This window comes from Bartonella koehlerae C-29, assembly GCF_000706625.1.
Classification (GTDB): Bacteria; Pseudomonadota; Alphaproteobacteria; order Rhizobiales; family Rhizobiaceae; genus Bartonella; species Bartonella koehlerae.
On record NZ_KL407334.1, the window covers coordinates 1,246,316 to 1,361,658 of the forward strand.

The following is a 115,343-nucleotide window of genomic DNA, read 5'->3' on the forward strand; positions in this document are numbered from 1 at the left end:
TTTTAAAATATTTATATTTCTTCTATTATTAACTTTAATTAAGATATTTATTTCAAAACAATTTAATAAACAACATTTATATTGTTTTGATGTTATTTAATAAATTTATTATACGGAAATAAAGTTTATCTAAAATTATTTAATTTAACAAATATGATAATAAACTACTTACATTATGCTCTTCTATTGTGAAAAAGCAATTTCCAAAATAAACTTAGGATTATTTTTGAAAAGTTTGGTATTGCCGATTTGACTTAAGTTTCTCTTCATTATAAACAATGTAATAAAACTCATAACTATTACGATTGGATGTAGAAGCGTAAAGATTGGAATAAAAATAATGTAAAAATTGATCTGCTACCAAAATGTAGAATAAAGATAGATACATTGCCATTCAGCATAATTTTCACAAATTAAACCTCAAATTAACTCAAGATATATTCTATAGCTTTATCGCGACATCTAAGAAAAATATTTTTAAATATCACCTCTTGTTTGATAGAAGCGAAATGGAAGTAAGTGACAACGTTAACGTAATGATTAAAAGACAGAGCAATATCAGTTTATCGGATTGACCTTCATTATATGGAAAACATTTACAACAAAAAAGAAGTTGTTCCTAAAGCTACAAAAGAGCTTCATTCCTTTCAAGGCAAAGCAATCAAAGAAATTTTTGAGAGTTAACAACAGGTCGTAGCAAGCTTATTATGGCGTATAGAACGTAGAAAAAATCTTTATTAACCTTTAAATAGCGGAAACCCCTACGAAAAAAGGTAGAAGTATTTTATTTCTGCTACCTTCTCTTGCTTTGATATCGCAAACAATAAGAAAACACATAGTGGATACCCAATGCCCATTGCCCATTGCATTCTTTTGCCGTTTGTTTTGATCGGAAAACGGGACAGCGTTTTAAAAATCAAAACAATGTTATCGGAATGGAAACATCAGATTTTGTATTACGAGCAACAACGAATACTCGAAAACTTACGAAAAAAGCTGATGTAATAACTATGATATTTTCAACATATCATTTAATACAAATCATTTGTGATAAAACCTTTCGTACAACGGAAGAAACCTTGCTAAAAGATAAAAGTGAATCTAACTTTACCAAGGTTTATGACAATAGAATTATTCCGTACAAGAAACATCTGTACATGACAGCAACCACACACATTTTTAGTAACGCTCACCAAAAGCGAACTGATGAAATTAATGCCGTTTTGATTTCTATGGATGATAAAAAGTTCTACGGTAAACAACTTCATCATTATACATTTGTAGAAGCCGAAGATAATGAACTTTTAACGCCTTATAAGATTATTATTGTCTTGGGTATCGATGATGAGTTTATCACTCCAGGAATACGGAATATTATTGTAAATAAAAACTACAAACTTGATTTTGATGATTCTGCAAAAATATTGACTGCCATAGAGCACTTACCAAAACAGATAAAGCTTATGATTTCACAATACTAAAGATATGGGAGTAAAGAAATTTCTGTCTGTCTATCCCGGTGAGATCATAACAAAAGAAGATATCTTTTATTATGTTTACAGTCTCTTACATTCAGAAGATTACCATGCTTATTATGGTAATAATTCCTTTAAAAAATTGCCTCATATTCCTTGTGTAAGAAGCACTAAAAATTTTAGGATATTTGTTTACTGTTGGATGAGAACTCTACTATTTGCATGTGTACTATAAAAGTGTAGAACTTTATCCAGCCACGAGTAAAAAATTCCCTAAGCTTACCGATATCGCTAATCTTGAAAAACTTCACTACGTTACAAAAATGAAATTCGCTAGAAACAGTAAAGAAAAAGATAAGCCTCCTTATCTACAACAGCAATATCGTCACAACAGATACCCCTCCTGAAACCTATCAACTACATTGTTAAATAGTCAATCCACTCTCGCATGAGCTATGGAGTGTCAATATGTTAAGAGCAATAAAATAGAGTGGGCCTGTTAATGATGCTAATTGCTATGCTGTTAAGACCATTAACAATCTGGCCTATCTATTAGAATCGTTTCAACAAATTATTACAGTAAACTTAGAAACAATGAAAATAGCTAAAAACCTTTCTGAATTAGAAATTAAAGAAAGTTAACGAACTAATGAGGCACACTCACTACGATGCGTTCTAGCCTTATAAAAATCTCTTGATAGTACTCTAAAGCTATAGTCTACCCCTCCCAGTTAAATCGATTATATATATCTTTTCAAGAGACACGTATTTTTTATCTAAAAAATCTTAAAATATAAAACCCTCTATTTTATTGTATAAGTGTTTCTTTAACTTTTAAAGCTAACTGTTTGAGTGTAAATGGCTTAGATAAAAAACTAAAAACAGCATCTTGTGGAAGATTTTTAGAAAAAGCATCTTTTGCATACCCAGAAACAAAAATAAATTTGATGTCAGGATAGTTTTTACGCGATTCCTTAAGCAAAGTAGGTCCATCCATTTCTGGCATCACTACATCAGAAATAACAATATCCACAGCACCCTTATTTTCTTCAAGAACAGCAAGTGCTTCAACCCCAGTTGCAGCTTCCAAAACAGTATATCCTCTCATTTGAAGCGCTCTCATCCCACCCATTCTGACAGCATCTTCATCTTCAACAAGCAAAATAGTTGCAGACCCAGTTAAGTCGGTATTTTTGTCCTGCTCTTCACCTTTTTCAATCCGCTGAGAAACTCCACGGACAGTATTAGGAACATAACGAGGAAGAAAAATATGAAACGTTGTTCCTTCCCCTTCTTTACTATTACAGTAAACATAACCACCTGTCTGTTTAATAATTCCATAAACCATTGATAAACCAAGCCCGGTTCCTTTTCCAACTTCTTTTGTCGTAAAAAATGGTTCAAACATTTTTTCTTGTACAGCAGCTGATATACCAGTTCCTGTATCTGAAATAGTCAACTGTACATACTCACCAACTCCAAAACCAACATGATCAAACTCAGCACTTTGTTGCTTTGTAATATTGTTCGTTGCAATCGTAACAATACCACCATTAGGCATAGCATCACGCGCATTAATAACCAAATTCATAATAACACGCTGGAAAGATGCTTGATCAACTTCAACACTCCATAAATCTCTCCCATGAATAATTTTTAACTGAATATTATTGCCTAAAAGAGATAAAATAAGATTGCGAATATCTGACAAAAGTTCTGTAAAATCAACTTTTTCCGGTCGCAGCATTTGCTTTCTAGAAAAAGCTAATAATTGCTGTACAAGTGCAGCTGCACGGTTAGCATTATTTCTGATATTAATAAGATCAGCATATGCTGGATCAAAACTGCGATGTGTATTTAAAAGAAGATCACACGACATCAAAATTGCCGTTAAAACATTATTAAAATCATGTGCAATACCTCCAGCCAGCTGCCCAACAGCTTGCATTTTCTGACTTTGCATCATTTTATCTTCAAGCGTTTTTTGTTCTGTTGTTTCTATAACAGAGATAATGATCAAATCTTGTAATGCATCATCATGATATGGCGTAGGCATAATATGGAGACGCAAATGGCGTTCTTCACTATTTTCTAAAACTGTTTCTATTGAAATAGAATAATTTTTATTTGTCGTAATTTTCAAAAACGCACGCTCTAGCTGCATATGATCACGGCGAGATATGACATCATAAAGATTAATATTGCCCGTACATCCCATCAATGATGAAAAAGCATTATTCATGTGAAGCAATTGTCCTGCCTGCTTTACCACCGCTATTGCAAATGGACTCGCATCAAAATACTCTACTAAGGCACTGGGTAATTTTAATTGATCATCGTTTTCTTCTTTTTGTATTTTCTGTGGGATTACCACAATACGATAAATGGCCTCGTCCTCTAAGAGAGAAGAAGCACACATAAAACAATTCAAGATTTTCAAACCAGTTTCTGAACTTAAAGATAAGGAAAATCTATAAGGTAAAGAGTACCCTAAACTTTGATATTTGTTATTTTGTAAACAAATATCACTCCATGAGCTATTAGCTCCAACGTTATCAAATAATTGATCAAAACTATATTTCCCAACAATAAAATTCGCCAAATCAATTGAAAACCATTCGGCAAAAATCGCATTTGCATAAAGAATCGTTCCCTGTGTATTAACAGATAAAAAACCAACAGGTCCTTGATCTAAGTGATTGATAGCTTCTTGGAGATTTGAGAAAAAAACTTCACGACACTCCTGCAAATGTGAAATATCGGCAATACGCCAAAATAAAAGCTTTTTTCTTCGCTTTGCCATTGGTTGAACAGAGATATTATACCAAACGGAGTTTTTTTGTTGTGAATGTATAAAAATCGGCTGTTCCACCCTTAATTCTTCTTGTGCAGCAAGATCACTACATGCTGCAACTTTTAAGCGATACGCCAGCGCACCAGCTCCAGGAAGATCAGCAATGACCGCATAACAAGAAGAATCAGGCTTATAGGTAAGGATTTTTCGATAATTTTGATTAGAATAATAAACAAAACCGGACAAATCAGAGATAATAATTGCATCATCGGTATTATTAAAGATGCTGAAATCAAAGTCTTCATATAACGATACTGCATTATATCTCAAAATCCCCATTCCAATCAGAACAAGTGCAGCAACCCCTATAATTGCTAAAGCCAAAAAAGATATCACCGTAGCCTTTTGTAAAAAGCCCTGCGGATAAAAAAAACCTAAAAGACCTATAATGAAGAGAAAAGCTATTACAAAAACAACACGAAGAATGAGAGCTCCTCGATATACAAAAGAAGATGATGATCTCTCAATATTCTCAAAACCTGTATCCATCTCACTTTGCCTTGATTATGGGCGTTTCTTATGCCACAAATTACCTCTATAATCACCGTTATGAAGTATATACAAAAGAATATCCACTGAAGAAAAATCACTCAATATTTAAAAATCTTGTTTTATACTATAATTGGACCTTTTAAGTGTATCTTTACAAATTTATTTCAATAAAAAATAGTATTTCCATTACAGAATGGGAGAGAATTTATGTATGTATGGTTATCAAGCCAAATAGGCACATCCGCAGCTAACATAATCACAAGCCTTGCATTTTTTATCATAATAATTTCTGCAATAGCAGCAATTATTTTGCTTTTACGTCGTTCAAATACAAGAGGATTCAGTATCAACAGAAAAAAGCATCTACCGAGATTAACTCTGTGCGATACCATTTCTATTGATCGCACACGTCGTCTTATTTTAGTACGTTGCGATAACAGAGAGCATTTGCTTCTTATTGGTGGATTAACAGACGTTGTTGTAGAATCCAATATTATCAATACATCTATCATACAAAAAAGAAAGACTCAGCAAATATTAACAACAACAGAAGCCAATCAAAACCTAAACATTTCAGAAAAAAAACCTTCTTTCATAAGTGAAAAAGAGCATACGCAAGACTCTCTCTCCGCTCGTTTTATGAAAAAACAAGTAGAAGATTCAGCAATTACCGCTGAAATTGAAGGACGGCAAGAACCATCTTTATTTATCCCTCTTCCCAAAAAATAAAACAAATAATTCTAGCACCGTACATTTCATGTGTTCACCATCGAAATCGCTTTTAATCGTCGCGGTAAATTCTTTCGCGTCGTTCGTGGCGTTCTTGTGCTTCTAATGACAAAACTGCAATCGGTCGAGCTTCAAGACGCTTTATACTAATAGGTTCGCCAGTTTCCTCACAAAAACCGTAAGTGCCGTTATCGATGCGCTCTAAAGCAGCATCTATTTTTGAAATGAGCTTTCTCTGACGATCACGAGCACGTAATTCAATTGTACGATCAGTTTCACAAGATGCTCTATCCGTTAAATCGGGTTGACTAGCATTCTCTTCCTGCAAATTTTCTAAAGTTTCACGTGCTTCCCTTAATATATCATTTCTCCAAGAAACCAATTTAGCACGGAAATACGCCCTTTGCCGTTCATTCATAAAAGGTTCATCTTCACTAGGACGATATTGACCATCAATCTCTTCGCTCATGCCATAAAAACCTCCATATATGGTATGTGCGGTCTATATATTGTTCAACACCGATCAACACAAGTGTAAAATGTTTTTTTATAACAACCTAAAAATGTGTTTAAAGCCACTTTTTAAGTTTTTAGCCACTTTTTTGCATAAAATACATTCTTTTGAGGGAATGAAAGTTTAGGGATTCTCCTAATATATCCCGTTTCCAGACATACTCCAAAACCTATAAAATAGGAAAATGCAAACATTGGAAATCAAACGAATAATTTTACCCCTTATTGAGCTAATAATCCAAATGTAACAACAACAAATCATCCTAATACTTAAAAAATAAAAATCTTTATAACGGCAGAGTATGATATCTACGATTCAAATACGTCAAAGCATCTTTCTCTTGATTACGGTTAATTGCAACAACCTTACCAATCAAAACGTAATGAGTTGCATGCTCATGCCAACAAATTAACCGACAATCAAATGATGCTAAAGCATCTGAAAGACTAGGTGCACCAGTCTGTAAAGTCCCCCATTGCGCTTTATCAAAACATTCAATTCCTGTATAATTGTAACGCCCAGAAAAAATATCAGCTAGTGGACGGTGTCTTCCGGCCAAACTATTCACACAAAAGTTCCCATTTTCTATAAATGACTGATTCTTGAGGTTATGGCGCATGAGGCAAACAAGAAGTGTTGGAGGATCATCAGATAAAGAACAACATGCTGAAATTGTCACCCCACGCTTTCCCTTAATGCCATTTGTTGTCACAATGTGTACAGCTCCTGCAAAATGACTCATCGCATCTCGGTATTCTTGTGAAGAAACAGTAACAATATGTTGAATTTTAGGCATTAAATGTGCCGTATGATTAGACATCTCTTTCATTTACATAGCTTTAAAATTTCAAATAATATTTCCACAAAAAGATCTATTACAAATACTCCTTCTTTTATGTCATAACACAAATAATATTTTAGTCTACAAAACACCATGCTAAAAAGAGCCAATCAAGGAGACCTTAATGCCTCGTTCTCATCTCATTGCACCTTCACTCTTGGCTTCTAATTTTTCTAAACTTGGGCAAGAAGTATTAGATGTTGTTGATGCTGGAGCAAACTGGCTCCATCTCGATATTATGGACGGTCACTTTGTTCCGAATATCACTTTTGGTCCCAATACCGTCAAGGCACTGCGCCCGTTAACCAAAGCAATATTTGACGTCCATCTCATGATCGCACCGGCAGATCCTTATTTGGAAGCCTTTGCAAAAGCGGGTGCAGATATCATAACCATTCACGCTGAAGCTGGCCTTCATCTTCATCGTTCAATCCAAAAAATTAAAGAAATGGGAAAAAAAGCAGGAATTGCAATCAATCCAAGCACACCAGAACATGTGCTTGAGTATTTGCTCGATCAATTAGATCTAATCCTCATCATGACAGTTAATCCTGGTTTTGGCGGACAAAATTTTATTTCAGAAATAAAAGATAAAATCAAACGAGTCAAAAGCATGATTGCTCATCGACCTATTGATCTAGAAGTTGATGGCGGTATCACTGTTGATACAATCGGAATAACTGCAAAAGCTGGTGCAAATGTATTTGTTGCAGGTTCTGCAATTTATAAAGATGGAAACAAAGAGCTTTACAAAACACGCATTAACGCATTGCGCCAAGCCGCGATCCTCTCACAATAAGGAAAAAATTATGATAGCACGTTATTCCCGCCCTGAAATGGTAACAATTTGGTCACCCAAAACGAAATATCGCATTTGGTTTGAAATCGAAGCACATGCCTGTGACGCATTAGCTAAACTAGGTATTATTCCTAAAGAAACAGCAAAGGTGATTTGGGAAAAAGGAAAAGTAGCCGAATTTGATGTCAATCGCATTAATGAAATTGAAGCAATCACTAAGCATGATGTTATAGCATTTCTAACCCACTTAGCTGAATTTATTGGTCCAGAAGCACGTTTTGTCCACCAAGGCATGACATCGTCAGATGTTCTAGATACAACGCTTAATATTCAGCTAATGCGTGCCAGTGATATTCTGCTAAAAGACATAGATCAACTTCTGGAAGCATTAAAAAAACGTGCTTTTGAACATAAAGAGACAATCACCATTGGGCGGAGTCATGGCATTCATGCTGAACCAATAACATTTGGTATCAAGTTCGCTCTTGCATATGCTGAATTTTCAAGATGTCGTAAACGTCTTCTTGCTGCACGGGAAGAAATTTCTACTTGTGCTATTTCAGGAGCTGTAGGGACTTTTGCAAACATTGACCCACGCGTTGAAGAACATGTAGCAACAGCATTGGGATTACGTATTGAACCAGTTTCCACCCAAGTGATACCACGCGATCGCCACGCCATGTTTTTTGCAACGCTTGGTGTTATTGCTTCATCTATTGAAAGATTAGCCATAGAAATACGTCATCTACAACGAACAGAAGTTCTTGAAGCAGAAGAACATTTTTCACCAGGGCAAAAAGGTTCATCGGCTATGCCCCATAAACGTAATCCTGTTTTAACAGAAAATTTAACGGGATTAGCACGTATGGTGCGTGCATTTGTAATACCTGCCATGGAAAATGTAGCACTTTGGCATGAACGCGATATTTCTCACTCCTCTGTTGAGCGTTATATTGGCCCTGATGCGACCATCACACTTGATTTTGCTCTTGCTCGACTCACATCCGTTATTGAAAATTTAATTGTCTATCCAGAAAATATGCAAAAAAATCTCAATAAATTTCGAGGACTTGTTCATTCACAGCGTGTGCTTTTAGCACTCACACAAGCTGGAGTAAGTCGCGAAGATTCCTACCGGATTGTACAACGAAATGCGATGAAAGTTTGGGAACAAGGAAAAGATTTTCTAGAAGAATTACTTTACGATAAAGATGTTACAAAAGCTTTAAGTGAAGAAGAACTTCGCGAAAAATTTGATCTTTCTTACCACACCAAACATATCAACACAATTTTTAACCGCGTTTTTGGGGAATAAAAAAATTGTATAGCTTGCATATACAAGGAACAAGCATAATGTCTTCACCCTATGAGACAAAATCTGTTGTAATGAGAGAAACAATTCATGAAAGCAAATCAACTCGATATTCTTATTGTTCCTGGCTACGAAGGATCTGGTCCTGATCATTGGCAAACACGATGGGAAAAAAAATTGTCTACAGCTCGTCGTGTTCAACAAACTCATTGGTCAAAACCTGTGTGTGAGGAATGGGTTAATGAGGTTAAAATTGCCATTTCACAAGCTCAAAAACCCGTTGTAATTATTGCCCATTCATTAGGAGTTCCGACAGCTATTCATGCAACGCTACAAAACGCAGAAAAAGTTTGTGGCGCCTTTTTTGTTGCTCCTCCAGATGTAAGCGATGAAAAAATACGTCCAAAATATTTAATGACATTTTGTCCTTATCATTGCAAAAAATTAGCCTTTCCCTCTGTAGTCATAGCCAGCCGCAATGATGAATTGTGCCAATTCTCAGTCGCAAAAAAACTTGCTGCTGATTGGGGAGCATTTTTTGTTGACGCCGGACAATCTGGGCATATTAATGTAGAATCTGGGCACGGACCTTGGCCCGAAGGACTTATGCTTTTCTCCCATTTTCTTGCGAAAATTTAATCCCATAGAGATAATTTTCTTTACTATGTCTCTTTAATCTTATTCCTCTTTTAATAAGAGCTCAATAATAAAAAAATTATGAAATATTATAGCAATCATTGAGAATTTATGCCAATTAGGATAATATTATTTATCAATGTTATTCAAAACCTCTCAAATAATAGAGAATTATAATGAATCGTCGCCACCGTATTTATGAAGGCAAGGCCAAAATTCTATATGAAGGACCTGAACCTGGTACCTATATTCAATTTTTTAAAGATGACGCAACTGCTTTTAACGCAAAAAAGCATGAAATCATCGATGGAAAAGGGGTTTTAAATAACCGTATTTCAGAACATATTTTTAGCCATCTTGGTCGTTTAGGAATCCCAACACACTTTATTAAGCGTATAAATATGCGCGAACAACTCATTAAAGCTGTTGAAATTATTCCATTGGAGATTGTTGTTCGTAACGTTGCTGCTGGATCTCTTTCTAAGCGTTTTGGATTGGAAGAAGGGACCCCTCTTTCGCAATCAATCATTGAATTTTATTATAAAAATGATTCCCTTGATGATCCCATGGTAACCGAAGAACATATCACTGCTTTTGGCTGGGCTGTTCCACAAGAAATAGAAGACATTATGCAACTTTCAATTCGTATTAATGATTTTCTTTCTGGACTTTTTGCAGGGGTTAATATTCAACTTATTGATTTTAAAATGGAATTTGGCCGTTTGTGGGAAAATGAAGCGATGCGTATTATTCTTGCTGATGAAATATCTCCTGATTCTACCCGGTTATGGGATATGCAAACACAAGAAAAAATGGATAAAGATCGTTTTCGGCGTGATATGGGAGGGCTTATTAACGCCTATCAAGAAGTGGCAAAACGTCTTGGTATTATCAATGAAAATGAACCTCCACGACCAAGCGGTCCAGTTTTAGTGAAATAAAAAACAAGGTAACATTAATGTCACCTTCCTTTATTATGTAAGTACAACTCTTTAAAGAGCGGCGCTTCTAACAACAGGAAATAAAAAATGAAAGCACGCGTTACAGTTAGTCTCAAAAACAGTGTTCTTGATCCGCAAGGGGAAGCAATTGTCAGTGCTTTAAAAAGTTTATCTTTCACAGGTATTCACTCTATTCGCCAAGGAAAAGTTTTTGATATTGTGCTCAATGATCAACCTGCTGAAAATGCCAAGAAAAAACTTGAACAAATATGTGAAGAGTTGCTCGCAAATACTGTCATTGAAAATTATACCATAGAACTTCTTTAAGTGAAACTTCCATGAAAACTGCCATCATTCAACTACCGGGATTAAATCGCGATCGGGATATAGTTGCAGCACTCCATCACATAACAGGAACTGACCCACTAAAAATTTGGCAAACAGAATCAACAATTCCAGATGTAGATGTCATTGTTATTCCTGGTGGTTTTTCTTATGGCGACTACTTAAGATGTGGTGCTATTGGCGCGCGAACACCCGTTTTGCAAGCCGTTCGTGAGAAAGCACAAGAAGGTGTCACGGTAATTGGCATATGTAATGGATTTCAAATTTTGTTGGAAGCTGGTTTGTTACCCGGTACTTTAATGCGTAACACTTCGTTAAAATTTGTTTGTCGTGAAATAAAGCTTGAAGTAGTGAACACTAACACAAAATTTTCTCGCTATTATTCTAAAGGACAAATCATTCGTTGTCCTGTTGCACATCACGATGGAAATTATTTTGTTGATAGTGAAACATTAAAACAAATGGAAGAGAATGAGCAAATTGTTTTTCGCTATGCAGAAAATACAAACCCTAATGGTTCGATAAATGATATTGCCGGTATTATCAATAAAGCTGGTAACATTCTTGGTATGATGCCTCATCCTGAAAATTCCATTGAACCCGCACATGGTGGTACTGATGGCCGTTTACTTTTTCAAAGTGCTTTAGAATTGGCAAAGGGATGATAAAAAAGAAGATTTTAGACTACTTCACTGTTTTAAAAATTAAAAATCTGTATCATTTCCCGCGCTGTGAATTTACGAACTAAACGTTTGATAGACATAATGGAGTGTATTTTCTACACAAAAAAAGATTTATTCAAAAGTCATTTTTGCTCTTTGAATCCACAAAGAAAACAACCAGCATCTCCATTAATAGTTTATGAAGTGCTTTCTTATCAAACAATACAATCATTGATGATCTAAGCTGCTAGATTTAAAATAATAAAAATGCTAAATTTCGATTAATTTGACGGATAAAGTAATCATGAATCCTTGCAATAACATCGCCATTACACCAGAATTAATTGCACAACACGGTTTAAAAAATGAAGAATACCAACATATCCTAACTTTAATTGGAAGGGAGCCAACATTTACTGAGCTAGGGATTTTTTCTGCAATGTGGAACGAACATTGTTCCTATAAATCATCCAAAAAATGGCTAAAAACTCTTCCAACAGAAGGATACTGTGTCATTCAAGGTCCTGGTGAAAATGCTGGTATTGTTGATATTGGTGAAGGACAATGCGTAGTTTTCAAAATGGAAAGCCACAATCATCCTTCTTACATTGAACCCTATCAAGGTGCGGCAACAGGTGTTGGTGGTATTTTGCGCGATGTCTTTACCATGGGAGCCCGTCCTGTTGCAGCAATGAATGCATTGCGATTTGGATCTCCTGATCATCCTCGAACACGCCATCTTGTTTCTGGCGTCATTTCTGGAATCGGTGGTTATAGTAATGCTTTTGGCGTTCCAACCGTTGGTGGAGAAATAAATTTTGATGAGCGTTATAATGGTAATATCCTTGTAAACGCTTTTGTCGCTGGTATTGCAAAGACAGATTCTATTTTTTATTCTAAAGCGCAAGGAGTTGGACTTCCTGTTGTTTATCTTGGTGCCAAAACAGGACGTGATGGTGTTGGTGGAGCGACAATGGCTTCTTCCGAATTTGACGATTCAATCAGTGAAAAACGTCCAACTGTTCAAGTGGGGGATCCTTTTACCGAAAAATGCCTTCTTGAAGCTTGCTTAGAACTCATGGAGCTAGGAGCTGTAGTTGCTATTCAAGATATGGGTGCAGCAGGTTTAACATCTTCTGCAGTTGAAATGGGAGCAAAAGGAGATTTAGGTATAAAGCTTAATCTTGATAAAGTTCCCGTTCGTGAAGAAAACATGACAGCCTATGAAATGATGCTTTCTGAGAGCCAAGAACGTATGCTCATGGTGCTTAAACCAGAATTAGAAAAACAAGCAGCAGCAATTTTTCATAAATGGGGACTTCATTTTTCCATTATTGGAGAAACAACTGATGATTTACGTTTTCGTGTGTTGCATCAAGGGGAAGAAGTCGTCAATCTTCCTATCAAAGAACTTGGGAATGAATCCCCTGTTTATGATCGCCCTTGGAGTGAACCTACCCCACAACCTATTCTTAAAGTAGAAGAAGTTAAAAAAGTTGAAAATCTTGGTAATGTACTCCTGACATTATTAAACTCTGCACATCAAAGTTCACGGCGATGGGCTTATGAACAATATGATACAATTATCCAAGGAAATACCCTTGTTCGTCCAGGAGGTGATGCAGGAGTTATCCGTGTAAGCAGTAATGACAAACGTGCTCTTGCTTTTTCTTCTGATGTGACGCCTCGCTATTGTGAAGCAGATCCTTATGAAGGAGGAAAACAAGCTGTCGCAGAATGTTGGCGAAATATTAGCACGACAGGTGCAATACCACTAGCAGCCACAGATAATCTTAATTTTGGTAATCCTGAAAAACCCGAAATTATGGGGCAATTAGTCTTCGCCATTAAAGGTATAGGTGAAGCTTGTAGAGTTCTCAACTTTCCTATTGTTTCAGGCAATGTCTCTCTTTATAATGAAACCAATGGAGAAGCAATTCTTCCCACACCAACAATCGCCGGTGTAGGCCTTCTTGACGACTGGTCTAAAATAGTAACAATCAGTGGTATGCAAAATGGGGACAGTATTGTTTTGATTGGAGATTGCGGCTCTCATTTAGGACAATCAATTTACGCACGTGATGTTTTGAATATTGATACAGGTGCACCACCTCATGTAGATTTACAGCTTGAAAAAAAGCATGGCCAATTTGTTCGAGATGTCATTCATCGTGGTTTTATTCATGCCGCTCATGATATTTCTGACGGGGGACTAGCTGTTGCACTTGCAGAAATGGTCATTAAAGCAGAGAAAGGAATTCAAGCCAAATTAAGCAACAAATTACCACCTCATGCGGAGCTTTTTGGAGAAGATCAAGGACGTTACCTCTTAAGCGTCAAACCTCATGCCCTCAATCACCTTAAAGCACTTGCAAAGATTAACGCTGTTTCTTTAACAGAGATTGGTATAGTTGAAGGTAATTCTCTCGATATAGAGGGCATATTAACACTTTCAGCAAATAAACTCACACAAGCCTATGAAAGTTGGTTTCCACGATTTATGGGCGAGGAATAAAGAGTTATTCATCTTTCTTGATTGAGTTCTATTTTTGCAAGAAATAAACAAATAGAGGAGAATAATCATGGCAATGAGTATTCGTGAAATCGAAACACTTATTCGCGAAGGCATTCCCGATGCAACAGTAATAATTCGCGATCTCGCCGGTGATGGAGAACACTATGCTGCGGAAGTGATTTCCGAAAGTTTTCGTGGTAAAAACCGTGTTCAACAACATAAAATGGTCTATGATGCTCTTAAAGGCAATATGGGAAATGACCTTCATGCTTTAATGTTGCAAACAAATATTCCAAAATAATTTAAAATTTCTTCTTGCATTCATTTGTTCAATACGATTAGAAGAGAATGCAATTGTGAATGTATGCTTATAGCTTATAAAAAAATCTGCAATATCGAGGAATGAAGATGACTACTGTTCGTGATTTTATTGACAGCGAAATTAAAGAAAATGATGTCATTTTATTCATGAAAGGAACACCCGATGCTCCACAATGCGGATTTTCAGGACAAGTTGCTCAAATCCTTGATTATTTAGGGGTAAATTATAAAGGGATTAATATTTTAACCTCTGATGAATTACGTCAAGGAATCAAAGATTATTCAAATTGGCCTACAATTCCACAACTCTATGTCAAAGGTGAGTTCATTGGTGGTTGTGATATTATTAAAGAAATGTTTCAAAATAATGAATTGCAAGAACTGTTAAAGAAAAAAGATATTCCCTGCAATAAAACATAGGTATCTCTCATTTTATTCAGACTCTTAGAGAGCTGTGTGCAATCGAGATTTTTATTTCAGGGATACCATAATGTCAAATTCAATCAACGAAAAAACGCATAGTGATGTACTTCAAAAAAAGATTGGCTATAAAGAGTTTGTTATTCTCATCGGTGCACTCATGGCTATCAATTCTATAGCCGTTGACATTATGCTGCCAGCTATGCCTGATATTTTGAACAGCTTACATGTTATCAATGAAAATGATCAACATTATATCATTTCTAGTTATCTTATGAGTTATGGCATCGCGCAGATATTTTTTGGTCCAATAAGTGATCGTTATGGACGCCGTAAGCTTATTCTCATTGGTCTTGCATTTTATTCATTTGCAGCAATTGGTTGTGCCTTTATATTCAATTTTTCTTTATTGCTTATTTTACGGATCTTGCAAGGCATAGGAGGCGCCGCTATGCGCGTCCTCACAGTTTCTGTTGTACGTGATCTTTATAATGGTCGAAAAATGGCAGAAGTTATGTCTATCGTCATGATGATCTTTCTAATTGCACCAATAATTGGACCCTCAACAGGGCAGTTTATTTTATTATTTGGGAACTGGAAAATTATTTTTATATTCATGGCAATTATTGGTTTTGGACTGATGATTTGGATTCAACTGCGCTTACCTGAGACTCTTTATGCACAACGTTCTCTTTCCTTTTCTTCAATCAAACATAATTTACGGATTATTATAACCAATCGCATAACACTGTGCTATACACTAGCGGCCTCTAATATTTTAGCTTGTATTTTTACTGCCGTTAATACAGCACAACAAACATATGAAGGGATTTATAGCTTAGGTCTATGGTTTCCCATTGTGTTTGCTATCAGTGCAGCTTTTCAAGCTCTATCATCATTCTTTAATTCTCAATTTGTTGGACGCCTTGGAATGCGACGTATTGCACATACTATGCTGTTGCTCTTTTGTGTTACTTCATGCATTTTGTTTGTAGGGTCCATCTTAACAGATGGCGTTATTTCTTTTCCTTTATACATACTATTATTCTGTATACTCATGTTTGCCTGCGGCGGTATTATGGCCAATTTTAACACACTCGCTCTCGAATCAGTAGGAGAAATCGCTGGGACAGCATCTTCTGTATCTGGCTTTCTTCAGACATCCATCGGAACAGGACTTAGTTTTTTCATTGCACAACAATTTAATGAAACAATCACCCCCAATTCGGCAGGTTTTTTCTTCTTAAGCTTCATCGCTATATTTCTCGTTTTATGGGCAGAACGTGGGTATCTTTTTAGGCAATATAATACTCAATAAACACAACTATAAAAAAATCAAATATCGTTTTACGGTGCTGTAGAAAAAAACATGGAATCTGAATTTTATGTACTTAATTTTTTCTAAGCCAAGAAACAACTGAAGCGGCAACCAGAAACCCTATAAAAGAAAAAGTTGTTTATCAACTTACCAGAAGATAAATCTGAGATATTTAATTTTATTCAAAAATATTCGTTAAAATAGCGTTCTTCATAAAAATGGTCATCATCATTCTACAGTATTTTCCTAATCGAGCGAAAAGGAAAAACAGGAATGGAGTTTTACTGCCTCATCAGTTTTCTTTGTACCTCTAAACAATAACCCTCCATCAGTAATAACTTGTTTATTAGTTTTATCCTCTTCAATAAGCTAAAGTGTTTGAATCATATCATTGCTGTTCTCAGACATGAGAAGATAACGCCAAACTAAGCCGACCAAAGCATCAATTATAGCATGACTGTTTAGAGGGAAAATCTTCAAGCTTGCCTTTTTGACAATGCTTCATTCTCATGCTAGACTTTCTTTATCATCTACTGCCTAAATCTATATCCGCAATAGTGTGATAAACTTTAGAAAAGGTGGAATTATCCTCATAGATACACCATCATTGCCCAGAATCCTTGATATGTTCTTTCACACGGGATTGATAATGTTAAAAAATGCTTGATAATAAAGGCAAGCTACCATCTTTGAATACCCATTTTAAACTAAAATGAACATTCATAAAATAACGGAGGAAGTTTTTAATCCTCACGCGAATAGCAAAAACTCATCCCCCATAAACAAATAGTCAATTCTTTGCAGATTTCTGTAGTGCATGTTATATTTCCTCCTATAATAAATTCCAGCTCTTTACAAATGGAACGGTTACCACAGCTCTACCTTTTTTGTCATCTTGACTTAAGACACAGAACTTAAGAATTAGATATGGAACACAGTTTAATTGGTAAATTTTCCTGATTTTGAAAAGCCTTTCGGAACCACACGCCCTACTCCAGCACGGACTCCCATCCACTCAATGAGATCACTTGCTTGGCGATTAAAGCAACGTCCAGCTGTATCTTGCCAACTTAAACCTTCTGATAAATTAAAAGTTTTGACATCAACAACACCACCCTCTTTGTAACGTTGTAAACGAACACCTTTACCGCGACTCATTTCTGGTATTTGTTCAATGGCAAAAATGAGCATTTTACGGTTTTCACCAACCACTGCAACATGATCACCTTTTACTGGAACACAAAGTTTTACCTTATCAGGAAATTTTACATTCATAACTTGCTTGCCTTTTCGTGTATTAGCAATCACTTCAGTTGCAGGTATAATAAAACCATTTCCATAAGATGAAACTAAGAGAAGTTTTTCCTGTGTATGATGTACAAAAGCTGTCAGGACATCATGTTCGTCATCCATATCAACCAAAATACGAATAGGTTCCCCATGCCCCCGTCCTCCAGGCAAACTATTTGCAGCAATAGCAAAAAACTTTCCGCCAGTACTTATTACCACAATCTTATCTGTAGTAAACGCTGGAAATGCTAATTTCAAACAATCCCTTTCTTTGAAAGAAAGTGCATTGTAATCACTCAAATGCCCCTTCAAAGCACGCATCCAGCCCTTTTCAGAAATAACAATAGTAACTGGTTCTTTTTCGATCATTGCCTGATGAATATCATCAAGGTCATGTCTTGGTGCTTCTTCAAATGTTGTACGTCTTTTCCCTAAAAAAGTATCAGGACCAAAAGCTTTACGAACTTTTATGATTTCCTCTGAGATTATTTTCCATTGCTTTGTCCGAGAATCTAACAAATTTTTCAGTTTTTCTTTTTCAGCTCTCAAGGTTTCAAATTCCTTACGAATTTCAAATTCCTCAAGTTTATGTAAAGAACGCAAGCGCATATTAAGAATAGCTTCAGCTTGATTTTCTGCTAATTGAAAACGGTCGATGAGCTTTTTTTTCGGTTCATCCTCTTCCCGAATAATCTGGATCACTTCATCAAGATTCAAATATGCGATAAGATATCCATGGAGAATTTCTAACCGTCGTTCAATTTCATCAAGCCGATAACGAGAGCGGCGAATAAGCACCTCCTGACGATGTTCAAGCCATTGTTGCAAACTTTCCCGCAAAGAAAGAACATTCGGTACTTTTCCCAAAGACAAAACATTAAGATTGAGAGGAAATCTTATTTCAAAATCAGTCAATTTAAAAAGAGACTCCATAAGAATCTCAGGATCAACTGTACGATTTTTAGGAATAAGTACAATGCGAATATCTTCTGCTGACTCATCACGAATATCTTCAAGCATTGGTAAACGCCGTGCAAGCAGTAATTCTGCTGTTTTTTCAATAAGACGTGACTTTTGAACCTGGAAGGGAATTTCAGTCACAACAAGCACATAAGAACCACGGTTACCGGTTTCCTGATGCCAGCGCGAACGCAACCGAAAAAAACCACGCCCAACACGATAAGATTCCTCAATACTATTTTTAGGCTCGACTAAAATACCACCTGTTGGAAAATCAGGTCCAAGTACAAAGTGATTTAATTCCTTATCACAAACATTGGGATGCGCAATCAAATGGAGCGCTGCATCACAGAGTTCAGCAACATTATGAGGTGGAATAGATGTTGCCATACCAACAGCAATACCTGATGAACCATTTGCTAAAAGATTAGGAAAAGCCCCGGGTAAAACAACTGGTTCTTCATCTTCCTCATTATAGGTTAAACGAAAATCAATAGCATTTTCATTAATTCCCTCAAGCAGCAATGCAGCCACTTCAGTCATGCGTGCTTCCGTATAACGCATAGCAGCAGCATTATCACCATCAATATTCCCAAAATTTCCTTGTCCATCAACCAATGGATAACGAACAGAAAAATTCTGAGCCAAGCGCACTAATGCATCATAAATAGATGCATCACCATGTGGATGAAATTTTCCCATGACATCCCCAACAATCCGTGCGCATTTTGCATAAGACTGTCCTGGATTAAGTTTGAGTAAACGCATAGCGTGAACAATACGCCTATGTACAGGTTTCAAACCATCACGTACATCAGGCAACGCACGGTGCGTAATAGTAGAAAGCGCATAAGCCAAATAACGCTCTTGTAAAGCAGAACGTAATTCTATTGGCTCAATATGTTCTTTATCAAAAGGCAAATTCATTTTATCAGACATAGTATTAGGACAACAATTCCCAAAATAATGAGCAATTATTTTATAAGATTTTTTCAGTGCGATCTTTTGTAAATCAACTATTTTTATTAAAAACTGACTACACAAAATTAAGCATTGTGATTAAAACATGAACAGAAAATTATAGCAATTTGAAAAATTTATACACATGCTTTACACTTTATCTGAGCAACAGATAAAAATACCTAAAGTTAAAATAGATGATTTTTAAAACAAATATAAAAATATTCTTTTTAAAAAATTAATATAAGAAATTAAAAAATTTTATTTATATTGCTATATTTGATAAATATATAGCATAGTATTTTATATTATATTTAAAAAATTTAAATATAATTAAGATAAAAATTAAACATTCTATAATAATAAATTTATTTATATTTTTATTAAAAATGTATGCAAATTACAAATGTTAATACAAATAATAACGCATATAAATTATAAATATATACATTAATAATATAAAAATAAGATATAATATCTATTTTATAAATAGATACTCAAGAAAATAATATAAATTATTTTATTATAAATATAATACTAAAAATAAATTAATTTTAAATTATTAAAATTTACAAAACAAAGAAAAAAAATAAAAATACTTATGATAGCAACAGTTACACAAGCAACTTTAATAACCATTTTGGCTAACAGGAACCATTCGTATCCCTAAATCATGCAATTGTGCAGAAGAAACATCAGATGGAGCACTCATCAAAAGATCAAGTGCTTGCTGATTCATAGGAAATAAAGAAACCTCACGTAAATTTTTGACGCCTTGCAAAAGCATAATAATACGATCAATACCCGCAGCCATACCACCATGCGGTGGTGCTCCATAATGGAATGCGCGATAAAGACCACCAAAACGATCTTCTACTATCTCTTTAGAAAGACCAGCAAGATTAAAAAGCTTAAGCATCATTTCTGGAGAGTGATTACGGATCCCACCCGAAGCAATCTCATAGCCATTGCAAACAAGATCATATTGAAAAGCCTTAAGAGTAAGAGGATCTTGACATTCAAGAGCATCTTTTCCACCTTGAGGCATTGAAAAAGGATTATGTGCAAAATCAAGCTTTTTCTCATCTTCATTCCATTCAAAAAATGGAAAATCAACAATCCACGCTAAAGAGAAACAGTCTCGATCAACAAGACCTAATTCTTCTCCTACCCGAGTGCGTGCAGCTCCAGCAAAAGGTAAAAAATTCTTTGGATCTCCCGCAACAAAAAAGCAAGCATCATCACTTTCAAGTCCAAGCTGTATACGAAGTGCTTCAGTCCTCTGTTCACCGATATTTTTGGCGATAGGACCCGCTCCTTCAAACTTTCCCTGTTCTTCACGCCAGAAAATATAACCAAGTCCTGGTTGTCCTTCACTTTGTGCCCATCTATTCATACGATCACAAAAAGCACGACTTCCACCCGTTTTAGCTGGAATAGCCCACACCCGTGCATTCTCATCATTTGCTAAAATTTGATCAAAAATTTTAAAACCAGAATCACAAAAATGCTGAGAAACATCTTCCATGACAATAGGATTACGTAAATCAGGCTTATCCGAGCCATATTTTCGTATTGCCTCCTCATAGGAAATACGAGGAAAGCTTTGCGTTACAGACTTTCCATCTGCAAACTCTTCAAAAAGAGAACGCATAATGGGTTCCATTGTTACAAAAACATCTTCTTGTTCAACAAAACTCATTTCAACATCTAATTGATAAAATTCACCTGGAAGACGATCAGCCCGAGGATCTTCATCTCTAAAACAGGGAGCAATTTGAAAATAACGATCAAAACCTGACATCATCAACAACTGTTTGTATTGCTGAGGTGCTTGTGGCAATGCATAAAATTTTCCCTGATGAATACGACTTGGAACCAAAAAATCACGCGCCCCTTCTGGTGATGAGGCTGTCAAAAGCGGTGTCGTAAATTCTGTAAAACCATTCTCTTGCATAGAGCGTCTGATAGCAGCAATAATTTCAGTACGACGCATAATATTCCTATGCATGGTTTCGCGACGTAAATCAAGAAAACGATACTTCAATCGAATATCTTCTGGATAATCAGGCTCACCAAAAACCGGTAAAGGAAGCTCATCAGACTTTGAAAGAATTTCCACTTCTTTCGCAAAAATCTCAATTTCACCTGTTGGAAGAGACGTATTAACAACTTCATCAGAACGCGCGCGTACTTCCCCATCTACACGAATAACCCATTCAGAACGCACTTTTTCGATAATTTTAAAAGCTGGCGAAGCAGGATCAGCAATAATTTGTGTGATTCCAAAATGATCACGCAAATCTACAAAAAGGATTCCTCCATGATCACGAACACGATGAACCCATCCTGAAAGACGAGCTTTTATTCCTACATCACATTTACGAAGAGCAGCGCAATTATGACTGCGATAACGATGCATAGTTTTTGCCTTTGATTTATAATAACTCACACGCGCTACAAACGCTTTTTAACAACCATTTGTCAAGATATGAGGACAAAGACTCAAAAAAAAAGTCAATATAAAGACAAATTTAAATTTATCTGGTTATAATAGAATGATGAAACTTATTACACAAACAACAGATCTTGAAATTGCACTTACCACTTTACGGAACTCTGATTTTGTAACAGTAGACACAGAATTTATCCGGGAAACAACTTTTTGGCCTCAACTGTGTTTAATCCAACTTGCATCACCAGGTGCTACAGTTCTGATTGATCCAATATCACAAGATATTGATCTAAAACCTTTTTTCGATCTCATGGCAGATAAAAAAATTGTTAAAGTTTTTCACGCTGCACGCCAAGATATTGAAACGATTTATCATCTTGGAGGTGTCATTCCGTTTCCTCTTTTCGATACCCAAATAGCAGGATCAATCTGTGGGTTTGGTGATTCTATCTCTTATGATCAAATTGTACAACGCTGCACGGGTAATCAACTTGATAAATCATCCCGTTTTACAGACTGGAGCTGTCGTCCTCTTTCCGAAAAACAACTGCTCTATGCACTTGCTGATGTAACCTATCTAAGAGATGTTTATCTCTTATTGAAAAAACAGCTCGAAAAAAATAAACGCACCCATTGGATGGATGATGAAATAGCGATCCTTCTAACACCTAAAACCTATGATATACCAGAAGATGAAGCGTGGAAAAAAGTGAAAGGAAAAATTAAAAAACCTCGTGAACTTGCCGTATTACAAAAAATAGCAGCTTGGCGTGAACGTAAAGCACAACAATATAATATTCCACGTCGTCATCTCATAAAAGATGAATGTCTCATCGAAATCGCAACCCAACAACCAAAAGATGAAGCCGCCTTGAAACATTTGCGCAGTCTGAACAAAAATTGGGATAAATTCTCAATTGCACACACATTAATCAAAGCTGTCCATGAGGGCTTAGAAGTTGATCTTGCGACTTTACCTGCTCTTCCTAAATATAATCCACTTAATGAAACATCATCTGCCATTATCGATCTTCTTAAAGTGTTATTAAAACTTGTTGCGAACGAAAACGGCATTACACCGAAAATTATTGCAACTTCCAATGACTTAGAAAAAATCGCAAACGGGTGTATAAAAAAAAATATTCCCGCTATGAATGGTTGGCGCTATGAAATATTTGGTCAAAAAGCTGAACAAATGCTAAAGGGTAAGATAGGATTTTATCTGAGTAATGGAAAAATAAACACCAAACAACTTTAATTTATAAAGAAAAACGTAACTATTGACCTTTTGGAATTGATGCAATAAAATATTGTTAAAGAAGGAAATTTCTCTTTTTGACTATAAAATTGGTCACAACTTAAAAGATCAAAACTCTTTACCTTTATCTGCAAAATGAATCAATGGCTCTTTAAAAGATACAAAAGAGTTAAAAAAATTCGAGCTCTATCATTCTAAAAAAGATGCCATTTATTTTTCTACATTAATTGGGAGAGCACGCAACAAACTAACACAAAATCAAGTAAAGAAGATCAACCACAATTAAATATTTTACATTCGGTCAATACTTATCCAAAAATGACGAGTAAATCTTAGTTAAATTCAATCAGAGACCAATCTTAGTAGAGAAAAGAAATCTAGAAAAACAGAAAGCTTTCGCTTTAAAAAAGAAGGAGAAAAAATTTCTCTATAACAATAAATGACCCTATTATAAAAAAACACCGCTTAGCGTGAAGGCAAAGCACGAAGATATAATATTCCACATTGCTATATCTGAAAAATGAATGCCTCATCAAAATTGTCCTCAACAACCACAAAATGAATCTGAAAGCCGGGTATCATCATTAATTTACCAAATTCCGATGTTGCCTACAGCTATTGCGTTTAGGCGATTCATAAGAGGTAATTTTATTCCTTTCTATATAGTTTTTACCCACACACCAGCCCCACTTGTGACGTGCAAGCAAGTAATTTTGATTGATTCAGCATACATAGATTTGAAATGAGAGAATCTTACGATATTCGGAGTTCTTATTCAAGTTCAATAATGATAAATTATCATTATAAATCAATATGATATAGCAAAATAAAAATAAGGGTACAATAAAAGCACATCATAGTATGGTAGGCAAACAATCAGAAAGTTTCAAAAGCGAGAGGCAGCTTTATTATCTTTGACAATTTTTTCAACCGAGCAAAAGGGAGTTCTCCTAATAAATCAGCATAACGAGCTGGAATGTGTAAGACAACATGATCTATTTTTTTATGCCATGATAAGTGTGATAGAACTCCTGTGGTAGAAGCGCTAAAAAGGTGAGCAATACGCATAACCTCACCAAGAATACGTGCTTTCTCAATTATATCTCTGCTTGCTAGTTGGAAAATGGGAAGAGATTCTTCATCAATGAGCGAACCAGTATTACGAAAAAAAACAGCGAGCGCAGTATAAACACGCCCCTCGTGAGAAATTCCCGGATAAGATCCAAGTGCTATCTGATTGGCAGCCTCATTGCCTCGATAATCTGGATGAATGCGCCAACCAATATCTGCCAGAAGACAAGCCGCCTTACGATAACGACATTCATTTTCAGTTTCTAAAATTCCAAAAACTTCAAAAGCATTGCTCGTGAAATCGATGAGTTCTTCTGCCTGCTTTGGTGAACGTGCCCGTAGAATAGCCATTTCGGTACATGCTTCAATAAGAGGATCTGAAACACGAACCTCTTGTGGTAATCTTGAATAAAGAAAGCCTTCACGGACTCCAGCTCCAGAAAAGATTATTTTTTCAAAACCCATGTACCGAATAAGTTCAATAAGAATAATCGCTCCATAAGATAAAAGCTGACGACGATTTTTTGAAACAGCTGAAATTCCTTTCATATTATCAATACTGCCACTCATGATAAAACGCAAGAAATCTTCCATTTCAACTGCATCAACTTCATAGCCATGCATAACAGGTAGCCGATAATTTTTGGTTGCCATATGGAGTTTTGCCAAATTACGCCAAGTTCCTCCTACTGCATAAAAACAACGTGCCATGCTTCTACGAACAACACCAGATTTATCAAACTGCTCATGAGCAATTTTTGCAGCAACAGCAATATCATTATTCGACATATACTGTAAGCGTAAACCACCTAATGGCAGGGTTATCCCCTCACCTAAATCAGAATTATTAATATCAATAAGTTCAAGACTTCCGCCCCCAAGATCACCAGAAATACCCTTTGGTTGATAAAAAGTCGAAATAACACCATACGCCGAATAAACAGCCTCTTCACTTCCCGAAAGAAGGTGTATTTTATTTTGTAAGATATGTTCAGCATTTTGAATAAAAGCTAATCCGTTTTTTGCTTCTCGCGCTGCTGCTGTTGCTAGGATATAGACTTCATCTGCTCCAATCTGTAAACAAAGCACACGAAACCGCTTCAGTGTTCGCAGTGCCATATTCATCGATTTTTCTTCTAAAGATCCAGTCTTTGCAACACCTTGACCAAGACCACAGAGAATTTTTTCATTAAATAAAACTGTTGGTGAACGAACAAGCCCCTCATAAATAACAAGCCGAACAGAATTTGAACCAATATCGATAACAGCAATAGGTTTACACCCTTTTAGCCGACCCTGAGCATTCATATATGTCATTGAATTTCAGTCTTTATATAGTCCGACTTGCTGCCGATACAACTCAACCAAACGCGCAGTAGAAGAGTTAAAAGACCTTTCCATCCCTGAAAAACCCGCATTGGCCATAAAATACTCCTGCGCATTAAATGGGTTTTCACCTCTTTGAGGTATTACACGTTGTGACGTTCCATCGTTTAATATATCAAAGCTTTGTTGATTATCAATGATATTCGCTAGCATAATTTGTAAAAGAATCTGCTGACGAACCGTTTTATTAAAAACTGGAACCAATATTTCAATACGGTAATCAAGATTACGAGGCATCATATCAGCGGATCCGAAATAAACAAGCGCATTCTCACCTGGTAAATCTGCACCATTACCAAAACAAAAAATACGACTATGTTCAAGAAAACGCCCTACAATTGATTTGACACGAATATTATCGGAAATTCCTGGAATACCAGGACGCAGACAACATATGCCACGCACCACCAAATCAATCTGCACTCCCGCTTGACTAGCACGATATAAAGCATCAATTATTTCAGGATCAACCAATGCATTGACTTTCATCCAAATAGCAGCAAGATTCCCTTGCCGCGCATTGCTAATTTCTCCTTCAATATGCTCCAAAATACGACTGCGCAATGTTAAGGGTGAAAAAGCAATCTTCATTGCTTCATTTGGGCGTACATATTCAGCAATATAATTGAATAATAATGCAACATCATGAGCAATATCATCATCAGTGGTAAAAAAGGAAAGATCGGTATAAACTTTAGCATTAATGGGATGATAATTTCCCGTTCCAAGATGAACGTAAGAGCAAAAGCGTTTTCCTTCACGTCTCACAACGAGTGACATCTTAGCGTGTGTTTTTAATGCAATAAAACCAAAAAAAACCTGAACACCCGCACGCTCAAGATCACGTGCCCAACGAATATTGGCTTCCTCATCAAAACGTGCTTTAAGTTCTACCAAAGCTGTTACCGACTTGCCCTGTTCAGCAGCCTCAATCAAAGCGCTTACAATTGGGCTATCATTTGATGTGCGATAAAGAGTTTGTTTGATTTCCATAACATCAGGATCACGAGAAGCCTGACGTAAAAACTCTACAACAACATCAAATGATTCATAAGGATGATGAATTACGATATCATTTTGACGAATAGCTGCAAAACAATCACCCTTATGCCGACAAATACATTCAGAAACACGAGGATTATAAGGAGAAAACTTTAAGTCATTGCGCGAAATAGAAACAATCTCTGAGGCCATATTAAGCGCTAAAAATCCATTAAGAACATTGATACAATTATCAGAAACAGCAAGACTATTGGCGATAAATTGGCGTAAATGCTTCGGCATTTTCGCCTCAAATTCAATCCGAATTACCTGCCCACGACGACGCCTTTTAAGCGCAGTCTCAAAAAAATGGACAAGATCTTCAGCCTCTTCTTCTACTTCAATATCACTATTACGAATCACCCTAAATGTACCAATTCCCTTAACTTCATGATCAGGAAATACATGACACATAAAAAGGCTTATAACATCTTCACATGCAATAAAACGAAAACGATTGTCCTCTTGAGGAAGTAGAATAAAACGTCTCAAGACCATTGGGAGTGGCAACAACACTATAAAAGAGTGTTGGTCAGCACAGCGAAATAATTGAAGAGCAACGGAAAGCCCTAAATTAGGAATAAATGGAAAAGGACGAGTAGGATCAACAGATAAAGGTGTCAAAAGAGGTAAGATTGTATCTAAAAAATATTTTTCAATCCATGATTTTTCAACTTCTGAAAGCTCAGCAGAACAAATAATTTCAATATCATTTTGTTTTAATTCATGACGTAAAATATTCAATTCTCGTAGTTGATTATCCTGCAAACACGAAATCTCAGCTAACACAAAATCAAGCTGCTCCTGCGGTGTACGACCATCTGCACTGCACGCTGTAACTCCAGCACGAATTTGATTAGCAAGTCCAGCAACACGAACCATAAAAAATTCATCAAGATTTGTTGCTGAAATTGAAAGAAACTGCAGCCGCTCTAATAAAGGGTTCTTTGAATTAGCAGCTTCCATTAATACACGATTATTAAATTGTAGCCATGAAAATTCTCGGTTAATAAACCGCGCTGGATTTTTCATTGTTACATCCGACATAAAAATCTGATCTACAACCGTTTTTTTCATATATTCTAGATATTTTTCCCTGTATACTCTCCAAAATCCTTATGAAGAAATATATCATGTAACGCTTTACGATATATTATCGTAATCACAACATATCAATACTCAATTTCCCTCATAACATTTACATTTCACATTTTAAAACTATCGTAATCATTCCTATAGACCAATTATCTTAAAAAGCATCTTGCATTATTATAAGCTTTATCACAAACTGTGCATATAAAATAGATGATCCAAATAATGCCTTATCAGGTAATCTATCCGGAGTTTGTACACCATGGATGACCATAACATTCCCCATTTCCAAAATGACCTTGGATATAAAATAATCGAAATTGGTGTAAAAGAGTTTATGTGTGTAGGTACCACACAACCATTTGACCATCCCCACATCTTCATTGACATGGGATCAGCTGATGAAAAAATTTGCCCTTATTGTTCAACGCTTTATCGTTATGACCCCTCGCTATCATACGATCAAACAAACCCAACGGGATGTTTATATAACCCTAAATAATGCCTTCTTTTTCAAGCTCAAGAAAATAACTCATGGATCAATCACCAATCATCGTTGGAGGTGGTATTGCTGGTTTAAGCTCTGCTTTGGCACTCGCTTATAAAGGAATTGCAAGCACCATTATCGAAAAACGCAAACAACTTGAAAGTGTAGGTTCTGGTATTCAGCTTACTTCAAATGCGACGTGCATTTTTGCGCGTTGGGGCATTCTTAGCAAACTCATAGAAATGGGTATAATTCCACAATTTCTTCAGTTAAGAGATGGAGTATCTTTAAAAACACATTTACACGCTAATCTTCTTAATTTATCAGAAAAAAATTGGAAGTCCCCCTATCTTATAATTCATCGAGCGGATTTACAAAAAGTTTTACACAACGCTGTTATTGAAAATCCCCTTATCAAATACAAAACAGGTGAGGCTGTTATATCATCTACCCACACTACAAACCGCAGTATTAACATAAAAACAATAAAAACAGATGCAGAAACGAAAACAGAACACTACCAGTTTTATTCAACGTCACTCCTGATCGGATGTGATGGAGTTTGGTCAACACTACGACAATTGGCACCTTTTCATGAAAAAGCAAATTTTAGTGGCTTTATTGCTTGGCGTGCAACAACAGAATCTGAAAATCTTCCCAAAAGCTTTCGTTCTGTACTACAAAATATAAAGACAATTACTGCCTGGATGGGACCAAAAAATCATCTTATTATCTATCCCATTCACTCATCAAAAAAACTTTTTAATTTTGTAGCCATTACGCACGGAAAAAATATAAAAAAAGACTGGACACATAAAGGAAAAAAAGAAGAGCTTAAATCTCTTTTTAAAGATTGGAATCAAAAAATTTTACAAATTTTTGACCATATCGATGAATGGAGCTATTGGCCGCTATTTCAAATGAAACACAATCGTTTTTTAGGTTTAGAACGACAAGTATTTGTTGGTGATTGTGCACACGCAGCACTCCCTTTTGCAGCACAAGGAGCAGCTATGGCAATAGAAGATGCCGCTACATTAGCAGAAGTACTTTCTCTTAAAGATTTATCATTAATAAAATCTCTTGCACTTTACAAAAAAATACGCACTCCTCGCATTACAGCAGTAAAAAAACGTGGAGATTTTAACAGAATAGTCTACCATGCAACCGGCCCCATAGCGGTTGCACGTAATTTTATCATGAAAATTCGCACACCAGAAAGCATCATGTCAAGTCTTGATTGGCTTTACACGTATGATGCTATGAACTTAACAAAAAATGAAAGAAATATATGGTTTAAAAAATTATAAAATTTAAAATCCTAAATTACTTTTGTCTCTCACGAACGATTGACTCAAGTTTTTTAAATGTACCCTTAATAACAGTCATAAACAAACGCCAACGTTCATCTAGTGTTGCCTTTACTCTCTCACTCAAACAGTTTATAATTTTCGTATTCACTCCCCCTATCGATTGAACTAAAATCGTGCAATTTTTTATGATAGATAAGAGTACGTGAGACAGAAAAACATTGTAAAATCAAACTGCTTGATATTGTACGGATGTTAATGATGAGAAATCAATATGTTAATAGGGAACAAATCGCTCCTCACTGGTCTCAAAAAAAGCAAGATCTTTTAGAATCTACAATTTGATTCGAAACTAAATTTTAAGTTGCCAAGAAAATAACAGCGCTCCTTTAAATAAGGAGTTACCTCAGAGCTCTTAATTTAAGTCAACTCCACATCGACAACACCCTGAATTGACTTCAGAGCATTTGCCACACGCAAATTTACCTTATACCGCTTTGGAAGCGTAATTTCGACTTCCCGTAATCCATCCTCTTGAATCAGAATAAGCGCTACTTCTCCATTTCCACTAGGACTTAAATTTTGTTGAATTTGTGGAAGCATATCAACCGTTTTGATAAAGAGACGCATCATTTTATGATGCTGTGTTGATTCCTTTTCCAAGGATTGAGCCGTCTCAAGTCGCAAACTAATCCCCTCAGAGCGATTTTCTGCACTCACCGTAATAATAAAAGATTTCCCGAGTTCTAATATCTCCTCATAATCCGAAAGTGCCTCGGAAAAAAGAACTGTTTCATATTGTCCACTCGTATCAGAAAAATGAACAATCCCCATTTTTTTACCAGATTTTGTTTTACGCACTTGTTTTGCCACAACAGTTCCAGCAAGCCGAGCAGCAGTTGCGCCAGCTTTGACGGCATTGGCAAAATTAATCCAACTCTGAATACGTTTTTTAACAAGAATAGCTCGATACTCATCCAGAGGATGAGCAGAAAAATAAAAACCTATTGCTTGAAACTCTCGATGAAGTTTTTCATCCAGTGACCAAGGAGAGGCTTGAGATAGAATCAAAGGCTCCTTTAACACACCCGTTATACCAAATATATCAATCTGTCCGCTAGAATTATTATCGAGAATACGAAGTGCACGGGCATGAAGAGTTTTAAGGCTTGCCAATAAAACTTCACGTGCAATATTAAAACAATCAAAAGCACCAGCACAAACCAAACTTTCCATTGCACGCTTATTAACAATACGAGGATCAATACGCTCACAAAAATCTTCTAGATCCTTAAAAACCTTATTTCCACGGCAAGCAACAATATGATCAACAACCGCTTCGCCCACACCTTTAATGGCGGCAAGAGAGTAATAAATACAGTTATCACCAACCTCAAAAACACGATGTGATGTTTGTACACAAGGTGCAATAACTTTAATACCCAATCTTAATGCTTCACGCCGAAAATCATTTAATTTCTCGGTATTCATCATATCATATGTCATCGAAGCAGCTAAAAACTCAACGGGATGATGTGCTTTCATATAAGCTGTTTGATAAGAAATAATTGCATAAGCAGCAGCGTGAGATTTATTAAAACCGTAATCTGCAAATTTTGCTAAAAGGTCAAAGATAATATCAGCCTGATCCTTATCAACACCCCCAGCAACAGCTCCATTCACAAAGCGCGTACGCTGTTTTTGCATTTCTGTATGGATCTTTTTTCCCATAGCACGACGCAATAAATCCGCTTCTCCAAGCGAATAACCAGCAAGCACCTGAGCAATCTGCATCACCTGTTCTTGATATACAATAACGCCTTGTGTTTCTTTAATCAAATGGTCTATTTTAGGATGAATAGAAGCAATTTCTTCTTCTCCATGCTTTCGTGCATTGTAGATTGGGATATTCTCCATCGGTCCAGGACGATAAAGCGCAACAAGTGCAATAATATCTTCAATACGATCTGGCTTCATGCCAATAAGCGCCTTACGCATACCAGAACTCTCAACTTGAAATACGCCAACTGTTTCACCACGTGCCATCATGGCGTAAGTAGTTTCATCATTTAGAGGAATATTCGATAAATCTATTTTGATACCCTTTCGTGCGACAAAATCTACTGCCATCTTCAAAACAGTCAGCGTTTTTAATCCAAGAAAATCAAATTTTACCAGCCCAGCTTGTTCAACATATTTCATATTAAATTGTGTAACAGGCATATCGGAACGAGGATCACGATACATTGGGATAAGCTCTGATAGCGGCCGATCACCGATAACAATCCCTGCAGCATGGGTCGATGCATGACGATAAAGTCCCTCCAGCTGAAGCGCTATATCTAATGTACGCCCAACGATGGGATCCTTTTTCTTTTCTTCTTCAAATTTCGGTTCATCCTTAATGGCATCAGCCAATACAATTTGACTTCCAGGCGCAGCAGGAACTAACTTTGTAAGATAATCCACCTGACGATAAGGCACTTCTAAAACACGACCAACATCACGCAATACCGCACGTGCTTGCAACTTACCAAATGTAATAATTTGAGCGACTTGATCACGACCATATTTTTTTTGAACATAATGAATAACTTCTTCGCGCCGCTCTTGACAAAAATCGATATCAAAATCCGGCATAGAAACACGATCTGGATTGAGAAATCTTTCAAAGAGAAGAGAAAAACGCAATGGATCAACATCGGTAATCATCAATGCGTAAGCCACAAGTGAACCAGCACCAGAGCCACGTCCTGGGCCAACAGGAATATCATGAATTTTCGCCCATTTTATAAAATCCGAAACAATAAGAAAGTAGCCAGAAAACTGCATGCGCGTAATAACTGAAATTTCATAATCAAGCCGCTGCTTATAATCTGTAATCGTGTATCCTGCAGCCAATCCAATTGTTTTAAGTCGCGTTTTTAAACCATCTTTAGCCTGATTTAACAATTCTCTATCTTCTGCTTCTAAAGTAAAACTCGAATCAACAGATTGCTCTATAAAACGAGGCAAAATTGGCTTTCGAATTGGCGTAGCAGTATGACAACGCAATGCAATTTCAACACTGTTTTCTAGAGCTTCTGGAAGATCAGAAAACAGTGCAACCATTTCATCTTGTGACTTCAAATAATGATCTGATGTCACACGTTTGCGATCTGGATTAGAAACAATTTGTCCTTCTGCAACTGCCATCAGCGCATCATGGGCCTCATACCCTTCTCTATTCAGAAAAAAAGCCTCATTCGTGGCAACAAGAGGAATTTCATGTGCATATGCCAACTCAATAAGTGCAGCTTCTACTTTTTGATCAAAAGAGCCATGCCGTTGTAATTCGACATAAAGACGATCATAAAAAATCTTTTTCAAATAAGTTAAGCGTTCAACAGCACGTTCTTTTCTATCTTCTGCCAAAGAAAAATTAATAGGCCCTCCTCTCCCACCAGTCAAAGCGATTATTCCTTCACTATGTGACAACAGCCAATCGGCTTTGATATGGGGAGGATCAGTATCACGCTTATCAAGATAAGCACGACTAACAAGACGAACTAAATGAGCATAGCCGACTTCATTGGCCGCTAACAAAACAACAGAGCAGAAATCAGAAGGATGACGCCATTTAACTAAACGCAGATTATCATTTTCATCGCCAAAATCAATTGTGAGCTGACAGCCTATAATGGGTTGAATCCCGTGTGAAAAACAATATTGCGAAAACTCCAAAGCACCAAATAAATTATTCGTATCCGTAATTGCAACCGCTGGTGTATGATCTGAAATTGCATGTTGAATAATTTGTGGAATTTTTAAAGCCCCTTCAAGCAATGAATAAGCTGAGTGTACCCTCAAATGAATAAAGCGAGGAAGAGATTGTTTTTCATCTCGTATTTTACTTTTATCTTCTAACACTCTGATAATTTCCCACTACAAAAAAATAGTAGCCCTCATCTGCCTTACAAGAGAAAGCATTTTATACTAAAATTATAACAAAGAAACACACAAAAATAAAAAGGAGGAGATCTTACAGAATAGTACGAATATTAGCTCTTTTTCCTTTTATACTGTTATCTTATCCATTTTAAAAAACTTCATTTTATGCTAAAATTCAAACTGTAAATAAAGCAACTTCCCCTGGGATATTCAGTGGGTTATCCCCAAAAAGCTCTTTTAAAACACTGGAAAAAACAAAAAGAGCAAGCTAAATTTCCTTATGCTTCCAGACCTTATTCGTCCTCTTTTTACCTCTGTGCGTACCCTGCCAAGAATGAGCCCCAAAACATATGGCTTACTGGCCAAAATCTTAAACATTAATGCTACGCAACGTGAACCAACCATTATTGACCTTCTTCAATTAATGCCTCATTCCGTTATAGACCGTAGAATGCGGCCCAGTATTGCTTTTGCACAAGAAGGAAACACCGCTACTCTTGAAATCGTTGTTGATCAACATCATTCGCCACCCATTGGCCGTAATCGATTGCCCTATCGCGTTAGCGCTCATGATCAAACAGGAAAAATAAATTTAGTGTTTTTTCATGCACAACCTCCTTGGTTAAAAAAACAACTGCCTGAAGGAAAAAAAGTCATTGTATCTGGTAAAGTTGAGCGGTTTAACGGACAACTTTCCATGATACATCCCGATCATATTGCCCCAAGTGAGCAATTAAACCAAATGCCTTTGATCGAACCCATCTACCCTTCTACTGCCGGATTATCAGCAAAGATTCTAAGGCGTACAATACAAAATGCTCTTGAATATATTCCTCTCTTACCAGAATGGATAGAAGAAAGCGTCAAAAAACAGCAAAACTTTTCCTCTTTTCCTGTTGCTTTAGGTCGCATACATACCCCTATTGATCCCAATGATTTAACCTTAGAAAGTACAGCACGCAAACGTCTTGCCTATGATGAATTGCTCGCTTGTCAATTGGCTCTTGGGCTGGTGCGTTTGAAAACAAAATCTCTTTCAGGAGCTTCTCGCCCACCAACAGGAAATTACACTGAAAAATTGCTAAAAATCTTACCCTTTCAACTTACAAATGGACAAAAAAAAGCAATACAAGATATTGCTAAAGATCTCGCTTCACCAGAACCCATGCTAAGGCTTCTTCAAGGTGATGTAGGAGCAGGAAAAACCGTAGTTGCACTCATGGCAATGGCACAAATTGCTGAAAATAGAGGACAATCAGCTTTAATGACCCCAACAGAAGTTCTTGCCAGGCAACATTTTGCAACAATTGCACCTCTTGCTGCAAAGATCGGATTACAAACAATTCTTTTAACCGGACGAGAAAAAGGAAAATTGCGCACAAATATCTTGAACGATATTTTATCAGGCCAAGCTTCTATTATTATCGGAACCCATGCTCTCATACAAAATAATGTCACTTATAATAATCTTGCTTTAACCATTATCGATGAACAACACCGTTTTGGGGTACATCAACGCCTTGCCCTTACAAAAAAAGGTCATAAACCTGACATGCTGGTAATGACTGCCACTCCAATTCCACGTACATTAGTCTTGACAGCTTTTGGTGATATGGATGTTTCTAAAATTACCGAAAAACCAATGGGACGACAACCAATTACAACAGCAATACTTTCTTTGAAACGTATTGATGAACTTATAGAACGAATTTCCATTGCATTAGAAAAAGGAGAAAAGCTCTATTGGATTTGTCCTTTAGTAGAAAAATCGACAATTCTTGAACTCACTTCCATTGAAAGCCGTTTTGCTATGCTCCAAGAGCGATTTGGAACATGTGTTGGTATGATACATGGAAAAATGTCGACGGATGAAAAAGAAGCAGTTATGGCATCTTTTAAATGCGGCAACATATGTATTTTAGTTGCAACCACAGTCATTGAAGTGGGAGTAGATATTCCAGATGCCTCAATCATCATCATCGAACATGCAGAATATTTCGGGCTTTCACAACTGCACCAATTACGTGGACGCGTCGGACGAGGAGACAAAAAATCCTCCTGTCTTTTGCTCTACAAAGATCCATTGACAAAAATGGCGGCAACACGCCTTAAAATTATACGCAATACAGAAGATGGTTTTAAAATTGCTGAAGAAGACTGGCGTTTACGAGGAGAAGGAGAGCTTTTAGGAACACGACAATCTGGTATGCCTGAATTCCACATAGCAAATCTTGCAGTACATGGTGATCTTTTGTTACTGGCGAGAAGAGATGCACGTTTATTTTTACAACGTGATCCTCACCTTTCTTCAGAACAAGGACGAGCTTTACGTTTACTCCTTTATATTTTCGGACGCGACGATGCTACACGCCTATTACGAGCAGGATAACAATAAAAACCATTCACATGAACGACCCAAGTGGGCTGGGTATATAGAAAAAACCATTTAAGATAGTTCATAATAGGCATATTGAGCCTTTCTAAAATCTTTCCTCTTTGTTCAAGAGATTGAGACAGAAAAGCAAAAGCTTGTTCATTGTTTTTATTCTTGAATGTTTTGTAGGCTTATTTTTTCTTTTCTCCTTTATCTAAATTCTCAAGCATCTCTTCAATGTCTGCCTGTTCTTCCTGCTTTATCCAATTTTGATATCATTCCTCTTGAAAGGTATACACAGATTTCAAAGCTGCTTGCATGACAGGTGATTTCAGTGTTGACGGCCTACCTATAATGGCACTCCAGAGATTAGAGACAACTTTCCAATCATCATGCTGTTTTGATAGCTATTCTAATACTATTACCAATAACAGCAATCAACCCACATAAAGCAGAGACAGCAATAAAATCGAGAAAGAATTGTTGACGGTTAAAAATATCATAAATATACTGATTTCACGGTAATGGAACTTGCGCAAGATGAAAGAGCTGAAGGTATTTTACCAAGCGATCAATTTTTGCAATGCTCTTTCGTAAGGAATGGCTTCTAAACAAGCAATCTCATTTAAAGAAATGTTATCGTTATCCTTTAAAGGGGAATTTCGATTGTGGTTTTTTTTACATTACTTTCTTTCATCATTCCTTCTTAAAAAAGTAATGAAAATTGAAATCGGTTCCATGAGGAGCACTTTTACTTTTGCTTTAAGTATTTTTCACCTTGGAAATGATGATTTATCCTTATAAATCAATGAATTATACCTCGCACATCTGCTCTCTTTTGTGACATACACAAGAAAACATTTCTGCTTCTAAAATAGAAAAGATAAATTTATAAATTAATTTTTTGTATTCCTAATTATTCTCCCCAAGTTTCAAGAATACACACTTTTCACTCAACAGTAACTGATTTTGCTAAATTACGGGGTTGATCAACATCCGTTCCTAATAAAACAGCTGTGTGATAAGCAATTAACTGAATAGGTAAAGCATAAATAATAGGCGCAATAAATTCTGGAATATTTGGCAAAACAATAGTTGACAAGGTATCAAGATGAACTACCTCTGCCCCTCTTTTATCAGTTATCAAAATAATACGACCATTGCGCGCTGCTACTTCTTGCATATTAGAAAAAGTCTTTTCAAACCACCGATCATAAGGTGCTACAACAATAACAGGTATTGCCTCATCCACCAATGCAATCGGCCCATGTTTTAACTCACCCGCCGCATAACCTTCTGCGTGAATATAAGAAAGCTCCTTCAGTTTAAGCGCGCCCTCTAAAGCAATTGGGTAAGAGGTACCACGGCCCAGATAAAGAACACCTTTTACGTTTACTAAATTGCGACAAATCTGCTCAATTTTGTCATCTAGCTTTAAAACCTCATTTAAAATCCTAGGAATTTCTGCCAATTGTTGAACAAACTGATACTCTGCCTCCTCTGAAAGGAATCCACGTTGCTTAGCAGCATCAAGTGCCATTGCAGAAAGCGTTGCCAATTGACAAGTAAAAGCTTTTGTTGAAGCTACACCGATTTCTGGACCGGCTCGTGTTGGCAAAACAAAATCAGCTTCCCTTGCCATTGTTGATTGTTCAACATTCACAATTGTTGCTGTTTTTACACAATGTTCACGACAATAACGCAAAGATGCCAATGTATCAGCTGTTTCACCAGATTGAGAAACAAACACTGACAACACATCAGAATTTATGGGTGGTTCACGATAACGAAATTCTGAAGCAACATCATTATCAACACTTAAAGCAGCAAAACTCTCAAACCAGTATCGCGCAACTAAGGTTGAATAATAAGCCGTTCCACAGCTTGCGAAGAGTATTCTATTAATTTTCTTCCAATCAATCAAATTTTTAAACGAGCGGACCGTATAATTTCCAAGATCAAAGTAATGTGCTAAGTTATGAGAAATAACTTCAGGCTGTTCAAACATTTCCTTGTGCATGAAATGGCGATGATTACCCTTAGAAACCAATAAAGCCCCTTCAAATAATGGTGTGGTAGGACGTTTTACCGGTTGATTGTCTGCATCGTAAATTGTTACACCTTCCCGTTTCAAAACAGCCCAATCTCCATTTTCCATATAGCTGATACAATCTACGAATGGAGCCAAAGCAATTGCATCCGATCCGACAAAAAACTCATCTTTTCCATAGCCAATTGCCAGCGGAGGACCAGAACGAGCAGCAATCATAAGATTCTCTTCACCCTCAAAAATAACAACAATAGCAAAAGCCCCTTGCAATCGTTTCCAACTTGTTCGTACCGCTTCTTGCGGAGAAAGACCACTTTTTAACGCGCACGTAATTAAATGAGCAATAACCTCTGTATCCGTCTCTGTTTCAAAAATACAACCATACTCAATGAGTTCTTTTTGCAATTCTACAAAATTTTCAATAATACCATTATGAACAATCGCAAGTCGTTCCGTTACATGAGGATGAGCATTCCGCTCCACAGCAACTCCATGCGTAGCCCAACGCGTGTGGCCAATCCCTAAATTTCCTTTTAAAGGTGTTTTCTTTAATTTTTCTTCTAAATGAATAAGCTTACCTTCAGCGCGTACACGATAAAGATTTCCATTATGAACAGTTGCAACACCAGATGAATCATACCCTCTGTACTCAAGACGCTTTAAACTATCAACTAAAGAGGATGTAACACATTTCTTTCCAAGAATTCCGATAATTCCACACATTAAAAAACTCCAACTCACATCTAAGATTTATATAATCTCATAAAACAATCAAATTATCTTCATTCAAAACTTTAAAGTAATCACATAAATCAAACATATAAGGCAATATCTAAAATAAGCCTCCTACAAAATTTTCAAATCACCATAAAACAAAGAAAATAAACTGAAAACGATCACTTTTTCTGTTGATTTGCTGATAAACGCGCACGCAATTTCGTTGCATAATCCTTTTTCGTCACTTGTCGTGCACGCCCCAAAGCTATACTGTTTACAGGAACGTCTTCAGTGATCACACTGCCTGAGGCAATATAAGAACTCTTCCCTATCACCAATGGAGAAACAAGTGCTGCATTAGATCCAATGAAAGCATGATCACCAATCACAATTTTATGTTTATGAAATCCATCATAATTGCAAGTAATAGTCCCAGCACCAATGTTGACCTGTGCTCCAATTTCAGCATCGCCGATATAACTCAAATGATTAATCTTGGAGTCCTCTCCTATTTTAGCTTGTTTGACTTCACAAAAGTTTCCAATTTTTACCGATCCTGCCAACTCTGTTCCAGGCCGCAAACGTGCATAGGGTCCAATCCGCGCATTTGTACCAACCACAGCACCCTCTAGATAACTAAATGCATGGATAACTGCACCAGATTGTACTTTGACACCTAGCCCAAAATAAACATTTGGCTCAATTACCACCCCTGGTTCAATCTCCGTATCATAAGAAAAATAAACCGTTTCTGGTTTAAGTATTGTGACACCAGTCAACATTAAATCGTGTGCTTTACGTTTTTGCCATAAAGAATCAACCTCAAAAAGCTCAAAACAGTTATTAATTCCTACAATGTTGTCAAAAGGCACTTCAACCACACGAACATCTAATCCTTCCTGCGATGCAATAGAAACAATATCTGTTAAGTAATATTCTCGCTTTGAATTATTGTTATCAATCTTCTCTAAAAGAGAAAGTGCATACTTTCCATTAAGAGCTAATATCCCACCATTACAAAAAGAGATTTTTTTTTCTTCATCGCTGGCATCTTTTTCTTCTACAATCGCGATAAGTTTACCATTTTTCTCAAGAAGACGCCCATAACCTGTCGGATCAAAAGCACGAAAACCGGCAACAACAACGTCTGCTCCACTAGCAAGCTGCGCACGAACCTGTTGCAATGAATCTTGCTCAATCAAAGGCGTATCACCCAAAATAATGAGAACATCATCGGTTCCTTTTTGCAAAGCTAAGCGAGCAGATAAAACAGCATGCGCTGTTCCTAAACGTTCTTTTTGTTCAAAAATCATTGCATTTTTTACAAATGATTCAACAACGTGCACAACATCTTTCGCACCAAAACCCACAACGACTGCTAATTGTGAAACACCGGTTAATTCTATTTGTTTTATGACGTGGCATACAACCGGCAATCCAGCAATTTTATGAAGCATTTTAGGAAGCGACGACTTCATACGCGTCCCCTCACCTGCTGCAAGAACAATAGAAAGACAACTTCTCATCATAAAACTCATTAAGTTAGCGGGAAAATCCTAAAAAATTCATAATATTATGCCAATGGATAGCTTCAATTTGACTCAACAAAGGGTAATGTTCTAAAAGCCAAAATGAAAAATCCTGCATAGAGCCTGTTAAAAATAAAATACCCGTAACAACTAAAAAAATACCAATAATTTTCTCAACTTTTCCTAAATGAATACGAAAAGCTCCTAAAAATCTCATAAAACTGCTCGAAAATAAAGCTGCCATCAGAAAAGGCACACCAAGCCCTAAGGCATAAACCCCTAAAAGAACAGCTCCCTCACTCACAGTTTCTTTTGTTCCAGCAAGTGTTATGATGGGTCCTAAAATTGGGCCAATACAAGGTGTCCAACCAAATGCAAAAGCTAAACCAATAACGTAAGCGCCTAAAGAACCAGAAGGGATTTTCTGTATTTGAAAACGTGCTTCACGAAATAAAAAAACAATTTTGAAAAGACCCAAAAAGTTCAAACCAAAAATAATAATGATAATTCCAGCAGCAAGTGCAAACCAATCACGATAATAAGCAATAAACTTTCCAATTGTGCTTGCACTGGCACCTAAAGCAACAAAAACGGTTGCAAAACCCAGCACAAAAGCAATAACAGAAGACAAAAGCGCCCAACGTATAAACACTCTTCCATTACGCTCTTCTGAACGAAAATCATCAACACCAATGCCCGCCATATAGCATAAATAAGGAGGAACCAACGGCAAAACACACGGTGATAAAAAAGATAATACACCAGCAAAAAAAACACTAACTGTTGAAATTTCTACAATCAAAACTCTCTATCCGCTTTTTATAACGGTTTATGCATATGCACAACCATCAATCGATTTCTTCATCAATTTTTTGCATATTTTGTGCTTTCGCCACCACATTTATATCTTCATCATGGCCAGAAACAACCGAAAAAACTTTTTGATAAATTTGATCTTTATTCTTAGTAATCGCAATATACTCTCCCTCAGCTAACACAAGCGAAACATAAGCACCAACAGTCTCATAAATAATATCACCAGAATCATTGGTGATAGACCAACTTGTATCGGCAAGAGCTTCCCCTCCTTCTTGCCGTACCAATTTTAAAACGATTTGAGCTGCCTGATGTTCAAGAGTTACTTCCGTAATTTTACCTGCATCCACTTGAATATCCGAATGAACAACAGCATTAATGGAACCATAATGGGAAGCAACATGATAGCGACCAGCTTTCAAACGTACAATGGAATGAGGTTTAATATTTGATAGAATCACACCAGTATCATCATTTTCTTTCTCATCCTCATAGAGAGTAAAACGTAATTCCTTTTCATTAACTGTACCATTTAATAATGTGGCATTTAAAATAACACCACCAGCATCAAGATTAAAATTTTGAATAAGGCTCTTTCCATTTTCTAAACTTACATGGCGCACCGCACTTGCATGACCAAAGGAAACATGGATAAGATAACTTCCTGGTTCTAAATCAAAACGTGCACTACCACCTTCATAAGTTGCAATCAGTGGTAACTTATTGTCAACTCCTAGGATAGGAGCATAAACTCGCCACACAAGCCCTTTTAGAATATTTTCACTGCCACTTGTTAATCGAGCATGCAATATAAGTTGGCTCTGAGGAACTAAATTTTCTTTTTCAGTGTTTTGAGATTTTGAAATAAAACTTCTTGATTGTTTTTGTTGACGCTCTTGCTCCTCTCCTTCTTGAGAAAAGACACAATGACTCCAAATCAATAAAGTAATAAGTGCCACGCCTAACCACAAACATTGGCGCAATATTTTTGTAAAGACATCCATTCTTGCATTGTTGACCAAAGCGATAATCTTTTCAAGAAGCAATACCACAACGTCACCATTCTAAATTGAAAAACTTATACCGCAACCGCACGATGAGATAGCATTAGGATTATGAATTTTGAAATACTGCCCCATAAGATCATCAACAAAATCAATTTCAGCCCCTTCCATAAAGGGAAGCGAAAGTGAATCAATTAAAATAGTCGCCCCATTTTTTTGAACAACAAGATCATCTTTATTAGCTTTAGAAACCAAATTATATTTATAAGAGAAACCTGAACACCCACCACCTTCAACGGAAATACGTAAACCTATTTTATCAGGTTCACTTGAAAGTATCTGTGCAATCCGCCTGGCAGCAACATCTGAAATATTCACACTCATTTTTTATATATCCTTGCATTAAACTGTCAAGAAAGAGTATCCTAAACAGGAAGTTTATTCATAATACAATAATCTCAATTTAAATTTAGGATGGGAATGGATAGCTTGCAATGAATATAAGCAAGATCAATTTCAATTACCAATTTCGAGCGGTATATAGTGCCAACCCGCAAAAAAGTCGTGGCAGATTATTCCATGAAACTATGAATATTCTACGATCACCTTTTCAACGAGATAGAGATCGTATTATTCATTCTAACGCATTCCGGCGTCTTAAACATAAAACCCAAGTGTTTATTGCTGATGAGAGTGATCATTATCGTACTCGGCTGACGCATTCAATAGAGGTTTCTCAAATTGCACGAACATTAGCTCGTACACTCTATCTTGATGAAGATCTTGCCGAAGCTATTGCCCTTGTACATGACTTTGGACATACACCTTTTGGCCACGCAGGAGAAGATGCCCTTAACGAAGCAATGGCACCTTATGGCGGCTTTGATCATAATGCACAAGCGTTACGCATTGTTACAAAACTAGAACAGCGCTATGCAAATTTTGATGGACTCAACCTGACTTGGGAAACACTCGAAGGACTTGTAAAACATAATGGCCCCCTTTTAGGTCCTTATGCTAACAACAAAGATGTTCCTATCGATATTCTACAATATAATGCAAAGCAGGATCTTCAGCTCAATTGCTTTGCTGGACTAGAAGCGCAATGTGCTGCGATTGCTGATGATATTGCTTATAATGCGCATGATATTGATGATGGGTTACGATCGCAATTTTTAACACTTGATCAGTTCGAACAAGTTTCACTCACAGCAACATTATTAAACGACATAAAAAAAGAGCATCCACAACTCGATCAAACTCGACGCGGTTATAAACTAGTGCGCAGACAGATAACAACCATGGTTGAAGATATTATCAAACAATCACAAGAAAACTTAGCACGAATCAAACCAACAAGTATAAGTGATGTTCACCAAGCAGAACAAACCATTGTTACTTTCTCTCCCAAAATGGCCGCTTACGAAAAGGAACTAAAAGACTTTCTGTTTAAAAACCTTTATTATCATGATCAAGTGCTCAATCGTCGCAATGCAGCAAAACGCATTGTACAGAAATTATTCGAATGTTATTATAAAAATCCACATGTAATGCCTGAAAATTGGCACAACAAAACAGCTCACTTAACAAATCAAGAGTTAGCGCGTCTCATTGCTGATTTTCTTTCAGGTATGACCGATCACTATGCTCTACGTGAATATCAGCGTTTATTTGACTGCACAAATAATTTTGTTTAATTGCTTTTGAATACATAATGGAAGTTGAATATGAATGTCTTTAAAAACTTCGAAAAAAAAATTAAAAAATCACTAGAGTCATCTGATATAAAAAATGGAGAAGATTTAGATTTATCAAAAATCACCGTTGATTCTCCACGTGACTCTTCGCATGGGCATTTATCAACCAACGCTGCCATGGTGCTTGCGAAAGCTACTGGGCTTAATCCGCGTGCACTTGCAGAAAAAATCATAGAACTGCTCAAAAATGATCCCTCTATCGAAAATATTAATGTTGCCGGACCTGGATTTATCAACATCAAGCTTAAAAAATCATTTTGGCAAAATGCAATAAAATCCATGCTTGAAAAAGGTATATCTTATGGACGTATTCCCATAGGACAGGGAAAGCGCATCAATGTTGAATATGTATCAGCAAATCCGACAGGGCCTATGCATGTAGGGCATTGCCGAGGTGCTGTTGTCGGAGATGTCCTCTCCAACTTACTGCAATTTGTCGGCTATAACATTACAAAAGAGTATTACATCAATGATGCGGGTAAACAAATTGAAGTCCTCGCCCATTCCGTATTGTTACGTTATCGTGAAGCTCTTGGACAAAAAATCAATGAAATCCCAGAAGGGCTGTATCCTGGTAAATACTTGATACCATTGGGTCAATCGCTTGCTCAAGAATTTGGCGACAAATTACTCATTATGGATAAAGAAGAAGCTCTCTCTATCGTGAAAGAGCGTGCGATTCATGCAATGATGTCAATGATTCGAAAAGATTTAGCTGCCCTTAATATTTATCATGATATCTTTTTCTCTGAGCGGATGCTTTATGCCAATAATGCGCGCGCTATTCGTAATACGATTAATGACCTTACTTTAAAGGGATATATCTACAAAGGTAAGCTCCCACCACCAAAAGGACAAAGTACAGAAGATTGGGAACCACGTGAACAAACTTTGTTCCGTTCAACAGATGTTGGAGATGACCAAGACCGCGTCTTAATTAAATCTGATGGTTCTTACACTTATTTTGCTGCCGATGTTGCTTATTTTCGTGATAAATTCAATCGCCATTTTGACGAAATGATCTATATTTTAGGAACAGATCACGCTGGTTATGTAAAGCGGTTGGAAGCAATGGCAAAAGCAATTTCCAGTGATAAGGCTAAATTGAGTGTCTTCTTATGTCAATTGGTAAAACTCTTTCGTAACGGTCATCCTGTACGCATGTCGAAAAGAGCAGGATCATTTGTCACTTTACGCGATGTTGTAGAAGAAGTCGGTAGTGATCCAGTACGTTTTATGATGCTATACCGTAAGTGTGAAGCACCTCTTGATTTTGATTTTGCAAAAGTTACAGAACAATCAAAAGATAATCCCATTTTTTACGTACAATACGCAAGTGCACGCTGTCATTCAGTCTTTCGTCAAGCGCAAAAAATCCTCCGTATTGAAAATATTTCAAATGATAAAATGATTGCGCATCTTAACAGATTAACAGACGATAATGAGATATTCTTAATACGCAAACTTTCTGAATATCCACGCATTATTGAACAAGCCGTAGTTCATAAAGAACCACATCGATTGGCATTTTATCTCTATGATCTTGCCTCCAGCTTTCATGCCCATTGGAATAAAGGGAGCGATAATCTCGATTTACGCTTTATTCAGCCTGATGATAGGAGTCTTTCATTTGCCAGATTGGGCTTGATACAAGCTATCATAAATATTTTATCATCAGGACTTGCAATTGTGGGAATCAAAGCAGCAACAGAAATGCGTTGAAAAAGTTCTACAAATACATAAAATGGGTACTTTATTGATAAATTTTTTCGTGTATCCTTTATAGGAGGATGAAAAGTTTGTATTTGAAAATATAAAAATCAAAATTACCTTTATTGCACGCAGATGCAGATCGTCATGTGAGAAAAGCTATGAGCGATAACAATCGCAAAAATCCCCACGAAATGAAACGGGATTATGAAAATCATAATCCTTTGAGAAAGCTTACGCGAATTTTCACTCCGAATAAGCAAAGCAAAAATCAAAAAGATCTGCCTCCTTTGCAGACTGATCAGTCAATATCTCAGCCCCATAAAACTTCATTTCATGGTGATGATTTTGATTTGTCCTTTCTAGAATCGGAATTTGAAAGTAATTTAACGAATGATTTGCCACTTGATGAGCAAAAGAGACAACATAACTTACACAAAACCAACAATAAAACAACTTCAGATATTACATCAGTTTCCTCGTTTAACCATCAAGAAAAGAATAGCTTTGTGTCTGAGGAAGAGCATTCTTTACCTCCGTCCCATGATGAAGAACAAATTTTAGACGCGCTTTCTCCATTGCCTATTCAAAAGAATCCATCATCTCAAAATAAAACAGCACAGAATCTTGCTCATTCCTCTTTTGAAAGAAGTAACTTTGATGCGCTATCAGAAAATTTCTTTTCTGATGAATCTGAGAGACAAGATAATAATAGAATTACTTCAGAACTAAATGAACAAAACAACCGTTTTTCACAAAAAATCGCACCACAACAAAAGACATCGATTATACAAGAAAATTATGATAGCAATCAAAGCCTTCATGACTCTCCTGTAAACCATCCCTATAAAATTTCAGTTGATCAAGAAAATTGGATTGAAGAATACTATACCAATGTTTCAAACCCTTCCATGAAGACAAACACTAGTTTTTCATCTGCTACCCTTATTTCAAAGAGAACAGGCACTCCAAACAATAAATCAACAAGTGACTTTCTAGCACCTTTGGATTCGACGCAAACCAGCAATCCATCTAATTTAAAAGATTTTCCACAAAAAAATCATACTGATGCTTATCCTCAATTTTATGAAGAGAAACTCTCAAAACAAGAAACTTATGTTACACAAACTCTCCAATATGTTGATTCTCAAGCCCAATACATCAATAATGCTGAAAATATCTCTGAGAAAAACAATGAAAAAGAGGTCATAAATAAGATGCCCCCCTCATCGAGGGTTTTTAGGGACACACAAAAAGATCGTTTTTTTGCTCATAACACTATGCACAGGAATACTCCTCCTCCAAATGTTGATACTTATAAATTTGCGGAGGAAGTCGTAGAAAAAACTGGATCCATTATGGTTCCAGAAGTTCCGTATGAAATCTCCGAATATGATGTACCTACTGATGGTTTAAAAGAAGAATTTGCAGATGTATTTAATGTAGGAAATATTCCAGCAGAAGATTCTTCACAGCAAAAACAACAAGATAAAGTTTTCAATGAACTCTTTCATCAAACCATACAAAATTCAGAAAAAGATTCGCGTATAAATCCCCAAGAACAGAATATCAACTATTTTCTTGCTGACAATACGGAGTATACTGAGAATTTATCATACAAAGGTGTAGATGAAATCCCCATTCATACATCGAATTCTCCTCCCTTTAAAAGTTCTATTGTTACTAAAACTCTTACCAAGGGTATTATTTTTCTTATTTTGATAGCAGCTAGTTTTATAGGTTATTCTCGTTTTTTTATGTCCTCACAAAAGAATGAAAGTACATCTGTTCCTATTATCCGCGCTGACAACACACCTTTTAAATTTAAACAAGAATCAATAGAAACAAAGAATAGTGATGTTGCTCATAATTTAGATATTTATAAACAAATAACGGAACAAAATGAAAAACAAGAAAATACGCAGCAATTTCTTATTGACAATTCGGAATCACCTGAAGACTTAGCAGTATTAAATCAACAAGAATCCACAAGACTTTCACCCTCTTCTCTTGATGACTCTGATGTTGAAGATGCAGTGACAGAAGCCATCAATCATACCATTCCAACACAAGAAGTACAAACTGTTATTGTAAAACAAGATGGCACAGTTGTGCTCGCACCAATGCATGACAGAGAGAAAAAAAACGCTGATAAATATGAAGGAAAAGCTGACAAAACTACCGCAGATCAGCTTCAGGAATCCCAACCAGTTTCTTCCCACTTTTCTAATACAAAGAACAAAGAAGCAGACGATAATCTCACGAGTCATATTGATAAAATAATCGCTGAAAATATTTCTACATCTAGTATTGATAAAAAAGTTGAAAACTCATTCGTACCAATTCCTTCACATATGAAAAGCAATTCACAAGTACAAATGCCTGCTTCTTCTCGTAAAACCCCACCAGTACAAGTACGCACACAAAATTTAGCAAATTATTATGTACAGCTTGCATCCCAACCAACACATGAACTTGCTAAGGATTCTTTGAAAAACATGAAGTCCAGATTTGGATTTCTTATCGGTACTCGTCCTATAAATATTCAGTCTGCTCTCATACCAGGAAAAGGAACTTATTACCGTGTTCGTATTCAAACACAAAACCGTAATGAAGCTATAAGTCTTTGTGAAGACATCAAAAACTCAGGAGGAAGTTGTTTTATCACACGCTAAATAAATAATGCAACGGTTTTAAAAGCCGTTGCATTATTTGTTCTGCTACCAATTGATTGATGACTGATTCATTTCAGAAATTAACATCCTATCAAATTTTTCTCATCTTAAAAATTTAAGGTTACTTTACGCCTTGGTTCATATTTGGTTGGATTCTTTCCTCTGAAGAGCTTTGTTCATAAAATGAAGGTGATCTCGTATTTTTATAATTATAAGGTACTGGAGATGTTGGATTTAAATCTTTTCTCGGACTTGTTACAATTCGACTCGATTCTGTCGTATTATAATGAGAAATACGTTGGGGGGATTTTGTAAAAAAAGATCCTAAAAAGCCGAAAATAAACCAGAGAATAAAAACCGTAAGAAGAATAGCAAAAATGCCTTTCCAAATTGAATTACGCTGTTCACGCTCTGTTTTTTCTGCAGCTATCCGTTCTCCATATGTTTGGTAACTTCTATTAATCATAGTGAATTCCTTTTCTCAATTCCCCTACCTGTAAGTTATTTAAAGAATATAAATATACCAAATTATTCAGATCTTTATTTTTGTGAAAACGATAAACAGGTAATAAAGGTTCCAGATTACTTGATAAAATTGAGAAGAAAAATCATCAAAACAAAGAGAAAAAAACATCTCTCAATAGCCCTATCTTTCAATTCTATAATAAGGCATTGACACGAATGATTTGCTAATAATAAAGTCATAATGAAAACGTTTCATTATTTTTTATAATACAAAACACCTAAAAATAAAGCACATCTCAAAAGGTTTTACTGATGAAATCTCCTACATCATCAATTCCGTTTAAAATAGAAAAGCATCCATCACCTCTATCAGATGAAGAACGTGAGCGTATTCTCAAAAATCCTGGTTTTGGTCAATTTTTTACAGATCATATGGTGATCATTAAATGGACTAAAGATAAAGGTTGGCATAACGCTGTTATCTCTCAATATAAATCTTTAGAAATTAATCCAGCAAGTACCGTTCTGCATTATGGGCAAGAGATTTTTGAAGGTCTAAAAGCGTACCGTGCAAAAGATGGGCGTATCTTGTTATTTCGCCCTGATGCCAATGCGCAACGTTTTATAGAATCGGCAAGACGATTAGCTATGCCTGAATTGCCAAAGGACATTTTTTTAGATGCTATTCATAAATTGGTAAGAATTGATCAGAAGTGGATTTCTGGAAATCCTAATGCTAGCCTCTACATACGTCCATTCATGTTTGGCAATGAAAACTTTTTAGGAGTTCGCCCTTCTGAAGAATATATTTTCTGTATCATAGCATCTCCTGTTGAATCCTATTTTAAAGGAGAAGAAAAACCTGTCAGCGTATGGCTTGAAACAGATTACAGTCGTGCTGGTCCAGGCGGAACAGGTGTAGCAAAATGTGGTGGTAACTATGCAGCAAGCTTACTAGCACAAAAGAATGCAGAACAAAATAATTGTAATCAAGTACTCTTTCTTGATATGATTGAACATAAGTGGATTGAAGAACTCGGCGGTATGAATGTTTGCTTTATTATGGAAAATAATACGCTTGTAACACCCGCACTTAATGGCACTATCCTTCCAGGAATAACACGTAATTCAATTTTGAAGTTAGCCCAAAAAATGGGTTTAACAATAGAAGAACGCCCTTATTCTTTTGAATCGCTCCAGGAAGATGCACGAAGTGATCACCTAAAAGAAGTTTTTGCTTGCGGTACTGCTGCTGTTGTCACATCAATCGGTCATTTTAAATATAAAGGTGGTGAGTTCGTTATCGGAAATGGAATGACTGGTGAGATCACAAAACAAATTCGCACACAACTTGTTGACCTCCAAAAAGGCAATAGAGAAGATAAAAATGGCTGGGTACATTCTGTTCAGCTCTCATAACAATAAAAAGGTATCTCTAAACACAACAGTCATGCTTCCACGAGTGTATCTTACAACCTTCATGGAAGCATACACTTTCAAAAGGCATTTTCCTTAGTAGCTATAGAAAAAAGATGGGATTAATCAAATTTTGAACGGTCTCTATGCCGTGCTTTGATATTACGAATTGTACCAGTATGCGAACGCATCACAAGGGTTTCTGTTTGAATATAACGAGGAGTGAATTTAACGCCAGAAAGCATGTTTCCATCTGTTACACCTGTTGCAGAAAACAAAACATCTCCCTTTGCCATTTCTTCCATTGTATAAACTTTATAAGGATTATCGATTCCCATTTTTGCCGCACGTGCAATTTTTTCGTCTGTATCAAGCAGCAAACATCCTTGCATTTGCCCACCAATACAGCGTAAAGCTGCGGAAGCTAATACACCCTCTGGTGCTCCACCAATACCCATATAAATATCAATGCCAGTTTCATCTGGATCAGTTGTATCAATAACGGCAGCAACATCCCCATCACCAATTAAGCGAATTGATGCTCCTGTTGATCGTACTTCATCAATCAGTTTTTCGTGGCGAGAACGATCCATAATACAAACAGTAATCTGATTAATAGCCACTCCCTTAGCCTTTGCAAGGGCATGAATATTATCGGTAGGAGAAGCATCTATATCAACAACCCCCTTTGGATAACCAGGACCAATAGCAATTTTCTTCATATAAACATCAGGAGCATAAAGGAGGTTACCCTTTTCAGCAATTGCAACCACAGCTAAAGAATTAGGAAGATTTTTAGCACAAATTGTTGTTCCCTCAAGTGGATCAAGTGCAATATCAATTGCCAACCCATTTTGAAGACCTACCTTTTCTCCAATATAAAGCATAGGAGCTTCATCACGTTCACCTTCACCAATCACCACTGTTCCATCAACAGGCAATCGATTAAGTTCCTGACGCATTGCATCTACAGCCGCTTGATCAGCAGCCTTTTCATCACCACGCCCACGCCAACGTGCAGCTGCAACAGCAGCGCGTTCAGTGACACGTACTAACTCAAGCGTTAAAATACGATCAAGTCCATTTAAAATTTTCTGAGTTGTGGACATATGAAAAATCCTACTGAATGAGTACTGCAAAAAACATGAATATTTATTGCCAAGCATTTAAAATAAAGCTTTTGACAAAAATGAGAACTTTCTACAAGAAAAAAAGCACTCAAGCTTTCTTTTCGTTTATTATATAAAATTGAAGTGTCAATTCTATACCATAGGTTCGATACGAATAAATTGAGACTTTGCAACAAGATGACCATCTTTTTCAATTTCTGCTAGCGCTTGTTGTACATTCACTTCCGTTGTTTCATGGGTTATTAAAATAATTGTTTTCACACTCTGACCTTCCATAAAAGGCCTTTGAACAATCGATTCTAATGAGATGTTATTACCAGCCATATGCTTTGCAACCGCTGCAAAAACACCAGCGCGATCATGAACATTCAAACGAATAAAATAACCACCTGAATGATAAGAAATACGTGCTTTTTTGTGAGGGGCAAGCCCTAATGCGGGTTTTCCTAAAACAGGTGCATACTGAAAACCAGGACGAGCTTTCGCTATATCAGCCAAATCACCAATAACCGCTGATGCTGTTGCCGTTCCTCCAGCACCAGGACCAGAAAGCAGTAATTCACCTAATAAATCACTTTGAATAGAAAGAGCATTCCTCACACCGTGAATCTGCGCAATCATTGATGATGTTGGTACCATTGTCGGATGAACACGTTGTTCGATTCCAGTATCGGTTTTTAATGCAACCCCTAACAGCTTAATCCGATACCCCAATTCATCAGCCGCACGGATATCAATCTGCGAAATATTGCTAATTCCTTCAACATAAACATCGTCTAACGAAACCGCTGTTCCAAATGCCAAACTTGTCAATAAAGCTAATTTATGAGCAGTATCATTTCCCTCAATATCAAAAGTAGGATCAACTTCAGCGTAACCAAGCCTCTGTGCATCTTCCAAACAATCTTTAAATGAAAGTCCTTCAGTAAACATACGTGTTAATATATAATTGCAGGTTCCATTAAGAATGCCATAAATCCGCGATATACGATTACTGACAAGTGATTCTCTCATCGCTTTGATGATAGGAATTCCCCCTGCAACAGCAGCTTCAAAATGAAGAAAAACTCCTTTTTTTTCTGCACTAACAGCAAGTATCTCACCATGCTGAGCAAGAAGCGCTTTATTGGCAGTAACAACATGATGTCCGGTCTCAAGCGCTTTTTTGACGGCTGCATACACCACATCTGATTTTCCACCAATTAACTCAACAAAAACATCAATCTCATCAGAAGATGCCATCTCCACAGGTGAATCGAACCATTTTACATCACTAAGATCAATTCCACGGTTGCGACTTTTGTCGCGCGCACTAACAGCAATAACTTTAATTGATCGACCGCATTGGCAAGTCAAACTATTAGCTTTATCCTTTAGAATTCGAATAACTGAACTACCAACCGTACCAAGCCCTGCAATGCCAACTTTTAGAGATTCTTCCATTATATAATTGCTTATCCTTAATCTTCAATAAAAAACGTTAAATAATACGCAAATCAATGCTTTATAACCCATAAGATCTAAAGAAATCCCCTGCTCCATTTAACCCAATTTTTTCCTAATACGACAACCCTGCTCGTTCAATTAAAATCCTTAAAAAACACAAATATTTACCTTTAAAAAAGATTAAGAACTTTTATAAAATAACTGATTAAGATACTAAAAACTAAAATTAGTACATGAAAAACTTGCACTTACTCCCACGCATTTCTTTTATACATTTTTCAAATGATAGCAAGCTAAAAGAAATCTTATTTTTTAAAGGCATTCCTAACGATAACTTTTATGAAAATAGAAGTGCTTCATAAGCTAACATAATTTTATATACATAATAATTTTATATACCTAAAAAACTATAACTTATCGATTTCCAATAGAAAAACTTATCCGCTATTCTAACACATGAAACATGTTTGACACATAAACCAAACTATTACAGATACTTCCAATGGAAACTTTCAAAGCTTACAGATGCAGATTGTCATAAACAAATTATATAAAAGGATAGTTTTATTTCTAAGCAAAAACAAAATCTTTTTCACAAAAACTAAGTTCAATAAACAAAGAGCATAGCAACAAAAAGTTTCCAATGAACAATCAGAAACCGGTTCTTGAAAACTTGCTAAAATGTATACAGAATATCTCTTCCAATTTAACAAATATTAAAAACAACAGTCTTTATATATGATAATTTTTGAGACTCTCCAAAATAGCGATAAAATATATATCATAAATCAAGCTTTTATATTATGATACTAGAGATACATCAAAATCGATTTGTGAGATGAAAAATGGTACTTCTTGGTTATGTGAGAGTGTCAACTCATCACAGGAAGTTAGCGTTTTAAACTGCTGAACTTAAAAATGCCGGAGTGCGAAAAGATTGTATCTTCACTGATATGAGGACGAGCGTGACTGATAAACGTGAGAGATTGCAACGGTTGCTTAATTGTGCAGAAAAGGATGATATTATTCTTTGTACAAAAATTGACAGACTTGGGCGCAATACTTCTGATATGATCCATATCATTGATAGTTGTTAGAAAAAGAGGGGATATATTCGTTTCTTAGAAAATGGTCTGAGTACCGGAGAGACAATGGGAGAAATGGTCATTCAAATTTTAGCTGCTTTAGCAGAATCCAAATGTGCATATATTTTGGAGCGGGCAAATGATGGACGCATTGCTGCTATGAAAGCAGGTTAAAGTTCGGTAGAAAACCTCATCCTAAAACAGAGATAGCACTCTCACCTGATAAAACAAAAGATTTCATTCGAAAGGATATAGGAGAAAACAGGTGTTTCACGTGCTATTTATTTTCAGCTTAAACGACAGATCTCTGTAAGGAATCCATAGTGTTTTTTCTGATTAAGTTCAATCATTAGATTAATATATGAATGTCTATTACAGAAAGAAGTTTTCTATGAAAAAGGAATTACCAAAGAGCTATATGACTGATTCAGAACGTGAAGAATTGCGACTAGAAGGTTTGGATTAGGACGGTATTGTATACTGCCGAGTGAGAAACAGCTGACGTGCTAAAATAGCGAAGCAGCATAGGAATGGTTGGCAATGATTGAGCTTCCTGCGCAAACAATGTTTATTTCTTAAAATCGGCATTGAGAAACATTTAAAAGCCTCCACTCAAATTATCAAAAAATGCCTTGCGTTCTTCTTCTCTAATTTCTAGAAATTTTCGTTCCTCTGTTGAAGTCCTACGGCCTTTTCATGATAAAAAATTTTTTTTTTAGCTTCTTTTAACATTAATAGTGCTACTTTAATCGTTTGAATATAGTATAGTCATAAAAACTCTTAACTTCATCAGTTCATTTTTTAATATTTTTATTTGGAATAAAAAGCGTATCATTCATTTTTGTGATCTTACAATTAATATTGTACAATCGATATTAATTTCAATATCTTTATCCTAAGTGCCTTATATTCCCACCTTAAAAACAAATCTTACTACACTTAGGTGATTGCCATCCGTCCAGGTTATAACTTGAATGTCATAGTAACAAAAAATATTATTCTTTCAGCTTAGTGAAAATATCCGATGACAGGCATCACGGCCTTAGCTTTCTCTTTAGGCAAGAAGTTTTACGGCCTACCCTTTTTCTGTTAACAAGTCGATCGCTTGTTTATCAAATAAAACAAAAGTTTTATAATCTAGCCAATTATTCTCGTAGGCCATGATCACATCAGCAAAATCCGCACCAGCTTCAAGGATGGCAAGCCCTGCTTCAACAGTTGGCCAATTTATTACTACTTACTGATTGCCAGAAAATCACGTAACATCCCAGCTACATTTTCTTTTGATAATTGTGCACCTCAACGAAGTACCCAAACAAGTTCACATAGACAAGGCAAAAAATAGCTTTTAGCGAAGCTTCTTTTAAGCTAAAGTAAGCTAAAAACAAACAATTTTTCATGATTGAATTGTCTATCATGACATAAAGTGGAAAGAGAAAAGCTTAAAATTTTAAATGTTGAGAACGTTTTTGAATAATATTCATAATTGCACTAAAAACTTCAGAATTCAAATCTTGCATCTTAAGTTCTTTTTTTAATTTTATTGCCTTATCATTAATTGAAACAATCATTCTTTTTATTTGCTTTTCCAAAGATAATTAAGATTCTTTTGTATTAGCAACCATTTTATAAAATGACGTAAATATGTATTTTCGGCATATACTCTCCTCCTATTTTTATAGCCATTTTCTGAGATAAATCTGGATAAATAGCTATATTAATAAATCATATGCAGGAGAAAACTTTGTTTTTTTGTCTATAAAGGAGGGAAAAATTTTTGCCCTGAACATCAGCATTAGTAACTAAAAAATTAAAAATAACTATATTTTAAAAATTTAGTTGATCGACAGCAAGATGCACCGTACGTTGAGAAATAATAGCCTGAATAGCCTGACACGCGGGAATATTGGGGTCTCTTTCACGTTCATATTTAAGCTCTGGAGCAATACTAAGTGCTTAAAAAAAATCCTCGTGATGAATACGCAAGACCGTTCTATTAGCGGCTATTTGACGATCATATATGCTAATAAGATAGTAAGGTGTGTTATTCACAAAATGTAAATGTACTTCGGGCACATTAATGTCCATGAGTTTCGCTAAATTCATACAAAAATTCGTTATGCGCACTATCATTAATATGCTCAATCAGGGACTTCAAAATGTAAGTAATAGGAGCACCTCCCTTAATAAGCTGTATACGGTTATCTTTAAAGCCACCCTCCAACTTATCTTGCCCTCCAACAAAAGATAATCTATAGTCATTATTTCCAGCAAGCATCGAACGATGTTGATACACTCAAAAAATTCTTTTAACTGATCAGCATTAAGGGGTCTCTGTATCATCGGTTGGTAAATGTGGAACTTGTCCATGTAGATATAAAGAAAGAGCTCCAGCATAATCCCCACCAGCAGATTCAAGCAAAGCAGAAGCATTTCGTTCCGAAAGTCCTAAATGATTTACCAAACGATGTCTTACATTCTCATCAGACAAAAGACCAGAAAAGAAAGCTTTGATCGATTGTCCTTTATAAGCTTTAAAACTGAGAGGAAAATTAACAGAAACTTGATGCACATAATCTTTATCATAGGGAAGCATCAGATCTTCACTTAATTTTTTGATATAATTATCCGATTAGTTTTGTATGCAAATAAATTGTACGGGACGTTTTTTATTCTTTACGCCGTAAAACTTCGTCCTCTAGATCGTGGAGGAGGTGACTTTATGTATCGTAGAACTTTAAAAAACAAATAGTTAAGTTAATATATCTCAGAAATTATAAATTAAGAGAATGGGTGAAATAAAACTGCTAAAAGATAATATTACACCTTTACCATATTGTACAAGCTTGAGCTATATGAAAAATCTCTTTTTTTCATCCAAAAGTCTTAAACACCCTATATATTTAAATGAATTTTTACATCAAAGTAACAATTATAAAACTTAATTTGTATACAATACAATCCTGAAATATTGTAAAATAAAGATGAAATTTGGAGACTCGAAACATTTGATATCAACTGATCAATAAAAGCTTGAAATGTTAAGAAATTAAGTTTTTTGATACTTCAATCATCTCTCTGGATAAAGAGCACCTTCTAGACAAAAACCATTTAGTTGCAAGGAGTAGATTGTAATTTTTTCCAAAGTTTTTTTGTTCAATCATTGTGAAGTAAATATGATGAAAAGTGATTATTCAATTCCGCTTTACGCAATATGATTCAATGTTTTTCATTTTTATGATATGCATTCTTTTTCATTCAATTAACTCAATCTATAAGCTTATACCTGAGAAACAACTTTATACGATCGCATTACTTATGAGATTAATAATAAGTATTGTTTTTTTAATTCAGTAAACCACTCTAGAGTAGCTTTTTTACTACTCAAATTCTAGAAAAATACTCTTTTTCATGAGAAATTTTTGAGCAATTAAAGCAAGACTCTCATCACCTAAAAATTAATAGAATCGTACCATGATACAGTATCTCAAAAAAACTAATTTTATTTTCTGCTCTTTCTCAAACCAAAAATAACAAAAAATAGCATTCGATTATTGTAACTCTAACACAAAAACTTTCTATTAATCGTTATAAATACTCTCTATATTTTCTCATACAAAACTCTAAAAAGTAAAATGACCTAAACGAGTGTCACAGAGACGTACGCAAAAAATAATTTAATAAAATAGGTTTTTTTCAAAAAAATTACACAGAGGACTTGCGAAGTAAAAAGATCCTCTCTATAAGCCTCATCATTGGTTTGCGCCCATCGTCTAGCGGTCAGGACGCCGCCCTTTCACGGCGGAAACAGGGGTTCAATTCCCCTTGGGCGTACCATTCTCTTTTCCAATTCATTTAATGTTTTGATTTTATTTATTTTTTCAAGATAAGAGATGTATATAAGTGAATAGGATTTCCAAATGTAGCTGCTCTACAAAGCACGTTCTTGACGGATTACTTTTAATAATTCTTCTGTGAGAAATTATCCAAAGCTCTAACTAACGTACTAACAAAAAGAATCAAAAAGTTTTATTGTAAAACTCTTGCTGTAAACATTTGCCTCTTTTCTCAATAGTGCTGCTATCTCTTGAATCTAAAAAGTATAGTGTAATGATCTTTTCTTCCATTCCAAGTAGCTAGACACCTTTCTTCAATCTTTACAGAGGGTAAAGATGTTACCGATACGTCTCGTTTCTCAGCCATAGCTATAAGACATAAGTTTCTCAATAAAAATTTTTACACTCTATGGGTGAATATATTCTAATCATATCACATTTAAATCCCACTCTACCATCTCCCTGTTTTTACTTTTCATTATAAGCCTAAAAGTGCTATAAAAATAACATCACTTAAACGAAAAAGGACTTCTAATGATAAAAATCAAAGTGAAAAACCCCATTGTTGAAATCGATGGGGATGAAATGACACGTATCATCTGGAAATATATCAAAGATAAATTGATCTACCCCTATCTAGACATTGAACTCAAATATTACGATCTTTCCGTGGAAAATCGGGACGCAACCAATGATCAGGTAACTATTGATTCTGCCAATGCTATTAAAAAATATGGTGTTGGTATAAAATGCGCAACCATAACACCAGATGAATCGCGTGTAAAAGAATTCAATTTAAAAAAAATGTGGAAATCACCTAATGGCACAATTCGTAATATTTTAGGAGGTGTCATTTTTCGCGAACCTATTATCTGTAAAAATGTCCCACGCCTCGTTCCTAACTGGACAAAGCCAATTATTATCGGACGTCATGCTTTTGGTGATCAATATAAAGCAACGGATTTTAAATTTCCTGGCAAAGGAAAGTTAAGTATTAAATTTATTGGCGATAACAACCAAATTATCGAACATGATGTTTTTGACGCCCCAAGTTCAGGGGTTGCTATGGCTATGTATAACCTTGATGAATCAATTTGTGATTTTGCTCGTGCATCTTTTAATTACGGACTACAGCGGAATCTTCCAGTTTATCTTTCAACAAAAAATACCATCCTGAAAGCTTACGATGGTCGTTTTAAAGACATCTTTCAAGAAATATTTGATACAGAATTTAAAGCTGAATTTGAAAATCACAAACTATATTATGAACATCGCCTGATTGATGACATGGTCGCTTCTGCACTGAAATGGTCAGGGGGCTACGTGTGGGCATGTAAAAACTATGATGGTGATGTTCAATCAGATATCATTGCTCAAGGCTTTGGTTCCCTTGGTCTTATGACCTCTGTTCTCATGACACCAGACGGTAAAATTGTTGAAGCAGAAGCTGCACACGGTACAGTAACACGCCATTATCGTCAATATCAAAAAAATGAAGAAACATCAACAAATTCTATTGCATCTATTTTCGCATGGACACGTGGACTGACGCATCGTGCCAAACTTGATAACAATGAGAAATTAAAAAACTTTGCCACAACACTAGAAAACGTTTGTATTAAAACCATTGAAGAAGGTTTTATGACCAAAGATCTCGCACTTTTAATCGGATATAAACAAAAATGGCTTTCTACAACAGGTTTCCTCGATAAAATTGATGAAAATCTCAAAAAAGCAATGGGAAAGTAAGCCATAACTTCATTTAAATTCTAAAACTCTTCTAAAAGAGGGCTTTGAACCTTCCCTTGGCAAATGCAAAAAACTACCTTATAAATTAGATAGGAGGGATTTTTTATAAATAGTAAAAAAAAATGAAAAAACAAAACTGGTCTGCACTTTTATGGGGTGAGAATAGTATTTGCTTTCTAACGTTTGCAGGCGGTGTTATATTACACGCTACCAACGTTTATATTGTTGTGACTATTTTGCCCTCTCTTATGAATGATATTGGTGGTGAGCTTTATTATTCTTGGGTAGCTATTGTTTTTATAACAGCTTCACTCCTTGGTACTGCACTTGCAACAAAAATATTAGGGAAAACAGGCCCTCGCAGAGCTTATTTTATCTCTGGCCTCGTCTTTATCGTTGGCACTTTCACGTGCAGCATTGCTTCGAATATGCCATTATTTTTAGTAGGACGCTTTGTTCAAGGATTTGGAAGTGGTTCTCTGTTATCCTTATCCTATTCTATGGTACGTATTATTTTCAATCCATCTTTATGGTCACATGCGTTAAGTGTTATCTCTGGAATGTGGGGAATATCAACATTGTTAGGACCAGCTATCGGGGGTATTTCTGTACAATATGGCGTATGGAGAGTATCCTTTTGGATAATTGGCGCATTAGCAATAATCTTCTCACTTATAGCTCTGAAAGTTTTGCCAAAAGAAAATAAAAATGATATTCCAACATTTCCACTCCCCCTCCTACAACTTTTCATACTTACCTTATTAATTTTTATCATTTCTGCTGGGGGAGCTACGAATACAACAATTACAAAAATATGCGGATTAGTTGTCGGATTAAGTCTTCTCTTTGTTCTAGCAAAGATCGAATCCTCTACACTTCATCCTATGTTACCACGTAAATCCTTTTCCTTCTCTTCTGAGTTTTTTCCTGTTTATGCATTAATCCTGATTATGACAACAATCGTGTACAGTATAGAGCTTTATTTCCCACTTTTCCTTCAAGAGCTTCATGGACAAGCCCCACTCACTGCTGGTTATATAGCGGCCCTCATGAGCCTTGGTTGGACATGTGGTGCTCTATTAAGTGCTGATATATCGGCAAAAAAAATTTGTAAAATTATCATCTATTCCCCCATATTAAGCCTATTAGGCATAGGCATTCTTTTATGGTTTATTCCAACAGAAGTTTCCACACCTGAATATATTTTTATTATTTGCTTAGCATTGTTTGCTATTGGAATAAGTGCTGGCATAGCATGGCCGCATTTGTTAAAACGGATTTTACAATGTGCAAACGATGAAGATTCTTTGCGTGCCAGCGAATCCCTTACTTCTGTACAGTTATTTTCAGGTGCGTTAAGCGCAACAGTAGCAGGAACAATCACCAATCTTGCTGGCCTATTTGATCCTGGAGGGATCATCGGAATGATTTTAGCAGCCAAAACTCTTCTTGCAGCACTTATCAGTCTTTTATTCTGTCTTGGCATTCCATTTGCTCTACGCGTTTCTTCCAGCCTATTAAAAAACCCAACAGGACAACCAAAGAACTAAATAGAGAAAAAAATATTTTTTCTCTCAAGAACAAAAGGAAATGTTAATCACACTTTTCCATATACCATGAAAAGCAAAAAATTATTAATCCACATAGGGTTAAAACACCCCCAAGAACAGCAGTATATTCATAACTATAGCCAAACTTCAAAACCCACGCTCCAGATTCTGCTCCAAGAGCATTGGCAATATTAAAAGCAGATTGCATTAATGCTCCCGCTAAAATCTGTCCATGGAAAGAAACATCCATGATTTTTGTTTGTATAGAAGGCATTGCTGCAAAAGAAGTACCAACCAAAAAGCATCCTAATGCTGCCATTAACGGAACATGGGATAAAAAGAAAAAAAGAAAAAAAACAAATGTACTCCAAAGCATAGAGAAAAATATCATTGGTGAAATACCAACTTTAACTGCAAACTTAGGCCCCAAGAGATTACCTACCACCATCCCCAATCCAACTAACGGCATAATAAATGGCACACAATCAAGAGAAATACCGGAAATATGCATTAATGTTGACTTAATATAAGTGAAAACAGAAAATAATCCTGATGCTCCAATTGAAACCATCACCAAGAGAAACCACACCTGCTTTTGCTTTAATGCTTCCAGCTCGCGTAGAAAACTTGTTTTCTGAGCATTTAAAACAGAAGGTAAGAATGCCCAAATAAGTAAACAACACAATAAAGCAATAGCACCTACAAGAATAAAAGCAATATGCCAACCAACAATCTGTCCAATCCAGGTTGCACACGGTGCTCCCAAAACGGTTGCTATTGTTAAACCAAGCATAACAAACCCAACAGCTTTGGAACGTTCATTCATTTTCACCATTGAAGCTGCAACCATAGTCGCAAAACCAAAATAGATGCCATGAGGAAGACCACTAAGAAAGCGCAACACTACTAATATACTAAAATCAGAAAAAAAGGCACTGGCAATATTTGCCAATGCATAAAAAAACATCAATCCTATTAAAACAGTTTTGCGTGAGAACTGAGCTGTTGCAACAGCCAAAAGAGGTGCTCCAATCACAACACCCAATGCATAAGCAGAAACATATTGGCCAGCTGTAGGAATATCAATATATGAGCTTCGTGCCATCTCCGGCTGTAGTCCCATTGCAACAAACTCTGCAGTACCAATAGCAAAACTTCCCACTGCAAGAGCTAAGATTGCTAAACAGCGTGTTCTCAAATCAATCCCTGATAAAAGAACCTTTTGTTTATGAGAAAACTTCATATAATCACTTTTGTATAATGGTACTTTAAGCATGAAGTAATATGTGCAAAACGAACTCCGAAATGCCCTAATACTTATACCAAATAGGTCGCAAACACATCTTTCACAATGAAAAACTACAGAAGCTTTAGTTTTCTTTTGTAGTGGCATAAGAGAATGTACATTTATAGATCTTAATTATATGGTAGCTATAGTTTTTGTAACTTAAACGGAACTTTAGTTATTGAAATGTTACTACCATTAGAAACAAGTCTAGCATTTTATAATCTTAGCCGTTTGTATTTTCAAAACTGTAATTTTAAACTATCTCAGTTTTATATCACCATAAATGAAAAACCTTTTACACTATAAAATACTGCAAACTTTCTAATACGACAATGACTAAGCCTCCATGATTTTATGTACAATAATTCATATCGACACCTTTTGTTGAAATTTCATTATTGAACAGTAAAAAAATACAAATTTCCTCATAAAAATGTAATTTTCATACTTCCTTAAAGGCTTGCTAACCCTTCATTAATATTGTTGCTCTAAACAGTCATCATAAACAGAAAAAACTGTTTTTCTCCGGATCAGGTAGCGCGTACCGGAGTAACAGTTTCTGTTTTGTATAATAATTACAGAGGGAATATTTACTGATTAAACCATACACCCGCCCTTTAGAACAGTGAGATTGTATTCTTGTGGAAAACATTTCTTACTTCATAATTTTAGCAAAACTTTTTAATGCAAAAATAAATAAAGAAACTTGAAACAGGTAGATATCGTGCATTACGGTTAATGCCTTATCGTCCTTTTTTCCATAAAGCACGAGTTTCAGCACAAAAATCAGCATAACATCCTTTCCCAATAGCATCACGAATTCCATGCATAAGCTGCTGATAATAAAAAAGATTATTCCAAGTTAACAACATACCACCAAGAGATTCACCAGATTTAACCAAATGATGTAAATATGCACAACTATAATCATTTGCAGCAGGACAAAGCGACTGTGAATCCAGAGGATGTGAATCCTCCGCATAACGCGCATTGCGCAAATTAATTCTCCCAAAGCGCGTAAAAGCTAAACCATGGCGCCCTGCACGTGTCGGCATAACGCAATCAAACATATCAATACCGCGAGCAACACTTTGTAAAATATCATCAGGCGTACCCACCCCCATGAGATAACGTGGCTTATCCTCTGGCAAAATCGGACAAGTAGCATCTAACACAGCTGTCATAACACTCTGCGGTTCACCAACTGCAAGCCCTCCAATAGCATAACCTTTCAAATCCATCTCTTTTAATGCTTGAGCAGACTGTTCACGCATTTTCATATTATCACCGCCTTGAACAATACCAAACAATGCTTTACCTGGCTGATCACCAAAAGCTGTTTTACAACGCTGCGCCCACCGCAATGAAAGTTCCATAGCAGATTCTATTTCTTTTTCACTTGCAGGTAATGCAATACATTGATCTAGCTGCATCTGGATATCAGAGTTAAGAAGCCCTTGAATCTCAATAGAACGCTCTGGACTCATTTCATAATACGCTCCATTAATATAAGAACGAAAAATCACACTTTGTTCAGTAATTTTACGGATTCCCGCCAGCGACATAACCTGAAATCCACCAGAATCCGTTAAAATAGGTCCATGCCAACGTGAAAAATGATGTAAGCCCCCTAAACGCGCAACACACTCAGCTCCTGGACGCAGCATTAAATGATAAGTATTACCCAAAATGACATCTGCTCCAAGAGCACGTATCTGATCCATATACATAGCTTTAACGGTCCCAGTCGTTCCAACAGGCATAAATGCCGGTGTACGAATACACCCACGTCCCGTTATAATTTCGCCTCGACGTGCACACCCATCTTGAGCAATTTTTCTATAATGAAATATCTTTATCAACACTCTCATCTTTTCGCTTCTATGAATCCATATTGCTATAAAAAGAAAAGCTATACCTCTCTTACCAGCAGCAGCATAAACTTTATGGATTGATTCTTGATTCGCTAAATATTGTTACTAGCATAAAAAAATTAAACGAAATAAAGAAAGTTTTGTTACCAAATGATGGATCATAATTAAAATGATAATCTCATTTCTCAGAAGGGACCTGACAACATAACGCCTCAAGACATCTACGCTTACTTACCATAAATTTCAAATAATTGTGAGAGTGCTTTTCAACAACAACAACCTTATTCTCACACACTTTAACTACCAACAATGTCTAAAGAATTTTGCATTAATAGAAGGAACTCTAAATATCGAGTATAGCCTCAGATAGGTTTTACTTTTACAGATAAAAAAAATACGCCTATATATACATGTAAACAGCCTAAAGCTGTCTAGTAATCTCCTAATAAAATGCAAACCGGTAGAGAATGCTTTGTCATTTTTTTACAAGTAAAAAGAGCTTCACATTTTTGTCTTCAATATTTAAACATACTGTGATCACAATACAAGAGCAACAATATAAAAGCATCGATACGAAAATCTTCTCTTATCTGCTTTCAAGAAACACAAAGCAAAATCACCCTTACATCCAAACAAATGCACCCATGGCAAATTATTTATTACACTCAATAATTATTTTCCAAATTGCACTTACATAAAAACAGTGAATTCAACTAACGCACCAGAAATATAAAAACAGCTATAAAAACAATAAATCCTATAACATTTATTGTTGAACGAGCTAATCGCAGCAAAATTACAAACAAACAGTATTAAATAAACATTAAATCTTATGCATATTCTCTTATGAGTAAATGATATTGCCAACAATGGGCAAATACACAAACTCATTTCCTGTAAAAAAAATAAAGCCTAATGCAAAAAAAGGCATATAACAACTGAAGCTTCTTATAGATTGAAGTTTATGAAAATTACTCTTCATCGTACTCAAGATAACAATATCTTCACTTAGTAAACTTACCGGTCGAAACCTATATTAATTTACCCTATTCTATATCCACAGCAATCGTAGCTTTAATGATTGCATCAGGATTTACAACAGGCTCACCGCGTTTAATTTGATCGACATTTTCCATACCTTCAATAACTTGTCCCCATATAGAATATTGACGATCAAGCCAAGGAGCATCCGCAAAGCAAATAAAAAATTGCGAATTAGCAGAATTTAGATTCTGACTGCGTGCCATAGAAACTGTACCACGCTTATGAGAAAGATTCGAAAACTCTGCTGTTAAATCAGGTTTTTCTGATCCCCCCATACCTGCACGTGATAAATTAAATTTTTCATCGTCTTTCTTTCCAAATTGCACATCACCAGTTTGCGCCATAAAACCATCAATAACACGGTGAAAAATGACGTTATCATAAGCACCTTCATGCACAAGCTCTTTAATACGTGCAACATGACTAGGTGCTAAATCAGCAAAAAATTCAATAACAACTTTACCCTTAGTTGTTTCAAGAATTAATGTATTTTCTGGATCTTTAATTTCAGCCATACAGTTAAACTCCTTTGGCTCATCACTCAGCTTGTAAAGTAGCAGCATTAATAACATCAGGATTTTTCACAGATCCATTATTACCTGTAGTGCCTTTTTTAATTTTATCAACAACATCCATTCCCTTTATGACCTCTCCCACAACAGTGTATTGACCATTTAAAAAAGCAGCATCACTAAAACAAATAAAAAATTGAGAATTAGCGGAATTTGGATCTTGGGAACGTGCCATCCCAACAGTGCCACGCTTAAATGGCTCCTTTGAAAATTCCGCCAGTATATTGGGATAATTGGAACCTCCCATACCAACGCGTTTAGGATCAAAATCTACACTGCCCTTTTTTCCAAATTTTACATCACCTGTCTGTGCCATAAAACCAGGAATGACACGGTGAAATACAACATTGTTATAAGCACCTTCCTTAGTTAACTTCTTGATTTGTGCGACATGTTTTGGTGCCAGTTCAGGACGAAGACGAATAACCACATCACCATTTTTGAGAGATAAAACAAGAACGTTAGAATCATCGCCTACACTAAAATCATCCGCTACAGCACTCAAAGAAAAAAAGCAAAAAACACATGTCAAAACAGTAAGAATTTTAAGAGACACAATCATTCTCCCTTGAAGATTGAAATTTTAAGTGCAAAGCTCTAGCAACATTTGCAGGCACAAAGGGTGCCACATCACCGCCCATAGAGGCAATTTGTTGTACCAATGTAGAAGTTATTACACGCCCCAAAACGCTTGCCGGCAAAAAAACAGTTTGCAATTCAGGAGCCATGATACCATTCATCCCCGCCATTTGCATTTCATAATCAAGATCAGTGCCATCACGTAACCCACGAATAAGAAAAGAAGCACCAATTTCACGAGCCTTATCAATCAAAAGAGTATTAAACGAAATAACCTGCAACCGATCTGACCCTATATTGAACAACTCTTTTCCTGCCTGAGTAATTAAATCAACACGCTCTTCAAAACTAAAAAGCGGTTTTTTTTTAGCCTGTATACCTATAGCTACAACCACCTTGTCAGCCAAAACAAAACTAGCTTGTAAAATATCAAGATGACCATTTGTAAGAGGATCAAAGGAACCTGCATAAAGAGCAATTTTTACCATTTCACTCCACACTCTTAAGAACTATTTTCTTTCACTCAAATCAATTATATTAGAATCATCAACCTCCTCCAAACGTTTTTCAGTTTCATCATCTAATTGGTTATCATCATCTTCAGATTCAGAAATACGCTCAACCGATACGACTTTTTCACCCTCAGCTGTATTAAAAATTGTTACCCCCTTAGTTGAACGACCAGCTATACGAATACCCTCAACAGGAACGCGAATAAGCTGTCCACCATTTGACACCAACATAATTTGATCTTGCGCCTTCACCGGAAAAACCGCCACTAATTTACCAATTTCAGCTGTCTTAGATGGATCTGTGGCACGAATTCCTTTTCCACCACGTCCTGAAATCCGGAATTCATATGAGGAAGATCGTTTTCCATAACCAAATTCACTTACCGTTAAAAGCATCTGTTCGCGCGCATGAAGTTCTGCATAGCGGTCTTCTGTCAACTCTGTGTTGGTTCCCTCATCTTCTTCGTCAAGAGTTACAATATCCTCAGAATCAGAACCTGCAGCGCGCCGTTCATTAATCACACGTTTAATATAAGCAGAACGCTCAATAGACGTTGCTTCAACATGTTCTAAGATTGTCATTGAAATAACTTTATCACCGTTAGCCAAATTGATACCACGGACTCCCACCGAATTCCGACCTGCAAAAACACGAACCTCAACGACCGGAAAACGAATACATTGTCCCTTAGCCGTTGTTAAAACGACATCATCATGTTCTGTACAAGTTTCAACAGAAAGAATTTCATCTTCTTCATCAAGTTTCATGGCAATTTTGCCATTGCGATTAACTTGAACGAAATCCGATAATTTATTACGACGCACAGTTCCACGCGTAGTTGCAAACATCACATCCAATGCACTCCAATGAGCTTCATCTTCTGGCAAGGGCATAATCGTCGTTATGCGCTCACCTTGCTGTAAGGGAAGCATATTGATCAGAGCCCGCCCACGCGATTGTGGCGTACCAAGTGGCAAACGCCAAACTTTTTCTTTATAAACGATTCCACGCGTTGAAAAGAAAAGAACCGGTGTATGGGTATTAACCACAAATAAACGCGTTACAAAATCCTCCTCCTTAGTAGACATACCAGAACGCCCCTTACCACCACGCCGTTGCGCACGGTATGTACTAAGAGGTACCCGCTTAATATAGCCACTATGACTCACCGTAACCACCATATCTTCTGATGCGATCAAATCTTCACAATCCATCTCAGCGCTACCAAAACCAAATATGGTACGCCGAGGGGTTGCAAAAGCCTCCCGAAGAACATTAAGTTCATCTTTAATAATGCTCATAATCCGTGAACGGGATGCCAAAATATGAAGATACTCAGTAATATCCACTCCAATTTTATTCAATTCATCAGCAATTTCATCGCGTCCAAGCGCTGTTAACCTTTGCAAACGCAATTCTAAAATAGCACGCGCCTGTTCTTCAGATAAATTATAAGTATTATCGGCATGGATAATATGACGAGGATCATCAATAAGTTTAATCAAGGGCGCCACATCAGCAGCCGGCCAGCGCCTCTCCATTAACTGTATACGGGCTGTCTGTGGATCAGGTGCCTTCCGAATGAGCGCTATAATTTCATCAATATTAGCAACAGCAAGTGCAAGACCGACCAAAACATGCGCACGCTCCCGTGCTTTACGCAAAAGATATTTGGTACGCCGACTGACAACTTCTTCCCGGAAAGAAACAAATGCACGCAGCATATCAAGCAACGTCATCTGTTCAGGTTTTCCCCCGTTTAACGCCACCATATTACAACCAAAAGAAGTTTGCAGCGGCGTATAACGATACAATTGATTCAAAACAACATCCGCAACAACATCTCTTTTAAGCTCAATAACGACGCGATACCCTTCACGATCAGATTCATCACGCAAGTCAGAAATTCCTTCGATGCGTTTATCACGCACCAATTCGGCCATTTTCTCAATCATTGTTGCTTTATTAACTTGATAAGGGATTTCGCTTACAATGATTGCCTGCCGACCATTGCGAATTTCTTCAATATCAACCTTAGCACGCATAATAATTGAACCGCGTCCCGTTTCATAAGCAGAACGGACACCGGAATGACCAAGGATAATACCACCCGTGGGAAAATCAGGACCAGGAATGATTTCAATGATCTTATCAAGCGTTATATCGGGATTATCAATTAAGGCAATACAAGCATCAAGGATCTCACCAAGATTATGGGGGGGAATATTGGTTGCCATTCCTACGGCAATACCACCTGATCCATTGACTAAAAGATTAGGGAAACGTGCTGGTAAGACTACCGGTTCACGCTCACGTCCATCATAATTATCCTGAAAATCAACAGTATCCTTATCAATATCAGCGAGAAGCTCTTCCGAAACTTTTTCTAAACGACATTCTGTATAGCGCATTGCCGCAGGGGGATCACCATCAACAGAACCAAAATTTCCTTGACCATCAATCAATGGATTCCGCAAAGAGAAGTCCTGTGCCATACGCACCAAAGCATCGTAAATTGAAGCATCTCCATGAGGATGAAATTTTCCCATAACTTCCCCAACAACACCTGCAGATTTACGATAAGGCTTATTGAAAGAAAGCCCCATCTCATTCATAGCATGAAGAATACGCCGATGAACAGGTTTAAGACCATCACGGACATCAGGAAGAGCACGCGAAATAATCACGCTCATCGCATAATCGAGATAGGAGCGTTGCATTTCATCAATAATACTGACCGGTTCAATACCGATCAGTACATCACGTTCTGGATGTGGGTTTAGATCTGTCACAGCTTTAAGACTTTCAAAAAGAATCACTTCACTCTTTGGTATAGCGAAAAATACATTAAAACGCTAATTCCCCCTACAACAGAGAGGAAATTTAACAATAATTTTCAACATGTTATTTATGTTAAAAATCGCCGACAAAATCAATTAGACCTAATTTTTTGAATGTCCAAAACCTCAAACAAACAACTAAGAAGATACAACGAGCAATAACAATATTGCTTTTATTAAGAATCATTAAAAGGGTACGTCATCATCTAATTTGTGCGAAAAGCTCTCTCCCGATTGAATGTTGTTGGAACCAAAAACATCTCTCTGATTTGCGCTATTATCAGAAAAACCACCACTGCCATAAGTACTGCTTGACTGATTTGTTCCTTGCATTTGTTCACCACCAGTTGCACTACGCCCATCAAGCATTTGTAACTCACCACGGTATTTTTGCAAAACAATCTCTGTTGTATAACGATCATTACCGTTTTGATCTTGCCATTTGCGCGTCTGCAATTGACCTTCAATGTAGATTTTACTGCCTTTTTTTAAATATTGCTCTACAACTTTAACAAGGTTTTCGTTAAAAATAACGATACTATGCCACTCCGTGCGCTCTTTACGCTCATTTGTATTACGATCACGCCAACTTTCTGAAGTTGCAATACGCAGATTTGCTACTTGATCACCAGAATTCAAACGGCGAATTTCAGGATCAGCACCTAGATTACCAATCAAAATAACTTTATTAAGGCTACCAGCCATTTTATAAACTCCAAAGTCCTAATTTGCAAAACAACTTCTGTTCTATAATGATCATTACTATCTTAAATCTTACCATTTACCCATCTACCTTTGCAATTGATCTCAATCTGGATCTTGCTAACATTTTTGAAATACCGTACCGTATAATTATAGCAAAAGATGATAACAACGCATAGTTTATTTCATCACCAGAAAATAAAAAGATACTTTGCTGGGTTGTGTTTTCGCAGAACTTGTACTCTCTTTTCACGTTAAAGCAATAAAATACGTTGTAATTCTAAAGAAATAATTTTATTCCACTTTGGATGCTTAATTTTTATCACATATGCCAAGGATAAAATATGGCTCATCAAAAATACATCTCTATTCGCGGCGCACGTGAACATAACCTTAAAAACATTGATATAGACCTCCCTCGTGACAAACTGATTGTCATAACGGGACTTTCTGGATCAGGTAAATCGTCTTTAGCTTTTGATACAATCTACGCTGAAGGTCAACGCCGCTATGTTGAAAGCCTTTCTGCTTATGCACGCCAATTTCTGGAAGTGATGCAAAAACCAGATGTCGACCGAATAGACGGACTTTCTCCTGCCATCTCCATTGAACAAAAAACAACCACCCGCAACCCCCGCTCAACGGTAGGAACCGTCACTGAAATCCACGATTATATGCGCCTTCTCTTTGCCCGTATCGGTATCCCTCATTCTCCTGCCACGGGACTTCCTATTAAAAGCCAAACTGTAAGCCAAATGGTTGATCAAATTATGGCCTTACCAGAAGATACGCGGATTTTTATTATGGCACCTCTCGTTCGAGGGAGAAAGGGAGAATATAAAAAAGAGTTAACGGAACTTTTAAAAAAAGGATTTCAACGTGCTAAAGTTGATGGAATTTTCTATGAAATTCCTGATATTCCATCTCTTAATAAAAAATATAAACATGACATAGATGTTGTGGTAGACCGCATTGTTGTACGAGGTGATATTGCCTCTCGCTTAGCTGATAGTATAGAAACCTGTTTACAGCTAGCAGATGGGATTACAGTTGTTGAAATGGCAGACCAACCTTTAGCAAAAAAAGAAACCTCAAAAGAATCTGCTCATAAATCAAAAAATGAAACGCACAAACGGCTTATTTTTTCAGAAAAGTTTTCCTGCCCTATATCTGGATTTTCTATCCCTGAAATTGAACCACGGCTCTTTTCATTTAATAATCCTTTTGGGGCTTGCCCTACTTGCGATGGACTTGGCATAAAAAAAACAATCGATCCTAAAAAAATAGTACCGAATCAAAATCTCATCTTAGAAGCTGGGGCAATTGCCCCTTGGTCGAATTCATCCTCAGCCTCTCATAGCCAAATCTTAGAGGCACTAGGTAAAATTTATGGATTCAAACTCACGGATAAATGGAACACACTCTCAAATGAAGCGCAGCAAGCTATTCTCTATGGCATAAAAAGAAAGGAAATCTCCTTTGATAACAAAAATAATCCAAGCGCGTATAAAACGATCCTGTATTATGAAGGTGTTATCCCCAATATGGAACGACGATGGAAAGAAACCGATTCTGCTTGGTCACGTGAAGAAATTGAGCAGTATATGTCTTCTTCGCTTTGTCCAGCCTGTCATGGTTATCGTTTAAAACCAGAAGCACTCGCTGTCAAAATCCACGGAAAGCATATTGGACAAATATCAGAACTTTCCATCTTAAAAGCAGATGATTGGTTTTCTAAAATTCATCAATATCTCACTGAAAAACAACGGAGTATAGCATTCCGTATTTTAAAAGAAATTCGTGAACGCCTAGCTTTTCTAAATCATGTAGGACTTGAATATCTTAGCTTATCTCGAAATTCAGGCACACTTTCAGGTGGAGAAAGCCAACGTATTCGATTAGCATCCCAGATTGGCTCTGGTCTCACAGGCGTCCTTTATATTTTAGATGAACCATCTATCGGTTTACACCAACGCGATAATGAACGCCTTTTGAAGATGCTACACCATCTACGTGATCTAGGCAACACAGTTATTGTTGTTGAACATGATGAAGACGCCATTCGCACAGCAGACCATGTGGTTGATATGGGGCCAGCAGCAGGTGTTCATGGTGGAGAAGTTATAGCGCAAGGTACACCGCAAGAAATTATAGAAAATCCTTTTTCTCTCACAGGGCAATATCTTTCAGGAAAAATGGTAGTTACCATACCTGCTCAACGACGCAAAATATCAAAATCAAAAACATTGAAAATAATTGGGGCCAAGGGCAATAATCTTAAAAACATCAGTGCTACCATCCCTCTTGGAACTTTCACGTGCATAACTGGCGTTTCAGGTGGAGGAAAATCAACATTCCTCATTGAAACTCTTTTCAAAGCTGCATCACATCATATCATGGGTACGCATCAAAGTCCCGCGATTTATGATAAAATTGAGGGATTCGAATTTCTTGATAAGGTCATTGATATCAATCAATCACCTATTGGAAGAACCCCGCGTTCTAATCCAGCCACCTATACAGGTGCATTTACCCCAATCCGTGAGTGGTTTGCCGAACTTCCAGAATCAAAAGCCCGTGGTTATCAAGCAGGGCGTTTTTCATTTAATGTTAAGGGAGGACGCTGCGAAGCATGTCAGGGGGATGGAGTGATCAAAATTGAAATGCACTTTTTGCCTGATGTTTATGTTACCTGCGATGTATGCCAAGGAAAACGCTATAATCGAGAAACTCTAGAAATAACATTTAAAGGAAAATCGATCGCCGATATCTTGGACATGACAATCGAAAATGCAGAAGAATTTTTTCAAACTATTCCTACTATTCATAATAAACTGAAAACCCTCATGAAAGTTGGCCTCGGCTATATTAAAGTAGGACAACAAGCGACAACACTTTCTGGTGGTGAAGCTCAACGTGTAAAACTTGCTAAAGAACTTTCACGCAAAACAACAGGTCGTACGCTTTACATTTTAGACGAACCAACAACAGGGTTGCATTTTCACGATATTTCTAAACTTCTTGAGGTCCTGCATGAGCTTGTTGATCAGGGAAATACAGTTGCCATCATTGAACATAATCTTGAAGTTATAAAAACAGCTGACTGGATTATTGACTTAGGACCAGAAGGTGGAGATCGCGGTGGTGAAATCGTTGCGATTGGACGACCTGAAGATATCATTAACGTTTCCGCTTCCTACACTGGAAAATTTCTGAAAGAAATTTTGCTACATCGACCTTTTGTAAACCCGAATTCTTAAAAAGTCTGCAAATTATGAAATATATTAAGAGAACAGTAAAAAATAAAACAAAATATTTTTTATTTTACCATTTTGATTCTTTACAATCCCCAAAGCGTTTTCCTATAAAATAACAGCATTTCACTCTATGTTGTAAAGGAATCTTTCTTACCAAAATATACCATGACATAATTTTTGAATTTTCCGTGTAGAAAGTATCTTTTAGTATATCTCATAGTTGTCAATATAATGTGGTGCAGTCTAAAAAAACATAATAACATTAGAGATAATTTCAGCATGAACAGGATTGAAGCCATCATAAAACCTTTCAAACTTGATGAAGTGAAAGAAGCGCTTCAAAAAATTGAATTACATAATATTACAGTAATAGAAGCAAAGGGCTTTGGTTGTCAAAAAGGACATACAGAACTTTACCGTGGTGCTAAATATGTTATTGACTTTTTACCCAAAGTAAAAATTGAACTTGTTGTCAACGATGAAAAACTAAAACAAGCTATTGACACAATACGTAAAGCAGCTCAAACAAAGCATATTGGAGATGGAAAAATATTTGTTTTTTCCATTGATCATGCCATTCATATCGGCACAGACGAATCTGGAATCGATGCACTTTAACAGCTACAAAATTTTTCACTTTATTTTATCTACCTCAGTCCAATAAGGAAATGGAATATGATAACCGCATCAGATATTCTTAAACGAATTGCAGACAATGATATCCGTTTTATTGATTTACGCTTTACCGATCCACGAGGGAAGTTGCATCACATCACAATAGATACTGCAGAAATCAGCGAGAATACATTTAGCGATGGTGTTATGTTTGACGGTTCTTCAATTTCCGGATGGAAAACAATTCATGAATCTGACATGGTTTTGATGCCAGATCCAGAAACAGCCCATATTGATCCTTTTTTTGCCCAATCAACTTTGGTCATATTTTGTGATGTGCTCGATCCTGTTTCTGGAGAGTTTTATCGAAGAGATCCTCGTTCTATTGCCAAAAGAGCTGAAGTTTATATGAAATCTTTGGGAATTGGAGATACGATCAATGTAGGTCCAGAAGCAGAATTTTTTATCTTTGATGATGTACGCTATAAAACTGACCCTTACAATACAGGATTTAAACTTGATTCAAGTGAACTTCCATCAAATGATAATACGGAATATGAAACGGGCAATCTTGGTCATCGCCCACGAATGAAAGGAGGCTATCTTCCAGTTCCTCCCGTTGATTCCTGCCAAGATATGCGTTCTGAAATGCTTACAATACTCAAAGATATGGATATCCGCGTTGAGAAGCATCATCACGAAGTGGCAGCAGGGCAGCATGAACTGGGTATTCGCTTTGATACTCTTGTTCGGGAAGCTGATAAGGTGCAAATTTTTAAATATGTTGTGCATCAAATAGCAAACAGCTATGGAAAAACAGCAACTTTTATGCCAAAACCGGTTTTTGGTGATAACGGCTCAGGTATGCATGTTCACATGTCCATTTGGAAAGATGGTAAACCAGTTTTTGCCGGAAATGAATATGCTGGACTGTCAGAAACCTGCTTATTCTTTATCGGCGGTATCATTAAGCATGCAAAAGCAATTAACGCCTTCACCAATCCATCTACAAACTCCTATAAGCGTTTGGTTCCCGGTTATGAAGCTCCCGTTCTTCTTGCTTATTCTGTACGTAATCGTTCTGCATCTTGCCGTATTCCAATGACTCCTTCGCCAAATTCAAAACGCGTAGAAGTTCGTTTTCCAGATCCAACAGCAAATCCTTATTTGGCATTTGCAGCACTCTTAATGGCTGGTCTTGATGGCATCAAAAACAAGATTCATCCTGGACATGCTATGGATAAAGATCTTTACGATCTTCCCCTAAAAGAGCTCAAAGACATTCCCACGGTCTCAGGAAATCTGCGTGAGGCACTTGAAGCACTTGATAAAGACCGTAGTTTCCTTAAAGCTGGCGACGTTTTTGATGATGATCAGATTAATTCTTTCATTCAAGTAAAAATGCAAGAAGTTTTACGTTACGAAACAACTCCACATCCCGTAGAATTCGATATGTACTATTCTGTTTAAATAATAGTCATTCTCTTTGATTTAAAAATGGAATTTAAATCTCCATTTTTGTGGATAATCTTCTATTCAAAGAGCACAAATGGCTTTTTGCTTATGTACTTTTACTTTATAAGTTTAGTTGAATCTCTTCAAATCAATTATAAGGTTTCCAATGCTGCGAATTTGTCATCTTTTTCCTATTCTCTTATGCATTGCCTTTATTATCTCAATAACTCAAGCTTATACAATTACAAGTCCAAAACTTACAACCTTTGAAAAAGCAGCATCTGCGTACAGTAAAGCGCTTCAAAATGCCGACGCAAATGCCATTTTAAATGCTATTCCTCCCCAAATCATCAACAGCTTAATAGCCAAAAAAAATCTCAATAAATCACAATTCCAACAAATCATGAAAAGCCAAATACAACGATTGGCAGAAAATTATAAGATTGAGAGTATACAAATCAATCAAAAGAAAAAACGTGAAGGCACACTTGATAATGGTATCCCTTATTTCGTTATACCTGTGAATTTTATAACCACAACAAATTCTGGAAAAAAGCGTTCTATTCAAACTGAAGTTATTGCTCTTTTTTCCGATAACCAATGGTATTTTATCCGTGGTAATGACGAAGCAATCTTAAACATAACCAATGACGCATTTCCTGGACTTGAGAAAATAAAAATCAACCCTCAAAAAATCACAAAAATAATGTAATGTTTTGAGAATAAGTGCGTGAGCAGAATCTGCAAGGAATTTGACCTATAAGCAAGTTGTAATGATTGTTCCTGCTGCATCAAATTCACTTTTCTTATGAGAACATCGCACTAGCTTTTGCTCATCGATTCCCCATTGTTCCATCATCCAATTTTCATCCAAATGCGCAATTTTCCAAGCATGATCTAAATCGATTTTTCCCTCAGAAACAGCAAGAGCAATGAGAGTTGATCCCGTTAAGGTGGTCATCGTATGCAGTGCGGCGAGCATATAAGGAGACTCAACTTTACGTAAATAATTGCTTACCGCTTGAATAGCTTCGCGTGATTGTTCAATATGCATAAGCCCTTCTGTTACATGAAAACGGGCACCCAATTTTTCTTCTGCCCAATCCAATAAAGGATCCCACTGTTCACATTGTCGCTGTACCAACTCTTTTGGTGTTTGTGCGCGATAAAAAATCATATCACATGCAACAAAACGCAATAAATCTTCAAATACAGCCTGCACATTATCAGCTATGCCATCAATAACGGTATTCACAAGACGCGTCATTGGCATTTTTGCTGGATCAATAACTTGCTTCTGGTTTTCAAATTCCTTTGCTACAAATACAGCAAACACTTTTGTTGGCAGGAAAAAATGGCGCTTTGCCGGCGTTTTAACAGGATATCCATCCAATAATACAGAAAATCCTTCCTCTTCACATAAAATTTTTACTTCCTTATAAAATCGTTTAGGGGACATCTGGCATGAAAGATTTTGAATCCTCTGAACAGAATCCTTTTTATTCAATGGTCTATCAAAATGATTCAAAATTTCACGCATATTGTTTTACCTCTGATATTTTCAAAAAACCGACTGGTTTTTCAAGGTTCTGTCTATCTCATAAGGTTTAAGTTGATCTCCATTCCCTCCCCCAAAAAGGGAAAAGATCTTACTAGCCCAATCTAATTGAAGACTATATTCATGTCTATTTTACAAATAAGACAACAGTGTTGCCTTGTTTCTACATTCAGAAGCAACTGTTAGAATAATTTTTCAAAGGATTCGTCTTGATTTAAAAACTGAATGTATTGAATTTGATGACGAAAGTGATCACGTTCACCTTCTTATTAACTATCAGTCTAAAGTAGCAATATTTACACTCGTTAACAACTAAAAAATGTCTCTAGAAAAATGTTAAAGTGGAAAAAATCACTTATCACTCAAAAAAGTTATGGGGCAATAACCTTTAATCAACACCCTATTTTACTAACAGCTATGATGGCACACCAATTGACATTATTCGCCAATATACCCTGACAGCAGAAACTTGATGTACGAAATTTATATATCCTATATCCACCTAAACAACGATATTTGACAGTATATAAGGACAAAAAAAACCGTAGAAAGAAAACGTGTAAATGATATCCGCAAATTCATCACTAAAAACATAATTTTTCCATAACGATTACTTATCAAGAGTCCTCTTTATAACAAATGATATAGGTAAACATCTTATCAAATTTAAAAAAACTGCACAAATTAAACAAAAGAACCTACAAAAATCCTTCTTTTATCCTGCCTATTCTGTTTCACCATCATTCTCATTAAAAGCCAAAAGATTAAAGCTTTGTACCATATGAAGCGGTAAAGGCGCAACAATATCCAATATCCCCCCTGAAGGATGGGGAATACGAATCCGACGTGCATGAAGATGAAGGCGATTTTGAATTCCTCCCGGCAACGTCCAATTACTATCAGAACAAAAATATTTCGCATCACCGATAATAGGATGATCCATATGAGCGGCGTGTACACGTAGCTGGTGTGTTCTCCCCGTATAAGGTTCCATTTCAAGCCACGAAAGAGCTCTCCCTCGCGTATCTACAACGCGATAATAGGAAACTGCATGGTAAGAATCTGGCTCCCCATGTTCACAAACCCGCATTTTATCAGCTTGTGTAGTGATATCCTTAACCATCCATGTTGAAATTTTATCTTGCTTTTTTTTAGGCACTCCCCGAACCAATGCCCAATAAGTCTTTTTCGTTTCCCGTGTTCTAAAAGCCGCCGTTAAAGCCTGTGCAGCCCCTCTTGAACGCGCAACAATCAGCACACCTGATGTCTCACGATCAAGGCGATGAACCAACCGTGGTTTTTCACCTTTTTTATTACGCCATACCTCAAGCATACTATCCACATGACGCGTTAAACCAGAGCCACCCTGTACAGCTAAACCAGCTGGCTTGTTAAAAACAAAAACCTTTGGATCTTCATAGAGTAGCATTTTTTTCAAAATGACTCCACTATCCTGTCCCCGAAGTGTTTTATCAGTTATAGAAAGGCTTCCCTTGTCATTAACAAGTAAAGGCGGTATGCGCACAACTTGTCCCATAAGAAGACGCGTATCAGCTTTAACACGCCCACCATCAATCCGTATCTGGCCAGAACGTAATAATTTTTGCAAATGCCCAAATCCAAGTCCTGGATAACGCGCTTTAAACCAACGATCTAAGCGCATTCCGCTTTCATCTGCCTCAACCTTTTTTATTTCTACGCCTATCATGAAAGTTCCCTTGCCCAGTAATTTTATCAAATAATTTTATTGACCCACTTTGTATCCTATCTTTATAAATACGAAAATCTATATTTTATAGGATTATTTTTATCACACCATATTACAATCAGTATCCAAAATTGCATTTTCTTACTATTTAAATTTTATTAACTCAAAACCTAGCAACAATCGTATTTTAATACTTGCAACAGCTAGTGGAGATGATCACCTGTGGCCCTATTCAAAACCTATGCACGTGTCCTCACTTATCTAAATAAAGAAAAAAATGCATCTCTTTTAATTTGTTCTGCTAATATTATGTTGGCTATCATCACCATTGCAGAACCTATTTTATTTGGACACGTCATTGACTCCATTGCAGAAAAATCAGCTATTATCCCAACTCTTACGATTTGGGTATGTTTTGGTATTTCCCATATTCTTGCTTACGTGCTGATTGCTCGGGGTGCTGACCATTTAGTACACAGACGTCGTCTAGCCGTTCTAACAGAATCTTTCGAACGTATCATTGCTATGCCGTTAATCTGGCATCAACAGCGTGGAACATCTAATGCTCTCCATACACTTTTACGCGCCGTAGACTCTATGGCAACCATATGGCTTGATTTTATGCGTCAACATCTCTCAACTCTTGTTGCATTATTCGTTCTCATCCCTATAGCTTTTAACATGAATTGGCGTCTTTCAATAGTCTTGGTTGTTCTTGCCATCATCTATGTATTAATTGCGCGTTTACTAATGCGCAAAACAAAAGATGGTCAAGCCGCTGTAGAATGCTATCATCATAACCTCTTCCAACATGTCAGTGATTCAATCTCTAACGTTTCAATTGTACAAAGCTATAACCGAATAAAGGAAGAAACTTCCATATTACATCAGCATACAAATGATCTTCTTAAAGCACAAAACCCTGTTCTCAATTGGTGGGCACTCGCCAGTGGTTTAAATCGAATGGCTTCAACTATTTCAATAGTTTGTGTTCTTCTACTTGGAGCTTTTTTTGTAGCGAAAGGCCAATTACGTGTAGGTGAAGTTGTTGCTTTTGTAGGATTTGCACAATTAATGATTAGCCGTCTCGATCAAATGAGCAGTTTCATTAATTTAGCCATATCATTACAAGCAAAACTGCAAGAATTCTTTGCAATGGAAGATTCAACCTTTCAAAGCAAAGAACCTGAAAAGCTTCCTTCTCTGCAAAATGTTAAGGGTGCAATACAATTCCATCACGTGACCTATAAATTTCCAAATTCCTCTCAAGGTGTTTTTGATATTTCCTTTGAAGTTAAAACAGGACAAACTGTTGCGATTGTAGGACCAACAGGTGCTGGTAAAACAACATTAATTAATTTATTACAGCGCATATATGATCCTACATTTGGACATATTTCCATTGACGGAATAAATATATGCTCCATTAATCGTGAATCCTTACGCAAATCTCTAGCAACAGTATTTCAAGATACTGGTCTTTTCAATCGTACTATTCATGACAACATTTTGATAGGGAGAACGACCGCAACGGATGAAGAACTCTATGAAGCGGCAAAAATAGCAGCTGCCCACGATTTTATTTTGAAAAAAAACAATTGTTATAATACAATGATTGGTGAACGGGGGTCTCAACTGTCCGGCGGAGAGAAACAACGACTAGCAATTGCACGCGCTGTTTTAAAAAATGCACCCATTCTTATTCTAGACGAAGCAACAAGTGCCCTTGATGTCGAAACAGAAGCACGCGTTAAAGATGCCCTTGATCGCATAAGTCATAACCGCACCACTTTTATTATAGCACATCGTCTTTCAACAGTACGAAATGCTGATCTTGTGCTTTTTCTAGAACAAGGTTACTTAATTGAAAAAGGAAGCTTTCAAGAATTAATCGATAAAGGCGGACGCTTCTATAAACTATTAAAAGCTGGTGGTTTGACAATTAATCAATCAGCGATAAAAGGAGAAGACGAAAATGTATTTCATTTGCATGAAGCCATAGCATCATAAAATAAGCTCTCCAGCTTTAAGGAAGAAGCGTATCTAAAGCACAACATCCTCTTAACAGATCGCAAAGCGAAACAACACAGATTAGAAATTATCCTTCAAGAGAGCGGCTTTGAGTGCTACAAGTGCTTCACCAGCCTTGCTTCCTTCGGGACCGCCAGATTGCGCCATATCAGGGCGTCCACCACCGCCGTGACCACCAAGAATACCGGAAAGAATACGTACCAAATCAACAGCATTCACCTTATCCGTTAAATCATCAGTAACCCCAACAACAGCACTCCCTTTACCATCCTTTGAAATACCAATGAAGACAACAACTCCAGATCCAATCTGTTTCTTGCCAGAATCCACTAATGTTTTAAGATCCCGTGACAAAATATTTTCAACAACACGTCCCATGAAAGAAATGCCATTGATGATGGTAATATCTTCTTGACCACTTTTTACGATCTCACTACTTAGCACACTCTTTTTGCGTTCGTCGCTCAACTCTTTTTCAAGTTTACGACGATCCTCAAGCAAAATCCGTACACGTTCTTCAACATCAGTAGCAGAAGTTTTTAAAAAATCAGCAATTTCATGGATACGAGCATCTTGGCGACTAAGATGGAGGCGTGCAACTGTACCTGTTAAGGCTTCAATACGTCGCACTCCAGACGCTACAGAATTTTCAGAAACAATATGAATCAAACCAATATCGCCTGTTCTCTCCACATGTGTCCCTCCACAAAGCTCAACTGACCAACAGCTTTTTAATTCTCCTTTTTTAAGCTGTTTCCCCATAGAAACAACACGAACTTCATCACCATATTTCTCACCAAACAATGCTATTGCTCCTTCAGAAATTGCATCATCAACGAGCATAAGGCGTGTTGTTACCTCACTATTTTGTAAAACAATTTCGTTTGCTAAATCTTCTATTTTTTTCAATTCTTCCAAAGAAACTACTTTTGGATGAGAAAAATCAAAACGCAACCGATCCGGCGACACAAGAGAACCCTTCTGTGTAATATGAGATCCCAATACTTGACGTAAAGCTTCGTGTAATAAATGGGTAGCAGAATGGTTCGCACGAATTTTTTTACGACGAACACCATCAACGGTTAATTCCACACAATCAGACGTCCTGGCTTGACCAGATTTAACTGCCCCAATATGGATAAAAACACCATCAGCTTTTTTCTGAGTGTCATGAACTTCAAAAATAAAATCCTCACTAGAAATGATACCACTATCACCAATCTGCCCACCAGATTCACCATAAAAGGGTGTTTGATTTACAACAAGAATGGCTTTCTGCCCCGAAGAAATATGATCAACAATTTTACCATCACGCACAAGAGCTGTAATAATGCCTTCAGCTTTTTCTGTCTCATAACCAAAAAATTCTGTAGCCCCCACCTGATCACGAATAGAAAACCAAATGGCCTCTGTTACAGTTTCACCAGAACCAGACCAATTGGCACGTGCTTTCGCTTTTTGACCTTCCATCGCTTTATCAAAAGCCGCAACATCAACGGATATTCCACGGCATCGAAGAGCATCTTGCGTCAAATCAAGCGGAAAACCATAGGTATCATAAAGCTTAAAAGCAATTTCACCATTTAAGTGATCCCCTTCTTTAAGAGTAGTGCTTGCTTCGTTCAACAAACCAAGTCCTCGTTCAAGAGTTTTACGAAAACGTATTTCTTCTAACTTCAAAATTTCTGAAATCAAAGATTCAGCCCGCACCAATTCCGGGTAGGCTTGTCCCATTTCGCGAATTAAAACAGGCAAAAGCCGCCACATTAAAGGTTCTTTAGCACCAAGAAGATGCGCATGACGCATAGCACGACGCATGATGCGACGTAAAACATATCCCCTTCCTTCATTGGAAGGAAGAACACCATCAGCAATTAAAAATGCAGAAGAGCGAAGATGATCAGCAATGACACGATGGCTCGCAATAAAATCCCCCGTTACCTTAATCCCCGTAATTTCCTGTGATGCACCAATTAACGCACGAAAAAGATCAATGTCATAATTATCATGAACACCCTGTAAAACAGCAGCAATACGCTCTAATCCCATGCCTGTGTCAATAGACGGATGAGGCAATTCAATACGCTTTTCCTTACTTACCTGCTCATATTGCATAAAGACCAGATTCCAAATTTCAATAAAGCGATCACCCTTTTCATCCGCATTTCCAGGCGGTCCTCCCCAAATTTGATCGCCATGATCATAAAAAATCTCCGAACAAGGACCGCAAGGTCCTGTATCTCCCATTGCCCAAAAATTATCAGCTGTTGCAATACGGACAATTTTTTCGTCTGGAAGACCTGAGATTTTACGCCATAATTCAGCAGCGACATCATCACTATGATAAACTGTCACCAACAATTTATCTTCTGAAAGACAAAATTCCTTCGTTAAAAGATTCCATGATAAAAAAATGGCTTCTTCTTTGAAATAATCACCAAAAGAAAAATTACCCAACATTTCAAAAAATGTATGATGGCGTGCCGTATAGCCAACGTTGTCAAGATCATTATGCTTTCCACCCGCACGGACACATTTTTGTGCTGTTGTTGCTTGCTTATAAGGACGCTGTTCAAGTCCAGTAAAAACATTTTTAAACTGCACCATTCCTGCATTTGTAAACATGAGTGTAGGATCATTACGCGGAACAAGTGGGCTAGAAGAAACAATTTTATGCCCATTAAGCTGAAAATAATCTAGAAAAGTTGAGCGGATACTGTTAACATCATTCATATTGACACCTGCAGAGTATAGTATAAAACTCTAAAAGCAAAATCGCTTCCCATTAAATATCCTCTTGATCAAGCTGAGAATCAATTTAATCAAAAAATGGAATGTTTTTTCAAAAAATTTGAGAAATAAGCAGTCTTATCTTCAAAAATTCTGACAAATAAAACAGAAAAATTTTAAATGAAGGAAGGGTATTCAAACAAACACGCCATCAAATGATTTCATCGTTCTCTGAATTTTCTGACCCTGCATTTTCTAACAATTCAATCGCAATCAAACCAGCATTTTGACGCAAAGCTGTCTCGATTTCTGAAGCGATTTCTGAATGTTCGCGTAAAAACTGCTTTGCATTTTCTCGTCCCTGTCCTAAACGTTGAGAATTATAAGAGAACCACGAACCAGATTTTTCTACAATACCAACCTTGACTCCCAAATCAATCAACTCACCTAATTTGGAAATACCTTCACCATAAATAATATCAAACTCAACTTGTTTGAATGGAGGTGCCAATTTATTTTTGACCACTTTAACACGCGTCTGATTGCCAACGATCATATCCCGATCTTTAATAGAACCAATGCGGCGAATATCCAGACGAACAGAAGCGTAAAACTTTAAAGCATTTCCGCCCGTTGTAGTTTCAGGAGAACCAAACATCACCCCAATTTTCATACGAATTTGATTAATAAAGATTACCATACAGTTAGAGCGGAAAATTGATGCGGTGAGTTTCCGTAGAGCTTTACTCATTAAGCGAGCTTGCAATCCAGGCAAAGCATCCCCCATTTCACCATCAATTTCCGCACGCGGTGTCAAAGCGGCTACGGAATCAACAACGAGCACATCAACAGCACCAGAACGAACTAATGTTTCCGTAATTTCCAATGCCTGTTCACCCGTATCTGGCTGAGAAATGAATAAATTTTCTAAATCAACACCAAGCTTACGCGCATAAATAGGATCAAGAGCATGTTCCGCATCAATAAAAGCACAAACCCCACCATTTTTCTGTGCCTCAGCAATAGCATGGAGAGCTAATGTTGTTTTCCCAGAACTTTCTGGTCCATAAATCTCAATAATACGCCCCTTTGGTAATCCACCGACACCCAAAGCAATATCCAAAGATAATGAACCAGTTGATATTGTTTCAATTTCAACAACCTGCTCTTTTTGCCCAAGACGCATAATTGAGCCTTTTCCGAAAGAACGTTCAATTTGTGAGAGAGCAGCATCGAGAGCTTTTATTTTATCCACGATTATATCCTTGACCGATTCACAATAATCTAATACTCACTGTACACTGTTATTTTAACTTAACTAAAGTCTTCAGCTGAGATTTTCACAGACTATTTCCATTCCTGTCCCCCATATTGTGTCCATAAAACTTCGCCACGATGATAGAAAAGTTGGTATTTCTTATCTTATAACACCAATACACTTCAAAAAAATACCTCCCCATGAAGGAGAAAAACTGATATATTTATATATCTCCTCTCGAAAAGAAACAATTTAAATTTTAACACGATGCTTTATTAAGCTGCTCTCCTGATACTTATTTATAAGAATTCAACGGAATATAATTCTTACCCCTCTGCTATTGATAACCAAAAAATATAAAACAGCCTACAAATTACAGTTAAACAAATAGTTCTTAAATCTGACTTTTAAGCTTATACGAATTTTTATACAAAAAATAGAACTTTTATTCTACGAAGAATAATAAGCGTTTAAAATATAACCTAAAAAATGAATAGAATTATAATCACACACCTGATCTAAAATAAGTTCAAGACCAATAAAAAATTTGTCTCAACTAAAATTTTATTTTTGATTAGCACGCTTTTTACGCAATTGCTTCCACCACTCAAGACGCTTTGCAATCTCACGCTCAAAACCACGCTCAACTGGTTGATAGTAACTCTGACGCCCAACTCTTTCAGGAAAATATTCCTGCCCAGAAAAAGCATCTGGTTCATCATGATCATAACGATAACCATGCCCATATCCTTCTTCCTTCATAAATTTTGTAGATGCATTAAGGATATGCTTAGGAGGAGGCAAAGAACCATTTTTACGAGCACAACGCATAGCTGCCTTATACGCAAGATAGGTTGCATTTGATTTTGGTGCCGTTGCAACATAAAGACATGCTTGTGCTAAAGCCAATTCCCCCTCTGGTGATCCTAAATAATCGTAAGCATCCTTTGCAGCATTACAAATGACAAGAGCTTGCGGATCTGCCAAACCAACATCTTCAACAGCCATACGAACCAATCTTCGCCCAATATAGAGAGGATCTTCACCAGCATCAAACATACGCGCCAAATAATAAAGCGCAGCATCAGGATCAGATCCACGAACTGACTTATGCAATGCTGAAATGAGATTATAGTGACCATCTCGTCCTTTATCATAAATTGGAACACGACGCTGAATGACTTTTCGTAAAGCAGCAGCATCAAATATCTCTCCCGATCGTGCAACAGACCAAACTTCCTCTGCCAATGTTAACACTGCCCGTGCATCACCATCAGACATGCCTATCAAAACATCTCTAGCTTCATCATCCAAGGGAAGAATTTTTCCTTCCAATGCTTCAGCACGTTTCAAAAGCGTACCCAAACTTTCATTGTCATGTGAAAAAAATGTCAAAACACGTGCACGAGAAAGAAGGGCAGCATTAAGTTCAAACGAAGGGTTCTCCGTTGTTGCCCCGATAAGAATAACAGTACCATCTTCCATAACGGGAAGAAAACTATCCTGCTGGGCACGATTAAACCGATGAATTTCGTCGACAAACAAAACTGTTTGGCTTCCAGACATAAAACGCGCCTGAGCACTTTCAAAAATCTTCTTAAGCTCAGCAACCCCAGTAAAAATAGCAGAAACTTGCTCAAAAGCGAAATTTGTTTCAAATGCTAACAAACGCGCAACTGTTGTTTTTCCTGTCCCTGGAGGTCCCCAAAAAATCATCGAACCAATTGAGCCAGCTGCCACTATCCGTGAAAGCAAACCTTCCTCTCCTACCAGATGATTTTGTCCCGTTATATCATTAAGAGAGCGAGGACGCATTCTTTCTGCAAGCGGTTTTTTATAAACCCGATGATCAAAAGGCGAGATAAAAAAATCTTTATTCAAAAAAAACCTCAGCGAATAAATTGGCGAATATACATTCCATCACGTTCATATTCCAATTGCCAAACACGCGGACGATCTTGCATAAGAATCTTTTTCAACTGACTAACTGTTTGAATCTTATGACCATTAACAACCCGCAAAATATCCCCAGCACGAAAAATCCCAGCAGCATTGCTCACTTCATCAAGATTGCTAATCACAACACCTTTTGCAGATGTAGGAAGGTGAAAACGTCGACTATTTTGCGGTGTTAAATCTAATACTTCAGCACCAGAAAGAGGACCTTCATCAATAATTTTTTCAGATTTTGAAAATGCAGATTCTGGTATTGATGAAATAGTTATTTTCGTCTGGAAAATTTTTCCACTTCTTAAATATTCTAAAACAAGGCTATCCCCTATAGCTGCTGTCATCAAACGATATCCAAGACTATCTGGATTATCAACCCGTATCCCTTGTACCTTCAAAATAACATCGCCTACGTTTAAACCAGCTTTTTTCGCAGGACTATCTTTTATAACTTCAATGACAAGAGCACCATAAGGGCGTTCTAACCCTAAACCACCAGCAATATCAGGTGTAACATTTTGAAAAGACGCACCAATATAAGGTGGCACAAAATATTTCCCGCCACGTCTAACAGTATCAAGCATCACTTTTACAAGATTTGCTGGAATAGCAAAACCAATCCCTACCGAACCACCTGAACGCGAATAAATAGCCGTATTAATCCCAATTAACTGTCCTTTTATATCAATCAAAGCCCCACCAGAATTCCCTGGATTAATGGCAGCATCTGTTTGAATAAAAAAGTCAAAATCAGAAACACCAACACGTGTACGTGCTTGTGCTGAAACAATACCACTTGTAACCGTTTGACCAACACCAAAGGGATTACCAATTGCTAAAACAAGATCGCCTACTTCAACTGCATCAGAATCTCCCAAAGGAAGAACAGAAAACTGCGCCCCCTTGGCATTTATTTCAAGCACAGCAATATCCGTTGCCTCATCTTTTAGCATAACCTTACTTTCAAATTCCCTCCCATCAGAAAGAGCAACTTTAATTTCGTTTGCATCCTTAATGACGTGGTAATTCGTAACAATCAAACCACGCTTATCTACAATCACTCCAGACCCTAATGAAGATTGCTTACGTACAGGCAGATTATTTTGAAAACGACTAAAAAATTGCTCAAAAAATGGATCACCTTCAAAAGGCGAACGTGCTCTGATTTGTCGAGCTGCATAAATATTCACAACAGATGGAATAGTCTTTTTAACTAAAGGAGCAAATGAAAGAGTGATTTCTTTTTGTGTTTGCGGAATTTCAGCATATGCACAATGAAATGATATCTGTGCCATAATCGCTAAAAAAAACCACGCTAAAAAAGAATACTTCATGACCTGCTCCTTAAAAAAAACTAACAACTAATCTACTCCTGAAAATTAATAGGATATAAAAAAAACTCTCATTTTGTAGTTAAAAATGTTCATTAATATTTATAATGAAGAAGAAAAACAACTATTTGAACAATAAATATTATAAAAATCATATAATTCAATATAGTGTAATCTTTTCACTTTTTTTTATCTTTTAAGCAAAACTAACTCCGAATCGCTTACAAAAAAACCGCCCTGGAAAGGCGGCTTTTTAAAATTGAACAAAAAGAAAAGCTTTACCTTTATGAAGAAGATTCTTTTTCATTTTCAGCACTCTCTGTGCGCATACGATCTATAGCGCCTTTCGCATTCACATCACGATCCACAAACTCTACAACAGCCATGGGTGCATTATCACCAGTACGAAAGCCTGCTTTCATAATACGCAAATATCCACCATTGCGCAATGCATAACGAGGAGCGAGTGTATCAAATAACTTTGCAACCTTTTCTGCATCACGCAATGAAGCTATTGCTTGTCGACGGGCATGCACTCCCCCTCGTTTACCAAGCGTAACTAACTTTTCAACAATAGGACGAATTTCTTTAGCTTTTGGAAGCGTTGTCACAATCTGCTCATGCTCAATTAACGAAATCGCCATATTCGCAAACATTGCTTTACGATGACTAGCAGTCCGGTTCAACTTGCGACCTGATTTACTATGGCGCATAAACCTTCTCCTTAAATTTTAATACTGATCTTCATAGCGTTTAGCAAGATCATCAATGTTCTCAGGCGGCCACGCAGGAATTTCCATACCAAGATGTAATCCCATACATGCTAAAACCTCTTTAATCTCATTTAACGACTTGCGTCCAAAGTTTGGTGTACGAAGCATTTCAGATTCTGTTTTTTGGATAAGATCACCAATATAAACAATATTATCATTCTTAAGACAATTTGCCGAACGAACTGAAAGCTCTAACTCATCCACTTTCTTGAGAAGCGCAGGATTAAAAGCAAGCTCTGAATCAGACTCTTCAACAGTTTGCTTCTCTGGCTCCTCAAAATTGACAAACAACGATAATTGATCCTGAAGAATACGTGCTGCAAAAGCAAGAGCATCTTCTCCATTAACAGCACCATTCGTTTCAATTGTAAGCGTTAATTTATCATAATCTAGAACTTGACCTTCACGAGTATTCTCTACTTTATAAGACACTCTACGAATTGGTGAATAAAGACTGTCAACTGGAATAAGACCTATGCGCGCATCATCAACACAATTGCGATCAGAGGGCACATAACCTTTCCCTGTATTAACAATAAATTCCATACGAATCTCAGCATCTTCATCAAGAGTACAGATGACATGATCTGGATTCAGAATTTCCATATCTCCAACAGTATTGATATCCCCAGCTCTCAGAACACCAGCCCCCTCTTTATAAACAACAATACGTTTAGGCCCCTCTTCTCGCATACGAAACGCAATTTCTTTAATATTCAGAATAATATCTGTAACATCCTCACGAACACCCGGAATTGACGAAAATTCATGTAAGACACCATCAATCTGCACAGCGGTAATTGCAGCACCACGAAGCGATGACAATAATACACGACGAAGCGCATTGCCCAACGTTAAACCAAAACCACGTTCAAGAGGCTCCACAATCACACTTGAAATATTTGGATTATCATGTTTAGAAAACTCAACCTTATTGGGTTTAATAAGTTCTTGCCAGTTTTTCTGGATCATATTTTTATTCCCGTTCTTTAATTCCGCTACCATTCAATCGTAACAGACAATGTGAACATCAGAGAAGCCTCCGACAACAAAAAAACAACACCCAATTAAACACGCCGCCTTTTCCGTGGACGACATCCATTATGAGGAATCGGCGTTACATCACGAATTGAAGTAATAATAAAACCAACAGACTGTAACGCACGCAGAGCAGATTCACGACCTGATCCAGGACCACAAACCTCAACTTCTAATGAACGCATACCGTGTTCCTGCGCCTTTCTAGCACAATCTTCTGCAGCCACTTGAGCTGCAAAAGGCGTAGACTTACGTGAACCTTTAAACCCCTGAGCACCAGCAGACGACCAGGCAATTGCGTTTCCCTGAGCATCAGTAATAGTAATCATTGTATTATTAAATGTTGAATTGATATGTACAACACCTGATGAAATATTTTTGCGCTCACGGCGACGAACACGTGTGGCTTCCTTGGCCATAGTTTTCCTTCCAACGATCTTTGCACTGCCGTAACACCAGCAGCTCCACCTACTTTATCTCTGTTAAGAATCCTCAACAAGAAACAGAATATTGAAAAGATAAAAGCCTTCTTTAAAGAGACTCTTATTTTCTCTTATTGGCAATTGCTATTTTTTCTTACCGGCAATTGCCTTAGCCGGTCCTTTACGGGTACGTGCATTTGTGTGTGTACGCTGCCCACGAACAGGTAAAGAACGGCGGTGACGTAATCCTCGATAACAACCAAGATCCATCAAACGCTTAACGTCCATTGCAACCTCACGGCGAAGATCTCCCTCAACTTGATAGCCTTGATCTATCGCCTCACGAATCTGCAGCACCTCTGCATCAGAAAGCTCATGCACACGACGCCCTATGGGAATGCCAACCTTTTTAGTAATTTCTTGAGCAAATTTTGGTCCAATCCCGTGGATATATTGAAGCGCAATAACTACACGCTTATTCACCGGGATATTGACGCCAGCAATACGAGCCACGCCTACTCTCCTTGATTATGTTGACAATTAACCATAAAATACCTGATGTACCTTACAGGAAAAACAGACCCAGCAACAAACATTTTCCGAATCTTATTATCTTATTGAAACAAATTAGAGAAATTTTTGATAGATTTCATCCCAAAAGTCAACTCTTTTCATTTATTTCTAAAAAAATCTCTATTCAAGAACCTCTTTAATTTTACTTAATACCTCAGTAACACCAATCATTCCATCAACTATCTTCAATAATCCCCTCTCCGAATAAAATTCTGACAAAGGGGCTGTCTTCTCACGATATTCTACTAATCGTTTTGCAAAAGCAACAGGATTATCATCCGAACGGATCTTTCCACCGGAAGTTATTGTTTCCTGAACACGCTTCTTCATTCGTTCAAGCAACACATCCTCATCAACAATCAACTCAATAACGGCATTAAGTTGCATGCTTCTTGACTGTAAAACCTGTTGCAAAACTTCTGCCTGTCCTACAGTACGCGGATATCCATCTAAAACAAAACCGTTTACACAATCAGATTCATCAATGCGATCGGATACAATTTGATTAACAATGCTATCAGAAACCAAAGCACCAACATTGATAACAGCTTTAGCTTTCTTCCCGATTTCCGTTTCTCTGCGAATAACTTCACGCAACATATCACCTGTTGATAACTGAGGAACGCGATATTCCTCACACAACATCTTAGCTTGTGTACCTTTTCCAGCTCCAGGAGGACCTAAAAGAACAACTCTCATCGATTCCTTCTACCTCCACGAAGTTTTGACTTTTTAATCAAACCTTCATATTGGTGTGCAACAAGATGTCCTTGAATTTGAGCAACCGTATCAAGCGTAACAGTAACAACAATCAACAAGGACGTTCCTCCAAGATAAAAAGGAATCTGTAGTGCGGATATCATAAATTCAGGCAACAAACAAACCAAAATAATATAAACAGCTCCCACAACAGTAATACGCGTCAAAACATAATCAATATATTCAGCTGTACGCTCGCCAGGACGAATTCCTGGAATAAAACCAGAATGTTTCTTTAATTGATCTGCTGTATCACTTGGATTAAACACGATAGCTGTATAAAAAAAACAAAAAAATGCCATCAAAATGGCATAGATAATCATATAAAGGGGTTGTCCATGACCAAGAGAATAAGAAATAGACTGAACCCATTGCGGCATTTTATCAGAAAAATTATTAATAGTTGCAGGTAACAACAACAAAGAGGAAGCAAAAATCGGTGGAATAACACCAGCCGTATTCAACTTTAAAGGAAGATGTGACATATCACCTTGAAACATCTGATTACCAACCTGACGTTTTGGATACTGAATAAGGATTCGTCGTTGTGCTCGCTCAACAAAAACAATAATTCCGATAACAAAAACGGCAATAAAAACGATCGTTATTAACAAAAAAGTTGATAAATCAGCTTGACTATGAGCAGTTAAAAGTTGAGCAAAAGTAGAAGGAAGATTAGCTACAATACCTACAAAAATAATGAGAGAAACTCCATTGCCAACACCGCGTGATGTGATCTGCTCGCCAAGCCACATGAGAAGCATTGTTCCACCAACAAGGGTAATAACAGAAGAAATACGAAACATAAAACCGGGTTCCACAACAATTTGAAGATCAGTTCCTATACCAGTTTCAAGAGCAACCGCAATACCAAACGCCTGTAAAATTGCCAATATCACTGTTACATAACGGGTATACTGATTAATAATTTTACGACCTAATTCCCCCTCTTTTTTTAGAATTTCCAAAGAAGGAATAATTGATGTGAGCAATTGTACAATAATTGACGCCGATATATAAGGCATAATCCCCAGTGCAAAAATTGCCATACGCCCAACAGCACCCCCAGCAAACATATTAAATAACCCTAAAACACCAGAAGCATGATGTTCAAATGTTTGTCGTAAAACATCAATATTAATACCAGGAAGAGAAATGTACGTACCAAAACGATATATAAGAAGCGCTCCTAGAGTAAACCAAATGCGCTTCTTTAATTCGGTCGCACGTGAAAAAGTACCGAAGTTTATATTGGAAGCAAATTGCTCTGCTGCTGATGCCATAAAACGTCTCCCGTCCACACTCCAGTTCTTTAAATCACAGAAGCATAACTCTAAAATTCATACCTTCATAATATAATAAATGCAAAACCTAAGCAATTCTCCTCAAAAGATATCTTTGAATGAGGTAGATATACTTCCTTAGATCATCATTCAGATCAAAAAGACTCACCGAACAGCTTCAAGAAAATGAATCTGACCGCCAGCTTTTTCAATTTTAAGACGAGCAGATTCAGAAGCATAAGAAACATTAAAGAAAATTTTTTCTTTTAACTCACCATCAGAAAGAAGACGGACTCCATCTTTTACACGACGAATAATGCCTGCTTCTTTCAGTGCAATAATATCAACAGGTTTCTCAATGTTCAACTTTCCTGTATCAACTGCAAATTGAATACGTCCCAAGGAAACTTCGTTATAATCCTTGGCGAAAAAATTTCTAAATCCACGCTTTGGCAAACGACGATAGATAGGCATTTGACCACCTTCAAAACCATTAAGAGAAACACCAGAACGCGATCTTTGCCCTTTCACACCGCGACCACCCGTTTTACCAATACCCGAACCGATACCACGGCCAACACGTTTACGATTCCTTTTTGCACCTTTGCAATCACTCAGTTCATTGAGTTTCATTATTTATACTCCCGCGACCTTTAATTTTCATCTACAACCCGAACAAGATGCCGAACTTTAGCGATCATCCCTCGTACGCAAAGAGTATCCACTAAAACACGCCGCCGATACATTTTATTTAATCCAAGTCCCTTCAAGGTTGCACGCTGAATCTGTGAATTCCGAATCGGACTTCCAATTTGTTCAACCGTCACAGTTTTGCTATTCTGAGATCTTTTCTGAAGCATTTCTTAATTCCTTTTCTGATAATCCCAGAAACTATCCTTCCGCATCAACCAAATGCTGACGACGTACCTGCAAAGTCGAATACTTGATACCACGTTGAGCTGCAATATCCCTAGGATGCATCTGACGTTTTAGTGCATCAAAAGTTGCACGCACCATGTTATAAGGATTTGAAGACCCTAGTGATTTTGCAACAACATCCTGCACACCAAGAGTTTCAAAAATAGCCCGCATTGGTCCCCCAGCAATAATACCGGTACCCGCAGAAGCAGAACGCAATAAAACACGGCCAGCACCATGACGACCTTCAAGATCATGATGCAAAGTACGTCCAGAGCGAAGTGGAACATAAATCATTGCACGTTTCGCAGATTCTGTAGCTTTACGAACCGCCTCTGGCACTTCACGTGCTTTACCATGACCAAATCCCACACGTCCCTTTTGATCTCCAACAACAACAAGAGCAGCAAAACCAAAACGCCGACCACCCTTTACAACTTTAGCAACACGATTGATATAAACAAGCCTATCGACAAATTCACTCTCACGTTCATCTCGCTCATTACGTTCTTTTTGTGCCATTCCTAATTCCTTTTTCTTTTCCGGAAGCACGTTAACAAAGTCCCACCACTAAAGCAAAGGAACTTAAACGAAACACCCTAAAATCTCTTTACCTGAATTTCCTAAATAAAATACCTTAGAAGTTCAACCCACCCTCACGAGCAGCTTCAGCCAGAGCTTTTACTCTACCATGGTAAAGATAAGCACCACGATCAAAAACCACTTCATTAACACCAGCTTTTTTGGCACGCTCAGCAATTAATTTACCAACAGCAAAGGCAGCCTCTTTATCAGAACCATTTTTTAACGATTTTCTCAAATCACCATCAAGGGTAGACGCAGAAACAAGCGTATATCCATGCAAATCATCGATAATTTGAGCATATATATTCTGATTTGAACGATAAACACTAAACCGCGGACGACCACTAGAAACCATTTTAATTCTACGCCGAACCCGCCTTGCACGACGCTGAATAATGTCCTTAGATGAAACCATGATGCAAAACCCTTATTTCTTTTTGCCTTCTTTACGAAAAATACGCTCATCTGCATGCTTAACACCTTTGCCTTTGTAAGGCTCAGGGCTACGATATTCTCGAATTTCTGCTGCGACTTGCCCAACTTGTTGCTTATCAATTCCAGAAACAACAATTTCTGTAGGCTTAGGAATGTTTACAGTCACACCCGATGGCACTTTATAAATCACATCGTGCGAAAAACCTAACGATAACTGAATATCCCTACCCTGCAAAGCAGCACGATAACCAACGCCGTTAATCTCCAACCTTTTTTCAAAACCATCCTTGACACCACAAAAAATATTTTCAATCATTGAACGCGACATACCCCATTTAGAGCGTGCATCTTTTGATTGGTCGCGGGGTGAAACTGATATAATATTTTCCTCAAGCTTGACTAAAACCTCATCACTGACAAGATAACTTAGTTCACCTTTCGGACCTTTTGCTTTAACCAACTGACCTTCGACAGTTGCAGTAACACCAGAAGGAACTGAAATGGGCTTTTTTCCAATACGAGACATTGTTCTAACCTATTTTTCTTCTGTTTTCTTAATACAATTTAGAAAACACGACAAAGAAGCTCTCCACCGACATTTTGCTCACGTGCCTCATGATCCGCCATAACGCCTTTAGGAGTTGATAAAATCGAAATACCAAGACCATTTGCCACATGAGGAATTGACTTAGCAGAAACATAGACACGACGACCCGGCTTTGAAACACGTGAAATCTCACGAATAGCGGACAACCCTTCAAGATATTTCAACTCGATTTCAATTTCAGATTTTCCATCACCTAAATCGACTTGATTATATCCGCGAATATAACCTTCCGACCGAAGAACATCAAGTACACGTGCACGAAGCTTAGAAGCAGGCGTAACTACCTTACCTTTTTTACGACCAAGGGCATTACGAATACGTGTTAACATATCACCAAGAGGATCTGACATAGACATTGAGTAATCTCCTCTCACCAACTAGACTTAATAATACCGGGAACATGCCCCACAGAACCAAGTTCACGCAACGCAATTCGCGACATTCTTAATTTACGATAATAAGCCCGAGGACGCCCTGAAACCTCACAACGATTACGAACACGAACTTTTGCAGAATTACGTGGCAATTCCGCTAAATGAACAGAAGCTTTAAAACGCTCTTCAAGCGAAATCTTCTGATCCATAACTATCGCTTTCAAACGTGCACGGCGTGCAGCATAACGCTTCACCATCATCTCACGACGCTTATTTTTCTCAACGGCACTTACTTTGGCCATAATCTTACCTCACTATGTTTGCCGTTACGAACGAAAAGGAAAATTAAAAGCACGCAACAACTCTCGCGCCTCATCATCCGTTTTTGCTGTCGTACAAACGATAATATCCATACCCCAAATTTGATCAACCTTATCATAATTGATCTCGGGAAACACAATGTGCTCTCTAATACCCATAGCAAAATTGCCACGACCATCAAAGCTTTTTGGGTTCAGACCACGAAAATCACGAACCCGCGGAAGTGCGATCGTAACAAGACGATCCAAAAACTCAAACATACGATCTTTACGCAACGTAACTTTAGCCCCAAGTGGCATGCCTTCACGAACCTTAAAGGTTGCAATAGAATTACGTGCGCGAGTAACAACAGCCTTTTGACCTGTTATGAGTCCCAAATCCTCAGCAGCAATAGACGGTTTCTTGGAATCGGTAGTTGCCTCACCAATTCCCATATTAACCACAATTTTATCAACCCGTGGAATTTGCATTGCATTTTTATAATTAAACTTCTCTTGAAGCGCCTTACGAACCACTTCAAAATAATGCGTTTTCATGCGGGGCGTTTGTTTTTCCTCAGCCATTAATCAACTCTCCCGAACGCTTGGCAAAACGAACCTTATTACCATCTGCATTCACACGAAAACCCACACGCGTAGGTTTACCATCTTTAGGATCAGCAATGGCCAAATTAGATAAATGAATCGAAGCTTCTCTAGAAATAATCCCAGCTTCTTGCTTTTGCGTCTGACGTTGATGACATTTAACCATATTCACACCACGAACAAAAGCTTTACTCTCCTTCGGATTCACCTTAATCACTTCACCACTACACCCTTTATCCTTACCGGATAAAACAACAACTCTATCACCTTTTCGAATCTTCTGCATAACATTCGCTCCTTATAACACTTCAGGAGCGAGCGAGATGATCTTCATATGATTCCTACCACGAAGCTCGCGGGGAACTGGTCCAAAAATACGTGTACCGATCGGCTCTTTCTTATTATCGACCAAAACAGCAGCATTACCATCAAAACGAATAACACTACCGTCTGCGCGACGAATATCCTTAGCAGTACGAACCACTACAGCCTTCATCACATCACCTTTTTTAACACGACCACGAGGAATAGCATCCTTAACCGAAACAACAATAATGTCACCGACCGAAGCATATTTGCGCTTTGAACCGCCTAACACCTTGATGCACATGACACGACGGGCACCGGAATTATCAGCAACGTCGAGGTTTGTTTGCATCTGAATCATGATTGGCCACCTTCTCTTAACATTTATATCCGGCCATGCTCTTAACATACCCGGATTTTCCTGCAAAATAACGATAAAATTCTTGCCCTCAATTCACCAACGGAAAAAACCACTGCTAAATTTAAAAAAAACAAGCCTGGTTAACTATGCTACACTGTCTTTAACAACAATCCAACGCTTATCTTTCGAAATTGGTTTAGATTCCTGAATAAAAACTTGATCCCCAATCTTGAACTGGTTATTCTCGTCATGCGCCTTATACTTTTTAGACTGCCTAACAGTCTTCTTGAGAAGCGGGTGAGAATAACGACGTTCCACTTTGATAACCACAGTCTTATCGTTTTTATCACTTACAACAACACCTTGCAAAATGCGTTTAGGCATCTCTTATTTCCTTAAACCTTACTTTCGTTTATCTTCTGACGAAGAAAAGTTTTAACGCGCGCAATATCACGCCGAACCTGCTTAACACGCGAAACCTTTTCTAATTGCCCTGTCGCCTTTTGAAAGCGCAAATTAAACTGCTCTTTCTTTAATTTTGCCAACTCATCTTTCATTTGATCGAGCGCTTGCGCCCCTAATTCCTTGGCTCTCATCGCTTAACCTCTTTATTCAGTAATACGTTGGATGAAACGCGTCTTAATAGGTAACTTTGCAGCACCCAATCTTAGTGCTTTACGTGCTACATCTTCAGGAACCCCATCAAGCTCAAACATAATGCGTCCCGGCGCCACACGAGCTGCCCAATAATCGACACTTCCTTTACCTTTACCCATACGAACTTCGGTTGGTTTAGATGTAACCGGAAGATCCGGAAAAACACGAATCCACACACGACCAGAACGTTTCATATAACGTGTAATCGCACGACGCGCCGCTTCAATTTGGCGGGCAGTAATCCGCTCCGGTTCAACAGCCTTTAAACCATAAGCACCGAAATTTAAATCCGTACCACCTTTCGAAACACCGTGAATACGACCTTTGAACTGTTTACGGAACCTTGTGCGCTTTGGCTGCAACATTGTTCTCTACTCCAAAATTTAGCTCAATCAAAAAACTAAGCATTTTCCCGGCGACGATTCGATGAAGAACCCGAATGATCTACTTCCGCAGCACGACGTTCTGAAGCCATCGGATCATACTCGAGAATCTCGCCCTTAAAGACCCAGACCTTAACACCACAAATACCATAAGCAGTCTTAGCTTCTGCTGTACCGTAATCAACATCAGAACGCAAGGTATGAAGTGGAACACGACCTTCACGATACCATTCCATACGAGCAATCTCAGCACCACCAAGACGACCAGAACAGTTGATACGAATACCTTCTGCACCAAGACGCAGGGCCGATTGAACTGCACGCTTCATTGCACGCCGAAAAGCAACACGACGCTCTAACTGCTGAGCAACGGATTGTGCAATAATTGTCGCATCAATCTCTGGTTTATGAATCTCCACAATGTTCAATGAAGTCTCAACATTTGTCATTTCCGAAAGCTTACGACGAAGCTTCTCGATATCAGCACCTTTTTTACCAATAATCAAACCAGGACGCGCTGAATAAATCGTCACACGACATTTCTTATGAGGACGCTCAATAACAACCTTAGAAACAGCTGCCTGTTTGAGTTCTTCAAGCACGTATAAACGAATTTTAAAATCCTCATGAAGCAAACGTCCATACTCACCACTATCAGCATACCAACGAGAATCCCAGGTCCGATTAACTCCAAGACGAAATCCTATTGGATTGATTTTCTGACCCATTATGCGGCCTCCACTTTTTCGGTAGATTCACGAACAATAATAGTAAGATGCGAAAATGAACGTTCAATGCGACTAGCACGACCACGACCACGAACATGAAAACGCTTCATCACTATCGACTTACCAACATAAGCTTCTGCAACAACAAGCGAATCAATATCAAGATCGTGGTTATTCTCTGCATTTGCAATTGCTGATTCAAGAGTTTTTTTCACCGTTCCAGCAATACGTTTACGTGAAAACGTCAAATCAGCTAGTGCAGCACTAACTCTTTTACCACGAATCATCGCAGCAACTAAATTAAGTTTTTGCGGACTAACACGAATTGTCCGAGCCACAGCCTTCGCCTCATTATCCTTAAGCTGGCGCGAAACTTTAGCTTTTCCCATCACTACTTCCTCTTCGCTTTCTTGTCTGCACCATGCCCATAATAAGTCCGGGTGGGAGCGAACTCACCAAACTTATGCCCAACCATCTCTTCCGAAACGGAAACAGGAATATGTTTATTGCCGTTGTGAACACCAAAAGTCAAACCAACAAACTGTGGTAAAATAGTAGAGCGACGACTCCATATTTTTATAACTTCATTGCGTCCACTTGCACGTACCTTCTCTGCTTTACCAAGAAGATAGCCGTCAACAAACGGACCTTTCCAAACTGAACGAACCATTTCAGACTACCTTTCTCATTTCTTGCGCTGATGACGCGTACGCATAATAAACTTATCAGTGGCTTTATTGGAACGTGTACGCTTACCTTTCGTAGGTTTACCCCAAGGAGACACTGGATGACGTCCTCCTGATGTACGCCCCTCACCACCACCATGTGGATGATCAACTGGATTCATAGCAACACCACGAACGTGTGGACGCCTGCCACGCCAACGTGACCTTCCTGCTTTACTATCACTAATGTTTGCATGATCAGGGTTTGAAACAGCACCAACAGTTGCAAAACAACTGCTAGACACCAAACGCTGTTCACCAGAATTAAGACGAAGAATAGCCATTCCCTGATCTCGCCCAACCAGCTGCGCGTAAGCACCAGCTGAACGTGCAATCTGACCACCTTTGCCTGGTTTTATCTCAACATTATGAATAATCGTACCCACTGGCATATTACCAAGCGGCATAGCATTACCTGGCTTAATATCAACATTTAAACCAGCAATAATAGAATCACCAATATCAAGACGCTGTGGTGCAAGAATATAACTTAATTGTCCATCTTCATAGCGAATTAACGCGATAAAAGCTGTGCGATTCGGATCATATTCCAAACGTTCAACTTTTGCAGGAACACCACGTTTAAAACGCTTAAAATCAACAAACCTATAGCTACGCTTATGACCACCACCTTGAAAACGAGCAGTAACACGACCACGATTATTACGTCCACCTTTCGATGACAAACCTTCAGTCAAAATTTTTACAGACTTACCTTTATAAAGGCAAGAACGATCTACGATAACAAGCTGACGCTGCCCCGGCGTAGTTGGATTAAACTGCTTAAGTGCCATTATTCTTATCTCCGAGCCTCTTTAAAGACCTGTCGAAACGTCGATGGACTGACCTCTCGCCAGCGTGACGATCGCTTTCTTGACATCATTTTGCCGACCGACAATGCCTTTGAAACGCTTCTCTTTACCTTTATGAACTATCGTGTTAACTGCTTTAACTCTAACACTAAAAAGCGCTTCAACAGCAGCTTTAATCTCAGACTTTGTCGCTTTCGGTACAACATTAAAAACAACTTGATTATACTCAGAAATCAGAGTCGATTTTTCAGTAATAACTGGACTAACAATTATATCATAATGGCGAAGGTTTTTCATTTAAAACGCTCCTCAAGAGCTTCGACAGCTGCTTTTGATAAAACAAGTTTGCTGCGACGCAGAATATCATAAACATTAATTCCTTGAATTGGTAAAATATCAATATTAGGAATATTAGATGCTGCACGAAAAAAATTAGGATCAATCTCGTTGCCACCAACTAAGAGAGCATTATTAAACCCAAGCTTAGAAAAATAAGAAACAAGCATTTTGGTTTTAGTATCCTTAACATTCAGCTCATCAATAACAATTAAATCATCTGCTTTTAACTTGGCTGATAAAGCAAGACGCAATCCAAATGCACGAATCTTCTTAGGCAGATCATGTGCATGACTACGAGAAATCGGACCATGAGCCTTACCACCACCTCGAAACTGTGGCGCACGAGCAGACGAGTGTCTAGCACGTCCAGTTCCTTTTTGCTTAAACATTTTTGCCCCTGTCCGTGACACGTCAGATCTCCCCTGCGACTGATGTGTCCCTTGTTGACGACGCGCAAGCTGCCAACGAACAACACGCTGTAAAATATCCTCACGCGGCACAAGACCAAAAACACTTTCAGAAACTTTTAACTTACCAGCTTCACTCCCATCAAGGGTTTTCATTAAAAGATCCATTATTCATCCCCCTCAGCTTCAGAGATTGCCATCACCGGAGCAACGATTTCCGTTTTCTCCTTCGCAAGTTGGCGAATACCAGCAGGCCTTGGTGCATTATCAGGAAGAGGCTTTTTTATAGCGTCCCGCACCAAAATCCAAGCACCTTTAGAGCCAGAAACAGCGCCACGTACTAAAATTAAACCACGCTCAACATCCGTAGAAACAACTTCAATATTTTGTGTTGTTACACGGACCTGTCCCATATGGCCAGCCATTTTTTTACCCTTAAATACTTTACCTGGATCTTGACATTGTCCTGTCGAACCATGAGCACGATGTGTGATTGAATTACCATGTGAAGCACGGTGGCCACCAAAATTATGCCGTTTCATAACACCAGCAAAACCTTTACCGATAGTCGTACCTGTCACATCAACCCTTTGCCCCGGAACAAAATGTTCCGCTGTAATCTCAGTACCGATATCAAGAAGATTATCGGGACTCACACGAAATTCTGCTATCTTGGCTTTTGGCTCAACGGAAGCCTTAGCAAAATGTCCACGAAGAGCTTGCGAAGTATTTTTCACCTTAGCAAAACCTACACCTAATTGAACAGCAGTATAACCATTCTTTTCAACTGTACGCTGAGCAATGACTTGACAATTTTCCAAACGAAGTACCGTAACTGGCACATGTTCACCAGCATCATTATAAATACGGGTCATGCCCAGCTTCTGTGCTATTACACCTGAACGCATCGGGTCTGTTCCTTCTGTCCTCAAACCTCAGAGCTTAATCTCAACATCCACACCAGCAGAAAGATCAAGCTTCATAAGCGCATCCACTGTTTGCGGTGTTGGATCAACAATATCAAGAAGACGCTTATGTGTACGCATTTCAAACTGCTCACGGCTCTTCTTATCGATGTGCGGCCCACGATTGACCGTAAACTTCTCAATCCGCGTTGGAAGCGGAATAGGACCACGGACATTCGCACCAGTACGCTTAGCGGTCGACACAATCTCACGCGTCGACGCATCAAGAATCCTGTGGTCAAATGCCTTCAAACGAATGCGGATATTTTGACTGTTCATGCTCTTTATTTCCTTGTTATGCAAAGCGCTTTTAACAATAAAGACACTCTTTCAACAACCATTATTTACTCAATGATCTTAGAAACGATACCTGCACCAACAGTACGACCCCCTTCACGAATAGCAAAACGAAGTTTTTCTTCCATGGCAATCGGAACAATTAGAGAGACATCCATAGCAACATTATCACCAGGCATAACCATTTCTGTACCCTCCGGAAGCGTAACAATCCCCGTCACATCTGTGGTACGGAAGTAAAACTGAGGGCGATAATTCGTGAAAAATGGAGTATGACGACCACCTTCATCTTTCGTCAAAATGTAAGCCTCCGCTTTAAACCTTGTATGAGGTGTAACCGAAGCAGGCTTCGCCAAAACTTGTCCACGCTCAATCCCTTCACGATCAATACCACGAAGTAGCGCTCCAATATTATCACCCGCTTGCCCCTGATCCAAAAGCTTGCGGAACATTTCAACCCCTGTAACTGTCGTCTTAGAAGTTGGACGAATGCCGATAATCTCAACTTCTTCACCAACTTTAATGATACCGCGCTCAACACGACCCGTCACAACAGTCCCACGACCCGAAATCGAAAAAACATCTTCAATTGGCATCAAAAATGGTTGATCAACAGGACGCTCAGGCGTCGGTATGTAATTATCAACTTCACTCATCAAAAGACGAACCGCATCTTCACCAATGCTTTTATCTTTATCTTCAAGTGCTGCCAAAGCAGAACCTTTAACGATCGGAATATCGTCTCCTGGAAAATCATATTTTGATAATAGCTCCCGAATTTCAAGTTCAACAAGCTCCAAAAGCTCATCATCATCAACCTGATCAACCTTATTGAGAAAAACAACAATCGCTGGAACACCAACCTGACGCGCAAGAAGAATATGCTCACGTGTCTGAGGCATAGGACCATCAGCAGCAGAAACAACCAAAATCGCACCATCCATTTGCGCTGCGCCTGTGATCATGTTCTTCACATAATCCGCATGACCTGGACAATCAACATGTGCATAATGCCGCTTCTCTGTTTCATATTCAACATGCGCTGTAGAAATAGTAATTCCACGCGCACGCTCCTCAGGTGCCGCATCAATTTGGTCATAAGCTTTAAATTCACCAAAATATTTCGTAATCGCTGCTGTCAATGAGGTCTTTCCATGGTCAACGTGACCAATCGTACCAATATTAACATGCGGTTTTGTGCGTTCAAATTTGCTCTTTGCCATTTGAGCTCTCCATTTTCGGGTCCAAACCAAGGACTAAGTTAAAAATTAATTACGCTACCTAAAATCACGCGTATTTTTTTTGTATCTCCAAAGCAACAGCCGAGGGAACAGGTTCGTAATGATCAAACTGCATTGTATACTGTGCACGTCCTTGACTCATTGAACGAAGACTATTCACATAACCAAACATATTCGCCAAAGGAACCATTGCATTTACAACCGTTGCAATACCACGCGCTTCAGTTCCTGAAATTTGACCGCGACGAGAATTTAAATCACCAATGACATCACCAACATAATCTTCCGGAGTAACAACCTCTACCTTCATTATAGGCTCAAGAAGCTGTGCAGCAGCCTTTTTTGCACCATCCCGAAAAGCCGCACGAGCAGCAATTTCAAAAGCCAAAACGGAAGAATCAACATCATGATAACCACCATCGACCAAAGTAGCTTTTACACCAAGCATAGGAAAACCTGCAAGAGGACCCGAACCCATAACACTCTCAATTCCTTTCTGAACACCGGGAATATACTCTTTAGGAACGGCTCCACCAACAATTTTCGACTCAAAAATAAAATCATCACCATCATGAGGTTCAAAAATAATTTTTACACGAGCAAATTGCCCCGCTCCACCCGATTGCTTCTTATGTGTATAATCAACTTCTGCGATTTTCGTAATCGATTCACGATAAGCAACCTGAGGTTGCCCAACATTAGCTTCAACCTTAAATTCACGCCGCATACGATCAACAATAATATCAAGATGAAGTTCACCCATTCCAGCAATAATCGTTTGACCTGATTCTTCATCCGATTTAACACGAAACGAAGGATCCTCAGCTGCCAAACGATTAAGTGCAATACCCATCTTTTCTTGGTCCGCTTTTGTTTTTGGCTCAATTGCAATCTCAATAACAGGCTCTGGAAATTCCATGCGCTCCAAAATAACAGGTTTTAGAGGATCACAAAGAGTATCACCTGTTGTTGTTTCCTTAAGCCCCGCAAGAGCAACAATATCACCCGCAAAAGCCTCTTCAATATCTTCACGAGAATTTGAATGCATTTGAAGCATACGACCCAAACGCTCTCTTTTCCTCTTCACAGTATTTTCAAGAGAAATACTTTTTTGAACTTTACCAGAATAAATACGACAAAAAGTTAACGACCCTACAAACGGATCATTCATAATCTTAAAAGCAAGCATAGAAAGCGGAGCATCATCTGAAGATTCACGCGTTGTTTCACCTCCAGTCTTCACATCAATACCACTAATTGCAGGCACATCAACCGGAGAAGGAAGATAAGAAACAACAGCATCCAAAAGAGGCTGAACTCCTTTATTCTTAAAAGCAGTACCACACAGAACTGGATGGAACTGAACCTCTACAGTTCCCTTCCGAATAAGAGCGACAAGCTGTTCATTGGTTGGCATCACACCTTCCAAATAAGCTTCTGTCGCAGCCTCATCAACTTCAACCGCCATCTCAACTAACTTTTCGCGATATTCTTCAGCTTTTTCCTTCAAATCAGAAGGAATTTCACCAACCGTCGCCGAAGCACCAATAGAACCATCCCACCTTAATGCCTTCATCTCAACGAGATCAACAACACCTTCAAAATCGTTCTCAGCACCGATTGGCAATTGCAAAACCAGTGCTTTAGCACCCAAACGCGAACCAACCATTTCCACGCTACGATAAAAATCAGCGCCTATTTTATCCATCTTATTCACAAACACCATGCGTGGCACACGATATTTCTCAGCCTGGCGCCAAACGGTTTCTGTCTGAGGTTCCACACCAGCATTTGCATCTAGCAACGCTATCGCACCATCAAGAACACGCAAAGAACGCTCAACCTCAATCGTAAAGTCAACATGCCCTGGCGTATCAATGATATTAAAACGCCGCTTCCGACCATCACGCCCTTTCCAAAAGGTCGTCGTAGCAGCAGAGGTAATCGTAATACCACGCTCTTGCTCCTGCTCCATCCAATCCATTGTAGAAGCACCATCATGAGTCTCGCCGATTTTATGATTCTTGCCGGTATAGAACAAAATACGCTCAGTCATAGTGGTTTTACCGGCATCAATATGCGCCATAATACCAAAATTACGATAATCTTCAATTTTATATTCGCGAGTCATTGCACTTGCCTTAGTTTTTCTTAAACACACCTACCAGCGATAATGAGAGAATGCACGATTAGCCTCAGCCATACGATGAACATCCTCACGCTTTTTCACTGCAGAACCGCGATTATTAGCTGCATCCATCAATTCACCAGAAAGACGATCAATCATTGTTGCCTCATTACGCCCACGCGCTGCCGAAATTAACCAGCGAATAGCAAGAGCCTGACGACGATCAGGACGAACATCAACTGGAACCTGGTAAGTAGCACCACCAACACGACGTGAACGGACCTCAATATGAGGGGCAACATTTTCTAACGCCCGACGAAACAAAGCCACAGGATCTGATTTTACTTTACTCTCTATAACATCAAGCGCACCGTAAACAATACGCTCAGCAACAGATTTTTTACCATCAAACATAATGGCATTCATAAATTTCGTAATGACCAAATCACCAAATTTGGGATCTGGATTAATTTCACGTTTTTCTGCTCTATGGCGACGGGACATTGGCTCTGTCTCTCAATATTACTTTGGACGCTTCGCGCCATACTTTGAACGACGCTGTTTACGATTCTTGACACCCTGCGTATCAAGCAACCCACGGATAATGTGATACCGAACTCCTGGCAAATCCTTCACACGACCACCCCGAATCATCACAACAGAGTGCTCTTGAAGATTATGCCCCTCTCCAGGAATATAACCAATCACCTCAAATCCATTTGTCAAACGGACCTTAGCAACTTTACGAAGAGCAGAATTTGGTTTCTTCGGCGTCGTTGTATAGACACGCGTACAAACACCACGTTTCTGCGGATTTGACTGAAGAGCAGGAACCTTATTACGCTTAACTGGCGTAATACGCGGCTTGCGAATCAACTGGTTTACGGTAGGCATGCAACCTTCCTCTTTTCGATCTACGTTCGTCTCACCCACTTGGGCTTCATTTACTTGTATCTATTCCGAATACAATCGGAACCAACACTTAAGCCTAAACACAAAATCGGGCACGCTTGCTATAAACAGCTTACCCGACTAAAAGCAGAGAAGGCAATAGCCTCTTGCACTGGCATTTGCTTTTAATTTCCTAATCAAACCCTGTCCGAACGACCTTTTAGAATAACACTCCAAAAACGCTCATCACTCTTAAACGGTTGTGATAGTCTCTAATAGCGAGAACACATACATTCGTCAAGAACTAAACATCAGAAAGTTTCTAAAAATGAAAATAAATTAAATCGTAAGATATTAAATTTGGCTTTTAACAAACACTCTTGATAAATCAGGTTACCATAGTAATATTTGCTTCAAAATAATCTAAAGAGAGACGGCATATCAGGGGAGGTTTATAGAACGCTTTAACATCGTTAATTTAACGAATTGTATATGTAGAGTATTATAACGTACATATAACACCTAAAATACCTAAGATGAGTACCATGAAAATAGTAACGTGGAACATTGCTGGAATAAAAGCACGGCATGCAACATTATATCAATGGCTACAGAAAACTCAGCCTGATATAGTCTGTTTACAAGAAATAAAAAGTACCGACGAGAACTTTCCACGCGATGCAATTGAAGGCTTAGGTTATCACATAGAAACATACGGACAAAAAAGTTTCAATGGTGTTGCGATTCTCTCAAAAAAAACACCTGATGAAGTTATCCGCCAATTACCAGGCAATGACAAAGATGAACAAACACGTTACATTGAAGCCGTTTATTCAATAAATAAAGGCGTTATTCGTGTTGCATCACTTTATCTTCCAAATGGAAATCCCATCAACAGCGAAAAATATCCTTATAAAATGGAATGGATGGAAAGATTATATACACATGCAAAATCATTGTTAAAATATGAAGAACCTCTTGTTCTAGCTGGCGATTATAATGTCATCCCAGCTCCATTGGATGCAAAAATCCCTCAAGAATGGAGTAATGACGCCTTATTTCTTCCACAAACAAGACAAGCATTCCAACGCATTGTTCATTTGGGTTTTTATGACGCTATTCGTAATGTCACAGATACTCCCTCATTCAGCTTCTGGGATTTTCAAGCTGCTGCATGGCGCAAAGATAACGGGATTCGTATTGATCACTTTCTCTTATCCCCAGAAGCTGTCGATAAGCTTATCTGCGCTTATAGCCAAAAAGAAGTAAGAGGGTACAAAAAACCATCTGACCATATTCCCGTTTGGATTGACCTTAATTTCAATTAACTAAAGTATAATAGCTCTTTCATTGGGATAATAAAAAAAATATCCCACCTAGAATAATAAATATGTTACACAGCCCATGGTAATCTAAAAAAACAAGAAGACATCGTACAATGCATGGAGTAAAGAATGAGAAAATCACTTTTAATATTCATTGCAGCAACCGCAACCATCATAGAGCTGATAGGTATTGCAAAAGCTGAAAATGATACATTTGAAAAAATTAAAAGAACGGGGGAAATTACTCTAGGTGTTCGCGAATCGTCTGGTTTAGGTTATGCTCTTGGTAATGGAAAATATGTAGGCTTTCACACAGAAATGGCAGAACATATCATTGATGACATTTCAAAAAAAATTGGTAAACCAATTAAAATTCATTATCTCCCCATCACATCACAAAATAGAATTCCTCTACTGCAAAACAATACCTATGATTTTGAATGTGGCTCAACAACAAATGATATTTTTCGTAGTAAAGAAGCAGCATTTGCTTACACCACTTACGTTGAAGAAGTTCGGATTGCCGTAAAGAAAAATTCTAACATTAAATCTCTTGAAGATTTAAATGGAAAAACAGTTGCTACCACCACCGGAACAACCGCTGTTCAACTTATTCGCAGAAACAAACGTGCAAAAAACATTAACTTTAAAGTCGTAAAGGGCAAAGACCATGGAGATAGCTTCTTATTACTAGAATCGGGTCGTGCAGACGCATTTATCATGGATGCCTCAATTCTTGCTGGACATATTGCTAAATCAAAAAATCCATCTAATTACGTCATCCTTGATACGGTACTTTCAGTCGAACCCATTGCTTGTATGCTCCGATTAAATGACCAAAACCTGGAACACGCAATCAATGAAAGCATCGTGCATCAAATCAAAAACCACTCGCTTGAAAAACTTTATGATAAATGGTTTATGAAACCAATTCCGCCTGCAAATACTATTGTCAATCTTGCCTTGTCCGAATCGACGAAATATGCCTGGAAGCATCCAAACAGTAAACCTCGTGAAGACTACCCAGAAAATAATTTATAGAATTTGAAAAATAAAGAACAACCACACTCTTTAAAAAAATTGAGTGTGGTTATGCTTTTTTCAATAAATTTGGCCATATGTAAACATGGTAGATTTGTTGTTTTATTTGCAAATAATTCAATTTAGGAAATATCAATTAATGGACTTTTCTTTCCTTTGTAAAGATGATCTTACCCAAACATTGGTAGCGGGATGCCTTGGAACCACTGGTGTCAGCCATACCTATTTAGATACATTGCTCGAGAGTTTAAAAAATACAGTTATTTTATCAATTTCCTCACTAATTTTAGCTATATTTTTGGGTATTATCACAGGAACAATGCGCACTTTACCAAATACGTCTATGACCAATTGCTTATTTCGCGCTATCGGTTACATTTGGGTGGAGATTATGCGTAATATTCCTCTCCTTGTACAAGTATTTTTATGGTATTTTGTCGTGCCTAAAATTTATCCGCCAGCAATAAATTACTCACCTATTTTATTAATAACATGTGCCCTGGGATTCTTTACATCTGCTCGCATTGCAGAACAGGTTCGTTCAGGCATTGAAGCCATGTCTTCTGGACAACGCTATGCAGCTATGGCAATGGGATTTACAACATATCAAATTTATCGTTATATCATATTACCGTGCACTATGCGCACAATTATGCCCCCGCTTACTTCAGAAGCAATGGGAATTGTAAAAAATTCATCTATAGCATTTGCTGTTTCAATAAATGAACTCATGCAATTCCAATATCAAACGATTGAAGAAGTGAGTCATGTTTACGAAAATTATCTGATCGTCACGATTCTTTATATTTTTATAGCTTTGTTCATATTCATCATTATGACAGTCATTGAACAAATGCTCAAAATTCCGAATTTTCAAAAAGAGGAACATTGAATAATGATGGATTCCGTAAGCTCCGAGTTTGGATTTTATTTTCCTTTTAATTTTTCAAATTTTGATTTTTCATTTTTTACTTTTGAGATATTTTGCTCTTACATTCTATCGGGATTACTCTTTAGTGTTTTTCTCACTCTTTTTGCAACGATATTGGGGATTATCTTCGGCACACTCTTAGCGATGATGCGGCTTTCTTGCACTAAATTACTTTCTTCACTGGCAATAATTTACACAACAGCTATGCGTTCAATACCACTTGTTATGGTTATTTTATGGTTTTTTGTGCTTTTACCTTTCATTACCGGTACATCAATCGGTGCAAATAAATCAGCACTTATTACTTTTACTGCATTTGAAACCGCTTATTTTGCCGAAATTATACGTGCTGGTATAAATTCAGTTTCGCAAGGACAAAAACATGCAGGGCAAGCTCTTGGAATGACATATTGGCAAAACATGTATATCGTAATTCTTCCCCAAGCTTTTAGAGACATGCTGCCAGTTTTTTTAACACAGGTTATTATCCTCTTCCAGGACACAACCCTTGTTTACGCAATCAGTGGTAATAGCCTTTTGAACGGTTTTGATATTGTGGCTAACAATTTTGGTGTAAAGCAAGAAGCTTATATCTTGGCAGCTATTTTCTATTTTGTTATCTGCTTCACATTGTCGCAGATAGTTTTATATCTACAGAAAAAAGTATCCATTATTCGCTAACAGGAGAAAAAATGTCTACCCATATGATCGAAATAAAAAATGTTTCTAACTGGTATGGCGAAATCAATGTTCTCAAAAACTGCACAACTACTATTAACAGAGGAGAAGTTGTTGTAATTTGTGGACCGTCTGGTTCAGGTAAGTCGACACTTATTAAAACTATTAATGCTTTGATCCCTTTCCAAAAAGGTGAAATTTGGATTGATGGAATACCTGTTCATTCAAAAAAGACTAATCTGTCTAAATTGCGCAGTCACGTAGGGATGGTATTTCAAAACTTCGAGCTTTTTCCACATTTATCAGTCATAGAAAATTTAACAATTGCACAAATCAAAGTCCTCAAGCGCAATAAAAAAGAAGCTCTTGAACGCGGTTTATTATATCTTGAACGTGTTGGACTAATTGAACATAAAAATAAATACCCTGGTCAACTTTCTGGAGGTCAACAACAACGTGTTGCCATTGCACGTGCCTTAACCATGGATCCAGTTGTTATGCTTTTTGATGAACCAACATCCGCTCTGGATCCTGAAATGGTAGGTGAAGTATTAGATGTAATGATCAGCTTAGCAGAAGAAGGTATGACAATGATTTGTGTAACGCATGAAATGGGGTTTGCTCAAAAAGTCTCAGAGCGTGTTATTTTCATGGATCAAGGAAGAATTCTCGAAGACTGTTCATCCGAAGAGTTCTTCTATTCTCCACAAGGTAGAACACCGCGTGCGCAAGAGTTTTTGTCTAAAATCCTTCATCATTAATCACGAATTAAGACAAAAGCTATTTTTGTTGCAGAATCATACATAAAAGTTCAAGCTTTAATCTTAGGGGATAGGAAAGATATTAAAGTAAAATATTCAAAAACTGTTGTTTTTTAACATATCAGCAACGAGTGACATCGCCCTACTTCTCTCAAATTCATCACAAGCAGAAAAAGCGCGCTCTTGCATAGGACCTATCCAATCTCGATCTTTTGGATTAGCTTTTTCATAGGCGGCAGTTAACATCGCTACCCCGCACACTGTTTTTCCTGCCTGGAATAGCATGTTCCCAAGCATCGCTTGAGCAGGAGGATTCCCTTTTCTTGCTGAAAGTTGAAACCATCGTGCTGCTTGTACAAGGTTTTTCTCTCTCCCCTCTCCTTTTAAAAATATTTGTCCCAAATAGTACTGAGCTTTAGAATTTCCATAATTCATTGCAGCCTGCATATAAAGACGAGTAGCATAGGAAGGATTAGATTTTACAGGTGATTGAGGGATACCTTTTTTTATATATCCCGCAAGCTTAACCAACGAATCAGAAACATAGCTTTCATTCTCTGAACCAAGATCAGCACCTTTTTCCACGATATATGCAAAAAAATTATATGCTTTATAATCATCTTCAGGAACGCCATCACCATCTGCATAGATGTGGCCAAGTTTCCAATTTGCACCAATATGCCCCATATTGGCAGCGCAACGTAATGCTGAAATAGCCTGATTTATTTGTCCATTTTTATAAGCAGACATACCACGTTTAAAAAAATAAAACGAATTATAAGACGATTCCTGTGTGTTATTTACATCTATTCCATAAGTACTATTAGAACAAAAAACACTCAAAGTAATAATAATTGCTGTTTTGTTCCACAGCTTAAGCCTGTTTAGCATCTAAAGTACCCCTCTTTATCTCAGTTTGAATCTTACAACTGCTGCAAACTTCTTTATATGCATTCAAAATCTTCTTCTTAGTAAAACAAACAAGATATTTTAAAACAATTATTTTAACAGAAAAGGAAGATAAATGAAAATCGCAAGAAAATATTTTACCAAAAGAAACTTTTATATTTTTGTGCAAAAATTTGATTTTTAAGAATAAATTTTCATTCTGTATTTTGTATCAGATCCCTTGATATTATAGGTTATTTCCGACATTCTTATCATGAATAAGTAGAAACTGTTCAATAAAGAGACATCTGTATTTTGAAAAGCAATCTTAGAATGGGTAAAACATGTGATAACCTAACACTTGCGAGATTTAATGCGAGAACAATAAGAAAGATGATATTCACTAACTAATTCATAAATGGAAAAATGGTAAAACTGTGTAAAATTTCCATTATAGCATTCATGAGTAATGCTAGAAAATGATATTGGAAGAAAGGAGAAATTCTCTTTTAAAAAATCTATGAATGAACAGCACAATGGTATGGAATGATCCATGAGAAAAACAAAATAAAAAGGTGCAATTATACCAACCGCTCTAAAGAAAGAGATATTTTCTTCTGCGCAGCACGCAATTCTATAATCCTGTTACGTTCAGCCTCAACAATTTCTGGTTTTGCATTTTCTATAAATTTAGGATTGTTTAATTTAACCGATATTTTCTCAATATCTTGTTCAATTTTACTGACGTCTTTCATCAAGCGAGCTTGCTCAGCTTCCAAATCAATCAACTGACCCAATGGTAAACAAAAAATCGCCTCCCCTAAAATCATTTGTGCTGATATAGCTGGAGCTTTATCAGAAAAATGAATTGTTTCAATACGTGCTATTTTTTTAATAAAAGCCTCATAAAGTTTTACACGCTTTAGCGTTAATTCTTCTCCCCCTACAATAACAAGCGGTGCTAATGCAGCCGCAGGAATATTCATTTCAAAACGTACAGACCGAATCGCACTCACAAGATCAATAAGCCAATTAATATCGGAAGCAGCCTCTTCATCTGCAAAATCTTCCTCTGGCCATTGTATCAGTGCCAACATATCCTCACGTTTCATGTCTGGCGTTTCTGTGAGAGACCACAACTCCTCCGTCATATGGGGCATAAAAGGATGAAGAAGTTTATAGACTTCATCCAAAACCCAAGCTGTACACGCCCGCACTTCATTTTTAGCATCCTCTTTGGAATCTTGAAAGACAGGTTTGAGAAGTTCTAGGTACCAATCACATAATGTATTCCAAATGAATCGGTAAAGCGCACTGGCAGACTCGTTAAATTTATAGTTTTCAATTCCAGTTGTCACTGCCGCAATAGTTTTAGACAATTCTGTTAAAATCCAACGATTAAGCGCAAGTTTTGCTTTTTCCGGCCTAAAATTCGGATCATGCTTAACACCGTTCATCTGTGCGAACCGAGTAGCATTCCACAATTTCGTAGCAAAATTACGATAACCTGCAATACGGGACGGATCAAGTTTTACATCCCGGCCTTGTGCTGTCATAATAGCCAAAGTAAAACGGAGTGAATCCGCACTATATTGATCAATGAGCTCTAAGGGATCAATAATATTCCCCTTGGACTTTGACATTTTTGCACCCTTCTGATCTCGTACGAGAGCATGCACATAGATCGTTGCGAAAGGAACCTCACCCATAAAGTGCAGTCCCATCATCATCATGCGAGCAACCCAAAAGAAAATGATATCAAACCCTGTAACCGATAGAGATGTTGGATAAAAGGTAGCTAATTCTGGTGTTTTATTAGGCCAACCCAGCGTTGAAAAAGGCCAAAGAGCTGATGAAAACCAAGTATCCAAAACATCCGGATCACGGGTTAAATCAACCACTTCACCATAATGAGAAAGAGCTGAACTTAAAGCTTCTTCTTTACTTTTTTCAACAAAAATCCTACCATCAGGACCATACCAAGCTGGAATCTGATGCCCCCACCATAACTGGCGCGAAACACACCAGGGTTGAATATTTTGCATCCAATTGAAATAGGTTTTTTTCCAGCTATTTGGAATAAATTGCGTTTTTCCTTGATGAACAGCTTCTATCGCTGGCTTCGCTAATTCTGCAGCATTAACATACCATTGATCTGTTAAAAAGGGTTCAATAGGGACACCACTGCGATCTCCATAAGGAATGGTATGTGGATGATCATCAACAGTTACCAAATACCCTTTCTCTTCCATCAAAGAAACAATTTGATCACGTGCAACAAAACGATCTTTTTGATCAAGATGTTCTACCAATATTTTTAACGAATCCGATAAAATCACTCCCTCAAAAAATGCTTCATTCTCACGCAGAAAAATCTCAGCTTTTTCAGTAAAGATATTGATCAAGCGTAAATTATTACGCTTGCCCACTTCAAAATCATTAAAGTCATGTGCTGGCGTAATTTTCACAGCACCACTTCCCTCATCAGGATTGGCATAAGCATCAGCAACAATCGACAACCTACGCCCTACAAATGGCAAAATAGCATTTTGGCCTATAAGATTTCTATAACGATCATCTTCGGGATTAACCGCAATTCCTGTATCACCTAGCATTGTTTCTGGCCGTGTTGTAGCAACTGTGATAAAAGTTGTAGCATCGCTTGAATCAAAAACTTTACCTTCAAGTGGATACCTAAAGTGCCATAAATGACCCTTAACTTCTTTTTGCTCAACTTCTAGATCTGAAATAGCCGTTAATAATTTAGGATCCCAATTGA

At 37.4% G+C, this 115,343-nt stretch carries 98 protein-coding genes, 1 tRNA gene and 2 pseudogenes (1 of these 101 cut by a window edge); 36 read left to right on the top strand and 65 right to left on the bottom strand.

Annotated elements, in window-relative coordinates; genetic code table 11:
• Window positions 1-863: 863 nt before the first annotated feature.
• Together O9A_RS05390 and O9A_RS08685 are read left to right on the top strand one after the other, a co-directional pair.
• Window positions 864-1,481 (top strand): hypothetical protein, encoded by a 618-nt coding sequence (locus tag O9A_RS05390; protein ID WP_034459424.1) that lies wholly within the window; start codon window positions 864-866, stop codon window positions 1,479-1,481.
• Between the two features lie 4 nt (window positions 1,482-1,485).
• Window positions 1,486-1,710: a type ISP restriction/modification enzyme gene (locus O9A_RS08685; RefSeq protein ID WP_245262474.1), complete on the top strand. Its 225-nt coding sequence runs from the start codon at window positions 1,486-1,488 to the stop codon at window positions 1,708-1,710.
• A 573-nt stretch (window positions 1,711-2,283) separates the two neighbouring features.
• On the opposite strand, the gene O9A_RS05395 is transcribed toward O9A_RS08685, so the two are convergent.
• Window positions 2,284-4,818, bottom strand: coding sequence for an ATP-binding protein (locus O9A_RS05395; RefSeq protein ID WP_034459426.1), 2,535 nt, complete (start codon window positions 4,816-4,818; stop codon window positions 2,284-2,286).
• Window positions 4,819-5,028: 210 nt separating this feature from the next.
• Between O9A_RS05395 and O9A_RS05400 the strand changes: the two genes are divergently transcribed.
• Window positions 5,029-5,550, top strand: a complete 522-nt coding sequence (locus O9A_RS05400) for a flagellar biosynthetic protein FliO (RefSeq protein ID WP_034459428.1) — start codon at window positions 5,029-5,031, stop codon at window positions 5,548-5,550.
• 52 nt (window positions 5,551-5,602) lie between these two features.
• Here O9A_RS05400 and dksA read toward each other — a convergent pair whose 3' ends face one another.
• On the bottom strand, window positions 5,603-6,019 hold the full coding sequence (gene dksA, locus O9A_RS05405) for an RNA polymerase-binding protein DksA (protein ID WP_034459431.1): 417 nt from the start codon (window positions 6,017-6,019) through the stop codon (window positions 5,603-5,605).
• A gap of 331 nt (window positions 6,020-6,350) precedes the next feature.
• Complete coding sequence (locus tag O9A_RS05410) at window positions 6,351-6,884, bottom strand: flavin reductase (RefSeq protein ID WP_034459434.1); 534 nt, start codon at window positions 6,882-6,884, stop codon at window positions 6,351-6,353.
• Between the two features lie 145 nt (window positions 6,885-7,029).
• Between O9A_RS05410 and rpe the strand changes: the two genes are divergently transcribed.
• From rpe to O9A_RS05460, 10 genes are all read left to right on the top strand, one after another.
• Window positions 7,030-7,704, top strand: a complete 675-nt coding sequence (rpe, locus tag O9A_RS05415; protein ID WP_034459436.1) for a ribulose-phosphate 3-epimerase — start codon at window positions 7,030-7,032, stop codon at window positions 7,702-7,704.
• Window positions 7,705-7,714: 10 nt separating this feature from the next.
• On the top strand, window positions 7,715-9,019 hold the full coding sequence (gene purB / locus O9A_RS05420) for an adenylosuccinate lyase (protein ID WP_034459439.1): 1,305 nt from the start codon (window positions 7,715-7,717) through the stop codon (window positions 9,017-9,019).
• An 87-nt stretch (window positions 9,020-9,106) separates the two neighbouring features.
• Complete coding sequence (locus O9A_RS05425) at window positions 9,107-9,655, top strand: RBBP9/YdeN family alpha/beta hydrolase (RefSeq protein ID WP_034459441.1); 549 nt, start codon at window positions 9,107-9,109, stop codon at window positions 9,653-9,655.
• A 173-nt stretch (window positions 9,656-9,828) separates the two neighbouring features.
• Complete coding sequence (gene purC / locus O9A_RS05430) at window positions 9,829-10,593, top strand: phosphoribosylaminoimidazolesuccinocarboxamide synthase (protein ID WP_034459444.1); 765 nt, start codon at window positions 9,829-9,831, stop codon at window positions 10,591-10,593.
• A gap of 87 nt (window positions 10,594-10,680) precedes the next feature.
• The gene (gene purS, locus O9A_RS05435; RefSeq protein ID WP_034459445.1) at window positions 10,681-10,920 is read left to right on the top strand and encodes a phosphoribosylformylglycinamidine synthase subunit PurS; all 240 of its coding nucleotides are present in this window, start codon (window positions 10,681-10,683) and stop codon (window positions 10,918-10,920) included.
• Between the two features lie 11 nt (window positions 10,921-10,931).
• Window positions 10,932-11,603 carry a phosphoribosylformylglycinamidine synthase subunit PurQ gene (gene purQ / locus O9A_RS05440; protein WP_034459447.1) on the top strand — a complete coding sequence of 224 codons (672 nt, stop codon included), beginning with the start codon at window positions 10,932-10,934 and terminating at the stop codon, window positions 11,601-11,603.
• A gap of 301 nt (window positions 11,604-11,904) precedes the next feature.
• Window positions 11,905-14,115: a phosphoribosylformylglycinamidine synthase subunit PurL gene (gene purL, locus O9A_RS05445; RefSeq protein WP_034459449.1), complete on the top strand. Its 2,211-nt coding sequence runs from the start codon at window positions 11,905-11,907 to the stop codon at window positions 14,113-14,115.
• 67 nt (window positions 14,116-14,182) lie between these two features.
• Window positions 14,183-14,416, top strand: a complete 234-nt coding sequence (locus tag O9A_RS05450) for a BolA/IbaG family iron-sulfur metabolism protein (RefSeq protein WP_034459451.1) — start codon at window positions 14,183-14,185, stop codon at window positions 14,414-14,416.
• 107 nt (window positions 14,417-14,523) lie between these two features.
• Window positions 14,524-14,856, top strand: a complete 333-nt coding sequence (gene grxD / locus O9A_RS05455; RefSeq protein ID WP_034459453.1) for a Grx4 family monothiol glutaredoxin — start codon at window positions 14,524-14,526, stop codon at window positions 14,854-14,856.
• A 70-nt stretch (window positions 14,857-14,926) separates the two neighbouring features.
• Window positions 14,927-16,174 carry a multidrug effflux MFS transporter gene (locus tag O9A_RS05460; RefSeq protein WP_034459456.1) on the top strand — a complete coding sequence of 416 codons (1,248 nt, stop codon included), beginning with the start codon at window positions 14,927-14,929 and terminating at the stop codon, window positions 16,172-16,174.
• Window positions 16,175-17,113: 939 nt separating this feature from the next.
• Here the strand turns inward: O9A_RS05460 and parC are convergent.
• Together parC and aspS are read right to left on the bottom strand one after the other, a co-directional pair.
• Entirely contained in the window at window positions 17,114-19,363 is a 2,250-nt protein-coding gene (gene parC, locus O9A_RS05465) for a DNA topoisomerase IV subunit A (protein ID WP_034459458.1), read from the bottom strand.
• Between the two features lie 649 nt (window positions 19,364-20,012).
• Entirely contained in the window at window positions 20,013-21,806 is a 1,794-nt protein-coding gene (aspS, locus tag O9A_RS05470; RefSeq protein ID WP_034459461.1) for an aspartate--tRNA ligase, read from the bottom strand.
• A gap of 136 nt (window positions 21,807-21,942) precedes the next feature.
• Here aspS and rnd point away from each other — a divergent pair, with 136 nt between their 5' ends.
• The gene (gene rnd, locus O9A_RS05475; RefSeq protein WP_034459463.1) at window positions 21,943-23,097 is read left to right on the top strand and encodes a ribonuclease D; all 1,155 of its coding nucleotides are present in this window, start codon (window positions 21,943-21,945) and stop codon (window positions 23,095-23,097) included.
• Between the two features lie 876 nt (window positions 23,098-23,973).
• Here the strand turns inward: rnd and ppx are convergent.
• Both ppx and O9A_RS05485 read right to left on the bottom strand, forming a co-directional pair.
• On the bottom strand, window positions 23,974-25,485 hold the full coding sequence (ppx, locus tag O9A_RS05480; RefSeq protein WP_034459465.1) for an exopolyphosphatase: 1,512 nt from the start codon (window positions 25,483-25,485) through the stop codon (window positions 23,974-23,976).
• 6 nt (window positions 25,486-25,491) lie between these two features.
• A complete protein-coding gene (locus O9A_RS05485; RefSeq protein ID WP_034459468.1) occupies window positions 25,492-27,672 on the bottom strand; it encodes an RNA degradosome polyphosphate kinase in 2,181 nt (726 codons plus the stop codon).
• A 277-nt stretch (window positions 27,673-27,949) separates the two neighbouring features.
• On the opposite strand from O9A_RS05485, the gene O9A_RS07770 reads away from it, so the two are divergent.
• Together O9A_RS07770 and O9A_RS05495 are read left to right on the top strand one after the other, a co-directional pair.
• Window positions 27,950-28,189: a zinc-finger domain-containing protein gene (locus O9A_RS07770; protein WP_084790502.1), complete on the top strand. Its 240-nt coding sequence runs from the start codon at window positions 27,950-27,952 to the stop codon at window positions 28,187-28,189.
• 32 nt (window positions 28,190-28,221) lie between these two features.
• Window positions 28,222-29,484 (top strand): FAD-binding protein, encoded by a 1,263-nt coding sequence (locus O9A_RS05495; protein WP_034459473.1) that lies wholly within the window; start codon window positions 28,222-28,224, stop codon window positions 29,482-29,484.
• A 420-nt stretch (window positions 29,485-29,904) separates the two neighbouring features.
• Here the strand turns inward: O9A_RS05495 and dnaE are convergent, their stop codons facing one another.
• Window positions 29,905-33,393, bottom strand: a complete 3,489-nt coding sequence (dnaE, locus tag O9A_RS05500; RefSeq protein ID WP_034459475.1) for a DNA polymerase III subunit alpha — start codon at window positions 33,391-33,393, stop codon at window positions 29,905-29,907.
• Window positions 33,394-33,694: 301 nt separating this feature from the next.
• On the opposite strand from dnaE, the gene recG reads away from it, so the two are divergent.
• Complete coding sequence (gene recG / locus O9A_RS05505) at window positions 33,695-35,803, top strand: ATP-dependent DNA helicase RecG (protein WP_034459477.1); 2,109 nt, start codon at window positions 33,695-33,697, stop codon at window positions 35,801-35,803.
• Between the two features lie 934 nt (window positions 35,804-36,737).
• On the opposite strand, the gene glmS is transcribed toward recG, so the two are convergent.
• The 5 genes from glmS to erpA form a co-directional block, all read right to left on the bottom strand.
• Complete coding sequence (gene glmS, locus O9A_RS05510) at window positions 36,738-38,561, bottom strand: glutamine--fructose-6-phosphate transaminase (isomerizing) (protein WP_034459479.1); 1,824 nt, start codon at window positions 38,559-38,561, stop codon at window positions 36,738-36,740.
• A 173-nt stretch (window positions 38,562-38,734) separates the two neighbouring features.
• On the bottom strand, window positions 38,735-40,081 hold the full coding sequence (gene glmU, locus O9A_RS05515) for a bifunctional UDP-N-acetylglucosamine diphosphorylase/glucosamine-1-phosphate N-acetyltransferase GlmU (protein WP_084790503.1): 1,347 nt from the start codon (window positions 40,079-40,081) through the stop codon (window positions 38,735-38,737).
• A gap of 16 nt (window positions 40,082-40,097) precedes the next feature.
• A complete protein-coding gene (locus tag O9A_RS05520) occupies window positions 40,098-40,886 on the bottom strand; it encodes a cytochrome c biogenesis CcdA family protein (RefSeq protein WP_034459483.1) in 789 nt (262 codons plus the stop codon).
• A gap of 46 nt (window positions 40,887-40,932) precedes the next feature.
• On the bottom strand, window positions 40,933-41,952 hold the full coding sequence (locus tag O9A_RS05525; protein WP_195890921.1) for an RgsD C-terminal domain-containing protein: 1,020 nt from the start codon (window positions 41,950-41,952) through the stop codon (window positions 40,933-40,935).
• A 12-nt stretch (window positions 41,953-41,964) separates the two neighbouring features.
• On the bottom strand, window positions 41,965-42,288 hold the full coding sequence (gene erpA / locus O9A_RS05530) for an iron-sulfur cluster insertion protein ErpA (RefSeq protein WP_034459485.1): 324 nt from the start codon (window positions 42,286-42,288) through the stop codon (window positions 41,965-41,967).
• 110 nt (window positions 42,289-42,398) lie between these two features.
• Between erpA and O9A_RS05535 the strand changes: the two genes are divergently transcribed.
• From O9A_RS05535 to O9A_RS05545, 3 genes are all read left to right on the top strand, one after another.
• Window positions 42,399-43,601, top strand: a complete 1,203-nt coding sequence (locus tag O9A_RS05535; protein ID WP_034459487.1) for a deoxyguanosinetriphosphate triphosphohydrolase — start codon at window positions 42,399-42,401, stop codon at window positions 43,599-43,601.
• Between the two features lie 30 nt (window positions 43,602-43,631).
• Entirely contained in the window at window positions 43,632-45,383 is a 1,752-nt protein-coding gene (gene argS / locus O9A_RS05540; RefSeq protein ID WP_034459489.1) for an arginine--tRNA ligase, read from the top strand.
• A gap of 149 nt (window positions 45,384-45,532) precedes the next feature.
• Entirely contained in the window at window positions 45,533-48,046 is a 2,514-nt protein-coding gene (locus O9A_RS05545; protein WP_034459491.1) for an SPOR domain-containing protein, read from the top strand.
• 121 nt (window positions 48,047-48,167) lie between these two features.
• On the opposite strand, the gene O9A_RS05550 is transcribed toward O9A_RS05545, so the two are convergent.
• Window positions 48,168-48,512 (bottom strand): membrane protein, encoded by a 345-nt coding sequence (locus O9A_RS05550; RefSeq protein WP_034459494.1) that lies wholly within the window; start codon window positions 48,510-48,512, stop codon window positions 48,168-48,170.
• A 311-nt stretch (window positions 48,513-48,823) separates the two neighbouring features.
• Here O9A_RS05550 and O9A_RS05555 point away from each other — a divergent pair, with 311 nt between their 5' ends.
• Entirely contained in the window at window positions 48,824-49,930 is a 1,107-nt protein-coding gene (locus tag O9A_RS05555) for a branched-chain amino acid aminotransferase (RefSeq protein ID WP_034459497.1), read from the top strand.
• Between the two features lie 119 nt (window positions 49,931-50,049).
• On the opposite strand, the gene glpX is transcribed toward O9A_RS05555, so the two are convergent.
• Window positions 50,050-51,036: a class II fructose-bisphosphatase gene (glpX, locus tag O9A_RS05560; protein ID WP_034459500.1), complete on the bottom strand. Its 987-nt coding sequence runs from the start codon at window positions 51,034-51,036 to the stop codon at window positions 50,050-50,052.
• A 153-nt stretch (window positions 51,037-51,189) separates the two neighbouring features.
• Entirely contained in the window at window positions 51,190-52,500 is a 1,311-nt protein-coding gene (locus O9A_RS05565; protein WP_034459502.1) for a homoserine dehydrogenase, read from the bottom strand.
• Between the two features lie 923 nt (window positions 52,501-53,423).
• Here O9A_RS05565 and O9A_RS08395 point away from each other — a divergent pair.
• Window positions 53,424-53,762: pseudogene (locus O9A_RS08395) on the top strand (recombinase family protein); the annotation flags it as partial.
• A gap of 901 nt (window positions 53,763-54,663) precedes the next feature.
• On the opposite strand, the pseudogene O9A_RS08615 reads toward O9A_RS08395, so the two are convergent.
• The 3 genes and pseudogenes from O9A_RS08615 to O9A_RS07460 all read right to left on the bottom strand — a co-directional run.
• Window positions 54,664-54,955: pseudogene (locus O9A_RS08615) on the bottom strand (PIN domain-containing protein); the annotation flags it as partial.
• A 710-nt stretch (window positions 54,956-55,665) separates the two neighbouring features.
• Window positions 55,666-55,884 (bottom strand): hypothetical protein, encoded by a 219-nt coding sequence (locus tag O9A_RS07455; RefSeq protein WP_051665588.1) that lies wholly within the window; start codon window positions 55,882-55,884, stop codon window positions 55,666-55,668.
• Window positions 55,885-55,911: 27 nt separating this feature from the next.
• Window positions 55,912-56,184 carry a HipA N-terminal domain-containing protein gene (locus O9A_RS07460; RefSeq protein WP_051665590.1) on the bottom strand — a complete coding sequence of 91 codons (273 nt, stop codon included), beginning with the start codon at window positions 56,182-56,184 and terminating at the stop codon, window positions 55,912-55,914.
• Window positions 56,185-57,350: 1,166 nt separating this feature from the next.
• Between O9A_RS07460 and O9A_RS05580 the strand changes: the two genes are divergently transcribed.
• The 3 genes from O9A_RS05580 (at window position 57,351) to O9A_RS05590 (ending at window position 60,723) form a co-directional block, all read left to right on the top strand.
• Window positions 57,351-57,425: transfer RNA gene (locus O9A_RS05580), tRNA-Glu, on the top strand.
• Between the two features lie 533 nt (window positions 57,426-57,958).
• On the top strand, window positions 57,959-59,173 hold the full coding sequence (locus O9A_RS05585; RefSeq protein ID WP_034459504.1) for an NADP-dependent isocitrate dehydrogenase: 1,215 nt from the start codon (window positions 57,959-57,961) through the stop codon (window positions 59,171-59,173).
• 122 nt (window positions 59,174-59,295) lie between these two features.
• Complete coding sequence (locus tag O9A_RS05590; RefSeq protein ID WP_034459506.1) at window positions 59,296-60,723, top strand: MFS transporter; 1,428 nt, start codon at window positions 59,296-59,298, stop codon at window positions 60,721-60,723.
• A gap of 43 nt (window positions 60,724-60,766) precedes the next feature.
• On the opposite strand, the gene O9A_RS05595 is transcribed toward O9A_RS05590, so the two are convergent.
• The 7 genes from O9A_RS05595 to ssb form a co-directional block, all read right to left on the bottom strand.
• Window positions 60,767-61,966 carry an MFS transporter gene (locus O9A_RS05595; RefSeq protein WP_034459508.1) on the bottom strand — a complete coding sequence of 400 codons (1,200 nt, stop codon included), beginning with the start codon at window positions 61,964-61,966 and terminating at the stop codon, window positions 60,767-60,769.
• A gap of 788 nt (window positions 61,967-62,754) precedes the next feature.
• Window positions 62,755-63,873, bottom strand: a complete 1,119-nt coding sequence (tgt, locus tag O9A_RS05600; protein ID WP_034460254.1) for a tRNA guanosine(34) transglycosylase Tgt — start codon at window positions 63,871-63,873, stop codon at window positions 62,755-62,757.
• A gap of 1,058 nt (window positions 63,874-64,931) precedes the next feature.
• Entirely contained in the window at window positions 64,932-65,444 is a 513-nt protein-coding gene (locus O9A_RS05605) for a peptidylprolyl isomerase (protein ID WP_034459510.1), read from the bottom strand.
• A gap of 22 nt (window positions 65,445-65,466) precedes the next feature.
• Window positions 65,467-66,063, bottom strand: a complete 597-nt coding sequence (locus tag O9A_RS05610) for a peptidylprolyl isomerase (RefSeq protein ID WP_425348739.1) — start codon at window positions 66,061-66,063, stop codon at window positions 65,467-65,469.
• The gene (coaD, locus tag O9A_RS05615; RefSeq protein WP_034459512.1) at window positions 66,047-66,568 is read right to left on the bottom strand and encodes a pantetheine-phosphate adenylyltransferase; all 522 of its coding nucleotides are present in this window, start codon (window positions 66,566-66,568) and stop codon (window positions 66,047-66,049) included. The genes O9A_RS05610 and coaD overlap by 17 nt, the downstream gene beginning before the upstream one ends.
• Before the next feature lie 21 nt (window positions 66,569-66,589).
• A complete protein-coding gene (gene gyrA / locus O9A_RS05620) occupies window positions 66,590-69,385 on the bottom strand; it encodes a DNA gyrase subunit A (RefSeq protein WP_034460261.1) in 2,796 nt (931 codons plus the stop codon).
• Window positions 69,386-69,619: 234 nt separating this feature from the next.
• Entirely contained in the window at window positions 69,620-70,138 is a 519-nt protein-coding gene (gene ssb / locus O9A_RS05625; RefSeq protein ID WP_034459514.1) for a single-stranded DNA-binding protein, read from the bottom strand.
• Window positions 70,139-70,479: 341 nt separating this feature from the next.
• Between ssb and uvrA the strand changes: the two genes are divergently transcribed.
• From uvrA to O9A_RS05645, 4 genes are all read left to right on the top strand, one after another.
• Window positions 70,480-73,395: an excinuclease ABC subunit UvrA gene (uvrA, locus tag O9A_RS05630; RefSeq protein WP_034459516.1), complete on the top strand. Its 2,916-nt coding sequence runs from the start codon at window positions 70,480-70,482 to the stop codon at window positions 73,393-73,395.
• Window positions 73,396-73,671: 276 nt separating this feature from the next.
• Window positions 73,672-74,010, top strand: a complete 339-nt coding sequence (locus O9A_RS05635; protein WP_034459517.1) for a P-II family nitrogen regulator — start codon at window positions 73,672-73,674, stop codon at window positions 74,008-74,010.
• Between the two features lie 57 nt (window positions 74,011-74,067).
• Window positions 74,068-75,477, top strand: a complete 1,410-nt coding sequence (glnA, locus tag O9A_RS05640; protein ID WP_034459518.1) for a type I glutamate--ammonia ligase — start codon at window positions 74,068-74,070, stop codon at window positions 75,475-75,477.
• 151 nt (window positions 75,478-75,628) lie between these two features.
• Entirely contained in the window at window positions 75,629-76,174 is a 546-nt protein-coding gene (locus O9A_RS05645) for a hypothetical protein (protein ID WP_034459519.1), read from the top strand.
• A 45-nt stretch (window positions 76,175-76,219) separates the two neighbouring features.
• Here O9A_RS05645 and O9A_RS05650 read toward each other — a convergent pair whose 3' ends face one another.
• The gene (locus O9A_RS05650) at window positions 76,220-77,002 is read right to left on the bottom strand and encodes an ATP12 family chaperone protein (RefSeq protein WP_034459523.1); all 783 of its coding nucleotides are present in this window, start codon (window positions 77,000-77,002) and stop codon (window positions 76,220-76,222) included.
• Window positions 77,003-77,177: 175 nt separating this feature from the next.
• On the opposite strand from O9A_RS05650, the gene O9A_RS07785 reads away from it, so the two are divergent.
• On the top strand, window positions 77,178-77,336 hold the full coding sequence (locus tag O9A_RS07785) for a transposase (protein ID WP_084790504.1): 159 nt from the start codon (window positions 77,178-77,180) through the stop codon (window positions 77,334-77,336).
• A 408-nt stretch (window positions 77,337-77,744) separates the two neighbouring features.
• On the opposite strand, the gene O9A_RS05655 is transcribed toward O9A_RS07785, so the two are convergent.
• Entirely contained in the window at window positions 77,745-78,728 is a 984-nt protein-coding gene (locus tag O9A_RS05655) for an RluA family pseudouridine synthase (RefSeq protein ID WP_034459525.1), read from the bottom strand.
• A gap of 222 nt (window positions 78,729-78,950) precedes the next feature.
• Between O9A_RS05655 and O9A_RS05660 the strand changes: the two genes are divergently transcribed.
• Window positions 78,951-80,738, top strand: a complete 1,788-nt coding sequence (locus tag O9A_RS05660) for a glucan ABC transporter ATP-binding protein/ permease (RefSeq protein ID WP_034459526.1) — start codon at window positions 78,951-78,953, stop codon at window positions 80,736-80,738.
• Between the two features lie 81 nt (window positions 80,739-80,819).
• Here the strand turns inward: O9A_RS05660 and alaS are convergent, their stop codons facing one another.
• From alaS to rpsL, 35 genes are all read right to left on the bottom strand, one after another.
• The gene (alaS, locus tag O9A_RS05665; protein WP_034459529.1) at window positions 80,820-83,492 is read right to left on the bottom strand and encodes an alanine--tRNA ligase; all 2,673 of its coding nucleotides are present in this window, start codon (window positions 83,490-83,492) and stop codon (window positions 80,820-80,822) included.
• A 208-nt stretch (window positions 83,493-83,700) separates the two neighbouring features.
• Entirely contained in the window at window positions 83,701-84,744 is a 1,044-nt protein-coding gene (gene recA / locus O9A_RS05670; protein WP_034459531.1) for a recombinase RecA, read from the bottom strand.
• Window positions 84,745-85,311: 567 nt separating this feature from the next.
• On the bottom strand, window positions 85,312-86,628 hold the full coding sequence (locus tag O9A_RS05675) for a replication-associated recombination protein A (protein ID WP_034459534.1): 1,317 nt from the start codon (window positions 86,626-86,628) through the stop codon (window positions 85,312-85,314).
• Between the two features lie 8 nt (window positions 86,629-86,636).
• Window positions 86,637-88,031 carry a DegQ family serine endoprotease gene (locus O9A_RS05680; protein WP_034459537.1) on the bottom strand — a complete coding sequence of 465 codons (1,395 nt, stop codon included), beginning with the start codon at window positions 88,029-88,031 and terminating at the stop codon, window positions 86,637-86,639.
• 281 nt (window positions 88,032-88,312) lie between these two features.
• On the bottom strand, window positions 88,313-88,741 hold the full coding sequence (rplQ, locus tag O9A_RS05685) for a 50S ribosomal protein L17 (protein ID WP_034459540.1): 429 nt from the start codon (window positions 88,739-88,741) through the stop codon (window positions 88,313-88,315).
• An 18-nt stretch (window positions 88,742-88,759) separates the two neighbouring features.
• Window positions 88,760-89,773, bottom strand: coding sequence for a DNA-directed RNA polymerase subunit alpha (locus tag O9A_RS05690; protein WP_034459542.1), 1,014 nt, complete (start codon window positions 89,771-89,773; stop codon window positions 88,760-88,762).
• Window positions 89,774-89,868: 95 nt separating this feature from the next.
• Complete coding sequence (gene rpsK, locus O9A_RS05695) at window positions 89,869-90,258, bottom strand: 30S ribosomal protein S11 (protein WP_011180892.1); 390 nt, start codon at window positions 90,256-90,258, stop codon at window positions 89,869-89,871.
• A gap of 147 nt (window positions 90,259-90,405) precedes the next feature.
• A complete protein-coding gene (rpsM, locus tag O9A_RS05700; protein WP_034459545.1) occupies window positions 90,406-90,774 on the bottom strand; it encodes a 30S ribosomal protein S13 in 369 nt (122 codons plus the stop codon).
• Between the two features lie 180 nt (window positions 90,775-90,954).
• Window positions 90,955-91,533, bottom strand: a complete 579-nt coding sequence (locus O9A_RS05705) for an adenylate kinase (protein ID WP_034459547.1) — start codon at window positions 91,531-91,533, stop codon at window positions 90,955-90,957.
• Window positions 91,530-92,876: a preprotein translocase subunit SecY gene (gene secY, locus O9A_RS05710; protein WP_034459550.1), complete on the bottom strand. Its 1,347-nt coding sequence runs from the start codon at window positions 92,874-92,876 to the stop codon at window positions 91,530-91,532. Before secY ends, O9A_RS05705 begins: the two co-directional genes overlap by 4 nt.
• Window positions 92,877-93,041: 165 nt before the next feature.
• Window positions 93,042-93,509: a 50S ribosomal protein L15 gene (gene rplO, locus O9A_RS05715; RefSeq protein ID WP_034459552.1), complete on the bottom strand. Its 468-nt coding sequence runs from the start codon at window positions 93,507-93,509 to the stop codon at window positions 93,042-93,044.
• Between the two features lie 20 nt (window positions 93,510-93,529).
• Window positions 93,530-93,736, bottom strand: a complete 207-nt coding sequence (gene rpmD, locus O9A_RS05720) for a 50S ribosomal protein L30 (RefSeq protein ID WP_034459554.1) — start codon at window positions 93,734-93,736, stop codon at window positions 93,530-93,532.
• A 31-nt stretch (window positions 93,737-93,767) separates the two neighbouring features.
• On the bottom strand, window positions 93,768-94,316 hold the full coding sequence (rpsE, locus tag O9A_RS05725) for a 30S ribosomal protein S5 (protein WP_034459556.1): 549 nt from the start codon (window positions 94,314-94,316) through the stop codon (window positions 93,768-93,770).
• A gap of 115 nt (window positions 94,317-94,431) precedes the next feature.
• Window positions 94,432-94,794 (bottom strand): 50S ribosomal protein L18, encoded by a 363-nt coding sequence (rplR, locus tag O9A_RS05730; protein ID WP_034459560.1) that lies wholly within the window; start codon window positions 94,792-94,794, stop codon window positions 94,432-94,434.
• A 12-nt stretch (window positions 94,795-94,806) separates the two neighbouring features.
• Entirely contained in the window at window positions 94,807-95,340 is a 534-nt protein-coding gene (gene rplF, locus O9A_RS05735; RefSeq protein WP_034459563.1) for a 50S ribosomal protein L6, read from the bottom strand.
• Between the two features lie 38 nt (window positions 95,341-95,378).
• Window positions 95,379-95,777: a 30S ribosomal protein S8 gene (gene rpsH / locus O9A_RS05740; protein ID WP_034459567.1), complete on the bottom strand. Its 399-nt coding sequence runs from the start codon at window positions 95,775-95,777 to the stop codon at window positions 95,379-95,381.
• A 14-nt stretch (window positions 95,778-95,791) separates the two neighbouring features.
• A complete protein-coding gene (gene rpsN, locus O9A_RS05745) occupies window positions 95,792-96,097 on the bottom strand; it encodes a 30S ribosomal protein S14 (protein WP_034459570.1) in 306 nt (101 codons plus the stop codon).
• A 24-nt stretch (window positions 96,098-96,121) separates the two neighbouring features.
• Complete coding sequence (gene rplE, locus O9A_RS05750) at window positions 96,122-96,679, bottom strand: 50S ribosomal protein L5 (protein WP_034459573.1); 558 nt, start codon at window positions 96,677-96,679, stop codon at window positions 96,122-96,124.
• Window positions 96,672-96,986 carry a 50S ribosomal protein L24 gene (rplX, locus tag O9A_RS05755; RefSeq protein ID WP_034459576.1) on the bottom strand — a complete coding sequence of 105 codons (315 nt, stop codon included), beginning with the start codon at window positions 96,984-96,986 and terminating at the stop codon, window positions 96,672-96,674. Before rplX ends, rplE begins: the two co-directional genes overlap by 8 nt.
• 12 nt (window positions 96,987-96,998) lie before the next feature.
• Entirely contained in the window at window positions 96,999-97,367 is a 369-nt protein-coding gene (gene rplN / locus O9A_RS05760) for a 50S ribosomal protein L14 (RefSeq protein ID WP_004859184.1), read from the bottom strand.
• A 144-nt stretch (window positions 97,368-97,511) separates the two neighbouring features.
• A complete protein-coding gene (gene rpsQ, locus O9A_RS05765; RefSeq protein WP_034459587.1) occupies window positions 97,512-97,751 on the bottom strand; it encodes a 30S ribosomal protein S17 in 240 nt (79 codons plus the stop codon).
• An 11-nt stretch (window positions 97,752-97,762) separates the two neighbouring features.
• Window positions 97,763-97,963 carry a 50S ribosomal protein L29 gene (rpmC, locus tag O9A_RS05770; protein WP_034459589.1) on the bottom strand — a complete coding sequence of 67 codons (201 nt, stop codon included), beginning with the start codon at window positions 97,961-97,963 and terminating at the stop codon, window positions 97,763-97,765.
• A gap of 12 nt (window positions 97,964-97,975) precedes the next feature.
• On the bottom strand, window positions 97,976-98,389 hold the full coding sequence (rplP, locus tag O9A_RS05775; RefSeq protein WP_034459592.1) for a 50S ribosomal protein L16: 414 nt from the start codon (window positions 98,387-98,389) through the stop codon (window positions 97,976-97,978).
• Window positions 98,390-98,424: 35 nt separating this feature from the next.
• Window positions 98,425-99,135 carry a 30S ribosomal protein S3 gene (gene rpsC / locus O9A_RS05780; RefSeq protein ID WP_034459594.1) on the bottom strand — a complete coding sequence of 237 codons (711 nt, stop codon included), beginning with the start codon at window positions 99,133-99,135 and terminating at the stop codon, window positions 98,425-98,427.
• On the bottom strand, window positions 99,135-99,524 hold the full coding sequence (gene rplV, locus O9A_RS05785; protein WP_034459596.1) for a 50S ribosomal protein L22: 390 nt from the start codon (window positions 99,522-99,524) through the stop codon (window positions 99,135-99,137). The genes rpsC and rplV overlap by 1 nt, the downstream gene beginning before the upstream one ends.
• A 2-nt stretch (window positions 99,525-99,526) precedes the next feature.
• Window positions 99,527-99,805: a 30S ribosomal protein S19 gene (rpsS, locus tag O9A_RS05790; RefSeq protein ID WP_011180910.1), complete on the bottom strand. Its 279-nt coding sequence runs from the start codon at window positions 99,803-99,805 to the stop codon at window positions 99,527-99,529.
• A gap of 15 nt (window positions 99,806-99,820) precedes the next feature.
• Window positions 99,821-100,654 (bottom strand): 50S ribosomal protein L2, encoded by an 834-nt coding sequence (gene rplB, locus O9A_RS05795; RefSeq protein WP_034459604.1) that lies wholly within the window; start codon window positions 100,652-100,654, stop codon window positions 99,821-99,823.
• 21 nt (window positions 100,655-100,675) lie between these two features.
• On the bottom strand, window positions 100,676-100,969 hold the full coding sequence (locus tag O9A_RS05800; RefSeq protein ID WP_034459606.1) for a 50S ribosomal protein L23: 294 nt from the start codon (window positions 100,967-100,969) through the stop codon (window positions 100,676-100,678).
• On the bottom strand, window positions 100,966-101,586 hold the full coding sequence (gene rplD, locus O9A_RS05805) for a 50S ribosomal protein L4 (RefSeq protein ID WP_034459610.1): 621 nt from the start codon (window positions 101,584-101,586) through the stop codon (window positions 100,966-100,968). Before rplD ends, O9A_RS05800 begins: the two co-directional genes overlap by 4 nt.
• The gene (rplC, locus tag O9A_RS05810) at window positions 101,586-102,326 is read right to left on the bottom strand and encodes a 50S ribosomal protein L3 (protein WP_034459612.1); all 741 of its coding nucleotides are present in this window, start codon (window positions 102,324-102,326) and stop codon (window positions 101,586-101,588) included. The genes rplD and rplC overlap by 1 nt, the downstream gene beginning before the upstream one ends.
• 27 nt (window positions 102,327-102,353) lie before the next feature.
• Window positions 102,354-102,662 carry a 30S ribosomal protein S10 gene (gene rpsJ, locus O9A_RS05815; RefSeq protein WP_004855744.1) on the bottom strand — a complete coding sequence of 103 codons (309 nt, stop codon included), beginning with the start codon at window positions 102,660-102,662 and terminating at the stop codon, window positions 102,354-102,356.
• A gap of 65 nt (window positions 102,663-102,727) precedes the next feature.
• The gene (tuf, locus tag O9A_RS05820) at window positions 102,728-103,903 is read right to left on the bottom strand and encodes an elongation factor Tu (protein ID WP_034459023.1); all 1,176 of its coding nucleotides are present in this window, start codon (window positions 103,901-103,903) and stop codon (window positions 102,728-102,730) included.
• Between the two features lie 64 nt (window positions 103,904-103,967).
• A complete protein-coding gene (gene fusA, locus O9A_RS05825) occupies window positions 103,968-106,052 on the bottom strand; it encodes an elongation factor G (RefSeq protein ID WP_034459614.1) in 2,085 nt (694 codons plus the stop codon).
• A 30-nt stretch (window positions 106,053-106,082) separates the two neighbouring features.
• Window positions 106,083-106,553, bottom strand: a complete 471-nt coding sequence (gene rpsG, locus O9A_RS05830) for a 30S ribosomal protein S7 (protein WP_034459616.1) — start codon at window positions 106,551-106,553, stop codon at window positions 106,083-106,085.
• Window positions 106,554-106,571: 18 nt separating this feature from the next.
• Window positions 106,572-106,943, bottom strand: coding sequence for a 30S ribosomal protein S12 (rpsL, locus tag O9A_RS05835; protein WP_034459619.1), 372 nt, complete (start codon window positions 106,941-106,943; stop codon window positions 106,572-106,574).
• Window positions 106,944-107,485: 542 nt separating this feature from the next.
• On the opposite strand from rpsL, the gene xth reads away from it, so the two are divergent.
• The 5 genes from xth (at window position 107,486) to O9A_RS05860 (ending at window position 111,676) form a co-directional block, all read left to right on the top strand.
• The gene (gene xth, locus O9A_RS05840) at window positions 107,486-108,268 is read left to right on the top strand and encodes an exodeoxyribonuclease III (RefSeq protein WP_034459621.1); all 783 of its coding nucleotides are present in this window, start codon (window positions 107,486-107,488) and stop codon (window positions 108,266-108,268) included.
• 126 nt (window positions 108,269-108,394) lie between these two features.
• Window positions 108,395-109,306 carry a transporter substrate-binding domain-containing protein gene (locus tag O9A_RS05845; protein WP_034459625.1) on the top strand — a complete coding sequence of 304 codons (912 nt, stop codon included), beginning with the start codon at window positions 108,395-108,397 and terminating at the stop codon, window positions 109,304-109,306.
• 139 nt (window positions 109,307-109,445) lie between these two features.
• The gene (locus O9A_RS05850; RefSeq protein ID WP_034459628.1) at window positions 109,446-110,198 is read left to right on the top strand and encodes an amino acid ABC transporter permease; all 753 of its coding nucleotides are present in this window, start codon (window positions 109,446-109,448) and stop codon (window positions 110,196-110,198) included.
• 3 nt (window positions 110,199-110,201) lie between these two features.
• Complete coding sequence (locus tag O9A_RS05855) at window positions 110,202-110,918, top strand: amino acid ABC transporter permease (RefSeq protein WP_034459631.1); 717 nt, start codon at window positions 110,202-110,204, stop codon at window positions 110,916-110,918.
• 11 nt (window positions 110,919-110,929) lie between these two features.
• Window positions 110,930-111,676 carry an amino acid ABC transporter ATP-binding protein gene (locus tag O9A_RS05860; RefSeq protein WP_034459634.1) on the top strand — a complete coding sequence of 249 codons (747 nt, stop codon included), beginning with the start codon at window positions 110,930-110,932 and terminating at the stop codon, window positions 111,674-111,676.
• Window positions 111,677-111,772: 96 nt separating this feature from the next.
• Here the strand turns inward: O9A_RS05860 and O9A_RS05865 are convergent, their stop codons facing one another.
• Both O9A_RS05865 and O9A_RS05870 read right to left on the bottom strand, forming a co-directional pair.
• Window positions 111,773-112,567, bottom strand: coding sequence for a tetratricopeptide repeat protein (locus O9A_RS05865; RefSeq protein WP_034459637.1), 795 nt, complete (start codon window positions 112,565-112,567; stop codon window positions 111,773-111,775).
• A gap of 578 nt (window positions 112,568-113,145) precedes the next feature.
• A protein-coding gene (locus tag O9A_RS05870) for a valine--tRNA ligase (protein WP_034459641.1) crosses the window boundary here: on the bottom strand, window positions 113,146-115,343 show its 3' portion. Its footprint extends 526 nt past the window's final position; only the last 2,198 of its 2,724 coding nucleotides appear in the window; the start codon falls outside the window, past its right edge — the gene reads right to left on this strand; it ends in the stop codon at window positions 113,146-113,148.

Excerpts from the sequence above, each read along its gene's own strand:
- O9A_RS08685 (WP_245262474.1), top strand. The coding sequence starts at position 1,486 with ATGGGAGTAAAGAAATTTCTGTCTGTCTATCCCGGTGAGATCATAACA.
- O9A_RS05395 (WP_034459426.1), bottom strand. The coding sequence starts at position 4,818 with ATGGATACAGGTTTTGAGAATATTGAGAGATCATCATCTTCTTTTGTA.
- O9A_RS05400 (WP_034459428.1), top strand. The coding sequence starts at position 5,029 with ATGTATGTATGGTTATCAAGCCAAATAGGCACATCCGCAGCTAACATA.
- dksA (WP_034459431.1), bottom strand. The coding sequence starts at position 6,019 with ATGAGCGAAGAGATTGATGGTCAATATCGTCCTAGTGAAGATGAACCT.
- O9A_RS05410 (WP_034459434.1), bottom strand. The coding sequence starts at position 6,884 with ATGTCTAATCATACGGCACATTTAATGCCTAAAATTCAACATATTGTT.
- rpe (WP_034459436.1), top strand. The coding sequence starts at position 7,030 with ATGCCTCGTTCTCATCTCATTGCACCTTCACTCTTGGCTTCTAATTTT.
- purB (WP_034459439.1), top strand. The coding sequence starts at position 7,715 with ATGATAGCACGTTATTCCCGCCCTGAAATGGTAACAATTTGGTCACCC.
- O9A_RS05425 (WP_034459441.1), top strand. The coding sequence starts at position 9,107 with ATGAAAGCAAATCAACTCGATATTCTTATTGTTCCTGGCTACGAAGGA.
- purC (WP_034459444.1), top strand. The coding sequence starts at position 9,829 with ATGAATCGTCGCCACCGTATTTATGAAGGCAAGGCCAAAATTCTATAT.
- purS (WP_034459445.1), top strand. The coding sequence starts at position 10,681 with ATGAAAGCACGCGTTACAGTTAGTCTCAAAAACAGTGTTCTTGATCCG.
- purQ (WP_034459447.1), top strand. The coding sequence starts at position 10,932 with ATGAAAACTGCCATCATTCAACTACCGGGATTAAATCGCGATCGGGAT.
- purL (WP_034459449.1), top strand. The coding sequence starts at position 11,905 with ATGAATCCTTGCAATAACATCGCCATTACACCAGAATTAATTGCACAA.
- O9A_RS05450 (WP_034459451.1), top strand. The coding sequence starts at position 14,183 with ATGGCAATGAGTATTCGTGAAATCGAAACACTTATTCGCGAAGGCATT.
- grxD (WP_034459453.1), top strand. The coding sequence starts at position 14,524 with ATGACTACTGTTCGTGATTTTATTGACAGCGAAATTAAAGAAAATGAT.
- O9A_RS05460 (WP_034459456.1), top strand. The coding sequence starts at position 14,927 with ATGTCAAATTCAATCAACGAAAAAACGCATAGTGATGTACTTCAAAAA.
- parC (WP_034459458.1), bottom strand. The coding sequence starts at position 19,363 with ATGTCTGATAAAATGAATTTGCCTTTTGATAAAGAACATATTGAGCCA.
- aspS (WP_034459461.1), bottom strand. The coding sequence starts at position 21,806 with ATGCATCGTTATCGCAGTCATAATTGCGCTGCTCTTCGTAAATGTGAT.
- rnd (WP_034459463.1), top strand. The coding sequence starts at position 21,943 with ATGATGAAACTTATTACACAAACAACAGATCTTGAAATTGCACTTACC.
- ppx (WP_034459465.1), bottom strand. The coding sequence starts at position 25,485 with ATGACATATATGAATGCTCAGGGTCGGCTAAAAGGGTGTAAACCTATT.
- O9A_RS05485 (WP_034459468.1), bottom strand. The coding sequence starts at position 27,672 with ATGAAAAAAACGGTTGTAGATCAGATTTTTATGTCGGATGTAACAATG.
- O9A_RS07770 (WP_084790502.1), top strand. The coding sequence starts at position 27,950 with ATGGATGACCATAACATTCCCCATTTCCAAAATGACCTTGGATATAAA.
- O9A_RS05495 (WP_034459473.1), top strand. The coding sequence starts at position 28,222 with ATGGATCAATCACCAATCATCGTTGGAGGTGGTATTGCTGGTTTAAGC.
- recG (WP_034459477.1), top strand. The coding sequence starts at position 33,695 with ATGCTTCCAGACCTTATTCGTCCTCTTTTTACCTCTGTGCGTACCCTG.
- glmS (WP_034459479.1), bottom strand. The coding sequence starts at position 38,561 with ATGTGTGGAATTATCGGAATTCTTGGAAAGAAATGTGTTACATCCTCT.
- glmU (WP_084790503.1), bottom strand. The coding sequence starts at position 40,081 with ATGAGAAGTTGTCTTTCTATTGTTCTTGCAGCAGGTGAGGGGACGCGT.
- erpA (WP_034459485.1), bottom strand. The coding sequence starts at position 42,288 with ATGAGTGTGAATATTTCAGATGTTGCTGCCAGGCGGATTGCACAGATA.
- O9A_RS05535 (WP_034459487.1), top strand. The coding sequence starts at position 42,399 with ATGAATATAAGCAAGATCAATTTCAATTACCAATTTCGAGCGGTATAT.
- argS (WP_034459489.1), top strand. The coding sequence starts at position 43,632 with ATGAATGTCTTTAAAAACTTCGAAAAAAAAATTAAAAAATCACTAGAG.
- O9A_RS05545 (WP_034459491.1), top strand. The coding sequence starts at position 45,533 with ATGAGCGATAACAATCGCAAAAATCCCCACGAAATGAAACGGGATTAT.
- O9A_RS05550 (WP_034459494.1), bottom strand. The coding sequence starts at position 48,512 with ATGATTAATAGAAGTTACCAAACATATGGAGAACGGATAGCTGCAGAA.
- O9A_RS05555 (WP_034459497.1), top strand. The coding sequence starts at position 48,824 with ATGAAATCTCCTACATCATCAATTCCGTTTAAAATAGAAAAGCATCCA.
- glpX (WP_034459500.1), bottom strand. The coding sequence starts at position 51,036 with ATGTCCACAACTCAGAAAATTTTAAATGGACTTGATCGTATTTTAACG.
- O9A_RS05565 (WP_034459502.1), bottom strand. The coding sequence starts at position 52,500 with ATGGAAGAATCTCTAAAAGTTGGCATTGCAGGGCTTGGTACGGTTGGT.
- O9A_RS07460 (WP_051665590.1), bottom strand. The coding sequence starts at position 56,184 with ATGCTTCCCTATGATAAAGATTATGTGCATCAAGTTTCTGTTAATTTT.
- O9A_RS05585 (WP_034459504.1), top strand. The coding sequence starts at position 57,959 with ATGATAAAAATCAAAGTGAAAAACCCCATTGTTGAAATCGATGGGGAT.
- O9A_RS05590 (WP_034459506.1), top strand. The coding sequence starts at position 59,296 with ATGAAAAAACAAAACTGGTCTGCACTTTTATGGGGTGAGAATAGTATT.
- O9A_RS05595 (WP_034459508.1), bottom strand. The coding sequence starts at position 61,966 with ATGAAGTTTTCTCATAAACAAAAGGTTCTTTTATCAGGGATTGATTTG.
- O9A_RS05605 (WP_034459510.1), bottom strand. The coding sequence starts at position 65,444 with ATGGCTGAAATTAAAGATCCAGAAAATACATTAATTCTTGAAACAACT.
- O9A_RS05610 (WP_425348739.1), bottom strand. The coding sequence starts at position 66,063 with ATGATTGTGTCTCTTAAAATTCTTACTGTTTTGACATGTGTTTTTTGC.
- coaD (WP_034459512.1), bottom strand. The coding sequence starts at position 66,568 with ATGGTAAAAATTGCTCTTTATGCAGGTTCCTTTGATCCTCTTACAAAT.
- ssb (WP_034459514.1), bottom strand. The coding sequence starts at position 70,138 with ATGGCTGGTAGCCTTAATAAAGTTATTTTGATTGGTAATCTAGGTGCT.
- uvrA (WP_034459516.1), top strand. The coding sequence starts at position 70,480 with ATGGCTCATCAAAAATACATCTCTATTCGCGGCGCACGTGAACATAAC.
- O9A_RS05635 (WP_034459517.1), top strand. The coding sequence starts at position 73,672 with ATGAACAGGATTGAAGCCATCATAAAACCTTTCAAACTTGATGAAGTG.
- glnA (WP_034459518.1), top strand. The coding sequence starts at position 74,068 with ATGATAACCGCATCAGATATTCTTAAACGAATTGCAGACAATGATATC.
- O9A_RS05645 (WP_034459519.1), top strand. The coding sequence starts at position 75,629 with ATGCTGCGAATTTGTCATCTTTTTCCTATTCTCTTATGCATTGCCTTT.
- O9A_RS05650 (WP_034459523.1), bottom strand. The coding sequence starts at position 77,002 with ATGCGTGAAATTTTGAATCATTTTGATAGACCATTGAATAAAAAGGAT.
- O9A_RS05655 (WP_034459525.1), bottom strand. The coding sequence starts at position 78,728 with ATGATAGGCGTAGAAATAAAAAAGGTTGAGGCAGATGAAAGCGGAATG.
- alaS (WP_034459529.1), bottom strand. The coding sequence starts at position 83,492 with ATGAATGATGTTAACAGTATCCGCTCAACTTTTCTAGATTATTTTCAG.
- O9A_RS05680 (WP_034459537.1), bottom strand. The coding sequence starts at position 88,031 with ATGAAGTATTCTTTTTTAGCGTGGTTTTTTTTAGCGATTATGGCACAG.
- rplQ (WP_034459540.1), bottom strand. The coding sequence starts at position 88,741 with ATGCGCCATAGTAAATCAGGTCGCAAGTTGAACCGGACTGCTAGTCAT.
- O9A_RS05690 (WP_034459542.1), bottom strand. The coding sequence starts at position 89,773 with ATGATCCAGAAAAACTGGCAAGAACTTATTAAACCCAATAAGGTTGAG.
- rpsK (WP_011180892.1), bottom strand. The coding sequence starts at position 90,258 with ATGGCCAAGGAAGCCACACGTGTTCGTCGCCGTGAGCGCAAAAATATT.
- O9A_RS05705 (WP_034459547.1), bottom strand. The coding sequence starts at position 91,533 with ATGAGAGTTGTTCTTTTAGGTCCTCCTGGAGCTGGAAAAGGTACACAA.
- secY (WP_034459550.1), bottom strand. The coding sequence starts at position 92,876 with ATGGCATCAGCAGCAGAGCAATTTGCTTCCAATATAAACTTCGGTACT.
- rplO (WP_034459552.1), bottom strand. The coding sequence starts at position 93,509 with ATGAAACTCAATGAACTGAGTGATTGCAAAGGTGCAAAAAGGAATCGT.
- rpmD (WP_034459554.1), bottom strand. The coding sequence starts at position 93,736 with ATGCTTCAGAAAAGATCTCAGAATAGCAAAACTGTGACGGTTGAACAA.
- rpsE (WP_034459556.1), bottom strand. The coding sequence starts at position 94,316 with ATGGCACAAAAAGAACGTAATGAGCGAGATGAACGTGAGAGTGAATTT.
- rplR (WP_034459560.1), bottom strand. The coding sequence starts at position 94,794 with ATGGTTTCATCTAAGGACATTATTCAGCGTCGTGCAAGGCGGGTTCGG.
- rplF (WP_034459563.1), bottom strand. The coding sequence starts at position 95,340 with ATGTCTCGTATTGGAAAAAAGCCCATTTCAGTTCCTTCTGGTGTTACT.
- rpsH (WP_034459567.1), bottom strand. The coding sequence starts at position 95,777 with ATGTCTATGTCAGATCCTCTTGGTGATATGTTAACACGTATTCGTAAT.
- rpsN (WP_034459570.1), bottom strand. The coding sequence starts at position 96,097 with ATGGCCAAAGTAAGTGCCGTTGAGAAAAATAAGCGTCGTGAGATGATG.
- rplE (WP_034459573.1), bottom strand. The coding sequence starts at position 96,679 with ATGGCTGAGGAAAAACAAACGCCCCGCATGAAAACGCATTATTTTGAA.
- rplX (WP_034459576.1), bottom strand. The coding sequence starts at position 96,986 with ATGCAGAAGATTCGAAAAGGTGATAGAGTTGTTGTTTTATCCGGTAAG.
- rplN (WP_004859184.1), bottom strand. The coding sequence starts at position 97,367 with ATGATTCAGATGCAAACAAACCTCGACGTTGCTGATAATTCCGGTGCC.
- rpsQ (WP_034459587.1), bottom strand. The coding sequence starts at position 97,751 with ATGCCTAAACGCATTTTGCAAGGTGTTGTTGTAAGTGATAAAAACGAT.
- rpmC (WP_034459589.1), bottom strand. The coding sequence starts at position 97,963 with ATGAGAGCCAAGGAATTAGGGGCGCAAGCGCTCGATCAAATGAAAGAT.
- rplP (WP_034459592.1), bottom strand. The coding sequence starts at position 98,389 with ATGTTGCAGCCAAAGCGCACAAGGTTCCGTAAACAGTTCAAAGGTCGT.
- rpsC (WP_034459594.1), bottom strand. The coding sequence starts at position 99,135 with ATGGGTCAGAAAATCAATCCAATAGGATTTCGTCTTGGAGTTAATCGG.
- rplV (WP_034459596.1), bottom strand. The coding sequence starts at position 99,524 with ATGGGAAAAGCTAAAGTTTCGCGCCAGCTTAAGGATAATGAGGCGAAG.
- rpsS (WP_011180910.1), bottom strand. The coding sequence starts at position 99,805 with ATGGTTCGTTCAGTTTGGAAAGGTCCGTTTGTTGACGGCTATCTTCTT.
- rplB (WP_034459604.1), bottom strand. The coding sequence starts at position 100,654 with ATGGCACTTAAGCAGTTTAATCCAACTACGCCGGGGCAGCGTCAGCTT.
- O9A_RS05800 (WP_034459606.1), bottom strand. The coding sequence starts at position 100,969 with ATGAAAAACCTTCGCCATTATGATATAATTGTTAGTCCAGTTATTACT.
- rplD (WP_034459610.1), bottom strand. The coding sequence starts at position 101,586 with ATGGATCTTTTAATGAAAACCCTTGATGGGAGTGAAGCTGGTAAGTTA.
- rplC (WP_034459612.1), bottom strand. The coding sequence starts at position 102,326 with ATGCGTTCAGGTGTAATAGCACAGAAGCTGGGCATGACCCGTATTTAT.
- rpsJ (WP_004855744.1), bottom strand. The coding sequence starts at position 102,662 with ATGAACAGTCAAAATATCCGCATTCGTTTGAAGGCATTTGACCACAGG.
- tuf (WP_034459023.1), bottom strand. The coding sequence starts at position 103,903 with ATGGCAAAGAGCAAATTTGAACGCACAAAACCGCATGTTAATATTGGT.
- fusA (WP_034459614.1), bottom strand. The coding sequence starts at position 106,052 with ATGACTCGCGAATATAAAATTGAAGATTATCGTAATTTTGGTATTATG.
- rpsG (WP_034459616.1), bottom strand. The coding sequence starts at position 106,553 with ATGTCCCGTCGCCATAGAGCAGAAAAACGTGAAATTAATCCAGATCCC.
- rpsL (WP_034459619.1), bottom strand. The coding sequence starts at position 106,943 with ATGCCTACCGTAAACCAGTTGATTCGCAAGCCGCGTATTACGCCAGTT.
- xth (WP_034459621.1), top strand. The coding sequence starts at position 107,486 with ATGAAAATAGTAACGTGGAACATTGCTGGAATAAAAGCACGGCATGCA.
- O9A_RS05845 (WP_034459625.1), top strand. The coding sequence starts at position 108,395 with ATGAGAAAATCACTTTTAATATTCATTGCAGCAACCGCAACCATCATA.
- O9A_RS05850 (WP_034459628.1), top strand. The coding sequence starts at position 109,446 with ATGGACTTTTCTTTCCTTTGTAAAGATGATCTTACCCAAACATTGGTA.
- O9A_RS05855 (WP_034459631.1), top strand. The coding sequence starts at position 110,202 with ATGATGGATTCCGTAAGCTCCGAGTTTGGATTTTATTTTCCTTTTAAT.
- O9A_RS05860 (WP_034459634.1), top strand. The coding sequence starts at position 110,930 with ATGTCTACCCATATGATCGAAATAAAAAATGTTTCTAACTGGTATGGC.
- O9A_RS05865 (WP_034459637.1), bottom strand. The coding sequence starts at position 112,567 with ATGCTAAACAGGCTTAAGCTGTGGAACAAAACAGCAATTATTATTACT.